Below are 113,893 nucleotides of genomic sequence, written 5' to 3' on the forward strand. Positions count from 1 at the left end.
CTTTGCCAAATCTACACCGATCATTGTATCAATCATATTGCCGTCCTCTCTCTAGCGTGGCCGTGTACGACCACATCTTTGGCACATTGCGATGCCGTATGGGGAGGGCGGCAACCATACCATCTCTGGACGGTCGTAACGGTCTATTTCTACTGGCAGTGGTGGCACTATACCCGGCAAAGCTGGGGTATCTCCCGCGCTTATCGGGGCAAAGACCGCGAGGCGATCTATGAAGATGGTTGGCTGGACCAGGCTATCTTCTACGCGATCCCGATCTTCGGCATCATCAGCCGCTCTGCTGAACAGCATCCGACATTCATCGGAATGGAACTTTGGTCATTTCCTGTCCCGCCCGTGGTTGCAGAGTTCTCCGGCTATTTCGCAATGGCGCTTCTGGTCTATTGGTGCCTCGCCCGTATCCGTGCTGCTGCGCTTGGAAAGCTTGCGACGATACATACGCTCTACATGGCGACGCATTTCGCAATCTTTTATCTGGGTTACATCGCAACCAGCGACATCACGCTGGGGTGGCTCATGATCAATATCTGGCACAACGCCCAGTACATTCTGTTCGTGTGGATGTATAACAACAAGCGGTTCAGCAATGGCATCGACCCGAATGCGAAAATTCTGTCCTATATCTCGCAGAACGGTCGGATGTGGTTCTACATGCTTACCTGCATCGCGGTCACGGGTGTTATCTATTGGGGCGTTCTGAGGACGCTGGACTGGCTCTTCTTTGCAGGGCTTTCCGCGACCATTGTTCTCTACCAGATCGTCAACTTCCACCACTACCTGATCGACACCAAGATCTGGAAGCTCCGCAAGCCAAAGCTGCAAAAGACGCTTGAGATTGACGGCTGATCCATGAATGTTTCGCTGAAGGTTCTTAGCCCCGGAAAACGTCTTGCCGAGGCGCTTGCACCGAACCCGGCGGATAATGCATGGCTTGATTGCCTGCGAGCGCTGGCGATAGCGCTCGTCCTTCTGCGCCACGGGCAGCGGGTTCTGGAAATGGGACCCGCTGCGAGCTTCATCGAAGTCATAAGCGTCAACGGCTGGGCCGGCGTGGACCTCTTCTTTGTGTTGAGCGGCTATCTCGTTACAGCCGGATTACTGCGTAAATATTCGGAACGGGGTTTCATCGACCTGAGCCAATTCGCGGTCAAACGCATCCGCCGGATCGTGCCGGCTTACTTTGCCGTATTGACCCTCGTGCTCATCGGTTACTTCCCATCGTTCGCCGTGCCTGATGAAGACCTCGGCACCCGCGTTCTTTATCACCTGTTCTTTCTACAGGATGTTTTCCCAAGTGATATCAATGTTGTCTTCTGGTCCTTGGGTGTGGAAGCCAAGTATTACGCGCTCGTTCCCTTTTTGCTGTTCCCCATCCTCCGCATCTCGTCCCTGCGCCTGATCCTCTGCCTGGGGCTCATGGCTGTGCTTCTTGGCCCCGCTGTGCGTTGGCTGATTTACGCGACCACTCAGATAGCCGATTACAATGCGTTCTGGCAAACGCTGCGCAGTCCGTTTTATGCATGCCTTGAGCCATTTGCGCTGGGGTTTCTGGTGGCGGTTCTGGAGAAGCGTGGGGTCCTTCGCCTTGGCCCCAAGGCAGCTTCGATGCTGTTTTTTGGTGCGCTGGGTGTTTTGGCGGTCTTCCTGGGTTCTCATATCCTGCTCGAAGATATCGGCACCTGGGACGCCACTGTTCAACCACTGTTCCTGGCATTGATCTTCGCGGCATTGGTTGTCGCCGCGATCAACATGAAACCCATGAAGAGCCAGTATGAACCGATCTGTCGTTTTGGTGCGAGGATCAGCTACTCGCTCTATCTTGTCCACTTTCCCCTCATACCGCTCAGCATAAGCCTGACAAACGCCCTTGGCCTTGGCGTTCCGGCGTTCTGGATGCTTTACACAACCATCAGCATTGCTCATGCCCTGATAATACTCGCCTATATCGAAATACCATTCATGAAATCAAAGAGCCAAGCCCGGTCGATCCTGCCCGCCCAACATAACGGACAGAACGCGGTCAATTGACTGTTCTAAGAAGGGTCACCGCCCGAAAGAATGACTGTCTTCGATTGAGCTCTGGGTACTGACAAGAACGCCAATCCCATCATCTTGGTGATCTTAAATGCGCGCCATGCGGACCTTCGCCGCACCCCACCCCCCGCGTGATGCCCCTCCAACCGAGTCCCGGCTGAGCCATCCGCCGGAATACGGACTGGCAGCCGCTGCCCCAACGCTATTATAGAGAAGCGACACCAAGGGGAGCACGTTCATGTCCGGAACATTCGGCAAAGGCCATCATCTGCATTTGATTGATGGCTCCGCTTTTATCTTTCGCGCCTTCCACGCACTGCCGCCACTGACGCGCAAATCCGACGGCCTGCCCATCGGAGCGGTGTCAGGGTTCTGCAACATGATCTTCAAGATGGTCGAGGACAATCGCGGACCCGACGCGCCCACCCATGTCGCCGTGATCTTTGACAAGGGCAGCCATACATTTCGCAACGACATGTATGATCAGTACAAGGCCAACCGCGAGGCGATGCCCGAAGAGCTGCGTCCGCAAATCCCCCTGACCCGCCGTGCGACCGAAGCCTTCAACATCGCCTGCAAGGAGAAAGAAGGATACGAGGCTGATGACATCATTGCCACGCTGGCCGTTCAGGCGCGCGAGGCCGGGGGGCGCTGCACCATCATCAGCTCTGACAAGGATCTGATGCAATTGGTGGGCGATGGCGTCGAAATGCTGGATGCCATGAAGAACACGCGCATCGACCGCGAGGGCGTTCTTGAGAAATTCGGCGTTTATCCGGAACACGTGGTCGACGTGCAGGCGCTGGCGGGCGATTCCGTTGACAACGTACCGGGTGCGCCGGGTATCGGGATCAAGACAGCGGCCCTGTTGATCAACGAATACGGCGATCTTGAAACCCTGCTGGAGCGTGCCTCCGAGATCAAGCAACCCAAACGACGCGAAACACTGATCGAACATGCCGACCAGATCAGACTGTCACGCAAACTGGTATTGCTGGATGACAAAACCCCGCTCGATTTCACGCTCGACGATCTTGAGGTCAAAGAGCCGGACGCCGATACGCTGCTCGCATTCCTGGCCGAGATGGAGTTCCGCACGCTGACCAAACGGGTGGCAGAACAGATGGGCAAGGAGATGCCCACGATCGAGGACACGCCGGCGCTGCCGGACGCGCCGCAGATCGACGACATCCCTTTTGACGCGGACAAGTACGAGCAGGTCAGCGATGCATCCGCCCTGCAAAAGTGGATCGATGCGATCTACGAGGTAGGCTACGTTGCCGTGGATACCGAGACAACCGGCCTGAACGAGATGACTGCCGAACTGGTGGGCATTTCGCTGGCCACGGAGCCGGGCAAGGCGTGCTATATCCCGCTGATACACAAGGCCAACCGGGGCAATGATCTGTTCGGCTCGGACGATCTGGCCGAAGGCCAGATGCCGCTTGAGCAGGCGTTGGAGATGCTGACGCCCATGCTGGAGGATCCAAGCATCCTCAAGATCGGGCAGAACATGAAATACGATGCCAAGATCTTTGCCCAGATCGGCATCACCGTGGCCCCGTTCGATGATACGATGCTGATGTCCTACGCCCAGCACGCCGGCCTGCACGGTCATGGCATGGACACGTTAAGCGAACGTTACCTCAACCACACACCAATCCCGATCAAACCACTGCTGGGATCAGGCAAGAGTGCAATTACTTTTGACAAGGTCCCATTGGAGGACGCGGTCAAATACGCGGCCGAGGACGCGGATATCACACTGCGTCTGTGGCAGTTGCTTAAACCCCAGTTGCATATGGCGCAGGTCACCCGCGTTTACGAACGTCTTGAACGCCCGCTGGTGCCGGTGCTGGCCCAGATGGAACGTTCCGGCATCAAGGTGGATCGCGACACGCTGTCGCGGATGTCCAACGCATTTTCGCAGAAAATGGTGGGGCTGGAGGATGAAATTTTCGAGCTGGCTGGGCGCAAGTTCAGCGTCGGCTCTCCCAAGCAGATCGGTGAAATCCTATTCGACGAAATGGATCTGGAACTGCCCGACGGAAAGAAACCCAAGAAGGGCAAATCAGGCGCGTGGAGCACGGGCGCCGACGTGCTGGAAGACCTCGCCACCGTGCACGACCTGCCGCGCCGTATTCTTGACTGGCGACAGTTGGACAAGCTGAAATCGACCTATACCGACGCGCTGCAGAACCATATCAATCCTGATACCGGCCGCGTGCACACGTCCTATTCCATCGCCGGTGCCTCAACCGGGCGGCTTGCCTCCACCGATCCGAACCTGCAGAACATCCCGATCCGCACCGAAGAAGGCCGCCGCATCCGCGAGGCCTTTGTGGCCGAAGAGGGCAAGACGCTGGTCGCGCTTGATTATTCCCAGATTGAGTTGCGCATCTTGGCACATATCGCGGACCTGCCTGCGCTCAAGGACGCTTTCGCACGCGGCGATGACATTCACGCCATGACCGCGTCCGAGATGTTCGATGTGCCGATGGAAGAGATGACCCCCGACATCCGGCGCCGCGCCAAGGCGATCAATTTCGGTGTGATCTATGGCATTTCCGGCTTTGGCCTTGCCCGCAACCTGCGCATTCCTCGGGCCGAAGCGCAGGGCTTTATCGACCGCTATTTCGAACGTTTCCCCGGCATCCGCACCTACATGGATGACACCAAGACCTTCGCAAAGGAACATTGCTACGTTCAGACGCTCTTTGGCCGCAAGATCCACACGCCAGAGATTGCGTCGAAAGGGCCGCGCGCCGGGTTCGCCGCCCGCGCCGCAATTAACGCGCCGATTCAGGGCACGGCGGCAGACGTCATTCGCCGCGCAATGATCCGCATGCCGGATGCGATTGCCGATCTGCCCGCCAAGATGCTTTTGCAAGTCCATGACGAATTGCTGTTCGAGGTTGAGCAGGGATCAGAGGATAAGCTGATCGACGCCGCACGCGAGGTGATGGAAAACGCGAACGATCCCGTTGTGAAACTTGACGTGAAGCTGACGGTGGATGCAGGCACTGGCCAGAACTGGGCCGAAGCGCACTGACCGCCATGCAGCCGCCTGTCCTGTATTCGTTTCGCCGCTGCCCCTATGCCATGCGCGCACGGTTGGCGCTGGCCAGTTCAGGTATGCAAGTCGAACTGCGCGAGGTCGTGCTGCGGGACAAGCCGGAGGCATTTCTGAAACTGTCCCCCAGTGCCACGGTACCCTGTCTGGCGACACCTGAGGCTGTGATCGACGAGAGCCTCGATATCATGATCTGGGCCTTGCGTCAGAGCGACCCAGAAGGCTGGCTGGACATGCCGGACACCGGTTTTGAGTGGATCGCCCGCTGTGACGGCCCCTTCAAGAATGCACTGGACCGAACAAAATACGCGACCCGCTATCCGGACGAAGACCCCGACAGGCATCGCGCGCTTGCTTCGGACTATCTGCGCGATCTGGACAGACAGGTCGAGAACTGGATTTTCGACAAGCCGACACTGGCCGATTTTGCAATCCTGCCTTTCGTGCGGCAATTCGCCTTCATCGACAAGCCATGGTTCGATGCGCAGCCATGGAGCCAGCTTCAGCAGTGGCTGGAGCGGTTTTTGTCTTCGCCTCGGTTCGCGCAGATCATGCCCAAATACACACAATGGAAACCGGGCGACACGCCGGTTCTGTTTCCTGCGTCCAGCTGACCGCCTGATTGTGTCCTCCAGACGCGGTCAGGAGGGAATGGAAACACGGCTACTCCTGCCGCACCAGTCTCGCGACCAACCGACGCGTGATCGGTGCGACAACCAAAACCGCAGGGAACGCGACCATCCAGCTTGGCACCCATGCCGCAAACCAGAGATCGAAAAAGTCAGGTACGGCGCCCACCGCGCGCAAAGTCGAAATACCCGATACGAGAAAAGACATCAGTCCAGACAGGATAAAGCCAAAGAGAACAGGGGAAAACCGCGCTGGGATCATGATCTTTTCATCCAATTCAAAGTGTCGCCGGTACGTCCATCGGTGTGGTACTCCGCGCTGATCCAGCCGTCATAGCCAGAGCTATCGATCCGGTCAAACAATGTGCCAAAATCCACATTACCGCTGCCCGGAACACCGCGTTTGGGCGTGTCGCCGATCTGAATATGGCGGGCCAACGGACTGTATTCGTCAAACACCGCGATCGCGTCCCCGTGGATCATCTGCGCATGGTAGCTGTCGTATTGCAGCGCGACGTTCGGCGCATCCACCGCTATCAGGACTTCGGCGGCCAGACCGTAGTCGCACATGAAATAACCGGGCATCGCGGTCTTATTGAGCGGTTCAACCGTCAGGGTCAGCCCGTCTGGTGCACACTCAGCCGCCCAGCACAGATTATCAACGAAGGTTTGCTTGGCCTTCTGCCCCTCAGCTTCGCCCGACATGACGTGAACAAAGGAAACCCCCAGCGCCTCGGCGTAGCGATAGGCGCGCACGATGTCGCGGCGGAAACGCTCCACCATGTCGGGCTGCGCGGCAAAGCCCCTTGGACCGCCGGTATAGTTTGGAGGCGGGGCGTTCAGCAGGATCATCTGCAAACCATTGGCCGTCAGCGCGCGCTGCGTTTCCATGGCAGCGATGTCATAGGGGAAAAGTACCTCGACAGCCTCAAATCCCGCGTCCGCTGCGGCGTCAAAGCGATCAAGATAGGGCAGTTCAGACCAAAGGAAGGTGAGGTTGGCGGCAAACTTCAGGGGCATTCAGGCATCTTGTGGCAATTCATCTGATGGTATGATGCCAAAGAACGCGCCGCCTGACCACACGCCAAACCAACCGTCATGATGTACCCCAAGATCGACAAGCCGGTAAAAGCTCTTGCGGTCGATCAGCGCCTCAAGATTGCGTCGGATCAGCACGTAGGGCGACGGCTCCCCGGTTTCGGGGTCACGAACCACACGGATCGGGTGATCCGGGCCCGCCTTGGCCTGATCGTCGACATTGGTCGTGAACGTCAGCGTCTGGTCCGCTCCCGCACCGGTGACATCGAAATCGACTGCGACAAATGGCGCATCCTCGACCTGTATCCCGACCTTCTCAACTGGGGTGACAAGGAAATAATCGTCGCCCTCGCGCCACAGAATCGTTGCGAAAAGTTTGACCAGTTCCTTCCGCCCGATGGGCGTTCCTTCGTAAAACCATGTCCCGTCACGCTTAATCTGCATGTCCAGATCACCGCAAAACGGTGGGTTCCATTTCTCCAACGGCGGCAAACCGCGCGATTTTGCTGCTTTTGCAGACGCTGCGAGGCTGCTGGCGGTCGGGGTCACAGTTTTTTGTCCGCTCATTGCTTTTGCCATTTCCACTTAAAGAGATAGATTTACACTAACGCTATATAATCCCGAGGAAGCAATTGTCATGACCAAGGCCGAAGACATGGTGGCGCAGATCGAAGCATTGGGCGAAAAGCTCGCCGAGGCGAAGAAGTCCATCACCAACCGTTTCATCGGTCAGGAGCGCGTGGTTGAGCTGACTTTGACCGCCCTGCTGTGTGGTGGTCACGGACTGCTGATTGGTCTGCCGGGGTTGGGCAAGACCCGGCTGGTTGAAACCCTGAGCACCGTGATGGGCCTGCATGGCAATCGGGTTCAGTTTACCCCTGACCTGATGCCTGCGGACATCCTGGGATCGGAAGTTCTGGACACCGCCGAAGATGGCAGCCGCGCTTTTCGTTTCATCGAAGGGCCGATTTTCTGCCAGCTTTTGATGGCGGATGAGATCAACCGTGCCTCGCCCCGGACGCAATCGGCGCTGTTGCAGGCGATGCAGGAAAAGACCGTGACCGTTGCTGGCAAGGACCGCCCATTGGGTGTGCCGTTCCATGTATTGGCCACGCAGAACCCCATCGAGCAAGAAGGCACATACCCCCTGCCAGAAGCGCAGCTTGACCGTTTCCTCGTTCAAATCGACGTGGCTTATCCGGATCGCGATACGGAGCGTGACATCCTGCTGGCAACAACGGGTGAGACCGAAGCCAAGTCCACACAAGTCTTTTCTGCTGAAGAACTGATCGAGGCCCAGCGCGTGTTGCGCCGCATGCCGGTGGGCGATTCTGTGGTTGAAATGATCCTTGATCTGGTCCGGGCCTTCCGCCCCGAAGAAGAAAGCGCCAGCCAGCAGGTGCGCGAAACAGTGGCTTGGGGTCCCGGCCCGCGTGCGGCGCAGGCGCTAATGCTGGCTGTACGCGCCAAGGCGTTGCTGAACGGGCGGCTTGCCCCTTCTGCCGATGACGTGCTTGACATGGCGCGGCCTGTGTTGAGCCACCGAATGGCGCTGAACTTTGCCGCTCGCGCACGCGGAGACAGCTTGCAAGGTCTGATTGATGAAACCGCCGCCACGCTGACCGGGTCAAAGGCCGCCGCGTGAATACGCCCCTCACCCTTCGTGCTGACGCAGAAGATCAGGCGTCCCGGCTGCCCGCCCTTCTGGCGCGGGCAGAACACCTTGCGGGCACGGTCCTGCTTGGGGCGCATGGGCGCAGGCGTGCTGGTGTGGGGGATGATTTCTGGCAATACCGTCCGGCGCAGATGGGCGACAGCCGCCGCATGATCGACCATCGTAGATCGGCAATGGGTGATCAGGAATTCGTTCGCGAACGCGAATGGCAGATTGCGCAATCCGTCATGCTTTGGGTCGATCAGGGCGCCTCTATGCGCTTTTCTTCCGAAAAATCGTTACCGCAGAAAGCAGATCGCGCACGGCTGTTGGGGCTGGCACTGGCCATCATGCTGTTGCGTGGAGGAGAGCGCGTCGGCCTGACCGGGACAGCATTGCCGCCACGCCGGGGTAATCCGCAGGTGCTGCGACTGGCCGAGATGTTTTGTCAGGATGACGAGACTGACTACAGCCCGCCAGAACATCGTGCGATGATCCCGCATGCGCGGGCAGTCTTTATCTCTGATTTCATGGGTGATCTCGACGGGGTGCAAACGGCCCTTACCAAGGCCGCGGACCGGGGCGTGCGCGGTGTACTTTATCACGTGCTCGACCCGTCAGAAGAACTGTTTCCCTTCACGGGCCGCACGATTTTCGAGAGCGTCGGCGGCACGCTGCGACATGAAACGCTCAAGGCCAATGACCTTAAGGACCGCTATCTTGAACGGCTGGCCGCCCGCAAGGCAGAGCTTCAAAGGCTCTGTGCGCTGACCGGCTGGCAATACGGATTGCACCACACCGACCATTCGGCCCAATCCGCGCTGCTTTGGCTGTACGGGGCACTTGATGCACGTGCGGGGGTAGCAGCGTGACGGTTCTGGGTGGCATCGGCTTTACTGCACCGTGGTTGCTGACAGCGCTGCTGGCGCTGCCAATTCTCTGGTTGATCCTGCGGGCGGTCCCACCTGCGCCGATCCGCCGCCGCTTTCCGGGTGTTGCGCTTCTGCTGGGCCTGACCGACGATGAAACAGTGTCGGATCGCACGCCATGGTGGCTGTTGCTGCTGCGGATGTTGGCCGTTGCTGCGATTATTCTTGGCCTTGCAGGTCCGGTTCTGAACCCTGATGTCGACCGGGCCGAGGGGGATGGCCCGCTCCTGATCGTGCTTGACGGCACATGGGCCGGCGCCACCCGCTGGCCGCAGCAAATACAGGCGATCGAGGCACAACTGACCCGCGCCAGCCGGGCCGAGCGCCCGGTAGGCTTTCTCACCCTCACCCGGCCGGATGAACCGTCGTTCCAGTCTGCCGATGTGTGGCGCTCGCGTCTGGCGGGGTTTGCCCCCGCGCCATGGCAGCCATCGCAGGCCGATATTGCCCGCGCCACGGAAATTATGGGCAACCTGCCTGATTTCGATACGCTTTGGTTCAGCGATGCACTGGATTTTGACGGGCGCGACGCCGTGTTAGATACCCTGCAATCACGTGGTGCAGTGGAGGTATATCAGACCGCTGCAAACGTGCTGGCCATCGCCCCGGCAGTCTATGAGAACAATGTCGTAAATCTGAATGTCGCGCGGGCCGTCCCCGGTCTTGAGCGCGAAGTTGTCATTCAGGCCGAAGGCCGTGATCCCGCAGGAAACGCACGTATCCTGGCGACAGCTTTCGCATCCTTTGACCAAGGTGCCACAACGGCAACGGCCGAACTTTCCCTGCCATCGGAACTGCGCGCAAGGATTACCGGGTTCACCATCGCCGGACAGCGGTCCGCCGGGGCCACGACGCTGGTGGATGATGCGCTGCGACGGCGCGAGGTTGCCTTGATCGGAAACGATGGCGGCGAGGAAGGTCTGCAACTCCTGTCGCCGCTCCACTACATCGAACAGGCGCTGGCCCCCACGGCAGACCTGATCGACGGCTCCATCGCGGATGTCCTGCCTGCCAACCCCGATGTGATCGTGCTGGCCGATGTGGCGACATTGTCCGAGGCCGAGGCAAACCCGCTGATTGAATGGATTGACGCAGGCGGCATGCTGATGCGTTTTGCCGGGCCACGCATTGCCGCCAGTGACATCAGCCGTTTCGACGAAGACCCGCTCATGCCCGTCCGTCTGCGTGCCGGGGGCCGCAGCGTTGGCGGCGCGATGAGCTGGGGAGAGCCGAAATCGCTGGAAGCCTTCAAGGAAACGTCGCCCTTCTTTGGCCTGTCGATCCCCGATGATGTCGTGGTGTCAGCGCAGGTCGTGGCGCAGCCTGATCCGACGCTGGCGGACCGTGTGATTGCGTCGCTCAGCGATGGTACGCCACTGGTCACGCGCAAGGTCGTCGGCCAGGGCCAGATTGTCCTGTTCCATGTGACCGCGACGGCAGAATGGTCCACTTTGCCGCTCTCAGGTCTGTTTGTTGAAATGCTGGAACGGCTGGCGGTATCATCTGCCGCAGCATCACCAGACGCAGGCGATCTTGAAGGGACGACATGGACGCCACTGCGGGTGATGGATGGCTATGGTGTGCTGTCAGATGCCGGAAACCTTCCCGGTGTCGATGGGCCGGAACTGGTTTCCGCCCCGGCAGGCCCGTCGATGCAACCTGGCATCTATGGCAACGGCGACCGCCGTTTGGCGCGCAATGTCTTTACTGCTGACAGTTCGTTGGAGCCTGCAAACTGGCCGCTGGATGTGCCGGTGCAGGGATTGGCCGTTGCGCCGGAACAGCCGGTCGCGGGTTGGTTGCTCAGCCTGTCGATCCTTTTGTTGCTGGCAGATGTGGTTGCGTCGCTTGCTCTGTCAGGGCGTTTGCTGGGTCGTACCTCAATAGCTGTGATCGCGCTCTGCGCCCTGCCTTTCCTGGGTTTTGCTCCCCCGGCTTTCGCTCAGTCAGAGCCTGATGAATTCGCCCTCGCCGCCACCGCCGAAGTGTCTCTGGCCCATGTCATCACTGGCAATGCACGTGTTGATGAGATCGCAGCGGCAGGGCTGAACGGCTTGTCAGACACGCTGTTCTTTCGCACCTCTGTTGAACCGGCCACGGCAACTGCTGTTGATCTTGAGACAGACGAGCTCGCCTTTTTCCCGATGCTTTACTGGCCGATCACCCCTGATCAGCCCCGCCCCTCAACCGAGGCTTATGCCAAGCTGAATGACTATCTGCGCTCTGGCGGGCTGATCCTGTTCGATACCCGCGACGCAGATATCGCAAGCTTTGGCGCAGCCAGCCCAAATGGCCGCAAGCTGCAGGAGCTTGCCGCGCCTCTGGATATACCGCCGCTTGAACCTTTGCCGGGCGATCACGTTTTGACGCGCACCTTTTATCTGTTGCAGGACTTCCCCGGCCGCCATAACAGCCGCGATGTCTGGGTCGAGGCTGCTCCGCCGAATGCGGAACAGATCGAAGGCATGCCGTTCCGCAATCTCAACGATGGCGTGACGCCGGTGGTGATCGGCGGCAATGACTGGGCTGCCGCATGGGCCGTGCGCAGCGATGGCGCCCCGCTGTTGCCCATTGGCCGTGGCTATTCCGGGGAACGGCAGCGCGAACTGGCGAACCGCTTTGGGGTGAATTTGATCATGCACGTTCTGACAGGCAACTATAAGTCGGATCAGGTTCACGTGCCTGCCCTGCTGGATCGGTTGGGCCAATGACATCCAGCATCGTATATGACCCGCTGATCCCACTGCCGCTGTTGATCGTTGTCGCGATCATCGCGCTGATCGGTCTGATCCTAGCGATCCTGCGGGGCCTGAATGGCTGGCCGCTGCGCGGACTTGCGGCCGCCGTGGTGCTGGGCGCACTGGCCAACCCGTCCTTCCAGCAAGAAGACCGCGCTCCACTCAGCGATATTGTGCTGCTGGTCGAGGATGAAAGTGCCAGCGGACGGCTGGCGGACCGGGCCGAAGAGACTGCAGACGCGGCCACGGCACTTGCCGCACAGATCACCGCCCGTCCGAACACCGAACTGCGCCGCATTGCCGTGCCTGACGGGGCGGGCGATGCAGGCACCGAAATGATGGCCGCTATCAGCGAGGCATTGGCCGAAGAACCGCGTGCGCGCATTGCAGGGATCCTCGCCATCAGCGATGGGCGCGTGCATGATGCGGACCTTCCGATTGATCTGCCCGCGCCGATGCATCTGTTGATGACGGGCAAGGAAACCGACTGGGACCGCCGCCTGACAGTGCGGAATGCGCCTGCTTTTGCCATCATCGGTGAACCAGTCACCCTGACCCTGCGCATTGACGACCTTGGTGCGGCACCCGAAGGACAAGAGCTTGCACCGCTGGACATCTCTATCGACGGTGAGCCGGCGCAAACCTTCCGAGTGCCAATCGGCCAGGATCTGGAATTGCCCATCACCCTGCCCCACGGGGGGCGGAACGTGATCCGCTTTTCCCTCCCCGAAGCAGAGGGTGAACTGACGGACCGGAACAACGCCGCGCTGATCCAGATGAACGGCGTGCGCGACCGCCTCAGCGTGCTGCTGGTCAGTGGAGAGCCGCACCCCGGCGGGCGGACATGGCGCAACCTGCTCAAGTCCGACAGCTCTGTTGATCTGGTGCATTTCACCATCCTGCGTCCGCCCGAGAAACAAGACGGCGTGCCGGTCAATGAGCTGTCGCTCATCGCCTTTCCGACGCGCGAGTTGTTCATGGAAAAGATCGACGATTTCGATCTGATCATCTTTGACCGCTATCAGAGGCGCGGCATCCTGCCCGCGCTTTATCTGGATAACGTCGCAAGCTATGTGCGCGAGGGTGGTGCGGTTTTGGTGGCGGCAGGGCCGGATTTTGCCACAGCTGACAGCATTTACCGGTCACCGCTTGGCACGGTGCTGCCTGCGACGCCAACCGCGCGTGTGCTTGAAGAACCTTTCAGCCCGACGGTCACTGACCTTGGCAAACGCCATCCTGTCACCACTGATTTGCCAGACAATGGCGATTGGGGCCGGTGGCTGAGGCAGATCGACGTCGCGGACCAGCAGGGCAACGTGGTGATGCAGGGCCATGATGAACGCCCCTTGCTGATCTTGAACCGCGTCGGCGAAGGCAGGGTCGCTCTTCTGGCGTCCGATCATGCCTGGCTCTGGAGCAGGGGATACGAAGGCGGCGGTCCACAGCTTGAATTGCTGCGCCGCCTTGCACACTGGATGATGAAGGAACCGGAGCTTGAGGAAGAGGCGCTGACCGCGACTGCCGAAGGCCAGACGATGCGGATCATCCGCCGCACCTTGGGCGACAGCGTGCCGCCAGTCACCATCACCAAACCCGATGGCAGCACCGAAGAGCTGCCGCTGACCGAGGGCGCCGCTGGTATATTCGAAGGTGTCTATCAGGGACCGGAAATCGGGCTTTACCGGCTGGACAACGGCGATCAAACCGCTGTGATTGGGCTGGGCCCTGCAGCCCCGCGAGAGTTCATTGAAACCATCGCAAGCGGCGAAGCGCTTGATCCGGTTATTTCTTCTTTGCGAGGTGGCGTAGTACGTCTCGAAGACGGCTTGCCCCGGTTGCGCAACGTCCGTGCAGGCCGTCCTGCTGCCGGTCGGGGCTGGCTGGGTATCACCCCGCGCGGCGCTTATGAAACCCGCGATATCCGGCAAACGGCCATTCTGCCGGGATGGCTTGTGCTGTTGCTGTCCGCTGCGCTGATCACCGCAGCCTGGTTGCGTGAAGGGCGTCGGTAGACCCTGCTAAATCGCCCGCAGCAACAAGCCGCCCGCGATAAAGAGCACCGCAGCACCTGCCAGAACCTCTATCCCGGCCATGGCTCGCGCCAGCTGAGCGGAACCGTTTAGCCCTGCCAGAACACCACTGCGCAGCCCTCCGGCCGCAAGTCCAACGAAGATCGTGATCAAAGCCGTCCCCAACGCCATGGCGAAAGCCCCGCCAATGCCAAGCCCGCCGATGCCCATCTGCCATGTGATGATCAGCACGAAAAGCGCGCCGGTGCAGGGTCTGATCGCGATGCCCGCAATCAGCGCGAAGGCCTCGCGCAGCGAACCTGCCTGGTCAACCTGATCCAGCGTCGGTCCGTGTGCATGGCCGCAGCTTGAGCAGACCGCGCCATCGCCCGCATGGGCATGATCGTAAGACCGTGCCAGCAGCTTGCGCGCCCCGCGCCAGACCAGCCACAGACCGATCAGGCCAATCGCGCCATAGCTGATCGGGGCCATCATCGCTTCAGTCACGTTTACCATCGCCTGTCTGCCGATGTTCAGCACCAGAACACCCAGATAAACCAGCGTAACTGCCGTGACAGCCTGCCCAAGGGAGGCCAGCAGCGCAATTAGAGAAAGCCGCAGCATCGGCACCTTGCGGGCAAACCCATAGCCTCCGATCAGAACCTTGCCATGTCCCGGACCCGCCGCATGGGCAAGGCCGTAGGCAAAGCAGGCTCCCAACAGTGCCATCACCGCACCAGCTTCCCCTGCGCGAGCACTGCGGAGGGCGCGGGCGATTGTATTCTGGAAACCGCGTTGCTGGCTCGCCGCCCAGGCGCTCAGTTGATCAAACCCGCCGCTGAGCCAAAGCCAGCCAAGAGCCGCCAGCACGACAAGTGCCGCGAAACTCAGGAAATATCGCATGTGACCATCACCGTACTGGCCAACAGGCCACCGATGTCGGGCAGACCTTCGTCCTGCGGTGTGGTGTCCATGTCCAGCGTATTCAGCAAATCGCGCATTTCACGCAAACGGGCGTCAATATCGGGCATATCGATGCTGTGGCGACATGCATCAAGGCCGGAAATCCGCACAGGCAGCGTGATGTCATACGCGGTATAATACGTCGCATCATAGGGCTTCACATCAATCCGCGCACCAACGTGCTGGTCCGGATCCACGCGGCGCACATGGGTCGTCGTGATCCGGCCATCGTTGAACACGGCGGTTGCCTCCATCGGACCGGACAGGGGCAATTCACGCCCCTCCTGCATGATCACAAGATCGCCGTTAAAGCCTTCGGTCCACTGCATATCGAATCCGGTGAGGTCCGCCAGCTCTGTGGGTGTAAGAACGCCGTCGAAATCGGGATCAAGCCCGCGATCCTCTGTGATCAGCAGCGAATAGAATTCGTCGTAGGCCCATGTGACCTTGACCTCGGTTAGCCGACCTTCGGCGTCAAAACGCAGGTCCAGACCCGTATCCACAAAGATATGCGGATGGGCTGCCAGCGGGCTGGCAAGCATCACGGACAGCATAAGGACAAGAGCGTTTTTCATGGTGAACCGGACATATAACATCACCCTGCTACCGGCAATATCCCCAGCGGCGGATTCGTGCTACTGCAGTCGGATCTGAACGCTTGCCGCACGCCCCTTGGCATCGATCACCGAAATGCGCGAGAACCCCGGTCCTGTCATCGGCAACAACGCGTCGCGATGGCGCAGGTTGGTCAGAACCGGTGCGCCATCCACCAACACCGTCAGCGGCAAGACACCTGCGCTGAGCTTGAGCGGCACCGGCTCGCCTGTCATCCGCAGGACCGCGCCGTCGGGAGGAAAGCTGACCTGCGGCGCATCACGGGCCGGGGCAAAAACCGCGTCCCGGCTCCGAAAGCGCTGCAAAGGTTTGGGCAGGGCTGCCGTGCTCAGGATCAGGGTTTCGGGCGGCGGTGGCGGCAAAGGCGCGGCGCGCGCCTTCAGTCGGCCAAATGCCTCGAACAGAACGGGGGCAGCGAGATCACCGCCAAAGGCACCCGGCACCGGGGTTCCGTCGGGGCGCCCTAGCCAAACGCCTATTACATGCGCCCCGTCAAAGCCGATTGCCCAAGCATCCCTGTGGCCGTAGGACGTGCCGGTCTTGAAAGCGATGTGCCGCGCATCAGCAGCGCTGCCTTGTGGCGCGGATATGCTGGCAAGGATATGCCCTACCTGCCATGCTGCACTGCGCGACACGATCCGATGTGATGACTGATTTGCCTGTCCCGTGCGCCAACTCAACGGGCGGACCTCCCCCCCATTTGCCAGCCCGCCGTAGAGCTGCACCAGATCATTCAGCGTCAGGCCAACACCGCCCAAAGCCACGGCCAATCCTGCCTGACCGCCCGGCACTTGTGGTTGCGCGCCGCCTTTGCGCAGGGTCGCCAAAAGCCTTGCCGGTCCCAGCTCTTGCATCAGCAGCACGGGCGGAATGTTCAAAGACAATTGCAACGCCTTGCGCAGCGTCAGTTGACCGCGGAATTGGCCGTCGAAATTCTGCGGCGCATAGCGGCCAAAGGAGACGGGCACATCATCAATCAGCGTGTCAGGATGCGCCAGCCCCTGATCAAACGCCAGCGCGTAGATGAATGGTTTCAGCGTTGAGCCGGGAGAACGGACAGCGCGCGTCATGTCAACGAACCCAAGGCGCCCACCGGTGGCGGCATAGGCTGGTGATCCGACCGAGGCAAGCACCTCTCCGCTTTGATGGTCCGCCGCTACGATCGCGGCGGAAACGCCCTGCGGCTGCCCCCGGACGGCTTGGGCCGCAAGCTCTGCTATCTGTTTTTGCAGGCCTGCATCCAAGGTCACGTCATGCCGCTGGCTCAGCGGGGATTGCCGACGCATCTGGTCAGCTAAATGCGGGGCAAGGCGTGCGAAAGGACGCATGGCGGCAGGCACAGGTGCCGCGCGTAAGTCCTCCGGCGCATTCACCCGGTCCAGCACACGGGCGCGGGCAGCTTGGGCAATATCCGGGTACCGGTCCGGGCGGCGCGCCTCGGGTGCTTGCGGCAAGGCCACCAGCAAGGCCGCTTCGTTCATGCTCAGGCGTTTAGGCTCCTTGCCGAACCAGGCAAGCGATCCCGCACGCAATCCTTCGACCGGACCACCATAGGGGGCGTGGGCAAGATACAACTCAAGTATCTGCGCTTTGCTCAATCGCCGCTCCAGCGCCAGCGCAAGCCGAACCTGCCGCAGCTTGCCCGCCAAGCGCCCGGTGCCTGAATTCTCCAGAAGGCGGGCCACCTGCATCGTCAGCGTGGAGCCTCCTGACACCACCTCGCCTGCCCAGATCGCCTGCACCGCAGCGCGCAGTGCGGCCAGCGGATCAACACCTGAATGGGTGTAGAACCGTTTGTCCTCGTAGGTGATCAGCATCGACAGGAAATCCGGGTCGACCTGATCAAGGTCAGGCGCCAGACGGATGCGACCATCCTCAACCGGAAAGACACGCATCAAGGTGCCATGGCGGTCCCGCACTTCAACCGATGTTTCAACCAGAACCGGCGGTACCTTGGTCCCTGCGACCCAGCCGTCGAAAGCATCACGCAGGCCAGCCCCCAGCCCAAGGGCGAGGACCAGCCCAAAGAGTGCGTACCGCCGGATCATGGCGTCACAGTCACCTGACCCGTCGCGGTGTTGGCGCGGTACTCAGGGCGGTACATGTCTTCAACGGTCGCTGCGGGGTGATGGTAGCGTCCCGGCGTGACCGCGCGCACGGCATAGGCCAGCCTGAACGGCTCTGCCTTTCGATGATCGACAGCGGCGATGAAGCGGTCGCTCCGGAACTCCGCTGTTTCCGGCTCTTTCGTCTTGAGCCAGTCAAGCGCGCCAATGTCGCCACTGCGCAGAAGGTTCGGATTGTCGATCTCAAACCCGGCGGGCAGCGGATCATCGACGATCAGCCGCGCGCCGATATCCTCAAACGGTGTTACTTCGATCACCACGACCAACCGGTCACCCGACGCGACAGGCCCCTCTGCCGGTGCGCCGTCCATCGTGTAATAGCGGCGCGTAATCTTGTAGCCATACCCATCGGCAGCCGACGCAACCTCTGGAACACCGTAAGCTGTCATGGTCACATCCATTGGAACGGTACTGATGTTTTCAATCACTGACACCTGCGTGTCTGTATCGTCCATCCGTTTGACCACCGGGCCGTTTGCCACCTGCCCGTCGACCCGTAGCCCCGGTACTGCATCAGAAGAGCTGAGCGCATGGGCGGCCATCACGACCTGCGCAGCTTCCTGCGTGGATAGTCGTCCGGTGCCCCGATGCACCAGAGACACAAGGCTCGCCCGATCAATGGCGGCGCTACCTGCTTCTGCGGTCAGCTTCAGCACAGCGGCTGTGTCGCGCAGCGGTGTGCCGAAATCCACACGCCAACCGCGATTGTCGCGCTGTCCCACCAGCATCGCACCGGCACGCCGGAACATTGCATCGGCCCGGACCGGATCACCATAAGACGCCAGCGCAGCACCAAGCTGTGCTGCGGCAAGTGGCGTGGCAAAATCCTGCGCCTTGGTATCGGCATAGTATCGCAGATCTCCCATGCTTGCGGCACCCTCACGGGCCAGCACCAGAAGGGCATAGGCGATATCCTCTCCTCCGTTGTCAAAGTCGGGGGCATAGCTGATCCGGTTGCGCAGGTTGTCCATGGCAAGACTGAAGGCCAGATCAGGCACGGTATGCCCCTGCCCGCGCGCCCGCGACAGGAAATCAGTGACGTAAGCATCCAGCCAGAACTCGCCCGAACCGGCCCGCCACAGGCCAAAGGCACCGTTGCTAGATTGCCGTGTAAGCACCCGTGCGATGGCCTTGCTGATCTTGTCGTCAATGCGCTCCGGCTCTCCCAGTCCGGCGGCTTGTGCCATCGAACTGAGGTAGAGCAGCGGCATCGCGCCTGAGGTGACCTGTTCAGTACAGCCGTAGGGATAGCGATCAAGCTGCCGCAACAGTCCCGGCACATCGAAACGCGCAAGCGGGCCTGCGGTCAGCGTTGCCGATCCGGTGCCCAGCCGCAGTCCGGCAAAGACATTCACGTCAAAGCTGAACTTCTCCCCGACACCAAGGGAGAACTGCCGCGTCAGCGCGGTCTCTGGATCATTGTCGCGGACTGGCAGTGTCAGCACCTTGCGCAGCTCTACGCCATCAGGAGTGGTAAGCACGACAGTGATCAGATGATTGCCAATCTCTCGGGCTGTCACCGGGATCGCCAGCCGTTCCGATCCTTGGTCATTCAGGGTCACACTGGTCGGCACGTCGCCCAAGGCCACGCCTGCATCGGCATAGACCTGAACAGGCATCTCGCCTGCCCCGCCATTAGCGTGAACCAGTTCCAGCAAGAGACGGCTTTCATCTTGAGGGGCCAGGAACCGTGGCAAAGATGCGGTCACGACCACCGGGTCCTTCGCCACCACGTCTTGCGTCGCATCGCCAACAGCAGTTGGTGACCACGCCACGGCCATCAGCTTGATGGTCCCGTTAAAGGCGGGCTTGATGATCTCAACCTCCGCGCGGCCGTCCGGCCCAACCTCAACCGGACCAGTGAAAAACGCCATCAGTTTCTCGGTCGGCGGCGGTGATTGCACCTGTGCACTGGCGGCGGCATCCCCGCCTGAACGCACCGTACCCATCGCGCCGTTCATGCCGTCAATCAGGCGCCCGTAGATATCCCGCATCTCGACGCCCAGCCTTCGCTGGCCAAAGTAGTGATCGGTGACATCGGGGGCTTCAAATCCCGTGAGGTTGAGGATACCGACATCGACTGCGGCAAGGGTGACATAGCCCGTCTCGCCTGAAGCGACCCCGTCAACCTGTACCGCTGCACGTATGGTGCCTGCTTGACCATCGACGACGTCGGGCGCATCGACGCGAACGGAAAGCGCCTTGTCACCGGGTGCCACGGCGGCATGGGCCACGCCGAGCTGTCGCGAAGGGTTCAGCCCCGCTGAAACATCCATTCCGCGAAGCACCGACACGGTGACATAAGCCCCGCTGCCCCAATCCTCTCCCACATCAAGCGCGACGGAATTCTCACCCGGACGTACCGGCACCACCCGTCGTTCGACTATCCTGTTTGAGAGCACGGAGATCATCGCAACGCCATCACCCTCGGCCACCAGCCGTAGTGTCGCCGTGTCGCCGATGTCGTAGCGTTCCGCATCAAGGGACATTTCCAGCCGGTCCGGCGTATCGGTTGACCCATCGTTGCCGTACCAACCGGAATGGAACGTGACCGAAGACGCTGAATATGGTGCGCCGACACGCTCCACCACGATCTCGTACATTCCCCATTCGGTAGGTGCCGATACAGTCGTTGGATCCTCGCCCAGCATGATTTCACCGGTGTCTACCCGAATGCGCCGGGTAACGGGTTCCCACTCCCAATTGCCGTATAGCTGATACCATTGATAACGGGTTTCGACCTTGTTGACGGTCCAGCGGACGGCCATCGGAATCGCAGCGCCGTCAGGCGACACTGCAATCAGATCGAATGCGGCCTCAGCCCCTTCGGCGATTACGTCATCAAACAAGGGTTTGATCCCGATCAGGGCGGCATCCGACGTCACTGGCTTGGTCACGCGCCGTTCAACAGGACGGCCTGACCCCTCTGCAACGCGCAGGATGACCTCGGCCTCAAGCTGGGTTCCGGGGTTTTCGTCCAGGGTCGGCAATTGCAGGGCCAATGTCGCCTTGCCCTCCGCATCGGTCACGGCACTCTGAATGATCCGGGTCTGGGTGCGGAAGGGTGTATCATGCCGACCAAAGAGGTATCCCGCCCAAGTATCCAGCGTGCGCGTCGCACGCAGCCGCACATCGCCTTCCACGGTCAGGTCGGCCCCCGGCGCGCCAAAAAGATAGCGGACATCGACCGTCAAAGGGGGCGTCTGGCCCAATCTCATTGGCGCATCCGGCAGGGTAATGTCGAAATCGATCCGCTCGGGCAGGAAATCCTCGACCAGCACCGTCTGGCTTGCCAGCACGGGGGCATCTACGTCCGAAAGGATGTCCAGCCGCCAGGCCCCGTGCGGCACATCCGGGCCCAAAGGCAATGCAAAAACATGCCCCCCCGCCTTGGCGTTCTGGCTCAGCTGTCGGCTATACTCCACCCCGTCGGGACGTTTGAGGATGGCCGTCACCGGCAAGCCCTCCAGCGCCTGCGACTGCGCATCGCGGGTCAGGGCGGTGGCATAGATCGTCTCGCCCACGCGGTAGGCACCCCTGTCGGTTGTCAGAAACGTGTCGATGGGGGGCGCAGGCGGGTGGCCCTCGACGCCCCTGTCGGACAGATCGAACGCCGGGTCCGTCAGCGGCAAAAAGGCAATGTCCACCGCCGCATCCTCGGCCATCACAAGTGCGGGCTGTGCTGCCCCTGATCCACGCGTCAGACCTGCCGGGAAGCGTGCGAAACCGTCTGCATCGGTCACCGCCGTACCCAGCACGGCATTGGCGCGGCTGATCAGACTGACGGTCACGCCCGATTTGGCCGATGCGTCGGCAAGGCGCCTTACCGCCACCTGCATGCCATCCACGCCAGACCACGTGGAAAGGCCCAGATCAGACAGAACGAACCACTGCATTGCGGCGGCGTTCTCGTAAGGGTCCTGACCCGGTATGGCGGCGCTCAATGCGTAAATACCAGGGGGCTGATCCGCCAGCGCCTCCCCCATGAGCAGGCGCGTTGTCATGTCGACGTTCAGGTCATTTTGTACCTCTGCCTGACCGGTCCAGACCTCTTGGGCGAGGTTCTGCGCAAACTGATCATCCTCGTAGGCGCTGAGCGGCCTGCCGAAATAGCTTTCCCGAATGGCGCGTACAAGGTTGCGGTCGCTGACCCGGCGCAAGCGAAGATCAAGCGTTGAGGCATTGACCGTTTCGATTGGGAGCGCCGCATCCGCACTGCGCGGCAGGACATAGGCGCGGCCCGGAAAACGGACTGCTGGCGTCCGGTCGCGGACGTAAAGCTGCAGGCGCACGTCCTTGTGCAAGGTTTCTCCGCTGGCAGCGGGCAAGCCTGCACGGAAGGTCACACCATAGCGCTGACCGTGTTCCACCCCGTCAATGCACAGCTGACTGTTCTGCGCCTGCACGACCAGCCCGCGCCCCTCGACGCGCACGAAAGGTTCGTAGTCCACACCGACCTGCACCAACTTTTCAGAAAACTCAGCGCAGATGCGCGGCGCGGCGGCGTCATTGTCAACCCGGTGTTCGGTGATACGAAAACCATACTTGCCAATGGCATCGTCCAACGCCTGTTCGATATCTTGCCGAGGCGAAATGCCAAGCGCCAGACGCAAAGCGGGGATCATGTCGCGCCCGCGCCGGTTGGCCTCAAGTGCGCGCGCCATAACGCTGAGCCCCTCGACCTGCACAGTGGGCTGATCAGCGCGCAGATAGGCGTTGATCGCAGCCAGCAAGGCCTCGCGCCGGAATTGGCGGCGCTCCGCGCTTTCACCGTTTTCTGCCCGGATCAGGGCAAGGCGTGCGTAGCCCGCCCAGATCTCCCCCCGGTCGGTCAGTGCCGCAGTCTTGCCTGCCCAGCGCAACGCTGCGCGTGTATCCCCGGCCTGCTCTGCCTCCGCCATGGCGGCAGTCAGATCCTGCACCGTTTCACCGGAAAAGGAATAGCGTGCGCTGTTGGTCGCGACAAAGCCGCGTGCGGCATTCAGACCCGTTTCATCAAGAAATCCAAGGTCAGAGCGCCTTGCCGTTTGGGTGGCCAGAACGACCGCATCGGTGGCAACCTTTTGTGCGGACAATGCCCCTTGGTACGGCTGCCTGTCCGTGATGGCCGACTTTGGAAAACAGGCGTTGTTACGCTGGTTATAGGTAAAGGCGATGCACGCCTCTTGGGCCGAACAGGCACGCGCACAAGCCTCTTGGCTGGTGTCAAAGAGATTGGTCAGATCAGCGCCATAGAAATCCACATCACGGGAATAAAGGTACCGGTGATCGGGCACGGCGTTTTGGGCCGCTGTTTGGAAAACCCCCAGGATCAACAGGACGAACGACAGCGCAAGGCCATGCAAAGGGCGCATCAGAAATCTCCTTTTGAAATGCCGTCAGGGTGCCACGCGGCTTGCGATGCGGCAAGTCTGGCGTCAGATTTAAGCAGATGTTCACCGCGCTGGTTCAGTGTGCGCCCCACGACAGGAACCCTTTGGAGCGGCGCATGAGCCTTGCCAGCAAACTGACACAAGAACGGCGCAGCAGGCTTGCCGCCGAACGGTTGCCGGAACTGAAACAGGCCGAACTTTTTGCCGCCAATCGCAAGCTGGGCCAGCACGCGCAACAACTCAGCGAAGAGATCGTTGAAACCCGCGCCGAGGTCGCAAGCATCCGGGGTGAAAACCAGCGCGTGAAATCCGACCTGAGTGCGGCCAACCAGCGAATTGCGATCACGGAACGGCGTTTGTGGTACACGATCGAATCAATCAAGGACGGATTTGCTTTCTTTAATGCGGACCATGAGATGATCATGGCCAACAACGCCTATCTTCAGGCCTTTGACGGGGTCGAAGCGATCCGCACAGGCGTGAATTATGTCACGATCCTGCAGGTCCTCACGGACGAGGGGATTTTGAACACCGCAGGCATGCCGCCCGCCGACTGGCGCCGAATGATGATGGAACGGTTTCAACAGGCCAGTCCTGACCCGATCGACATTCAGCTGTGGAATGGGGAATACATCTGTTTGATCGACCAGCGCGGTCCTGAAGGCGACATTGTTTCGCTTGCGCTGAATATCACTGAGGCCGTCGCTTATGAGGAAAAGCTGAAAGAGGCCCGCAGCGTGGCGGAAAGCGCAAACAGGGCCAAATCCGCCTTTCTGGCCAACATGACCCACGAAATACGCACTCCCATGAACGGTGTGATCGGCATGAGCGACCTGCTCATGGAAACCGAACTGGATGAAGAACAGCGGCCATATGCCGAGACCATCAAAAGCTCAGCCGAAGCCTTGCTGGTTATCATTAACGACGTGCTGGATTACTCCAAGATCGAGGCACAACGGCTTGAGCTGAAGCCGAAACCCTTCAACCTGCAGGTCACCATTCAGGAAGTACTGATGCTGTTGATGCCAACGGCCAAGGGCAAGGGCATCGCGCTTGAGCTGGAATATGACACATCTGTCCCGGTGCATCTGATCGGTGATCCGGTCCGTCTGCGCCAAATTCTGGCAAACCTCATCGGCAATGCTGTGAAATTCACCTCTGACGGTCATGTCGCGGTGCGGGTGACCGCAGGCGAGGTCCAAGAGGATGGTCAGATCGATATGCAGATCGACATTGCGGACACGGGCATCGGTATCCCCGCAGATATGATCGATCACGTGTTTGGTGAATTCAATCAGGTCGAGGGAGAGCGGAACCGTCAGTTCGAAGGCACCGGCCTTGGGCTTGCCATCTGCGAACGCTTGGTCCGGATGATGGGCGGAGATATCTGGGTCACCTCAGAAGAAGGTCAGGGAACCTGCTTCAGTTTCAAGATGACCTTAGCACTGGCCAAGACACCCGACAGCCAGCCAGATGCCGCCGCCCCCCATGACACAAAACCGCAGCAAGGCGCGGCCGAGCTGCGACCGATGCGGATTCTTGCAGCGGAGGATAACAAGACAAACCAGTTCGTCTTTGGCAAAATGATCAAGGATCTGAATATCGATCTGGTCTTTGCCAACAACGGGGCAGAGGCGATCAGCCTGTTTCAGGAAAACACGCCAGACCTGATCTTTATGGATATCTCAATGCCGATCGTGGACGGCAAAGAAGCGACCGCCGCCATTCGCCAGCTTGAGACAGACAGGCGAACACCGATCATCGCGCTAACCGCTCACGCCATGGCCGGGGATGAGGATGAAATACTCAAGGCCGGTTTAGACGGCTACCTGACCAAGCCGCTGCGCAAGCCATCACTTCTTGAACAGATCGAGACCGTGCACACCCCCGACATGGCACCGCTTTATGCGCTTCAGGAAGCCGGGTAATCGCGAACAAAGACGGGTTTTTCAGGCGTAGATGCGTCCGCCTGCCAGGCATATCCGCCAGTGTCGAAGTCCCTGATCGCATCGGGGTCGGTCAACCGGTTCTGAACGATGAATCGCGCCATTGCGCCGCGCGCCTTCTTGGCAAAAAAGCTGACAATCTTCGGCCCTTTGCCGTCGCGCTTGTCTTCCATGAACTGCGGTGTGATCACCCGCAACTTAAGCGCCTTGGGGGCCACCGCGCCAAAGTATTCCTGGCTTGCGCAGTTGATCAGCACATCGCTGCACACCTCATCGGCCTGGGCGTTCAGCGCCTTGGCAATGTCATCGCGCCAGTAGTCATAGAGGTTCGCGCCCCGGCGTGTCTTGAGCTTGCTGCCCATCTCAAGCCTGTAGGGCTGGATCGCGTCCATCGGGCGCAGCACACCATAAAGACCCGAAAGGATGCGCAGGTGCTTCTGCGCCCATGCCATTTCATCCGGATCAAGACTGGCTGCCTCCAGACCCTGATAGGTGTCCCCGGCAAAAGCCAGGGCCGCCGGACGCGTCGCTTCGGCCTCTGGGGCGTCTTCGAACGCCTGAAACCGGTCCCGGTTCAGCCGCGCCAGATCATCACTCAGATCCATCAGGTCCTTGAGTTTGCCCAGCGTCAGATTGCGCATGGTCTTGGCCAGCCGCACTGCGTCATCCTGAAAATCAGGTTGCGTCATCTGCGCTTCTCGCGCGTCCCAATCCAGCCTTTTGGCAGGCGAAATCACCACCAGCATTGCGGTCCCCCTTCAAACGTTTCATCACACATAGCGGCTGAGAACATGACCGCAAGGTCGCTGCGGCATTCAGCCCGCCTCGCGGAGCACATCCAAAAAAGCGGAGCCGAAACGCGATGCGCGCCGTTCACCCAGCAGGCGTTCAATTGCTGTCTCATCCGCGTTGCGCAGTTGCGCAACCTTTGCCAGCAAGGAGGCCGAGCAACTCAAAGGTTTTTCTGTCCCTGCCTCACCGCGGGCCAGATCTGCCTGAACCTGCAAAAGCTGATCATAGACTGTGCCCGCGTCTCGACCGGCCAATTTGCGGCGCGTCGGGTGCATGACTTCGGCTTCGCCGTTGATCACTTCAAGGAACGCCGCACCGTAGGTTTCCAGCTTCTTCGTGCCTACACCACTGATCCCGGCCATGGCGTCCAGATTGTGCGGTCGTGTTTCGGCCATCTCGATCAGCGTTCGGTCGGTGAAAATAATATACGCCGGAACCTTGGCCGCCTCGGCCAGTGCACGCCGCTTGGCCTTGAGCGCGGACAGCAGCGGCGCGTCCTCTTCGCTGACCATTGCCTTGACGGCGGGTCGCCGCGTGGCGCTTGCGGTCTTGATGGAATCCCGCCGCAGGCTGATCTTGGCCTCGTCACGCAGAATGGGCAGGGCGGCATCGGTCATGCGCAGGGCACCATGGCGTTCAGGATCAGGTCGGATCAGATCGTGGCCCATCATCTGCCGGAAAACCGCCTGCCATTGGCGGCGATCATATTCACCCCCCACGCCGAAAGTCGGTAAATCAGCGTGACCACGCGCTTTGACTTTATCCGTCTCAATCCCCAGCAAGATATCGATCAAATGTCCCGACCCGAACCATTCCCCGGTGCGTAGGATCGCTGACAGCGCCTTGCGCACTGCCGTTGTGCCGTCGAACACGTCCGCTGGCGTGTCACACAGATCGCAGCGACCGCAGGTCACCTCCGTTTCATCGAAATATCCCAGCAGCGTCTTGCGCCGACATTCCAGCGCCTCCGCCAGTCCCAAAAGCGAATTCAACCGCGCGTGATCTGCGGCACGACGTTCAGGCGGGGCAAGCCCCTCGTCAATCTGGCTGCGTCGAAGGCGAATGTCATCGGGACCAAACAGCGTCAGCGTCTCGGCCGGTGCCCCGTCGCGACCCGCGCGGCCAATCTCCTGGTAATAGGCCTCAATGGATTTCGGCAGATCGGCATGAGCGACCCATCGGATGTCGGGCTTGTCCACGCCCATGCCAAAGGCCACCGTCGCGCAGACAATCAGCCCGTCCTCTTGCTGAAAACGTCGCTCCGCGATGCGGCGGTCCTCTGCTTCCATCCCACCATGGTAATGGATCGCTTTCTGCCCAGCCTCGTTCAACGCCCGGGCTATACCTTCGGTCTTCGCCCGCGTGCCGCAATAGACGATGCCGGATTGTCCCTTGCGGGCGGCGGCAAAGTTCAGGATCTGCTCTCGCGGCTTGTTCTTGGCGGCAAAGGCAAGATGAATGTTTGGCCGGTCAAAACCGCGCAGGAAGGCGTGTGGCGGTGCGCCATCAAAAAGCTTTTCAACAATCTCAGCCTGCGTTTCGGCATCCGCCGTCGCGGTGAACGCTGCCAAAGGCACATTCAGTGTCCGCCTCAGCTCACCGATGCGCAGGTAATCAGGGCGAAAATCGTGGCCCCACTGGCTCACGCAGTGGGCCTCGTCCACGGCAATCATGTTGACGCCGACGCGTTTCAGCATGCCCATGGCGGACCCTGCCGCCAACCGCTCTGGCGCCATATAGAGCAGCTTGATCGTCCCCGCTTCCAGCCCTTCCCATACGGCATCCGTTTCTTCTGGTGTATTCCCAGAGGTCAGAGCCCCCGCGCCAACGCCCGCCTCTTGCAGGAAACGCACCTGATCCCGCATCAGCGCAATCAGCGGGGAAATCACGACAGTGACCCCCTCGCGCATCAGCGCCGGCAATTGAAAACACAGTGATTTGCCGCCACCCGTCGGCATGATCGCCAGCACGTTTTCACCCGCGGTCACAGCCTCGACAATCTCTTGCTGGCCGGGGCGAAAGGCATCAAAGCCAAAGACGTCTCGAAGTAGCGTGGCAGCGCCAGTCATCGGGGGAACCTGTAAATTTATCTGCTCTTTTTTTGCAGATTCCCACACTAACAATTAATGAACAAGCCCGAACTCGCCTTAGTAAAAGGCCGCCGCGTTGTTGATCAGAACAATCCGTAGAATTGCCACGCCGATCAGCACGATCAACGGCGCAAGGTCCAGGCCGCCCATCGGCGGAACGATCCTGCGCACGCGGCTGTAGATCGGCTCAAGCAGGCGGTTCAGCCCGTCCCAGATCTGCGCGACCAGCGGCTGACGCAGGTTCAGCACCTGAAAATTGATCAGCCAGGACATGATGACATGCGCGATCACGATGAAATAGACGATGTTCAGCAGCAGCATCAGGATCTGGAAAATGGATGTCATGTCTGGCCTCTCTGGGATGATGCCTGTCAGTTAAGCTGCGATCCGCAAAACCGCAAGAGTGCCGCGACGTTCCCAATTGACGCAGCCACACCATAGGTCAACTGCGAGGGTAAAGGAGCCAGTCCATGTACCCATTTGTCCGTACCTTCAAAGAACTCTACATCGCTAACCGCCAGCCGCGTTTCACCGAATTGACGCAGACGCATGTCAGCCAGCATATCTGCTGGCCCCATGACCTCGATTTCTGGATGGAACTGAACAACGGGCGCGCCATGTCACTCTATGACATCGGGCGCACGGCGATGGCGCTGCGTGCCGGTCTGATCGACGTGGTGCGCAAGAACCGCTGGGGGCTGACGATGGCTGGCACAACGACCCGGTTTCGCAAGCGCATCCACGGTTTTGAGCGTTTCGAGATGCGCAGTCGTGCGGTTTGTTGGGATGACAAGTTCGTGTATCTTGAACAAAGCATGTGGAAAGCGAACGGCGACTGCGCCAGCCATGTGCTATACCGCGCGGCCGTCACCGACAAGAATGGGCTGGTGTCTCCCGACAAGGTGCTTGAGGCGATGGGAAAAGAGGTCAGCTCTCCTCCAACGCCGGAATGGATTGCACACTGGTGTGCAGCGGAAAGCCACCGGCCATGGCCGCCAATGCAAGAGGTCTATGCCTGCATCGCGTTGATCACGACTGAGAAATCAAGCGCATCCACCAGCTTCATCGACCAATCTGAGAAATAGCGGCTGGTGATCTCTTTTTGATCGATGATCTTGAACCCGGAATGGCGCGGATCGGCTTTGATCGTTTCGATCAATGCCATCACCCTGTCATCCGGACCTTCCAGAAGCTGGCAAAAGTTACGCCCATTGTAGGCCAGCGCCCCGGTGATCCCCAGATCCGCATTCTTCACTTCCGCTTCAGCCACGATCCTGGCCACGTCTGCAGCGCTCAAATTTACACGGGCCGTGCTAAAATAAAGAACTCTGATCACCTGGCCGCACCTTTAGTAGTCTGCCCACGGGTGATCCACGTTACTTTGAGCACTGATCAATACAAGGGTTTAATCGTCGCAAACCAGGCAAAACCCGTGATCAACCCGCCTTGAACGGTACAGTCTCTCTTGCGCGGCGGCGGCGCGCCTGCTCTACCCTTAGTCAGGGTACGGGGGGCAAGAATGGCAGAGATTTCACAGCGCAAACGCATCTGGGGATGGTATTTCTTCGATTGGGCAAGTCAGCCTTATAATACGCTCTTGCTGACCTTTATATTCGGTCCTTATTTCGCCCAGACGGCAACCAATGCGCTGATTGAGGGGGGAATGGCCGTTGACGCGGCCAAAGCACAGGCGCAGGCCTATTGGGGATACGGCCTTACGGTGACGGGCATCTGCATCGCAATACTCGCGCCCATCCTTGGTGCAATCGCTGATTCCACGGGCAAGCGTATGCCATGGATATGGCTGTTTTCACTGCTTTACTTCGTCGGCGCGGGCGCACTTTGGTGGACGGCCCCGCAGGATTTCTCAATCCTCTGGGCGCTGTTCTTTTTCGGCATTGGCCTCATTGGAATGGAGTTTGCGACGATCTTTACCAACTCCTACCTTCCAGAACTTGACCCGGACCCGGCAGAGCGCGGGCGCATTTCCGGCTCTGGCTGGGCCTTCGGCTATGTCGGCGGCGTGGTCGCCCTGATCGCAATGATTGCGCTGTTCCAGGCAGGCGAGAACGGGCGCACGATGGCAGGGCTTTCACCGTTGTTTGGTCTGGATCCGGGAACCGAGGCCGACACCCGCATCGTCGGACCTTTTGCCGCGATCTGGTTCGCGATCTTCATGATCCCCTTCTTTCTCTACACCCGCGACGACCCGACGTTCGAAGGCAAACGCTATCGCTTTGGTCAGGGCCTAAGCGATCTGATGCGTACTTTGCGCAATCTGCCCCGGCATCCGTCCCTGCTCGCCTATCTTGGCTCGTCCATGTTCTACCGGGATGCGCTGAACGGCATGTACACCTTTGGCGGCATCTACGCGCTGGGGGTGCTGAACTGGTCGATCATCGACATCGGCATTTTCGGCATACTCGCCGCAATCTCCGGTGCGATCTTTTGCTGGATCGGTGGCCGGGTAGATCGGCGCATAGGCCCGATGCCGGTGATCGTGTTTTGCTGCGTGACGCTGATCCTGACCGCCATTCTTATCATTTCACTCACTCCGACGTCGATCATGGGTATCGACTTTGGGGAAGGCACATCTGCCCCTGATGTCGCCTTCTACATTGCCGGTGCCCTTATCGGTGCGGCAGGTGGCGCTCTGCAGGCATCCTCCCGCAACATGATGACCCGGCAGGGTGATCCCGAACGCATGACCGAAGCTTTCGGGCTCTATGCGCTCTCTGGCAAGGCGACGTCATTTCTTGCCCCTGCACTGATTGCCGTGACCAGCGACATCACAGGCAGCCAAAGACTTGGCATTTCCCCCGTTGTGGGGCTGTTCATCCTTGGGTTGATCCTGTTAGCATGGGTGAAACGAGATGGAGATTTTGCCAAATGATCCTTTCCCGAATACTCACAATTACTGCACTGACATTCACGCTCGCCTCCTGCGGCGGCGGAGGGGGCCGTGACATCAGCGGCGAAAAAGTGGTCTTGCCAACGATCGGCACCTCCGGCGGTGCGCTGTCCGGGGTGCAGGCCAAGAAGCTGTTCGGGGCGAAAAGCTTTGCCTCTGCGCAAGGCCCCGCACCCTTTGGAAGTTACGCCAAGGGATGCCTTGCAGGGGCCGCGCAACTGCCTGAAACCGGACCGACCTGGCAGGCCATGCGTCTGTCGCGCAACCGCAACTGGGCTCACCCTGAAATGATCGACATGGTTAAAAAACTGTCGACCTTTGCGGCGACGCAACCCGGTTGGGAAGGGCTCTATATCGGCGACATGAGCCAGCCGCGCGGCGGGCCCATGCTGACCGGGCACCGCAGCCATCAGATCGGACTGGATGCCGACATCTGGATGCTCCCGCCCAAGTCGCTCAGCCTGAGCGCAGGGCAGCGCGAGAAAATCTCATCGATTTCAATGCGGCGCGCCAACGGCGCATACGTCAACAGTTCCTGGACCCAGGCGCACCATAACATCCTGAAGGCCGCCGCCAAGGATCCGCGCGTTTCCCGAATCTTTGTGTTCCCCGGTGCCAAGGTCCAGATGTGCAACGACGAAAAAGGCGACCGCAGCTACCTGCGAAAGATCAGACCGTGGTACGGGCATCACTATCATTTCCACGTACGCCTGAACTGCCCCAAGGGACTGGCCGGATGCGTGAACCAGAAGGCCCCGCCCGCAGGCGATGGCTGCGCCGATGCGGTTCAGTGGCAGCAGAATATCCTCAATCCGCCGCCGCCAAACCCCAATGCAAAACCGCCCAAGCCCCGGCGCGAGCTTTTGCTGGCCGATCTGCCGGCACAGTGCAAGGCGGTTCTGGAAAACTGAGACGTCTTATCCTTGGCTTGATCGTCGCGGCATATGCTGCGGCCCTGCCCGCATCGGCCGATCCCGCGCAAAAGATCGATTCAAACCTGATCTGGGATATCTCGGAGCCATGGTTCGGCGGTTTCTCCGGTCTGGAGGTCTCTCCTGATGGACAATCACTGACCATAATTTCTGATCGTGGCGTGTTGGTTACGGCCCGCCTGATCCGCTCGGCAGGCACGGTGATCGGGATTGAATTGCTGTCGGTCACCCCGCTGCGACAGGCGGATGGCACGCCATTGCAAGGCGATCTGATCGACGCAGAGGGGCTGGCGATTGATGCGGATGGTCAGGCCTTTATCTCTTTCGAGAACAAGCATCGGGTTATGGCGCTCGACCTCTCCGGGGGCATCACGACCCCATTGGCCTCTTACAAGGATTTCGAGCAGCTTGGTTTCAACACGGGTCTCGAAGCGCTCGCCATTCATCCTGACGGCAGGCTCTTTACCCTTTCCGAGGGCAAAGCAGATGAAACCGGGTCAACGCCTCTTTATCAATTGCATGGCGGGCGCTGGACCATCTCTCACCGGGTGCCCCTGAGAGGGCCCTTTGTCCCAGTCGGGGCCGATTTTGATGACAACGGACGTTTTTACCTGCTTGAACGCATGCTCTCTCCGCTGGGGTTTCGCAGCCGCATCCGCCGGTTCGATCTGGATGCTGGACCAAACGCCGTTGAGACGCTCGTGTCCACCATTCCCGGCACCTTCGACAACCTTGAGGCGCTGAGCGTCTGGCGTGACCCCATGGGGCAAATCCGCCTGACGCTGATATCGGACGACAACTTTTTATCACTCCAGCGTACCCAGATCGTGGAATACGTCATCAAGGAATGACTTGCGCCCGACCGCGTGAACCCCTAAAGCGCGACCGTCTGCGATCCCCGCAGGCCAAGTCGCCGCACCCTTGTACAAAACGGTTTACATATGACACGCACACACCTTCCCGGCATCCTTGCCATGGCCGCCATTGTTGTGGCCTCCAATATTCTTGTTCAATTTCTCTTCGGTCAGTGGCTGACCTGGGGGGCATTCACGTACCCGCTTGCCTTCCTCGTCACCGACATCATGAACCGCGTCTACGGCACGTCGGCTGCCCGCCGGGTGGTGCTGGTGGGCTTTGTCGTCGGTCTGATCTGTTCGCTGATCGGCACCCAGATCATGGGTGAATTCGGCCCTCTCGTTACGGTTCGGATCGCCATCGGATCAGGTATCGCCTTCCTTGTGGCCCAGTTGATCGACGTGTCGATCTTCTCTGCCCTGAAAGACGGCGCATGGTGGCGCGCACCTTTGGTCAGCACGCTGATCGGCTCGACCGTGGATACGGCGCTGTTCTTCTCCATCGCCTTCTCCGGTGCGCTCAGCTTTATCCACCCGGCAACGGATGTCTCCTGGGCGGCGGACAGCCTTCCGCTCTTGGGAAGTGGCCCCATGGCACCGCTTTGGGTCTCTCTTGCCGTGGCAGACTGGACCGTGAAACTCAGCATCGCGCTGATCGCGCTGATCCCGTTCCGGGTGATCACAGGCCGCTTGCTGCGCACGGCATAAGGCCGCCCGGCCCCGCCGTCATGCTATGACTTTCAGGGGTCGGGGGCAGTCCTCCGGCCCTTGTCATATGATCTGCAAGCGACGGACAGCAGGACCACCTCAGGGTGCGACACAAAAAACACTTTGCGTTTGCAGAAATTCATGCGACGATTCGGGTGAGTTCAACAAATGTAAAGGAGGTGATCCAGTGTCAAGAAAGGTATTGGAGAGAGGTGTCGGAACAGCTTTGGAGGGTTCCTGCTAGGGCAGCCCCTGGCGGTCGAGAACTGCAAAGTGGACGTCGGTCTAACCGGCACACCTCCGTAAACCATTCGATTGGGCCGCTCCGTCACCGGGGCGGCCCATTTCGCTTCAGGCGGCGACTGCCTCGGCGTCCAGTGAACGCCAGGCGGCGAATTCTTCGTCAAAGGTTTCCTCCTCGACCGGGATGATCGCGTTCATCACGTCGATCAGCGTTTCCGCCCCATCGGGTGCGCCGACCACCACATAGCGGCCCACGTTAGTCACCGACCGGAAACGCGATTTCAGCGCTTCCCAGCTTAACGACGCACCTGTCTCGGCACCTTTGTAGCGGTCAAAGATCATCAGCATGTCGACCTTTTCGGTCTGGTCAAACACGCGGTTCATATATTCGGCCATCGCCGTCATGTCCTCGCGGCTGACTTCCGCGGTGATGCGGAAGGCATAGAGATCTTTGCGGCTGGTGGCGATTTGGGTGATAGAGGGACGCGTCAGCATGGGGTGCCTTTCTGTTTCAGCAGTTGCAATGCCAACGCCCCTTCCCCTCAACCAGTTCCGATGCGATGTTGGCTCTCATGCTGCGGATCAATGACACCATCACCATTCAGGACTGGGAAATCACAGAGCAATTCGTGCGGTCATCGGGCCCGGGCGGCCAGAATGTGAACAAGGTCGCCACCGCTGTCGAATTGCGGTTCGAAGCTGCGAGTTCGCCCTCGTTACCGGGCCCAGTCAAGACGCGGCTCAAACGGTTGGCGGGACGGCGCTGGACCAATGAAGGCGCGCTGATCATCCAATGCGATGAAACGCGAAGTCAGGCGCGCAACCGCGACATCGCGCGGGATCGTCTGACCGATTTGATCAAGAAGGCGCTGACGCCGCCCAAACGCCGGATCGCCACGCGCCCCACGCTGGGCTCCAAGAAACGTCGACTGAAAGCCAAGAAGGTCCGCGGAGAAGTGAAAGCGTTGCGCGGCAAGGTCGACCCGGAAAACTGAGCCGCCGTTCTTCTTACACCATTATGATTTCATAAACTTTTTGTCCCCGCGGGGACAGGCGTTATTTTTCTTTGCGCAGCACGTAGATATCCATGATCCACCCGTGATTTTCACGTGCTTCCGCCCGCATTTTCAAGATCTGCGCGCTGACCTCGGCCAGCGGCCCTTCACAGATGATCTGTTCCTCCATGCCGACATAGCCGCCCCACCAGATGTGATACCCGTCAGGCGGCAAGGTTTGAAACGCACAGGTGCCGTCCAGCATCACAGCAATCGTATCGACGCCCGGGGGCCAGCCATCATCGCGCAATCGCCTGCCCGTGGTCACCGTAAAGGGTGCGCCGATCTCGTTGATCGGGATCGCGTGGGCCGCCGTCAGCGCCTGCAACGAGGTTATGCCCGGGATCACCTCGATCTGCGGGGCCGGGTTCAGCCGCGCGGCGATGCGAAGTGTGCTGTCATATAGCGATGGGTCGCCCCAGACCAGAAGCGCAACCTTTTGCGCCGCCGGATGCGTCGCCATCGCGTCCTGCCAAGCGAGGGCGATGGCATCGTGCCAGTCATCGACACGTTGGCGGTAGTCGGCCGTCGCCTCGTCCCGCACAGGTAAATCGAATGCGACGATCCGTGTTTCAGGATTTGTCAGCACGTCATCACAAATCGTTCGGCGCAGCTCGGCCAGATCTGCTTTCCCCTCCCCTTTTTCCGGGATCAGGATTAGATCCTGCGCATTGATCGCACGAATTGCCTGAAGCGTGAGGTGCTCAGGATTGCCGGTTCCAATACCGATAAGCGTCAGATGCATCGCTCTACCCCGGTATCCGCGCAATGGCCTTGGTTCGCAGATTGCCGATCACGCGGGCATCCTCGAACGTGCCGTCGGGCGAGCGTGCGTAATGATCCACAAAGGCCTGCAAATCGGGCAGATCAGCCTCCGACACGTCGCCAAAGAGATAGGCCACCTTGCCCGCCTCGCGGAAGGCCACGGTCTGCGGACGCTTGCAGCCGGACATGCAACTGACGGCTTCGACCTCGACATCACGCAGGCCGTCACGCAGCACATCGACGATGGCACCGTCTTCGGTACAAGTCTGGCAAACGAACATTTTCATCCCTCCAGCTCCGCCAGAGGCCCGTAAAAGATCAGGGCCGGGGTCGTGCTGGTCGTACTTTCAAGGTGGGCGGCAAGGGTTGCAATCGTGTGGCGCGTGACCTTCTCGGCAGGCGTCGACACAGCCTCTGCCAGCATCGCAGGGGTGCTGGAGGGCAATCCGTGTTCGATCAGCTTTTGCACCAGACCGGGAAACGTGCGCTTGCCCATGTAGACCACGGTCGTCGCCATTGGGTCTGCCAGTGCAGCCATGTTCACATCCGGTGGCAGATCGCCGGTCACATCGGCCCCGGTGATGAATTGCACACGCCGTGCTGTAAGGCGACGCGTCAGCGGGATACCAGCCGTCGCGGCAGCGGCCGAAGCAGAGGTGACGCCTGGAATGATCTCGAACGGGATGCCAACGTTTTGTAGGGCGGTGATCTCCTCCTCAAGACGACCGAACATGCCGCTGTCACCGGATTTCAGGCGCACCACCCGAAGACCGGCCTTGGCATGATCGACCAAAACCTGAGACACATGATGCTGTTTGGGAGACGCCCTGCCCGCCCGTTTGCCCACACCGATCAGGTCCGCATCCGGGTTGGCATGCTCAAGGATCGGTCCTGCGCTGAGGTCATCAAACAACACCACCTCAGCCGCCCTTATACGATCCACCGCCTTGACCGTCAGCAACTCAGGGTCGCCGGGTCCCGATGACACGAATGAGACAAACCCGCTCATGCGCCCTCCGAGATCATGTGAAAGAACGTGCCCGTTGCACGTCCCCCACCTTCGAAGGTGCGCACAGACCCGGTTTCTGACACTTCCTGATCGTTGCTATCGGTGATCTTTGCCAGCGGAGCATCCGGTTCTGTCAGGATCGTCGCATAGTGGAATTCGTGACCGCGCAGGCGGGTGCCCTCATCGAAGCCCGGTATCGGTGCGTTCAGCGTGGCCTTGCGATAGCCAAGGTGAAACTTGCGTTTTTCGAATGACGTCTCAAGCTCAAGCAACCCGGCCATCTGGTGCGGGGTGCCTTCCTTGTCGACCAGCACCGCGCCCATGGCCATATAGCCCCCGCATTCACCATGTACGGGCCGCGTGCGGGCAAAGCTGCGGATGCCATCGCGAAATGTTTCTGCCGCGGCAAGCTTGCCCGCGTGCAGTTCAGGGTATCCGCCCGGCAACCAGCAGACATCGGCGCGATCGTCCGGCGCCTGATCAGCCAGAGGGGAATATGGAAGAACCTCAGCCCCCGCTGCACGCCATCCGGCCAGCAGGTGCGGATAGACAAAGGCAAAGGCTTCGTCCTGCGCCAGCGCAATGCGCTGCCCCGGCGGGACAACTTTGGCCGGGGATGGTGCATCCTGCAAATGGCCCGTTGCCGCATCGCGCAGCGCACCCAGATCGACGTGCGCTGCAACAAAGGCCGCTGCCTCGGCCAGGATCTCGGGCAGGTTTTCCTGCTCACCAGCCTGCACGAGGCCGAGATGGCGTTCAGGCAACTCGATCTCTTTCCGGCGCGGCAACGCGCCTAGAACCGTGATGCCAACCTGCTCCATCCCGACGCGGATCAGCGTCTCGTGCCGGGGCGATGCGACGCGGTTCAGCACCACACCGGCGAGGGTTACGTCAGGCCGGTACGTCTTGAAGCCCAATGCCATTGCCGCCACGGATTGCGCCGCGCCCGATGCATCAAGCACCAGCACAACTGGCCACCCCATATGCGCGGCAATATCGGCGCTGGCACCATTTCCGTAAGCACCGGGGATCGCGACACCATCGAATAGGCCCATCGACCCTTCCGCAAGGATCAGGTCCGCGCCATCTGCATTGCCGACAAGCCCGCTGATGGATGGCAGGTCCATCGACCAACTGTCGAGATTGAAAGACGCGCGGCCCGATGCGGCCGTATGAAAGGCCGGGTCGATATAATCAGGTCCGCTTTTGAAGGGCTGCACATTGATGCCCTGTGCGCGAAATTCAGCGAGAAGACCCAGCATCAGCGTGGTCTTTCCCGTCCCCGAAGACGGGGCTGATATCATCAGGCCGGGCGGGATCATTCGGCCGTCTCCGGGAATCGAGGTGATGTCCCCACGGGGCGGAACCGACGATCGTAATCGCCAGCGTATAGGCGGCTTTCACCGAAGTCTTCCGCACCGATGGCATGGCCGACAAGGATCAGCGCGGTGCGTTCCATTTCCTCGCCTATGGCGGTTTGCAGGGTCGCAAGCGTTGCCTTGACCACGCGTTGGTCAGGCCAGCTGGCCCGCCAGACCACGGCAACAGGGCAATCCGCGCCGTAATGTGGCGTCAGTTCCTCAACGACTTTGTCAAGGACATGGACCGACAGGTGAATGGCAAGCGTCGCACCGGTTCTGGCGAAATTCTCAAGGGTCTCGCCCTCGGGCATCGCCGTGGCACGGCCAGATGTGCGGGTCAGGATGACCGATTGGGCGACACCCGGCAAAGTGAGTTCCGCATTCAACGCAGCGGCAGCGGCGGCGAAGGACGGCACGCCGGGCGTCACGTCATACGGGATGTCCAGCTCGCGCAGGCGGCGCAACTGCTCCCCCATGGCGGACCAGACCGACAGATCGCCCGAATGGAGGCGTGCCACATCGTGACCTGCCGCGTGTGCGGTGCTGATTTCGGCCATGATCTCGTCCAGCGACATGCGCGCCGTGTTCACGATCTTTGCCCCCTCGGGGCAGTGAGCGAGCAGGGCTTCAGGCACCAGCGATCCGGCATAAAGGCAGACCGGGCACGCCGCGATCAGGTCGCGGCCACGCAGGGTGATCAGGTCAGGGGCACCGGGGCCAGCACCGATAAAATGGACGGTCATTGGGTCTGATTCCTTCAGCTTTCCGCAATGGCGGCTGTGGCCATACCATCGCCCGAGACGACACGCGCCGCAACCAGCCGGGCGTTCGGACCCGCAGCAGCAAGAGCGGCGGCTTCGGCCAGCGAGCCGGTGCCGAACTTGTCCTGAATGCGCTGGGATTGGGTGGGCGTGATCATCTGTTCAAGGTCTGTTTTCGTGATGCCAAGGCCGGGAAGGCCAAGCAATTGGGCGAATTCACGGAACACTTTTTCACGGGACTTTGCGCTTTCTGTGACCAGCGCATTAGGTTTCTGGCTGCCGCTTGCTTCGAGCGCCAGACGCATGGCGTCTTGCAAACTGGACAGATCGGCAGCCGCGCGGAACCCCAGACCCATAACCCTCATAGCGTGACACTCCACTGCACGACAGGTCGCGCCGGGGACCACCCGCGCAGACCGCCGAGCGGTTGGGCCTGTGCCAGCTCTATGCGCAAAAGCTCACCGCCATGCGCTGCGTGAAGCTGGGTGAGCAGTGCCTCGGTCTCCAGCGTCACACCATTGGCGACAAGTCGCGTGCCGGGGCGAAGACAGTTGAACAGACGCTCGAACAGCTCTGCGGTGCCGCCGCCACCGACGAAAACGGCGTCAGGCGGGGGATGGCCCTCAATGCTCTGAATCGACGGGCCTTCGACCACCTGCATCAAGTGGTCGATGCCGAAATCCGTGATGTTGCGGGCGATGTTGGCGGCGCGGTCCGGTCTGATCTCAAAGGCGGTGGCGCGGCCACGCGCAAGACACCATTCTACAGATATGGACCCCGACCCTGCGCCAATATCCCAAAGGTGTTCCCCGGCTCGTGGCGCGAGTGCCGAGAGGGTCAGCGCGCGCACGGGGCGCTTGGTGATCTGGCCGTCATGGGTGAAAGCGTCATCCGGCAGGCCAGACGCCCGCGAAAAGCCGACATCGGCGGGGAGATCAATCGCAACAGCAACCGGCGCTTGGACATCGGTGAGGTCGAACCCGGCTGCGGTAGTGTTTCGGATACGCTGGTGCGCGCCCCCCATACGCTCGCAAACAAAAAGCTCCGCTGCCCCGGCGTCCTGATCCGTCAGCCATCTGGCAAGCGCGGCAGGGACGTCTGCATCACGGACAAGGCAGATCAGGCGGCCCTTTGGGGACAGGACGCGGCGCAGTCGGGCGAAAGGCGCCGCGTGCAACCCGTGGCACGTCGTTTCCTCAAGCCGCCAGCCCAAAGCACCCGCCACCAGCGAAAAGGTCGAAGGGGCGGGCAGCACAGTCCAGTCTGCGGGATCAAGGTGCGCTGAAAGACTGCCGCCTGCGCCGAACCAGAACGGATCCCCCGAGGCAAGTACCACGGTCGGGCGGCCTTTGGCGGCGAGCACCGGGTCGATGGAGAAGGGCACCGGCCAAGGATGCCCCTTGTCGCCCGCGCCAATCAGATCGAGGTGCCGTGGCCCGCCAAAGATCATCTCTGCCGCGTCAATCGCTGCACGACTTGCAGGCGGCAGGTTTGCCGCGCTATCGTCGGCCATTCCGATGATCGTCAACCAAGGATCACCCATCATGCGCATCCTTCTGCTCGGCGGTACAACCGAGGCCAGCAGCTTGGCCGAAACCCTCGCCAAGGCGGGTGTGGATGCCGTGTTCTCCTACGCGGGACGAACGAACGCGCCCAAGGCACAGCCTTTGCCAATGCGGCTTGGCGGCTTTGGCGGTGTGGCCGGTCTGATGGACTATTTGCGCAGCGAAAGCATCACGCATGTCGTTGACGCGACACACCCCTTTGCCGCCGGGATGAGCCGAAATGCCTTTGAGGCCTGTGCGCAGATCAATCTGCCGCTTATTCGGCTGGAGCGCCCGGAATGGGTGCCGGGGAGCGGTGACAACTGGACGCTTTTGCCCATCGTCGAAGACATTCCGGCGGCCCTGCCCGACGAACCGTCGCGCGTGTTCCTGGCGATTGGCAAGCAGCAGATCGGCCTCTTTGCCGTGAAACCGCAGCATCACTATCTCTTGCGGCTGGTCGATGAACCAAAGGACGCACTGCCCCTGCCTGATTGCAGCGTTGTGATCGAACGCGGGCCGTTTGACGTGAGCGCGGACCGGGCGCTGATGGAGACGCATCGGATCACTCATGTCGTTGCAAAGAACGGGGGCGGGCGTGGGGCGCGGGCAAAGCTGGATGCCGCACGGGCCTTGGGATTGCCTGTGTTGATGGCAAAGCGTCCGGCGCTTCCGGGGAACAGTGTCGCAAGGGATGCGGAGGAAGTGATGCGCTGGTTGGATCATGATGCGGATCGGGGCGTATAGACATAGCGCCCCACACGTTTTGTGGATGCATTGCCGACGATCACAACCGTACGCATGTCAGCCATTTCTGGCGTGGCTTCTGACAGGACAACGGTATTGAGCATCTGATCAGGCGTGCTGACGGCGCGGGCGAAAATAATCAGGCGCTCAGGTTCACATTCCTCGCGCAGGATTTTCAGGGTCTTTTCAAAGCCTTCAGGCCGGGATTTCGAACGTGGATTGTAGAATGCCATCGCAAAGTCGCCACGTGCCGCCATGCGCAGGCGATGTTCGATCAACTCCCACGGCTTGAGATTATCGCTGAGGTTGATCGCGCAGAAATCATGGCCCAATGGCGCACCTGCGGCGGCGGCGGCGGCGAGCATCGCGGTAATGCCGGGCAGGACGCGAATTTCTGTTTCCTGAAACGCCAGATGCTGTTCAAGCGCCTCGAACACGGCGGAGGCCATGGCGAAAACGCCCGGATCACCGGAAGATACGACAACGACCTTTGCCCCTTGGGCGGCGAGCTGAAGCGCGTGCAACGCGCGGTCAAGTTCAACCCGGTTGTCCGTGGGATGCAAGTTAAGACCGGGGCGTTCGGCGACGCGGGCGACATAAGGGATATAGCCGATGATATCGGTCGCCTGATCAAGTGCCGCAGTCACTTCGGGCGTGACAAGGGCCTCGTTGCCCGGCCCAAGTCCCGCGATGGCCACCCATCCGGTCATTCGGCCGCCTCAGGCCTGCGGCCCTGCCCATGCACAAGGACGATAGCGAAATAAGGACAATCGTCTTCGGCAACGTCCGCAAGCTTTGCAATGCGCTGTCCTCGCATCGTGCCCTTTTCGACCAGCCAGGCGTCCTGCAACTTGCCTGCCCTTTCCAACGCCCGCTTCACACGCGGGAGATTACGGCCGGTCTTCATCACCACCAGCGCGTCAGCGGCCTTCATGTGGGCGACAAGGTCATCTTCGGGCAGCGTGCCCATCAGAACCGTCATCACGTCATCGCCCCAGGTGTAAGGCATATCGAGGGCGTTCCAGCAGCCAACCATACCGGGGATGGCCGGGAGCACCTCAACCTCGGCGCGGCCTTGCAAGCGAGTATGCAGATGCATGAACGAGCCATAGAAGAACGGATCGCCTTCACACAGAACGACCAAGTCATGGTCCTTGGCAAGCGCTTCTAGCTTGTCGGCCCATTCCTCATAGAAATCGACCATCAACTGGCGATATTCTTCGCTGTCAAAATGCAATTCGGTCGTGACAGGATATTCCATTGGATACTCGATCGCGTCGTCGCGCAGCAGGTCTTTTACAATTGTACGCGCCTGTCCTGCACGGCCCTTCTTGCGAAAGAAGGCGACATGTTTTGCACTTCGGATCACGCGGTCGGATTTGACGCTGATCAGGTCAGGGTCACCGGGGCCAAGGCCCGCACAGATGATTTTGCCCATGACCTATTCCACCCTGCTGGCAAGCGCGTTGACGGCGGCGACGGTGATCGCGGATCCCCCCAGACGCCCCCGGACGATCATCGACGGGACAGGCAGGTCCTGCATCAGCGCCTCCTTGGATTCGGCGGCCCCGATGAAACCAACCGGGCAGCCGATGATTGCAGCCGGACGCGGGCAGGTGGGATCCTCAAGCATGTTCAGCAAGTGGAACAAGGCCGTGGGCGCATTGCCGATGGCAACGACCGCGCCACCGAGGTTGGGCCGCCAGAGTTCAAGTGCCGCGGCTGAGCGCGTGTTGCTCATTGCCTTGGCCATGTCGGGCACACGTGGGTCCCTCAGGGTGCAGATAACTTCGTTTTCGCGGGGCAACCGTTTGCGGGTGATCCCTTCGCTGACCATGTAGGCGTCACACAGGATCGGCGCGCCGTCCTCAAGCGCGGCACGGGCGGCGATGGCCATGCCGTCCGAAAACTCCACATGCTCTTCAAGCCCCACCATGCCTGCGGCGTGGATCATGCGGACTGTCACGATCTCTTCTTCGGGTGTGAACCGGGCAAGGTTGGCCTCGGCCCGGATCGTGGCAAAGGACTGGCGGTAAATCTCTGCGCCGTCGGTGATGTAGGTGTGGGGCATTCAGAGAGCCTTGATAATTTCTTCGGGTGTCATGCCAGCGCGGTCAGGCGCATCGTCGGCGCGGCCATCGCGGATCAGGTTCAGACCGTCTGGCGTGGCCGTTACGGTCAGATGTGTCGGTTTGGGATGTGCGCAGCCTTTGGCGCAGCCGGAAACGTGCAGAAACGCCCCGTCTTTCAAATGCAGCGCAAGGGTCCGGGCAAGCGGGCGTGTCTTGGCCTGTCCCTGTGCGCAGCGCGGTGCGCCCGTGCAGGCGATGACCCTCAAGAGCGGATCGTTCGGGTCGGTGATGATGCCATCGACACCGGGCAGTTCGCGGGCGCTTTCTACCAGCAACATACGCCACGGTGTCATGCGCAGACCGCCTTGTTTCGCAAGGCTTGCCAGCGTTTTGACGGGCAATTGCCCAAAGGCGAGCCCGACCATAGCACCAAGGGGCGTGTACCCCGGTGCCGGAACATGGGTCTGTTTCTGGCGCGGGATAAAATGATCGGCGGGCAGTGCGGCACCATCGCGCAGCAAGGCCGCCATGCGGTTCTGGTCGGTGCGGGTTTCCATGAACCAGCGGGCCAGCGCCATCGCTTCATCAATGATCGTTTCGATGGAGACAGCCTTGCCCTTGTCCGACCCGTCCGCGACCAGGATCAGTCCACCGCCCGCATCCCGTTCCAGCCGAATGTCGGCAGAGGCGGTCTGGAGCACCGGCTGGCGGCCCGTGTCTATGGCGAAACCGAATTTCCCCGGAATTGCTGGGGCATCCGCTGCGCTGATGGCTTCTGTCAGGGCGGGGGCCAGTGCTTCGGTCTCACCCCCAGTTTGCCAGAAGGGCGTGACGATGATGTTCCGGCGGCTTTCTATGGCCTCGTCAGGGTCGAGCAGACCCATGCGGCGCAGCCCTTCGATCAGTGCGGGATAGGTCGCTTCGGTCACGCCCCTTATTTGCAGATTTCCCCGGCTGGACAGATCAATCATCCCATTTCCATGGGCGGCGGCAAGGGTCGCGATGCCATCCGCCTGCGCACGGCGCAGACGTCCGTTAAACGGACGGATACGCACAACAATGCCGTCGCCCGATTGCATGGGGCGCAGGGCACCCGGGCAATACCCTTTGATCTGCGGCACCGTCATTCGGCGGCATCCATCTGTGCGCTGATCGAATTGCGGCGTGTTGTCCAAAGACCCGCGTCGCGCAGGGCAGCAAAGCGGGCGCGCATTTCTTCGAGAGCTTGGGGGTTTTCACGATCCATAAATTCCACCAGATCGGCGCGGCCAAGGGTTGCGTCATAGTAGAGGTCGAACAGATGGGCCGGCACGTCACGTGTCAGATGCGCGAAAGCAGCGAGATTGTCGAGGGTCGCGGCGATTTCGGCAGCACCCCGGAAGGCGTGGCGCATCATGCCGCTGGCCCAGTCGGGGTTCGCAGCGCGGGCACGGACGACACGGGCGATTTCCTCGGCCATGGTGCGTGCCTTTGGCGACCCCAGTTTTGTGGTGTCGACGTGGTACATGCTGAGTTTCGATGCACCAAGGTGGGCCATCGCGGCGGCGAACCCGCCCTCATGGCTGGCGTAATCGGACGCCAGCAGCACGTCGGATTCGGTGAGGTCCTGAATATGGGCAAAACTGTCCGTGGTTTGCAGACGCTGTTCAAGTGCTGCGCGGTTCTGCGTTGCCTCGCCCTTGGCGTCGATCGCCCATTCGGAGGCTTTCAGCCAAGCCTCGCCCGCGGCCGCACGACCCTCGCTGGAATAGTCCAGCATCGCGGCTTCCATGTTCATGCCGTAAAGGCCCGGCTTGGGGCCGAAAACGCGTGGCGTTTTGATGGCATAGGGGTTCATGTCAGGCGCTTCTTCACGCTCGGCCAGCGCCAGTGCGCCTGCCTCGAAAAGCTGCGACAGACCGGGGAAGACATCACGGAACAGACCGGAGATACGCAGGGTCACGTCGATGCGGGGACGGTTGATCAGTGCAAGCGGCAGGATCTCAAAGCCGCTGACGCGCTCGGACCCGTCGTCCCATTTCGGTGCGAGGCCGGCAAGGTGCATGGCCATCGCGATTTCCTCGCCCGCCGTGCGCATGGTGGCAGAGCCCCAGAGATCAACGACAAGGCCGCGCGGATAGTCGCCTTCGTCCTGCAGATGGCGACGGATAAGTTCCTCGGCCAGCTTCACGCCTTGGGTATGCGCCGCACGTGTTGGCACGCTGCGCGGATCGACGGCAAATAGGTTACGGCCCGTAGGTAAAACGTCTGACCGGCCCCGGTAAGGAGAGCCACTTGGCCCTGCCTCGATACGTTTGCCTAAAAGTGCGTTCAGCAGCCCTTCCGTCTCGCCCTGCCCTCCGCCAAAGGTGTGCAGCCCGTCGCCGTACTGGGATTCCTTGATATCACAGACAAAGCGGTCGATCGCCGTGATAGCCTCGGCCATGCAGCTGTCGGCGGTGAGGCCAAGGTCGTCTTCGACGCCTGCAGCCTGTGCCTCGGACCGGATGGTTTCGATCAGCCGGTCGCGGCGGGCGGGGTCAAGGCCATCGGCGGTGGAGTACTCGTCGAGCAGTCGTTCAAGTTGCAGCAGGCCGTCTGGCGTGGCGCTGTCCTTCATCGGGGGTGGCAGGTGGCCAAGAGTCATTGCGCCGATGCGGCGTTTGGCCTGTGCCGCTTCGCCGGGGTCATTGACGATGAAAGGATAGATGACAGGCAAGTCGGCGGTCAGCGCTTCGGGCCAACAGTCGTCCGACAAGGCGACGGATTTGCCGGGTAGCCATTCGAGCGTGCCGTGGGCACCGATGTGAACAAGGGCGTGAATGCCTTGAGTGCGCAGCCAGAGGTAGAAGGCGACGTAGGAATGGCGCGGCACGCGGGCAAGGTCATGATAATCGGTGTCGCGCTGGTCAATCGCACCCCGTTCGGGTTGCAGCGCAACAAGGGCATTTCCGCAGGATTGAGCGGGGAAGTGAAACGCCCCATCTTTGTGCAGCGGGTCGCTTGCTGGATCGCCCCACGCCGTGTGCAGGTCTTGTTGAAGCTGCGCCGGGAGCGTGCGGAGCGCCTCTTCGTATGCACTCATCGGCCAGGCAATGGTCGTCCGGGGCAGAGTTTTCCCAAAGCCGATTTCGGGCGTCACGGCATAGCCCGCACCCGCCAGCGTCAGCAGCATATCCTCTGCCGAGGCGAGCGCATCCAGTCCGACGGCATGGGCAATCTGATCGGCGCGGCCCGGATAGGTCGACAGGACAAGGGCAAGTTTCTTGTCCGCCACCGGTGTCGCGGCAAGGCGGTGCCAGCCTGCGACACGGTCCACCACGGCCTTGATACGCGGCGCATTGGCGCGGTGGGAAAAGCGGGAATACTGAAGATGCGGATCTTTCTTTTCCGGCGCCTTGAAGCTGACGACACCGGTAAAGATGCGACCGTCCACTTCTGGCAGGACGACATGCATCGCAAGATCAGCAGGGGACAGGCCGCGTTCCGATGTGGCCCAGTCCTTTTTCCGGGCCGTGGACAGGGCGACCTGAAACACCGGACAATCAGGCGCGTTGAGCGGCGATGCGCCATCCGCACCACGCCCCGAAAAAGCGGTGGCATTGATGATTGCGGCAGGCGGATGATCCCGCAATGCGGTGGCAAGGAAGGTGCGTGCGGCTTCGGCCTTGAGCGAGGGCACGAAGAGGCCCATCGCGGTAAAGCCCCGGTCACGCAGTGCGCGGATCAGCGCGTCAATCGGAGCGGTATCGGCGGCGGTCAGATAGCTGCGGTAAAAGGTAACTGCGATGAGTGGCGCGTCACCAAGCGAGCTGCGCGGGCAGAGGGTGACGATGCCCTGATCGGGATCGTAGTATCCACAGGGGGGCACGGTCTTGGTACCTGTTACCGGGCCTGCGTAGAAACCGGCGGCAAGGCTGAGTTGCGCCAGTGCGGCCTGCGCAGCAACCGCACCGCCTGCATCACAGAGGTGCGACAGGCGACGAAGGGTGGAGACAGGCAGCGTCGAATGGGCGTCAAGCGAGGGATCCTCGCGGCCGTCGGCAGGCAGAACTGCCAGCGCGATGCCGTTGCGGCGGGCGAAATCCTGCACCTGCATGATGCCGTAGGGCCAGTAATTCTCGCCCCCGATAAGGCGGATGAGGATGCCCTTGGCCCCTGTCAGAGTCTGTTCAACGTAGTTGTCGACGCTTGCAGGATGGCGCAGGGCCGTGAGGTTGCACAAGCGCAGCGTGGGCAGCTTGCCCTCCGGTCCGCCACCACGATGCCAGCCTGCCGCGAAAGCGCCAAGGTCGCTGTCGGAAAACGAAAGCACCACCAGATCGGCGGGCGTCTGACCCGGATCATAGGGGGTCTCGCTATCCTCTAGCCCGTGGCTTTCGCGGAAGACGACATGCATGGCGTATCACGCACCCAGAACGGCGCGAATGGCGGCGGTGTCGATGTGATCATGTTCAGCAATGACCACCAGATGTCCCTGACGCGCATCAGCGCCCCATGGGCGGTCGTACTGGTGCCGCACACGCGCACCGACCGCCTGCACCAGCAGCCGCATCGGCTTGCCTTCCACGGCTACGTATCCCTTGACGCGCAGGATATGCTGTTCGTTGGCCAGCCGTTCGATCGCGGCGGTCAGCGCGGCGGGGTCCGCGATCTCGGGCATGGGCACGACGATGGTCTCGAAATCATCATGTTCGTGATCGTCATGCCCGTCATGATGCGAGGGGCGCGCGGCCAGATCGTCTTCGGCCTTGGCGTTCAGGCCAAGAATAACGGAAGGATCGATCACGCCTTCGCTCATCGACAGGATCGGGATCTTGCGGGGGCTTTCCGCTTCGATCACCATGCGCGCGCGGCCCAAGCCCTCGTCACCGGCAAGGTCGGCCTTGGACATCAGGATGATGTCGGCGCAGGAAATTTGGTCCTCGAATACCTCGGAAAGTGGGGTTTCGTGGTCAAGACTTTCATCGGCCTTGCGCTGCTCGTCCACCGCATGTTCGTCGGCGGCAAAGCGGCCTGCGGCGACAGCCTCGGCATCGGCCAGTGCAATGACGCCGTCGACGGTGATCTTGGAGCGGATCGCGGGCCAGTCGAACGCCTTGAGCAGCGGTTTGGGCAGGGCGAGACCGGAGGTTTCGATCAGGATATGATCGGGGCGGGTGGGCAGTTCCATCAGCGCTTCGATTGTCGGGATGAAGTCATCTGCAACGGTGCAGCAGATACAGCCGTTGGCCAGCTCCACGATATTCTCCGCCGGGCAATCGTCAATCGCGCAGCTTTTCAGGATGTCGCCATCGACGCCAACGGTGCCAAATTCATTGACCAGAACGGCCAGCTTGCGACCGCCTGCGTTGGTCATAAGGTGGCGGATCAGGGTTGTCTTGCCGGACCCCAGAAACCCGGTGATCACAGTGACAGGGATTTTGCTCAGGTCATTCATTCGGCGGCCTCCAGCGGCATTTGAAACGGGGGAATACGCGCAAGGCTTTGCTTGCGAAATTGCACGACGCGTTCGCGCCATGGGACAAGCCCATCCGGCGTGGCGGCATAGGCGGCGGCACCGGCAAGGATATCGGGCGCATCGTCAAGCGTCATGCGCCCGTAGACATAGGTCCATTTGCCTGGGGCCGAGAGAGCTACGGCGGCACCTTGCGAACATGCTGAAAGGCAATTGACGCCGACCACCTGTACACCTTCGGGCGCCTCCATTGCCGCAAGCGCTGCGTGCAGACGCGCGCCGGGCCGGTTGGCATCGTCTTCGTGGACTTCGCCTGCTTTGCAGGTCTGACAGACGTAGAGGGTCGTTGTCATCGCGTTACTCCACGGTGATTGTTTGTCGGGCTGTGACGGGCGTGCCGTCCACAGCAAGGGGGCGGTGGTCGTTGGTATTGAGGGTCACTTCAACCTCGACCTCACCTTTGGGCAGATTGTCGAGGTGCATCCACGCGCCATAAAGGCGGCCCAGCTTTTCGCCGTTGATGTAGACATGGGCGTGCCCTTCGCCTGTCACGTTCTCAACCCCCGCGTTCTGCGGAGAGAACGCGAAATTGTCAGTCATGACGTGCAGATTGAAGCCTGCCAACGGATCGGGGTGCAGTTCGATTGACAGACGCGGGGCGTCTGCGGCGGGAACGTCGAGGGGTGTGTCATGCATGATAGCGTGGTCCAAACTGCCATGATCCATCGCAGCATCGTGGTGCGCCGGGTCGCCGTGGTCATGACCATCGAAAGTAATGCCATTCCCTGCGGCGATGGTGAACCCGATGCCGCCACCAAAGATCAGGCCGATCACGAAAAGGGACAGGGTGCGGCTCATTCTAGTTTCCTGCTCGTGCGGTCGCTTCGGCATGGGCCCCTTCACGCTGCCAGAAATAGCCAGCGAAGGCACCCACCAGGGTCCAGGCAACCAGACCAAGACCAAGCGCACGGGCGGCAAAGAGGGCGGCAAGCTCTGTCGGTACGGGACCGGTAAAGATGTCCGGCTCAGGCGCGCCGATTACATGCGGAGCCAGCAGCAGGATGGCGGCAAGCCCCCACATCGACCAGCCTTTGCCAAATGCAATCAGCCACATGGCTGCGGCTGCCGCCGCTGCCGTCGCAAACCACCAAATCTGGCGGGCGGTGATGTCCGCTGCCGACACGCCGGGGAGTTCCGGCGCCAGCGAAAAACCGGGGGCAAGGTGAAACGAGACAAAACCAGCGATGCCCCACAGGATACCGGTGCGACCATTGATCTGCGCACCACGATCCTCGGCGATGCCCATCGCTGCCAGCATGATCAGGGCATAACCGCTATAGGTCAGCATGCTGAAGACCAGACTCAATCCGTCGCGCACTGGGTTGAACCCCGGCAGCTCAGGCGTGACCGTGGCCGCCTTGTCAGCGCCAAAGTGGACCAGATCGCCGCCTTCATAGAGTTCGGCATGCAGCATGATGGGCTGAAGGAACCAAAGCTGCAGAAGGGCTGCGATCAACCCGGCAGCGGCACCGGCAAAAAGAGCGGAAATCAGAAAGCGAGCGTACATCACGGAGTACCTGTGCATTGGGTTCGATAAGGTGCTCGGAACGCGCTTTTACCAACGCAAAAAAGCGGGCCACCAATAAGTGGGGCCGCGATCACACCAACGAAGATGGGTGGGCCGATCAGGCAGCCCCAAAACGCCTAACGCCACGGCACCGCCGTTCGCTGATGCGACGCAGCCCGAAACGTTTCAGGAAGACCTGCTTAGTGGCAGGGAAAGCCTGTCGCGTGGCGCACATCATGGGCCGCATCGTGCAGGGCTGCTGCCTGAACGTGACCTGTCAGCGAGATCACAGCGATGCCCAGAGCAGCCGCAAAGAGGGCGGGCACAAAGCGAAGCGCGCTGCGTGTTTGTGTGGTTGTTGTCATGTCTTCTCTCCTTACCGTCACACCCGACGGCATATTTCTTGCGCTTGCCTGGCAGGTCTCCTGGCTCGCGGTTCAGCGCCTTTTCCCGCCTTCCCTGTCCAAAGACAAGTGGCATATCGGGTCAGGCTCACCGCTTACAGTCGCGGGGGCGGCTTCAGCTTGGGGCGGATGCCTTGACTGAATTCCCTGTTAGGTCCCATGCAGATTTGCCGCATATCGGGACACCAAGCGTTTAAAACGTCGCATTTTGGTCCTGTGAAAGCAAGATTGATTTGCGACGCAAAAGCGCCTCAAAACGCGCTTGCTCTGGCGTCAACAGCCTGCATTCGACATAAACGGACTACGCTTGGGGGTTGCCCGGCGAATCCTCGCCGATACCGGAGCGCCTGATGCCGACCAATCGAACCACCCTCGCGATCATCTATTCGCTGATGGCGATCGTGCTGTTCGATGCCATGGGGCTGATCATCAAGCGCCTGTCGGTTGATTACGGCGCGGCGGAACTATCGGCATGGCGCAACCTGTTTGGATTGATCCCGGCGGGTCTGGTGCTGTGGGGTTCGGCAGAGTGGCAACGCAGGGGGCGGCAACTGAAGCTGCGGCAATGGCGACTGGCACTTTTTCGCGGCGTCGTTCTGACTTTTGCGCAGTTCTCTTTCTATTTGTCACTTGGCTTGCTGACATTCGCCACGGCCTCAACAATCACTTACGCGAATGCGCTGTTTCTTGTGGCCCTTGCGGTGCCAATTCTGGGTGAACGGGTGGGACTGGTCAGGTGGGTTGCGGTGTTGATTGGGTTCATCGGGGTGATCCTGATCGTCGGACCGGCGCGTGACACGTTTTCATGGTCTGCGTTGCTGCCTTTGGTCGCCGCCTTTTGCTATGCGCTGACCGGTGTCACCGCGCGGCTGATTGACGAGGACGTGCCGACCGCGCTGATCAATCTTTACTCTTCAACGATTGCCGCCATTGGGGCGGTTCTGCTGGCCGTTTTCACGGGTGGGTTTTCCCCGATTGGACAAGCGCAGGACATGCTGTGGATCGCAGGCATGGGCGCTTTCGGTGGCAGCGCTGTTTTGTTGCTGATCAGCGCCTACCGCATGGCCGATCAAAGCGATCTGGCACCCTTCAGCTATTTCGGCATCCCGATTGCCTTCGTCTTGGGATGGCTCTTTTACGATGAGGCGCCATGGTCAGAGCTCTTCCCCGGCTCGCTCCTGATCGTCTTCGGCGGTCTGATGATCATCTGGCGAGAACGCAAGCTGCGACAGGGTCAGACCAGCACCTCCTCGGCCACCTGATCGCCGACGCCGAAAACCCTTTTGTAGCGTTCAATCTCGTCCGCTGGTCCCATCGCCTTGTTGGGATTGTCAGACAGCTTGACCGTGGGCCGCCCGTTGGCCGAAACGGCCTTGCAGACTAGCGAAAACGGTGCCAGCGCGTCATTGGGGACCAGACCCCGGAAGTCGTTGGTAAGCAACGTGCCCCAGCCAAAGGAAACGTTGACCTTGCCCGCGAATTCCGCGTGCAATTCGGTGATCTTGTCCACATCCAGGCCGTCACTGAAGATGATCCGCTTGGTTGAGGGGTCTTCACCCCTTTCTTTCCACCAGTCGATAGCGATATTGGCCCCGGTCGCGGGATCGCCACTGTCGATACGCACCCCGGTCCAACCCGCCAGCCAATCGGGCGCGTGTTTCAGGAAACCCTTGGACCCGAAGGTGTCCGGCAGAATGATGCGCAGATTGCCCTCGTGTTCGTCATGCCAATCCTGCAACACGTCGTAGGGTGCTTGTGACAGCGCTGCGTCATCCTCGGCCAGCGCGGCATATACCATGGGCAATTCATGTGCGTTGGTGCCGATGGCCTCAAGCTCGCGCATCATGGCGATCCGGCAGTTCGAGGTACCGGTAAAGGCGGCACCCAGACCTTCGTGCATGGCCTGCACGCACCAGTCCTGCCAGAGGTAGGAATGCCGCCGCCGCGTGCCGAAATCCGCGATGGAGAGGTTCGGTATGTCGCGCAGCACCTCGATCTTTTCCCAAACACGGGTCATCGCGCGGGCATAAAGCACCTGCAATTCGAACTTGCCCATGGTGTTGAGCACGGAACGGCCCCGGAGTTCCATCAGCACGGCGAGAGCAGGAATTTCCCACAGCATCACCTCGTGCCATTTCCCCTCGAATGTCAGTTCGTATTGGTCTCCCTTGCGCTCAAGGTAATAGGGCGGCAGGCGCAGCCCTTCGAACCATTCCATGAAATCGGATCGAAACATCTGGCGCTTGCCATAAAAGGTATTGCCGCGCAGCCAGGTGGATTCGCCGCGGCTCAGCGACAGGGAGCGGATGTGATCCAGTTGCTCGCGCAGCTCCCCCTCGTCGATCAGCTTGGCCAGCGGCACATGCTTGGACCGGTTGATGAGCGAGAAGGTGACGGTCGTGTCCGGCTTGTTGCGAAAGATCGACTGACACATCAGCAGCTTGTAGAAATCTGTGTCGATGAGCGACCGCACAATCGGGTCGATCTTCCATTTGTGGTTCCAGACGCGGGTGGCGATATCAACCATTGAGTATCCTCGTATATGCGTGCCTTTGTCGCAAAACTGGAGCGGCAGGGGCAAGGGCGATTTCACCAGAGGTCATAAGGTTGCCCGAATCGTGTCTCAGGCTGATGATGCAACCGCAGGAGATTGTGATGACGCCGCTCGATATTCTAACCCCTCTCATCCTCTTGCTGGCCTTCATTGGGTACATCACCTGTTTTGTACGGATGTTCCGGCTGACGCTCGCCGGGACAGCAGCATTGGCGATCGTCATATCGCGTGATTTCGGCTTTGAAACGGGAAACCTTGTCTATTGGGGTGCAGGGTTCAGCGTTGTGCTGGCTGCTGTTCTTGCGGCAACCTTCCAACGGGAAACACAACGCGCTGAAGCCCCGACAAAGAAAAACGGCAAGTCAAGAAAACCATCTTCCGAGGTGGTTATTGGCGGGACCAACGTGATGTACTGGGACGGAGAAGCGGACTTGCGCACACTGCGGTCTGTGGTTGATCAGCTTCGCTCCAAGGGCAAGTATCCATTTGTCTTTCTCGATGCGTCTTCGCGACACCATTTGAAGGATCCGTCGCTGGATGAAAGAGGTTTCGCGAAGGCACTGGGCCTGAAACGCGACCGGATCATGGTGTGCCCTGCCCGCACCGAAGCAGACGCGTTCATCCTGAAGTACGCGCGTGAACATCGGCTGCCGGTGGTGTCAAACGATCGCTTTGGCGACCGGGCACAGCAAGCCAAGGGTCTCAAACTGATCAAGGGCGGTGTTGCCGGAGGCAAACCTATCCTTGAAGGCCTGTAGCTTTGTCGCGGGTCTCAAAGCCTGCAAAGAACGCCAAATCATGGTAACCTGACGCGATTTCATTCAGGAAAGCCACCATGCCCAAAGCTTATATCATTGCCCACATTGACGTTCACAACGCCGACCTATTCGCCAAGTTCAGAGAGCTTTCCGCGCCGGTCCTTGCCGAGTACGGGGCGAAGGTTCTTGTCGGAAACCCCTCGCCGGATCAACGCGAAGGGGCGGTGAAACCAACAACGGTTATTGTTGAGTTCAAGGACATGGAAACTGCGACGACGTTTTACGAATCACAAGGCTATACCGAGGCACGTGCGGTCAGGCAGCAGGCCGCAGACACGGACCTGATAATTGTAGAGGGCCTTGGTTAGGTCAGGGCTACCCCCGCCTCGCGCATACCGTCTTGGGCTGCCGCCAGCGAACCATTCAGATCAATCGCCCGGCACAGATCCTGCCGCACGGTCACGTCGAAACCCAGTTTCGCTGCGTCCACTGCCGAGTAATTCACGCAGAAATCCAGCGCCAGGCCGACCATCGTGAGCTCTGATATTCCCCGCGTGCGCAGATATCCCTCAAGCCCGGTCGGGGTTTCGTGATCATTCTCAAAGAACGCAGAATAGCTGTCGATCTTCGGATTATAGCCTTTGCGGATGATCAGATCGGCGCGGTCCTGATGCAGTTCCATATGAAACTTGGCGCCCATGCTGCCCTGGATGCAGTGATCTGGCCAGAGTACCTGTGGGCCGTAAGGCATCTCGATCATGTCATAGGGGTTCTTGTCTTCGTGGGATGACGCGAAAGAGGAATGGCCCGCCGGGTGCCAATCCTGCGTCAGGATCACCGCATTGAAGTCAGCCATCAGCGCATTGATGTCCTGTACGATCTCATCACCGCCCGGGACGGCCAGCGCGCCACCGGGGCAGAAATCATTTTGGACGTCGATCACGATAAGGGCACGCATGTTGCTGTTCCTTGATAGGTGCTCTTAGTGTGGATTTTAGCCTACCTCCCACTTGCACAACAGGGGCCTGAGGGCCTATTTCGCCGCCATGTACACAATTGCCGCCCTTTATCACTTCACCCGTTTCGAAGATCCTGCCGCGCTCAAACCTGCGCTGCTGGACCTGTGCGTGTCACAGGATGTGAAAGGAACGCTTCTGCTGGCGCAGGAAGGGGTGAACGGAACCATCGCAGGCCCGCGTGCCGGGATCGACGCAGTGATTGCGCATTTGCGCGGCTTGCCGGGATGCAAAGAGCTTGAGTGGAAAGAGGCCACGTCAGAGACACCGCCGTTCCCGCGCATGAAAGTGCGGATCAAGCGCGAGATCGTGACGATGGGCCAGCCCGATGTGGATCCGGCAAGCAAGGTCGGCAATTATGTGGATCCCGCCGATTGGAATGAGCTGATCACAAGCCCTGATGTGGCGGTGATTGACACGCGCAACGATTACGAGGTTGCGATTGGTACCTTCGAGGGGGCGATTGACCCCGAAACCAAAAGTTTTGGTGAATTCCCAGCTTGGTGGGAAAAGAACAAGGATCGTTTTCACAACAAGCGGATTGCGATGTTTTGCACCGGTGGCATCCGCTGCGAGAAATCGACGAACTACCTGCTGGGTCAGGGCGTCGAGGATGTCTATCACCTTAAAGGTGGTATTCTGAAATACCTCGAGGAAGTGCCCGAGGAAGAAAGCACATGGGACGGTGACTGCTTTGTCTTTGATGCCCGCGTGAGCGTGGGCCACGGGCTGAAAGAAGGGCCGCACCTGCTGTGCCACGGCTGCCGTCAGCCGATCCTGCCCCAAGACACGCACCGGCCCGAATACGAGCATGGCGTCAGCTGTCACAACTGCTTTGACAAGACGTCCGATTGGGACAAGGAACGCTTTCGCGAGCGGCAAAAGCAGATCAAGCTGGCTGAGGCGCGGGGACAGGGATAGCGGGTTTGCGTGGCCTGCTGCGCAGCAAAAGCCAAAGCATGATGGCGACGTTCACCCCGTTCCAGACGATCCCGTTGATAAACGCCCATTGGTAACTGCCGGTCCAGTCATAGATCTGACCAGAGACCCAGCCGCCCAGCGCCATGCCCATGATCGTTGCCATCATCACAAATCCGACGCGCGCGCCCGCCTCCTTGGCGGGCATGTATTCGCGGACAATCAGCGCGTAGCTGGGGACAATGCCGCCCTGGCTTAATCCAAAGACAAGACTGACAACGTAGAGCGAGACGAGACCGCCCGCCGGCAGATACAGAAACAGCGCCAGTCCCTGAAGCGTGGATCCGATGAGCAACGTGCGAACGCCACCCAGCCGATCCGCCAGGAGGCCCGACACGATGCGAGAGCCAACGCCACCCAAAAGCATCAGCGACAACATCTCGGCCCCAACAGCGGGGCCAAAGCCCAGATCGACGCAAAGTGCCACGATGTGAACCTGTGGCATCGACATGGCAATGCAACAACAGATACCTGCAAACCCCAGCAAAATGGCGAGTGTGCGCGGGCTGAGACCAGCTGACTGTGCGTTGAGGCTGGAGGCCGCGTGGGCGCTGGCATGAGTCTCTGAGGAAACCTGTCGCCGGAGCAGCAGGGCAAGCGGTATAATACCGAAAAAGGTGACAACAGCCATCACGGTGTAGACCGCCCGCCAGCCGCTGTCCTGCATGACACCCGCAAGGACCATCGGCCAGATCGCTCCAGAAAGGTAATTGCCACTGGCCACCAGCGCGACGGCGATGCCGCGCCTGCGGACGAACCAGTGCGAGATGTCGGCTATCAGAGGACCGAAACCAACGGCTGAGGCAAACCCGATGAGAAGTTGCGCAAAAGACAGCATGGCGATGGATTGAGAAAGGATCGCCAGGATCAGACCGCCAACAATACCGAGTGCGGCAAGGATGAGCGAGACAGTCACGCCGAACCGATCCAGCGCCCGGCCCAGTGCAAAATTGCCCAAGGCGAACCCGATCATGTTCAGCGTGTACGGAAGAGACGCATCCGCACGACTGGTCCCGAATTCAGCCTGGACGGCAGGCAGGATCACGATAATCGCCCACATGCCCGCATTGGCAATAATCGCCACCAGCATCGTGACGACAAGTCGAAACCACGAATAGCGGCTGTCTGTTTCGGCAATCTGGGTCAAACAGGATCCTTCCACCTGCATCAAGCGTCAAACCAGAATTATGCGCAAGGGCTGAGGTGAAATGCGCACAATTGAAGCTGTTAAGCTCGCGTTAGGGGCCACCTTGCTAGCACAGCCTTGGGTGAATAGAGGTGGTGGAGATGGGTGCGCAAGCAAATGCGGCGCCAGTCATCATCAAGAAGAAAAAGGTCGTTGGCGGCGGTGGGCATCATGGCGGTGCCTGGAAGGTTGCCTACGCGGATTTCGTGACCGCGATGATGGCTTTTTTCATGTTGATGTGGCTGCTGAATGCGACGACAGAACAGCAACGCAAGGGTATTGCGGATTATTTTTCGCCGACGATTCCGATCAATCGGGTGTCTGGCGGCGGGAATGGTGCGTTTGGCGGAGAAAGCATATTCTCCGAGACCACACTGCCACAGACAGGGACCGGCGGCACCGATACACGGATTTCCCCGAAGTGAGTGCGCGTGGAAATACCGGCACCGAGATGGACGACGACGCAGACCAGGAAGCCTTTGAGACGCTCGAGAAAATGCTGGTCGGGCAAGGCGGCGAGACCATGGTCATGGAAAACGCGCTGCGGCATATCGTGACCCGGATCACTGATGAAGGCTTGGTGATCGAACTTTTTGAACTTGAGGGAATTCCTCTGTTCGAGGATGGCACTGACACGCCAACGCAGCTTTTGCGGGATTTGTCGGCACTTATCTCTTCAACGGCCAAGGCCGTTACGAACGGCATAGCGATTGGCGGGCATGTCCGCGCGACACCCATTGTATTGGCCAACAGTCCGGTCTGGGATCAATCAGCCAATCGCGCGGCAAAAATGCGTGAGCTGCTCGAAGATTCCGGCATCGCACCCGCCCGTATCAAAAGAGTCACCGGACATGCTGATCGCACTCCGGTTCTGCAGGACACGATGGCGCGACGTAACAATCGCATCGAAGTGGTGTTGTTGCGGAAAACTGACCGCAAATAGGCTGGTTACGGCCACGGCAAATACCCGGCATTTTATCTGTTAGCCCGGAATTAAGCCGGCGTCGTCTATGTGTCCGGTGAACAACACTGACACAGCAGAAAGGCGTTTCTGACTTATGACCATTTCTTCTTCGCTCAATGCCGGGGTGGCGGGCCTTCAGGCGAATGCAACCCGATTGGCTTCGATTTCGGACAACATCGCAAATTCGTCGACCTTCGGGTACAAGCGGGTCGAAACGGATTTCCATTCCATCGTGATCGCCTCCCGGGGGGGGGACATATTCGGCAGGCGGCGTGCGCGCCTTGACAGAGCGCCTGATTGATGAGCGAGGCTACCTTGTCTCAACCAACAATGCCACGGATCTTGCTGTACGTGGACGCGGGTTTCTACCTGTGACGCAAGCCACGGACGTTGAGGTTGCCAATGGCGAGGCAAGCATGTTCCTGACCACCACAGGATCTTTCCGGACCGATTCCGAAGGGTATTTGAGGTCCAACTCCGGTCTGGTGCTACTGGGGTGGCCTGCGTTGCCAGATGGCACCATACCCAGCTTTCCGCGCGACACATCCGATGGGCTTGAGCCTGTCCAGATCAATGTCAATCAATTCTCAGGAGAACCGACAACGCGCATGACGCTTGGCGTGAACCTGCCCGCAACCGAAACAGATGCGGGTTCGGACGGTGATATCTCGGAGTTGTCGGTGGAGTATTACGATAACCTGGGCACGTCTGAGAATATTAACATCACTTTCTCGCCCGATGTGCCTGCAACGGGGTCCTCCAATACTTGGACTATGACCCTGCGCGACTCGGTCGACCCTACGGTGACGATCGGGGAATACACCCTGGAATTTGCGGATGACCGTACTGCGGGCGGGACGCTTTTGTCCGTAACATCTGTCGGTCCGACAGGTGGTGCCTATGATCCATTGACCGGCACGATCATCGTGGATGTGGCTGGCGGCCCAATGGAGATCGATATCGGTCAACTTGGTGAGAGCGACGGGATTACCCAACTTTCTGACAATTTCGCACCGATCTCGATTTCAAAAGACGGTTCACCTGTCGGGAACATGACCAGCGTCGAAGTGGACCCAAATGGGTTTGTCTTTGCCTATTTCGACACGGGAATCACACGGGTGATTTACCAGGTGCCGCTGGTCGATCTGCCATACCCAAACGGCATGGTCGCGCTTGATCAGCAGACCTATCAGCCGTCGCTCGATAGCGGGTCGTTTTTCCTTTGGGATGCCAGTGACGGTCCGACCGGAGATATCCTGTCTTTCGCATTGGAGGAATCCAACACCGATGTAGCGGGTGAGCTGACGTCGATGATCCAGACACAGCGCGCCTATAGCTCGAACGCGAAGGTCATTCAGACCGTGGAATTATCCTTGGCACTGGCGACCGATTTACCGGTCGAAATTGCGTTTTGCGTCCCGGCCAGGCTGGCATTGATGGATTTCAGAGTCTGCAGCGCAACCATTGCGCTGTTGTTGGTAAGAATGCTCGACATAAGCATGTTCCTTCAGTCATTGACGCTTTGCGTCCGTTATGTCCCACCCCCCACGGGGCTGGACGACATGTCGTTCTGACCAATGCATGCGCTTTTGATGTAAGACGATGCGCCACCCGACCTCGGATGCGGCACCACTGATGCCTCTGCCGGGTTAACGAATGCTGAACACCTGTACGTGGATTCTTAAGATTTTTAATTAAAGACTCATGCCCGCCGTTCGACAGAGCTATCAGGCAATGCAACGATGTCGTGTTTCTTGCCGTCTGCCCCATAGGTCTCAAGGGCGCCTTTCACCTCTCGCAGTTTTGCAAGCCGGGATGCGACCGCGCGAATACCTTCTAGCGCCCCGTCCATCAGCAGCTGATTCCGACGTACTTTGCTGTCCAGCATTTGCATTGCTGAAAGGTCGGATTGCGGTGTGCTGTTCATCGCCTCAATCAACGCTTCCTTGGAAACAAGGAGCTCATTGAGCTTTTCAAGATCTCCCTTCAAAAGCGCTTCGCGCTCTGTATCCAGCAGATCACTCAGTTCAATCACCGGTCCGTTCCCAGTCTTAGCCGTCATTGTCTCGCTCCTTCAGTGCTTCAAAAATCGATTCGCTCAACCCGATACCCCCTGCCCGGACCATTGCCATTGCGTGTTCCTCTACCAGGAACGAAGAAAACTGGTCTTCTCCCGGGCCACCACCAAACCCCTCGCGCGACGAGCCAAGTCCAGCTCCTTTCAGCATTTCCGCAAGAAAACTTGCCTCAAGTTTCTGAGCCGCTTGGCGAAGGGACTGATCAAGAGAATTGCTGGTATGAGCCGGTAGTGCAGGTCGTACGGTATCCACGGGCTGGGTCCTTAAATTGCGGTCTATTTTCCGCAACATGCGCCACGCCTGGTAAACAACCGGTAACGACCTTCGCAGATAAAGAAGCCCAACGGAGAAGAAATCCCGGAGGTTTTCGTGCATCAAATCATGTCGGGCAGCTTGCTACCGCTGGCTCCCGAAGTGGCGGCCCAGCCTATTGCGCCGCAACAGAATACAACACCGGAAGGTGCAGTATCTCCGAAAGTTTTGGAAAACGCCCAAAGTTTTGCAGCGCTTTTTGCCGAAGAGCATTCACAGGGCGAGGGAGCGACGACCCTGTCGCCTGATTTGACTGCCGTCAAATCTGACGCGCCTGTTTCAATCACCGCCCCGGACGCCGTTGAGGGTAGCCTAGAAGCAGACCAGATAGACGTCAGGCATGCGACGGGTAGCAAGTTGTCTCTGGAAAATTCAGAAGACGTTGATACAGCACGTTCTGGCCCGAATGCTACCAGCTCCAAAAATATTGCCAATGGAAACGATGAAATTGCGGTCGGTCGCTCTGATGATCAGGTACGTTTCACTGAAGCAGGGCGCGTCCCGATCCAGCCAGCGACCCGTGCGGTGGATCTTTAACAGAAAGCGCCAAAATCTACAGATATGCAGACGGACATGGCAGGCGTCGCACCATTGAAGAAGGCGTCAGGCGCAACAACGTCCGCGCAGACTTCCGTTCAAGCTTTGCATTTGGATCAAACCGTCCACAACTCAAAGGCTCTTTCCAACGATAAGATAGCGAAATCTTCCTTTGGTAGGCCGGGAAAAACTGATGGCGTTGAGACCACCCAGACGCGCACCTCTGAGGTGGGGAGTTCGCAGTTGCAGAAAACAACATCTTCATTTGCAGCCAAAACTCAATCGCACGGCAATCAGATATCATTAGTAGCTTAGGATGCACCGGCTGATCCGAAGCATGTCATTCTTCAAAGACACATCAGCACTCCACAATCTGGCTTTAATCCAGACGTCATGCTAAATAGCCCCCAAGCCCCTGGCAACGATGAAATTCTCATTCCCACTCTTCCCGGGCAGCGATCCAAACGTCGTGCTGAAATCAGACGCAGTGTTGATCCTGTCTCTACAACCGCAACGCTCCCGCTAAAGCCTAACAATCCCGGACAAGCAACGCCCAACGCTCCTTCAGGTTTCTCGATGCACGTCCTGCCGGAGCATCGCAGAAATGTGTTCTTTACCACTCGTTCAGGCGATCAGATCGATCCACACGCATCTGTTCGAACCGATTCTCAAACAACAACCTCACTGCCAGTCAATAACACCATACCCTCTCGTATGGATTTGCCTCAGATGATTTCGAGGCAGATCGCAGAGGCGCTTTACCATATGCCAGCACGGCCGGTGGAAATCACGCTCAGCCCGGAGGAACAGGGACGGGTACGATTGGCTCTTTCATCGTCAGAAGCTGGGATTGTGGTCATTGTGCTGGCTGAACGGAGCGAAACAATTGATCTGATGCGGCGCCACATCAATAGTCTTGAAGCGGCATTTCAGGCCATTGGCTACAGCGATATTTCCTTCTCTTTCTCAGGGGGCGGGGATGCAGAAACGGAAAGCAGGGCTGAGCAAACAGACACTTCTCCGTCCAAACGTTTGAATGGAGCGGAACACGCCGACCCACAAGCCTCTCAGATCAGATTAGCACCCGGCGTCACAGCTGGGCTCGACATCCGCCTTTGAACAGGACAAAGCATGGACATCAACTCCCCCACCATGGCGCCGTCAGCCCCATCGGCAGCAACCGCGCCACAGGCCAACGCCGTACTCTCATCGGATTTTGAGACATTCTTAAAAATGCTCACTGCCCAAGCGCGATATCACGATCCATTGGAACCGATCGATTCTTCCGAATACGCTGCGCAGCTTGCGCAGTTCTCAATGGTGGAACAGCAGGTCATGTCGAACGATCTGTTGGCCTCGCTCGCTGCGCAGCTAGGCTCTGGAAATATGGCGCAAACGGCAAGCTGGATCGGGATGGAAGCCCTGACAACAGCACCCACCTACTTTGATGGAACACCCCTGCGCATCACACCGAACCCTGCTGCCATTTCTGATGAGGTCTTTCTGATTGTCCGTGACGAAACCGGGCAAGAGGTCCAGCGTGTCGCACTTCCCGTCTCGGCAGAGCCCTTTGAATGGGCAGGTGTGGCAAAGGATGGCGGCCCGTTCGAAAACGGTATCTACAGCTTTGACATCGAAAGCCGCGCAAACGGAGAAGTCATTCTATCGGAACCTGCTGAAACCTACGGACGGATCACCAAAACACGCCTTCAAGACGGTGAAGCGATTCTGATCCTTGAGGGTGGATCTGCAATTCTTGCGGCTGGCGTCACCGGGCTTCGCGAACCAGTCTGATCAGGTCATCTGTCTTGCAGCGCAAATCCTGCATAGGCAATCGGCATGATTGCGCGGCGCAGCCGACCAAGTTCAAATTTTGACAGCGGACGTTGGATCGCTTTGGGGTAGACGCGTTCTGGCTCTTTGTCGCGCACCAAATCGGCCAGCAATACACCGCAATAGCTGGCCATGGCCACACCGTTCCCATGATAGCAAAGGCTGGTGTAGAATCCGGGTTCTCCCGGCACTGGCCCAACATAGGGCATCCGATCACGGCCGATACAGACCATTCCGGACCATGCATTCGTGGTTTCAATATGCCTCCAAGCCGGAAACATCGCATCGAAGTCGGCGCGCGCGCGGCTGATCGCGCGTGCTTCTGACGCTGGATTGGCCATCAAACCGCCGCGCACGCCGAACAGCATGCGATTGTCCGGCATCAGCCGGAAGTAGTGCAAAAGGTGACGGGTGTCATAGGACGCCTGCCCAGAGGTCCAACCCTGTGCACCCAGTTCCGATTGGGTCATGGGACGGCTGACGATGATGCTGGATTGTGTAGGCATGTACCGACCGGCCAGCCAATTTGGCAGATCTTCGGAGGAATAGCCGTTGGTCGCAAATATCACTCTGTCTGCCTGCACCTGACCACTGCCCGCCTGCACTCGGAACCCGTCATGCGAGCGCGTTATCCCCGTCACCGGCGTGTCATGAAATATCCGGGCACCGGCACCTTCAGCAGCCCTTGCCAATCCATTGATGTATTTCCGCGGGTTCAGGGCAAACCCGATCGGCGTCGTCAAGGCTCCAAAGAATCCGGCATTCATACCGCTGGCCTCAAGCTCTCCCGGATCGGTGAGCCGCGCCTCCAGACCATAGCTGTCGCTGTAATAGGCCAGCTGTTGTTTCATCTCTTCGAAATCGCGCGGTCTGTGGGCAAACTGCGTCTCCCCGTCAGAGTGGCGGTCTACGTCGATATCAAACCGCTGCAGCAGAGATTCGACCAAATGGATCGCGTCCATTTCGGCCTTTCGCCAATCATTTCGGCCAGCTCGGCCAAAGGCTTTCTCCAGCGCTGCATTGTCCAGCATCCCGCCACCCAGACAACAGAACCCACCATTCCGGCCGGACGCACCCCAGCCGACAAATCGGCTTTCCAGCACCGCGACGGAAACACCCGCCTCAGCCAGATGCAGGGCAGCAGAAATACCAGTAAACCCACCTCCGATGATCGCAACATCGCAGGTATGTGCGCCATTCAGCGAATCGCGTTGCGGCAAATCGGTGGTCTGATCCCACCAGCACCCGGCGCGTGGTGCATCAGAATAGGCAAAGTCCGAATATATCCGGCGCATCAGGCCGTGCGCTCGGCCGCACGCGCGTCCTTTTGTGCGCGGACCGCGCTCTGCTTGCTGACCAAAGACGCGCTGATAACACCCACGGTCACAATCAGTATCATGATGGTGGACAGCGCGTTGATCTCGGGTGAGACCCCCAAACGGACAGCTGAGAAGATCTTGATCGGCAGGGTCGTGGCAGAGGGACCAGCAGTGAAGGACGCGATCACCAGATCATCAAGGCTTAGGGTGAATGCCAGCAGCCAGCCAGAAATGACAGCCGGTGCGATGATCGGCAGTGTCACCAGCCGAAAGGATTCCCAAGGGGACGCACCCAGATCAAGGGCCGCTTCCTCAAGCGAACGGTCAAAGGTAACAAGCCGCGAGGATACGACAACCGAAACATAGCACATTGAAAATGTTGTGTGTGCCAGCACAATGGTCAGCACCCCCCGATCCAGACCGATCCCGATGAAAAGCAGCAACAGCGATAGGCCAGTTATCACTTCTGGCATCACCAGCGGGGCGTAGATCATGCCGGAAAACAGAGTCCGCCCCAAAAACCGCCCGCCCCGTACCAGCACGTAGGCCGCCATTGTGCCCAGCACCGTCGCGAAGGTCGATGAAATTACCGCGACCTTGATCGTGACCCAGGCAGCATCCAGAAACGCCTCGTTCCGAAACAGCTCTCCGTACCATTTGGTGGAAAACCCGGCCCAGACCGTGACCAGCTTGGACGCGTTGAAACTGTACACGATCAGAACGATCATCGGGAGATAGAGAAACGCGAACCCGAGTGTCAGGGATGTGACATTGAACCAGCTTAGCCGTCTCATTGCTCGGCCTCCTGCTGTTTTTGCTGATTGCGCTGAAACAGCACGATGGGAATTACAAGGATCAACAGCAAGATCACCGCAACAGCCGACGCAACAGGCCAGTCACGATTGTTAAAGAACTCCTCCCAAAGCACTTTGCCGATCATCAGCGTGCCGGATCCACCCAACAGGGACGGGATCACGAACTCGCCCAGCGCTGGAATGAAGACAAGGAAAGAGCCTGCAATGATACCGTTCTTGGACAATGGGATGGTGACAAGCCAGAACGCCTGCATTTTGGAGCATCCCAGATCTTCTGCTGCCTCGTTCAGAGATGAATCCATCCGGTCGAGCGCGGCATAGATCGGCAGGATCATGAAAGGCAGATAGGTGTAGACGATCCCGATATAGACAGCGGTATTCGTGTTCAGGATCGTCAGCGGTTCATTGATCAGGCCAAGCCAGGTCAACAGCTGGTTCAGCAGCCCTTCATTGCTGAGGATCCCCATCCATGAATAGACGCGGATCAGGAAAGACGTCCAGAACGGCAGGATCACCAGCATCATCAGCGTCGGGCGCCATTCCTCTGGTGCCTTGGCCATACCGTAGGCAATCGGGTACCCCACAAGCAACGTCAGGAAGGTCGAGATCAAAGCGATCCGCAGTGAACTGAGGTAGGCTTTCCAGTAGAGATCATCTTCGGTCAGGAAAACGAAATTCTCAAAATCCAGTTCGCTGATCAACGCGCCGATGCCATCCTTCAACGTCGGCGTATAGGGCGGGATCGCAAGCGCGGCATCCGAGAGCGAGATTTTCAGAACGATCAGAAATGGTGCCAGAAACAGCACCAGCAGCCACAGGTAAGGGACAGCGATAAGGGCGGCGCGGCGCATCATCAATGCTCCAGCAGCACGCCTGCGGTGGCGCTCCATGAGATCCACACCGGATCTTCCCAGGTGATGTCCCGCCGCGCAATCCTGCGGGTGTTGGCGGTTTGTGCCTTGATGATCTGACCCGTCGGGAGTTCAACATGGTAGGTGGATAGGTTGCCAAGATAGGCAATGTCCAGCACCTTGCCCTGCATCGCATTATCCGCATCGTCCGGTTTTTCGGTAGAGATGCGGATTTTCTCGGGACGAATGGCCAAGTGCACTTTTTGACCATCGCTAAATGTCTTCTGTGACGTGGCCTTGATTGGCGCTTGGCCCTCGATCCAATTCAGCGAATATTCATCCTCTCCGGACGGGCGGGCCTCCGCTTCGATGATGTTCACATCACCGATGAAGTCCGCCACGTAGACCGAGTTCGGGTACTCATAGATCGCCGCAGGTGTCGCGACCTGAATGATACGGCCCTCGTCCATAACCGCGACGCGACTGGCGACGGTCATCGCTTCTTCCTGGTCGTGGGTCACGATCACGAAGGTGGTTCCTGTCGTTTCCTGAATGTCCATCAGCTCAAATTGCGTGTCCTGACGCAATTTCTTGTCCAAAGCGCCAAGTGGTTCGTCCAGCAAAAGCAACTTTGGCGCCTTCGCCAATGAACGCGCAAGGGCAACGCGCTGACGCTGACCACCGGAAATCTGGTGCGGCTTGCGGCGCGCGAATTTCTCAAGCCGGACCAGCTTGAGCATCTCGTCGACCCGTGCTTCGATCTCAGCCTTGCTCTTGCGGTCACGCTTGAGACCAAAGGCAATGTTCTCCCAAACACTCAGGTGCGGAAACAAGGCATAGGACTGGAACATCATGTTCACCGCACGTTCATTCGGCGGTACCGGGCCAATGTCCTGACCTGCGAGTTCGATCTTGCCCTCTGTCACGGATTCAAAACCTGCAAGCATGCGCATCATCGTGGTCTTGCCACAGCCAGATGGCCCCAGCAGCGCAAAGAATTCCTGCGCGTAGATGTCCAGCGTCAGATCATCTATCGCAACAAACTCACCAAACCGCTTGGTGACGTTTTGAAATCGAATGAGGGGTTTTTCGTTGGGGTCGTCCCACGGGGCGAAAACAGATTGGCTCACGAAGAGGCATCCCTTTGATTGGCAAGGGGTCAACGGAAAAGGGCGCGACCTTTGAAAGCCGCGCCCTTCCGAAACATCTTAGGTACCGGACTTGATCTTGGTCCACATACGGGTCACGGTCCGCTGCACCTTAGGGCCGTAGGGCGACGTGGTATAGAGGTTTTCAAGCGTTGCCTCATCCGGGTAGATCGCTGTGTCGCCGATCACGTCTTCCTCAAGAAATTCCTGAGACGCCTTGTTACCGTTGGCGTAGTAGACGTAGTTGGATGCCGCCGCCATGTTCTGCGCGTCCATGATGAAGTTCAGGAACTTATGCGCCGCGTCCGGGTTTGGTGCATCCACCGGGATCGCCATGTTATCGAACCACATCAGCGCACCTTCTTGTGGCGCATAGTATTCGATCTCAACCCCGTTGTCGGCCTCTGCGGCGCGGTCACGCGCTTGCAGGATATCCCCGGACCAACCGATTGCAACGCAGATATCACCGTTCGCCAGCGCATTGATGTATTCAGAACTGTGGAATTTCTGCACGTAGGGTGCCACTGCGGTCAGCACAGGCTCCGTCTTTGCGATCACATCGGGATCCTGGCTGTCAGGGTCTTCACCGATATAGGCCAGTGTTGCCGGAATGATCTCTGCGGGCGCGTCAAGGAAATGCACACCGCACTCAGACAGCTTTTCCATATTTGCCGGATCAAGCACGAGGGCGAGGGAACCGACAGGCGCATCGTCGCCCAACACTTCCTTGACCTTGTTGATGTTCACACCAAGGCCGGTTGTGCCCCACATGTAGTTGATCGCGTACTCGCCTGTGGGGTCATACTTGGCCAGACGGTCATTGATGACGTCCCACATGTTTTCTTTGTTGGGCAGCTTTGCTGGATCCAGCTTCTGGAACGCCCCTGCCGTAATCTGGCGCTGCAGGAATGTACCCGATGGTACCACCACGTCATAGCCAGAGCCACCGGCGAGCAGTTTGGTCTCCAGCACTTCGTTGCTGTCGAACACGTCGTAGATCAGCTCAATCCCGGTTTCGGTTTCGAACTTTTCCAACAGGCTCTCATCGATATAGTCCGACCAGTTGTACACGCGGACTTCTTCAGCCGCTGCGGCACCAGCCATCAAAGCGGCAGCAGCAACGCCGCCCAGAATACGATTAATCATGTGTTACTCCCATAACATTGCCGGGTTGGTCCCGGCATTCCGGTAATTTGATCAAGTTTTGCCTCTCGCGGCAAGATAATTTATGCTTTCACGCAGGGCGCAAGGGTGCAAGGTGCATCCAGAGCCGCAAAAACAGGCGACACCTGATGAACCTTGATGTGACGACACCTTCCAACCCGTTTCTGCGCACGGATGCCGGGAAAATGCCCGCTCACCAACTTGTCTATGAACAGCTGCGGGTCATGATTTTGTTCGGGGATCTGGCGCCCGGCCAGGCTGTGACAATTCAGGGTCTAACCACGCAGCTGGGCGCGGGGATGACGCCGGTGCGCGAGGCGCTGCGCCGGTTGATCGCAGAAGGGGCGCTGACACATCAGGGAAACCGTCGCGTCAGCGTTCCTGTCCTGACACCTGATTGTATAGAAGAGCTTGGTTTTATGCGAAAAACCATAGAGCCAGAGCTGGCGAGGCGCGCAGTCAAACGCATATCCGAAGAAGATCTTGAGGCCATCACCAGCTGTGACGACGATCTGAACATGGCGATAGCAAAGGGCGACATCGGCGGTTATCTGACACATAACTACCGCTTTCACGCAACGATCTATGAATGTGCCCAAGCACCGATCATGACGGCGACGGTAGATCGGCTCTGGTTACGATTTGGCCCCTCTCTGCGCGTTGTCTGCGGTCGGTTTGGCACCAGCAATCTGCCAGATAAACACAAGGATCTTCTGGTCGCCTTCACCGAAAGGGACGCAGATGCCGCAGCCGTGGCAATGGCCGAAGATGTCGAGCAGGGTATGCGCCAAATTGAGGCGGCCTTGTCGGAGGGATAAGCCGCGGTTTGATTCGATTGACTTTGCACAATTTGATCATATTCTGACGCCAAGCGTCTCCTCCCCTCGCAAAGGTCCCAGAATATGTCCAGCATCACTAATCATCTCCCCACCGCTGAACTGCAGGCGCTGGATGCCGCGCATCACATGCACCCCTTCACCACCGGGGACGAGATCAATGCCAAGGGCGCGCGGGTCATCACCCGCGCCAAAGGCGTCTATCTGACCGATAGTGATGGGAATGAAATTCTGGATGCAATGGCAGGCCTGTGGTGCGTAAACCTTGGCTATGGCCGCCCGGAGATGGGTCAAGTTGCGGCGCGGCAGATGAATGAACTGCCTTACTACAACACCTTCTTTCAGACGACCCACGTACCTGTCATCGCCTTGGCAAAAGAATTGGCCGACCTTGCACCGGGTCACCTAAACCACGTTTTCTTTGCCGGGTCCGGGTCCGAAGCGAATGACACCAACCTGCGGATGATTCGGACGTATTGGGCTGAAAAGGGTCAGCCAGAGAAGTCACACGTCATCAGCCGCAAGAATGCCTATCACGGCTCTTCCATCGGCTCCGGCTCTCTTGGTGGTATGACCTATATGCACGCGCAGGGCGGCATGCCGATCCCCGGCATCCACCATATCGGTCAGCCTGATTGGTGGGCAGAAGGTGGTGACCACACGCCAGAGGAATTCGGCCTGGCCCGCGCAAAAGAGCTTGAGGAAAAGATCCTTGAACTGGGCGCCGAGAAAGTCGCGGCCTTTATTGGTGAGCCTGTTCAGGGTGCCGGTGGCGTTATCATTCCGCCCAGCACCTATTGGCCCGAAATCCAACGGACCTGCAAAAAATACGATGTTCTGCTGATCGCAGATGAGGTGATCTGCGGCTTTGGCCGGACCGGCAATTGGTTCGGTTCCCAGACCATGGACATCACGCCCGACATCATGACCATCGCCAAAGGACTGTCCTCTGGCTATGCGCCCATCGGCGGTTCCATTGTGTCTGATGAGATCGCCGAGGTGATCAACGCCTGCGAATTCAACCATGGCTACACGTATTCAGGCCACCCGGTTTGTGCATCGGTCGCGCTGGAGAACCTGCGGATCATGCAAGAAGAAGACCTCTTGAGCCACGTACGCAACGTGGCGATGCCAGCCCTTCACGCAGCACTTGAGGAATTGGGCGACCACCCTCTCGTGGGCGGTGTGAACGTTTCAGGCATGATGGCTTCGCTCCCGTTGACGCCGCACAAGGAAAGCCGCGCGATGTTCGCCGGAGAAAAAGGCACCGTCGGCTATATGTGCCGCGAGCATTGCTTTGCCAACAATCTGGTGATGCGTCACGTGGGCGACCGCATGATCATCTCTCCGCCGTTGGTGATCACACCAGAAGAGATCGAGGTCTTTGGCAAAAGGGCCAAGCTGGCGCTTGATGCAACCTACAAGGACCTCAAAGACAAAGATATGCTCAAGGCTGCGTCATAGACCGGGCTTAACCGACTATTGCCAAGACGGTCTGAAAAAGGCGGGATCAACCCCGCCCTACAGCGCCCGCAACCTTTCAAGGACCGCCAGTGATGGATAGCCGTCGGGCAGAAGCCCGTTGGCGAGCTGAAAGCGACGCACAGCGTTGATCGTCAGTGGTCCCATTTTGGCGTCGATCTTTACAGTGTCGAATCCGGCAGCAGTCAGGCGTTTCTGCAACTCGATCCGCTCATCCTTGGTCAGCGCGCGCAGGCGGCGGGGCCAGCTGTGTTCAATGGCGGGCCCTCCGCTGATCCGGTCGCTTAGATGACCAACGCCAATAACGTAAGCATCCGCTGAATTGTATTTCTCAAGCACCGCGAAATTTGAGAAAATCATAAAGGCCGCCCCTTCAGCACCGCCGGGCAGCAGGATCGAAGCAACGCCGTGAGCGTCGTCGAATGCCCCGCTTACCGGCTTCACGCCGATGGCCGCCCATGTGCTGGGCAACCTCAGGTCTTCGCGATCTGCGCGCGTGTAATCAAAGCCGTCGGGCAAACGGACTTCGACACCCCAAGGCTGCCCTTTCGTCCAGTTGAAATGGCTCAGGTACGCCCCTGTTGATGCCAGCGCGTCGGTCGGATCATCCTCCCAGATGTTGCGTTTACCATCACCATTGAAATCGACCGCGTAGGTCTGAAAAGAGGACGGCATAAACTGCGTGTGCCCCATCGCCCCGGCCCAGCTGCCGGTCAGCTGTGACGGCGTGGTGTCACCGCTTTGCAGAATGCGCAGTGCCTGCACCAACTCGTTCTCAAAGAAATCTGCCCGCCGCGCATCATAGGCCAGCGTGGTCAGTGCATTGATGATATCGATGCTGCCACGAAAGGTACCATAAGCGCTTTCAAGACCCCAGATCGCGACAATGACTTCTTTTTCCACACCGTAACGCGCTTCAATGCGTGACAGCGTGCTGTCCCACTGCGCCAATGCCGTGCGCCCGTTTGCAATTCTCAGGTCAGAGACCGCCGTATCCAGATAGTCCCAGATCGTCTTGGTGAACTCCGCCTGATTGCGGTCGCGTTTGATGATCTCGCTGTCATAGGTGACCTGGGACATCGTCTGGTCGAAAATGCGCGCCTCAATCCCTTTGGCCAACGCTCGCGCACGGAACCCCTGAACCCAATCGGTCAATCCCTTGTCCGCCTGGACCTCGGCTTCGGCAGCAATCAAGGTGATCTGCATGTTTCTTTGTGAAGGCCTGATTGATGTCTCAGGCCCGGTGGCCCAGCCAGGCCCGGTTGTGCAGGCCAGCACAAGCCAAGCCGCGATAAAAGATCGCCATTCCATGACCAATTCCGTTCTCGATTACTGCTCGGTCACAGCCTACTCTGGTAACGGTTTTGGAAAAACCCCTCAGTCCTCCGCCGTGCGACGTTCCGCCCGTTCCAGAGCTTCTGCGCGCAATCTGGCGGTATAATCGCGCAACATCGGGACGCGTCGGGGTCGAAAGCTCCGACCGGTGCGTTCCAGATCATCCATGCGATCCAGACGGAAGGCGCGAAAATCACCGCGCAGATGACACCACGCCATCAGCATATTGGTATCCTGCATGTAGACAATCCCCAGTGGATCAACCTCGCGCGTTGTCTCGGCACCCTTGGCATCAACATAGGTAAATCGCACTGTTTCCTCCTCCCATGTCGCGGCGCGCAGCGCAGCCACGTTGATGCGCGGTGGGTCGGGTCGAAAGAAACGCCGGGCGTCCAGAATGGCGTGCTGTAACCGATGCGCCTGCCGGGGAGGGACGCGGGCGGTCAATTTGGCCAGCGCAGAGTCCGCAGCCTTTGCCAGCGCCGGATCCCCGATCACCGCAACGTTCCGCAGGCCCAGAACCAGCGCTTCCAGCTCATCATTTTCGAAACCGAGCGGCGGCAGAGCGGCATCTTCGATTAAGGTATAACCAAAACCTGCCTCACCGTCGATCACCGCTCCGAGCCCTCGGAGTGCATCGATATCTCGGTAAACGGTACGCAATGACGTACCCATCTCATCGGCCAGTTGAACTGCCCTGACCGGCGCAGGTAACCGGCGCAGGGTGGTCATCATCTGAAAAAGACGGTGTGTTCTGGTCATGGCGGAAGGCTATGCGATGCTGACAGGATATGACAGCACCGGCCGCTGGAACTCTTGCAGCCACCAATCATCAAGATGCCATGGTCGGTTTGCTCGCATCCTTCAAGCGAATGGCAAAGTAATCCCGGGCAAGTCCGATATCCGAGCTTAGCGTGAAGGCTCCGGCACTGATTCTTACTGCCTGCCGGACGTTGAGCCGCTCGTGCATTCATCCGCATGGCCAAAGACAATGTTCTTTGTCGCTACATCAACCGCGCAAGCGATGCGATGGCGCCACCTGTCAGCGGCGCGTCCGTGAAACCTTGCGCTTGATCTTGTCCTTCTTGCGCTTGCCCTTTGCCGATTTCCGGCGGGGCGAACGCCCTGCGGGCGACTGTCGCCCTTGCGGCACCTTCGCCCCTTCAAGTTCCAGCAATTCCAGCGCGATACCACCGGTAACCGGCACCGCCTCTGCCAGCCGCACCGTTACACGCTGACCTAGACTGATCACCATGCCGGTATCGGCTCCCATCAGTGATTGAGTCTCACCGTCGTAATGAAAATACTCGTTCCCGATTGACCGCATAGGCAGAAGCCCGTCCGCGCCGGTTTCATCAAGTTTCACAAAAACGCCGAACCGGGCGATGCCACTGACACGGCCCTGAAATTCATTGCCAACCCGTTCCGAAAGATAGGATGCCAGGTACCGATCAGTCGTGTCCCGCTCAGCCATCATGGAGCGACGTTCGGTGTCTGAAATATGTGCGCCTGTCTGTTCGAGCGCATCGTAGTCTTCGGGCCGCAAACCGTCCTTGCCCCAGCCGTGCGCAGTGATCAACGCGCGGTGCACGATCAGGTCGGAATAGCGCCGAATAGGAGAAGTGAAATGCGCATAAGACCGCAGGGCCAGACCAAAGTGGCCAGTGTGTTGCGGGCCATAGTAGGCCTGGGTCATTGAGCGCAGGGTCGTGAGATTGATAAGTTCTGCGTCATCCGATCCAGCGGCGTCATGCAAAAGCTTGTTAAGATGCGCGGTCTGCAGCACCTGCCCCTTTGCCAGCGTGAAACCAGCGGCCTCCGCTGTTTCGCGAAGGCTCTTGAGTTTTTCCTGCGTCGGCTCTTCGTGGATGCGGAACAGCAGAGGGACTTTCTTCGACAGAAGCGTCTCTGCGGCGGCGACATTCGCCAGCACCATGAATTCTTCGATCAGGCGGTGTGCATCCAGTCGGTCCTTGAAGTTGATGGATTTGACCGTTCCATCCTCATCCAGCACCACACGCCGTTCCGGCAGGTCCAGATCCAGCGGTTGCCGGGCATTTCGGGCTTTGACCAGCGCATGATAGGCGGCGTAGAGCGGCTTCAAAACAGGCTCTAACAAGGGGCCGCAGCGGTCATTCGGATTGCCATCAATGGCGTTCTGGACCTCTTCGTAATTGAGCGAGGCAGGGGAACGCATCAGGCCACGAACGAACTTGTGCGACAACTTGTTGCCCTTGGCATCTAGAACCATGCGGACCGCGATACAGGCACGCGGCACCCCCTCGTGCAGTGAACAAAGATCACCGGACAGCCGATCAGGAAGCATCGGTACGACGCGATCCGGGAAGTACGTCGAATTTCCCCGCTTGCGTGCTTCACGGTCCAACGCAGAACCGGGTGTCACATAGGCCGCCACATCCGCAATCGCGACCCAGACCACATGGCCGCCTTCGTTCTTGGGATCTTCGTCCGCATGGGCATAGCAGGCGTCGTCGTGATCCCGCGCATCGGACGGGTCAATGGTGATCAGCGGCAGGTCGCGCAGGTCTTCGCGGCCTTTTAGTCCCACAGGCTTGGCACGGTCAGCCTCGGCAATCACGTCATCGGGGAATTCGTCCGGTATGCCGTGTTGATGAATGGCGATCAGCGATACCGCCTTGGGTGCTGAAGGGTCGCCCAGCCGTTCGATGATCCGCGCCTTGGGCAAGCCCATACGGCCCTTTGGCCCCGCCTGCTCGCCCTCGACCAGTTCGCCATCCTTGGCACCGTGTGTCGCCCCTTCGGCTACGATCCATTCGCGGTCGAGCCCCTTATCAATGGGGACGATACGCCCGCCTTCCGACTTCTTGCGAAAGATGCCTAGCAGCTTCTTGGGGTTGGTTCCGATCCGCCGTATCAGCCGGGCTTCGTAGTGATGGTCTTCATTCTTGACCACCGTCAGCCGCGCAAGGATGCGGTCACCTTCGCCCAGCGCCGGATCAGAGGCGCGTGGGATAACCAGCACAGAGGGTTCCTTACCTTCGCCGTGCCATTCCATCGGTTTGGCAAAGAGGTCGCCCTGCGAATCCGGCCCGGTCACCAGCAAGACCGATACCGGCGGCAGGCGATCCGGATCCTGGTAGCTGCGCTTGCGCTTTTCCAGATGGCCTTCTTCTTCCAGCTCTTTCAGCACGCGCTTGAGATCAATACGCGCAGCCCCCTTGATGCCAAAAGCCTTGGCGATATCGCGCTTGGCGGTCAGCGTGGGGTTCTGCTCGATCCATTCGAGGATTTCGGCGCGTGTAGGTATTTTGCTCATGTAATGGAGTTAGCACGCGACCCCGTGCGCGTCATGAGCAAATCGTCACCGTTGTCCACGTCCCGCAAAGTGGCGACCCTGGCGATACGATAGTCGGGCAATGTGGCCATACTGTCGGCAAGTGCCTGTTTCGTAGACCAGCGAACGCCTTTGAAAATGCCGTGCGGCTGGCGGCGCGGATGCTTCAGCCCCACCAGCCAATAGCCGCCGTCCGGGGCCGGCCCAAAGACAGCATCGTTTTGGCCGAGCACTTTGAAAGCCTCCCAAATATGGCTCCGTTGAATGCCGGGAATATCGGCGCCGATTACACAGGCTGAACCGCCCTCGACACTGCACAGCATCCGCGCCATCCGCGCACCCAGATCGCCGCCGCCCTGCCCCCAACGCGGCAGATGGGCAGGCCATACCCGGCTTTGCACTCCTTCCACGTCCGGAGAAACGGCAAGAACCACCTGCCATCGCGGGTCTTCGATCCGCCGCAACAAGGTGCTGACCTGATGGCGAAACCACCATGCCGCCGGAACAAGCCCGATGTCCTTTCCCAGCCGGGTCTTCACGCGCCCCGGATGCGGTTCCTTGACCATCACGATCAGCGTGCGGTTCATAGGTCACGGACCGTATCGCGGTGGTCGATGCCTGCATCGTCAAAGACCGGACCCGTCGCCACGAAACCCAGCCTTTCATAGAACCGGAGGGCATGGACCTGCGCGCCGAGCTTGGCTGTGGTTGCTTTGCCCGTCGCCACCTCAAGCGCCTTGCGGATCAGATCAGCGCCCAACCCAGTGCCGCGGTAGGGGCGCAGAACGCAGACCCGGCCGATCTTGGCCGTATCCCCTTGGATCGTGATCCGCGCTGTGCCGGCTGGTGCATCGTCCACAAACGCAATCAAATGCAGGCTTTGTCCGTCAAGATCGTCGATCTCATCCGCCTCCGAGACACCCTGCTCATCAATGAATACTTCGCGGCGCAGCCTGAGGCATGTTGCGATATCGTCAGTGACCTCGATGCGCCACATCATGTAAAGTAGTCGCGCAGGATACGCCCGTAGATCGCCTTGAGCTGATGAATGTGCTCGACCCTCACATGTTCATCCACCTGATGCATGGACTGCCCGACAAGGCCGAATTCGACCACAGGGCAATGCGATTTGACGAACCGTGCGTCAGAGGTGCCGCCAGTGGTGGAAAGCTCGGGCGTGACTCCAGTCTCTGCCTCCACGGCGCTCGCCACGAGTGTAGATAGTTCACCGGGAGGAGTGATGAAACTTTCGCCGGAAATCTTGATGTCCATCTCGATCACCACGCCGAATTCCTGCCTGACTTTCTCTGTCTCCTGCTCAAGCCATTGGGTCAGGCTTGCCCCGCTGTGCTGGTCGTTGAACCGGATATTGACGCAGGATGTGCATGAAGCAGGGATCACGTTGTTCGCCGGGTTGCCCGTGTCCATTGTGACCACAGCCAGCGTTGATGGATCAAAATGTTCCGTCCCCTGATCCAATTCATGCGACGCAAGCCTGTCCATCAGCCGCACCATCGCTGGAAGCGGATTTTTGGCCCGATGCGGATAGGCGGAATGACCTTGCTTGCCGATTACCTTGAACCACGCTGTCATTGACCCGCGCCGCCCGATCTTGATCATCTCGCCCATTCTTTCAGGGCAGGTCGGCTCACCGACCAGACAAACATCCATGCGTTCGCCGTTCTGTTCCATGTATTCCAACAGCGCCGTCGTGCCGTCCACCGCATCGCCTTCCTCGTCCCCGGTGATGGCAAGGATCACGGAACCATCGGGCGGCGTGTCGGTCACGAAATCGACGGCAGCAGCGGCGAATGCTGCGACCCCCGATTTCATATCTGTGGTGCCCCGCCCATACATCACGCCGTCTTTTATTTCGGCACCGAAGGGGGGCATTGACCAATCCGCCTCATTCCCAATTGGCACCACGTCCGTGTGTCCATTGAACCCAAAAGCGCGGGTGTTCCCCTTGTTGCCCCAGCGCGCAAAGAGGTTCCGAATGCCGCCCCTATCGGCCCAGGCGCAGTTAAAGCCGGCATCGCTGAGCAGGGTTTCCAAGATCTCGAGTGCGCCATCATTTGCCGGGGTGACAGAGGCACAGCGCACCAGTTTGGCAGTCAGGTCTACGGGGTCAATGGGGGCCATCGGCGCTCCTTTTCAGTGAACTTTCGGGCAACAACCCTTTTTTGTGGCGAAAAGAGCGCGGTGCCAAGGGCGCAATGCAAACAAATACTTAACAGAAGCCCGCCGTGCTGGTAGCTTTGTGGCAATAATATGGCCCGAGGCAGGGCGTCAGCAGTATCGCAGTTCAAATGAGCACCTGAAAACAGGGCCCACCGATCTGCACCACTTCCGAACACAGGTAGGCGCATTGCGTCCTGCGCGTGTGCTGTGACCTGCAATCCGGGCCAATGGCTTGGGGCAAGACATGGTAGCAGCATCAGAGCTTCCGATTAGTACGGTACGTGAAGGTACGACCGCCATCGATATGGCGGAAATGATCTTTGGTAACGGGGTGACGGTCACCGGAGCAACCTACTACGGCGATATTGACAGCGCTGGCACCTATTCCAACGGTGACGCAGTCGCGCCTGGTGTGGCACCAGGGGACACTGGCATCATTCTGTCCACTGGCAATGCAGAGGATTTCACCAACTCAAGCGGCCAGTCCAATCAGCGGACCAATACTTCGACCGATACGTCAGGCACCGATTACTTTGGTCAATATAACAACGCCGCAAACGCCAGAACGTATGATGCCGCCACGCTGGACGTCGACTTTATCCCCGACAGCGACACCATGACGATGCAGTTTATCTTCTCATCCGAGGAATATCCCGAGTTTGAGAATTCAATCTATCAGGACTTCGTCGGTGTCTGGGTCAACGGTGTGCTGGTACCCATGGACGTCGGGAACGGCGACGTGGACCCTGGCAACGTCAATACGTCCAACAACATCAACATGTACGTCAACAACCAGACGGACGATTACAATACCGAGATGGATGGTTTCACCATCACGCTCACCCTGACGATGAACGTGATCCCGGACGAGGTAAACTCCATCCGGATCGCCATCGCTGACGTCGCGGACAATCAGTACGATTCAAATCTGCTGATCGCTGGCAATTCCCTGCAAAGCGATCTCATCGCCGTTTCCGACAACGTCGACCTGTTCCCGGACGGTGAAAAAGACATCGATGTTCTGAGCAATGACCTGAACGACGGTCCCGGCACGCTGACCATCACACATATCAACGGGATCAGCGTTGTTGCGGGTGATACGATCACCCTGCCGACGGGTCAGACGGTACGGTTGAATGCGGACGGGACATTTACCGTCACCGGGGACGGCGACGTTGAAAATTTCAACTTCACCTATACGATCGATAACGGTGTCGATACGGATGTTGGCTTTGTTAATGCGACGGGGGTGCCCTGCTTTGTCGCCGGCACGATGATCGCAACCCCTGACGGGGAACGCGCGGCCGAAACGCTAAAGCCCGGCGATCTGGTGCTGACGCAGGACGACGGCCCACAACCCTTGCGCTGGATCGGCACGCGACAGGTTGCAGCGACCGGTGATTTTGCCCTGATCCACATCCGCGCCAACACATTTGGCGCGCATCGTGACTTGCTGGTCTCTCCACTGCACCGGGTGTTAATCCGGGACAATCTGGCGGAACTGCTCTTTGGCGAAGCCGAGGTGCTGGTTGCCGCGCGCGATCTGGTGAACGACCGTTCCGTGAGCCGTCGTGCCGGGGGTGAGGTTACCTATGTCCACTTGCTGTTTGACCGCCATCAGGTTGTGTTCTCCGAAGGACTGGAGACGGAAAGCTTTTTGCCCGGTCCGCAGACGACCAAAAGCTTTGAGCGGGAGGTGGTCGAGGAGATCTGCGCAATATTTCCCGAAATCGACCCTGAGACCGGCCAAGGCTATTCACCTTCAGCCCGCAGAACGCTGAAACGTTACGAGGCGGATCTTCTGCGCGCCTCAAAGGTGGCCTGAGGATGACTTGGCTTGCCCTATGTGATCACGATGAAAGACGGCTGTCCTTGCGCGGCCTTGGTACCGACAAGAAACCCGCTCCCTTAATGCAGGACGATCCCGGTGCGCTGCTTACACGCGGTAGCATCGTCTTTGAGACGCGGCTGTCAGCGGATGGCCGTCCACAGGTTCTTTTTGCCTACAAGGATACGTACCCGCAGCTGCGGAGCCTGACATTTCAGGCGATTCCCGGCGGCGGCATTGCAATGGTGCAGGTGCAGGGTGAGCACATCTGTCATGCTGCAATTTCACACGCCAAGGCCGGACGAACGGACGTCGCACGTATTACCTATGCGTGGGATGCGGATCACAATTGGGGTCGGATGGCGCTGGAAAAACCTGAAGAAACGCAGGTGACAAGCGTCTACGTCGAAAACCCTTGCCCGCTGTCCTTGGAAGACATCCGGGGTCTGATGCTGGGCCGAAGTGATCAGACGTTTTCCACTGACATGGTATTTGCCGCGCTATCCGATCAGATTGAGCCGGTGGGACCGATGCCAACGCTTTTGCCCGATACGCCGCTTGCGACACCTTGGGGGTACAAGCCCGCTGACAAGCTGCGGCGCGGGGATACGGTGCTGACGCGTGACGACGGGGTTGTACCGATCCTGCAAAAGGTCAAGCGCATGGTGCCCGCACGGGGCAGCTATCATCCGATCCGCCTGCGTGCCCCTTACTTCGGGCTGCAACAGGACGTCATCGTATCCCCTGATCAGCGTCTGATCATCGATGGGCCAGAGGTTGAGTATCTGTTCGGTCAGGAAGCCGTGCTGGTTCCTGCCAGGCATCTGGTCAACGGGTTTGCCGCGCTGAAAGAGCCTTGCGGCCCAACGATCAGCTACACACAGTTGATTCTGCCGAGGCACGAAACACTGATCGCTGCGGGTACCTGGGTCGAAAGTCTGTATATCGGTCGTATCCGTCGGAACAGTGAGCATCTTGTCGGCAGTCTACTGCACAGCTTTGACCGGTCTTTGCTGCCAGAGCATCCCCGCCCGGCCCATCATGTCCTGCGCTGGTACGATGCTATCCATCTTGCCCGCAGGCGTGCGGGATAAGGGCGCTTATTGAACTCAATTCTGAAAAATATGGTAAGGTTTAGCCTAATCGCCTGTCACATCCTAGTCAAAGAATGGCGTCATCTGCGCGACAATGACTGAATTCTCCTCAAGCGCACGTTGCATCAGTTCGCGCTCTTCGGCGTCGATCTCTTGCCCGTCCGCTTCGCGCTCAGCCAAGGTGCCATAGCCTGTCACGTCTAGGGGATTGGTGTCTGCCTGCTTTAGAATGGCAACCGTTTCGCGCACTGCTTCGGCTTCATCCACGCCGGAGGCAAAGCACATCAGCGCTGCACCGGTTGCCTTGTCTGGCAGCCCATCGCCTTCTTTCCGGCCAATCTGAACCAGCAGGGTATAGACCTGCTGTCGGGACGGTTTCTTGGGCTTCTTGGTCTCAGACATGACAAGGGCTGCCTTTCTCACGGAAAAGCAGCCCTAGCGTGTTCTTGAGAAGTTGAAAAGCCTTACGCAGATTTACGCATCGCCGTGATGGCAGCGATCAGGATGCATGCACCCACAAAGCCCACGAACAACTGACCAATCCAGCCACCCAATGTGGACCCAAAGAAGAACATCAGGATCGCGTTGAAAAGCATCGCACCGACGATACCTATGAAGATGTTGAGCAGTAGCCCGTGATCACGCTTCATGAATTTTTCGGCCAGCCAGCCCGCCAAGCCACCTACGATAATCGCCGCGAACCATCCAAGACCTGTCATGTTACTTCTCCTGTCAATTTCTGACGGAGTAACGCGCCGGGCCTGATCTGGTTCCCGATCAGTCGCGCAACAGTTCGTTGATTGAGGTCTTGGAACGGGTCCGTTCATCCACCCGCTTGACGATCACGGCACAGTAGAGGTTCACGTTGTTCTTGGATGGCATGGTGCCTGCAACAACGACAGAACCTGCAGGCACTTCGCCATACATTATTTCGCCTGTTTCACGGTCCACGATCTTGGTCGATTGGCCGATAAACACGCCCATGCCCAGGACAGACCCCTCACGCACGATGCAGCCTTCGACCACTTCGGAACGCGCACCGATAAAGCAATTGTCCTCGATGATGGTCGGACCGGCCTGCATGGGTTCCAAAACGCCGCCGATACCGACGCCGCCCGACAGGTGCACGTTCTTGCCGATCTGGGCGCAGGAGCCAACAGTGGCCCATGTATCTACCATGGTCCCGCTGTCCACGTAGGCGCCGATGTTCACAAAAGACGGCATCAGCACCACGCCGGGCGCGATATAGGCCGAGCGGCGCACGACGCAGTTCGGCACCGCGCGGAAACCGGCCTCTTTCCACTCGGCGTCGCCCCAGCCCTTGAACTTGCTGTCAACCTTGTCCCACCAGCCGGCGCCCTGCGGGCCACCTTCCTGATGTTCCATATCCTTGATGCGAAAGCCCAGCAAAACGGCTTTCTTGGCCCATTGGTTCACGTGCCAGTTACCGTCGTCCTGCTTTTCCGCGACGCGCAGCTTCCCACTGTCGAGGGCGTTCAATGTCTCTTCGATCGCGTCACGCACCTCTCCGGTGGTCGCCGAAGTGATCTGATCACGGGTATCCCATGCGGCTTCGATTGCGGTCTCAAGTTGTGCGTTTGACATGGACGGGCGCTCCTGATGCGAAGTTGACGTTGGCGCGCTATACCTTTGCGCACCGTTGGGCGCAATCGTTCAGCGCCATTTGATGGAACAACCCATCGACGGTGTCTGGTCCTGCGGCCCCCTGCCCGTCTCTGCCACTTGCCGCATCGCGTTCAGCAATTCCGGCACACGGTTGGCAGGATCATCCTTCATCCCGATATTGTCGAGCCGCCCACTGTATTGCAGCCCGCCAGCGGCGTCGAATCCAAAGAAATCAGGCGTGCATACCGCACCATAGGCCTTCCCAACCGTCTGATCCTGATCCACAAGATACGGCGCGGTCAGCCCATGCACCTTGGCAAAATCCACCATCTTGTCGGGGGCATCAGCGGTATATTCAGTGTAGTCATTTGACATGATTGCAGCGCATCAAGCGTGTCCATGTCTTTTGCCAATCGGTCAATCAGCGCAATAACATAGGGACAGTGGTTGCAGATAAAGGCAATCAGCATGCCCTTGGGTCCCATGATGCCGTGGCGGGTGTGGTGCGCGCCATGCGGCGTGGCAAGATCGAAATCCGGGGCTGGCCAGCCAAAGTCGCAAACCTGCGATTTCAACAACATCGAAACGCTCCTCCCAAACTGCCCGCTATCCTGTGCAGACAGATTGTCCCGGTCAATCGCAAAGACGGTTTTGCGCTTCGGAGATCTTAATTTCGCTGATGCCGATAAAATCTGCGCGACGCACAACAGACTTGTTTGCACCCACGATCAGCACTCATTAAGGGCAGTCCAACTGCGCCTTGCATGTTCACCTGATCCGCGTAACGCTGCGCCGAACACCGTCCCGGAGATATCAATGAAAGCCGACAACCGCCGCCACCCGCTGCGCGACGCACACACCGACATCGAAACCGCTGAGGCGATCCCGGATACGCCACAATCACGCGCCCCTGCGTACCGGCTTGCCTTTACCGATAACGATTTCATGTGCCGGGACGAATTGCGCCCCGTGCGACTTCAGCTTGAGTTGCTCAAGCCCGAGTTGCTGATGGAAGAGCAAGGGATCAAGTCAACGATCGTTCTGTTCGGCGGCGCACGCATTCCGGAGCCTTCGAAAAAGGATACCGCGCGTACGAAAACACTGGCGGAATTGTCGCATTTCTACGATGAGACACGCGAATTCGCGCGACTTATGACTCTGAAATCAATGGAGAATGGCGGCAAGGAAGACGTCATCGTGACGGGTGGTGGTCCCGGCGTGATGGAGGCCGGAAATCGTGGCGCTAAAGATGTGGGCGGTCATTCAATCGGGCTGAACATTGTCTTGCCGTTCGAACAGGCGCCGAATGAATATGTCACCCCGGAGCTTTGCTTCAATTTCCACTACTTCGGCATTCGTAAGATGCATTTCCTGATGCGCGCCAAAGCGATCTGCGTCTTTCCCGGCGGATTCGGCACCATGGATGAGCTGTTTGAGTCGCTGACCTTGATCCAGACGGGACGCATGCAGCGCGTGCCATTCCTGCTGTTTGGCAGGGCCTTCTGGGAAAAGATAATCAATTGGGATGCGCTGGCCGATGCAGGCACCATTTCAGCCGAGGATCTCGACCTTTTCCGGTTCGTCGAAACAGCCCAAGAAGCGATGGACCTGATTGAGAATTGGGATCCAGCGCCCGCACGGGATTCATTGCCCGGCAGGTAGCACGCCCAGTCAGACCCTGTTCAGGCGGTCATCTCTGCTGGCAGCACACCGACTTCAACGTGGTGCGGCAGTGTTTCAACAACCTGACCGTGGTCGGTGTCCTTGATGGCGTAACCGTAGCCTGCCAAACGGTGCTTCCATTCGCGGGTAGAAAGGGAACATTCCCGCTCTCGAATAACAAGCTCGATCACCTGTGCGGTGATGAAAGGGTCTTTGTTGAACATGATGGACATTGGTATGCTTCCTGATTGCGTTGCTTCAGGAAACAATCTGAAAGCAGACCGTGGCAGCAATTGCGCGGAATCAGGGCGCCCAAAAGGTTATTTCAAGGACAGAGGCTGCCGTTGACCTAACGTCCAATTCCATTTTATTTGTTTGAAAACATTAATTTATGCTTAAGCCACTATTCGCCGCCTGTGCGAATGAAGCGATAAAATCGCCTTGTTCTACTGTATCGGGAATTGAAACACCTCGGGCCTGCGAGGTCCTTGCCACGGCTGTTTGCGCTGTTTCTCCCAACGCAATCAAGATGCAAGCCGCAACCATTCCAGACCGGCCGATCCCTGCCCGACAGTGGATGGCAATATGCTTACCAGCCTCAAGGGATGCTTTCACATCACCAATCAAGCTGGCAAAACTTGCGCGGTCAGGCAGGCCAAAGTCCGCAATCGGGAAAGACTGGAAACAGATACCAAAGGCTGCACAATGGTCTGCCTCCTGTGACATTCCCAGATCAACAGCTTCTTCCACCGGCAACATGGCCAGGACATCGGTGACACCAAGCGCCTTCAGATCAGCAAACGTATGGCTTGCCTCACTGGCTGGCGGGCATGACATGATACGCATCGTTCCCGGCGTATCCGTAGGCACGATAAAGCTGCGGTGGGTCACCTAGCCGGTCAGCCCGGCTTCTGCTTCGATTTGCTTGCGAGACTTGCGCGCCCGTTCGGTCGCTGATTTCAGCTGACCACAGGCCGCCATGATGTCCTCGCCCCGTGGCGTGCGGATGGGCGATGCATAGCCAGCCTTGTAGATGATATCGGCAAAGCGATGGATGCGGTTGTTCGACGACCGCTTGTAAGGCGCACCGGGCCATTCGTTGAATGGAATGAGGTTGATCTTGGCCGGGATGCCGTCGATCAGCTTGATCAGGCGGTGCGCGTCCTCGTCACTGTCGTTCACACCGTCAAGCATGACGTACTCGAAGGTGATCCGCTCAGAATTCGACACTTTCGGATAGGCCTTCAACGCTTCCAGCAATTCCGCGATGTTCCAGCGCTTGTTGATCGGTACCAGCTTGTCGCGGACCTCATCCGTGGTCGCGTGAAAGGACACGGCAAGCTGACACCCGATTTCCTCGGCCGTCCGCGCAATTTCGGGCACGACGCCAGAGGTCGACAGCGTAATGCGGCGGCGGGAAAGCTGAATGCCTTCGGCATCCATCGCGATCTTCATCGCGTCGCGCACATTCTCGAAATTATAAAGCGGCTCGCCCATCCCCATCAGCACGATATTGGACAAAAGCCGGGTTTCGTCCTTTGGCGCGCCGATTTCAGGCCATTCGCCCAGATCGTCACGGGCTACCAAGACCTGCCCGATAATCTCAGCGGCAGTCAGATTGCGCACAAGCTTTTGCGTGCCCGTGTGACAGAAAGAACAAGTCAGCGTGCAGCCAACCTGAGAAGAGACACACAGCGTGCCACGCCCCTCTTCGGGGATATACACGACCTCAACCTCGTGACCGCCAGCAATGCGCACCAGATATTTCCGCGTGCCATCTTCGCTGACTTGACGAGTCACCACTTCCGGCACTTCGATCACGAACTTTTCCGCCAAGTCAGCCCGATACGCCTTGGCAAGGTTTGTCATCTCGGAAAAATCGCGGACGCCCCATTGGTAGATCCACTGCCAAATCTGGCCGACCCGCATTTTCGCCTGTTTCTCAGGGGTACCGGCCGCGATCAGCGCCTCGCGCATCCGATCTCGGGTCATACCCACAAGGTTCATTGGACCTTCCGGCAGTTTGCGCGGAATGGTGTGTACGTCTTGGGTGATCGGTGCAGTAGCGGACATGAGGCGACTCGCGGCTAGGGTGATGCGCCTCTATATAGGAGCCTGCAGAATTTGCAAAAGGGTGCGGCCAACGTGATGCGAACAGGCGGCCTGCGCGATTTCCCGGAATCGGCACATGGAAACGGTGCAAACCTAGCCTGCGGATTACCCCCCGCAGCGCTTGGCGGCGTCCTCAACAGCGGCCGTGAACCCAAGCAGGCTGAACGTATCTTTCGTATTCGTGCCCCTGCCCGAACGCCCCGACAGCACGGCATTTGCACCGCGCTTCATTGCCGTGATGATCTTGGCATCATCATCGGTCGTTGCAGGCCATGCCCATTCACCTTCGGTGAAAAGCTCAAAAGACGTACCGGAAATTTCCATTGTGACGGTGGAGCCCGACGCGAAAGGATATCCGCCCGTAAAGGCCACCTGACCCTTGGCACCGGCAGAGGGACGGTAAAACACCATCAGCAACGTCTGCCCCCGGTTCACCGCAACCACGCGACCGTCGCGGGAATTCACGGTTTCCTTCGGCGTAGAAACCCCCCAGCATTCAGTTGGATTGTCTTCGACAAACACGCTCCAGTCGGTCTTGGCCGCCACGCGATTTGTGCTTTGTTCCTGTGCGAGGACACCCGTCGCCATCACGGCCATCGTCCCGATTGCGCACCCAATCGTCTTCATCATTCCCATTGTCCAGCCTCCAAGCTGTCCTTGACCTCAATACCTTTCAGACACCCGTTGGCGGTGCTTTGCTCACCGCTCTTGTTCCAAGCGCCTGTTATCTTGTCGACGAAGAGCATATTAACGCCAAACAAGCGACAGACGAAACCCTGATTGGCAGGTTTTCGCTTAACTAAAAGGTGATGAATGACGCAACCGGCTCCTTTCGCAGAAATCTGGCGCGGCCCGTTTCTGGAGAGTGTCCACGAAGGGCACGCCGTCATCTGCGACGAGGCAGGTCAGATCGTGGAAAGCTGGGGCGACCCGGCGCATGTCATTCTGCCGCGTTCCTCGTCCAAGATGATACAGGCCCTGCCGCTGATCACCTCGGGGGCCGCCGATGCGCACGGCCTGACCAGCGAACAGCTTGCCCTGGCATGTGCGTCGCACAATGGGGCGGCCATTCACACTGACCGGGTGAATGCCTGGATGAATACATTGGGCCTGAGCGACGACGCTTTCCGCTGCGGCCCACAAGAGCCCGATGACCGTCCCGCGATGGAAGCCCTCATTCGCGCCTACGAAAAACCCTGCCAAGTCCATAACAATTGTTCGGGCAAACACGCGGGATTTCTGACGCTGAACGCGCATCTGGGCGGCAATGCAGAGTATATCGACCCTGACCATCCGGTCCAAAGGGCCTGTCTTGAGGCGTTTGAAACAGTCACCAAAGAAACCTCTCCCGGTTACGGGATTGACGGCTGTTCCGCGCCGAATTTCGCCTGCACGCTTCACGGCATGGCCCGCGCCATGGCCCATTTTGCGGCCGCGCCAGAAGGATCAGCCGAGGTGTGCTTGCATCAGGCGATGCGTTTGCATCCGGAGCTGGTCGCGGGCGAAGGGCGTGCCTGCACTGAACTGATGCGCGCGATGGACGGCAAGGTTGCGTTGAAAACAGGGGCCGAAGGGTTCTTTATCGCCATCCTGCCCGAACAAAAGCTCGGTATCGCGCTGAAAGCGGCCTGCGGCACAACCCGCGCTGCTGAATGTGCGATTGCGACATTGCTGGTGCGTCTGGGCGTTCTGGATGCCAATCATCCCGCAACACGCAAACGCATGAATGCGCCGATCACGAACCGGCGTGACATCATGACTGGTACGCTTCGGCCTGCGGCTGGATTGATCTGATCTTCGTGCGTCTGCGCGCCCTGCGATAGCATTTGCAGCCGCTGCCTCGAGTCTGCCTGCCTGCGTCAGGTCAGCACGAAGTCATCCTTGGTGTATCCCTGCACGTACAGAAGGGATGTCAGATCACCGTTGTTGATCCGAACGTCGCATTCTGCGGCGACCGCCGGTTTCGCGTGCAGCGCTACCCCCAGACCGGCGCGTTTCAGCATGCCAAGGTCATTGGCGCCATCTCCGACCGCGATCACATCTGCATCCGCGAGGCCCAGACGCGCGGTGACCTGCTCCAGCGTGTCAACTTTAGCCTGTTTGCCAAGGATCGGCTCCGCAACCTGTCCTGTCAGCGATCCGTCTTCGATGATCAGCGTATTCGCGCGGTTCTCATCAAAGCCCAGCGCCTGTGCCACCTGCGCCGTAAAAGCGGTAAAGCCCCCGGACACCAGCACCGACGTCGCGCCGTGCGCCTTCATCGTCGCGACCAAAGCCTTGCCGCCGGGCATCAAGGTAATTCGCTCTGCCAGAACCTTATCGATCACGCCTACGTCCAGGCCTTTCAACAAACCAACCCGTTCGCGCAGCGCGCCTTCGAAATTCAGCTCACCGTTCATCGCCCGCGCTGTGATGTCCTTGACGCGGGCACCCACGCCCGCCTCGTCCGCCAGTTCATCAATGCATTCCTGCTGGATCATCGTGCTGTCCATGTCCGCCAGCAACATCCGCTTCTTGCGGGCCTGTGTCGGTACAACAACCAGATCGACCTGCATGGACTGGCAGCTTTCCCAGACCTCCCACAGGTTGCCGGGTATTTTCGCGACAGCAAATTCTGCCGCCTCGTCCGGGGACAGCCAAATTGCATCGCCGCCGCCCCAGGCATTGCGCAGGCTTTCCACCAGCGCGGGCTCCAGCCCCTTGGTTTCAGGGGAAGTCAGCAAGACAACAGTGAACATGGGCAAAGTTTCCGATCCGCGTCAGTGATGTCGCAGAATTGCGAACGAGCGGCGGTCTAGACCCATTTTTCCGATTGTGCCAGCCCGGCGATCCCCGTAAGTGCGTCCGTGGGACACCCTTCCCCAACGAAGGGCGCATATCTGAGAGGGTAGCATTAATGGCTATTGAACAACCGGCAACGCGGCCGGCCAATCCGCGTTTTTCTTCTGGCCCCTGTGCCAAACCCCCCGTCTTTAATCTGAACAACCTTGCTGTCGCGCCTTTGGGCCGGTCTCACCGTGCCGCTGTGGGTAAGTCCAAGCTGCTGGAAGCGATTGAAACCACGCGCGACATCCTCGGCGTGCCTGCAGACTACCGCATTGGCATTGTGCCCGCGTCTGACACAGGCGCCTTTGAGATGGCAATGTGGACCATGCTGGGCGAGCGGCCCGCAGAAATGGTCGCTTGGGAATCCTTCGGGGCGGGCTGGGTCACCGATGTGGTCAAACAGCTCAAGATCGAAGCCAACGTACACGAGGCAGCCTACGGCGAGATCGTCGATATGGCGGCGCTCAACTATGACAATGACGTCTGCTTTACATGGAACGGAACGACATCTGGCGTCCGCGTTCCCACCGGCGATGTGATCCCGGCGGATCGTGGTGGTCTGACACTGTGCGACGCCACCTCGGCTGCGTTTGCGATGGATCTGCCCTGGGACAAGCTCGATGTGACGACGTTCTCCTGGCAGAAGGTGCTGGGTGGCGAAGCAGCGCATGGTATGTTGATCCTCAGCCCCCGTGCAGTGGAGCGGCTGGAAAACTACACGCCCGCATGGCCGCTGCCCAAGATCTTCCGCCTGACCAAGGGTGGCAAGCTGAACGAAGGCATTTTCCGGGGCGAGACGATCAACACGCCCTCCATGCTCTGTGTTGAGGATTATCTTCAGGCACTTACATGGGCAAAGTCCGTGGGTGGACTGAAAGGATTGATTGCGCGTGCGGATGCCAACGCGCAGGCGATTGCAGATTTCGTGACGGATCACGACTGGATCGAATTCCTTGCCGCTGACCCCGCGACGCGGTCGAATACATCGGTTTGCCTGAAGTTCTCTGATGACCGGATTACCGATGGTGCCGCCTTTGCAAAGGCGATTGCCAAGCGGCTGGCGGACGAGAACGTGGCGCTTGACGTGGGCGCCTACCGTGACGCACCTCCGGGTCTGCGTATCTGGTGCGGCGGCACGGTTGAAACCTCGGATATCGAGGCAATGCTGCCTTGGCTGGCCTGGGCTTTCGACGCCGAAATCAACGCATAACGCTCATCACGAGATTTCATCTCTTCTTCGCGAGGACAGCCGCTGGCTGGACGAGCGACCCTGCATGAAAGGACCGAAAATGGCTCCCAAAGTACTCATCTCCGACAAGCTCAGCGACGCGGCCGTGCAAATCTTCAAAGACCGCGGCATCGACGTGGATTTCCAGCCCGATCTGGGCAAGGAAAAGGACAAACTGGCTGAGGTAATCGGCAACTACGATGGCCTTGCCATCCGCTCCGCCACCAAAGTGACAGAAAAAATCCTCGCCAATGCACCGAACCTCAAGGTCATCGGGCGCGCCGGTATCGGCACGGACAACATCGACAAGGATGCGGCGTCCAAGAAAGGTGTGATCGTGATGAACACGCCATTCGGCAACATGATCACCACCGCCGAACATGCTATCGCCATGATGTTCGCCGTGGCCCGTCAAATTCCCGAGGCCAGCGCCTCGACCCACGCTGGCAAGTGGGAGAAATCCAAGTTCATGGGCGTAGAACTGACCGGCAAGACCCTTGGCGTGATCGGTGCGGGGAACATCGGCGGCATCGTTTGCGACCGCGCCCGTGGGCTCAAGATGAAGGTCATCGCCTATGATCCCTTCCTTGGCGATGAGAAAGCGCAAAAGATGGGGGTCCAGAAGGTCGAGCTAGAAGAACTGCTCAAGCGGGCAGACTTTATCACCCTGCACGTTCCCTATACCGATCAGACAGCCAACATTCTGAGCCGCGAAAACCTTGAGAAAACCAAGAAAGGTGTGCGGATCATCAACTGTGCGCGTGGCGGTCTGGTTGATGAGGAAGCGCTTGCCGATCTGCTGAATTCCGGCCACGTCGCCGGGGCGGCGTTTGACGTGTTCAAGGTTGAACCTGCCACTGAAAACCCGCTCTTTGGTCTGCCAAACGTGGTCTGCACGCCTCATCTTGGGGCCGCGACAACAGAGGCGCAAGAAAACGTAGCGCTTCAGGTTGCCGAGCAGATGTCCGACTACCTGCTGACAGGAGCGGTCAGCAACGCGCTGAACATGCCGTCCGTCACCGCCGAAGAGGCCAAGGTCATGGGTCCATGGGTCAAACTGGCGGGGCATCTTGGTGCCTTTATCGGGCAGCTGACGGATGAGCCGATCAAGGCGATCAACATTCTCTACGACGGGACGGTTGCCGGCATGAACCTTGAAGCGCTGAACTGTGGCGTGGTTGCGGGTATCATGAAACGTGCCAACCCTGATGTGAACATGGTCAGTGCGCCAGTAGTGGCCCGTGAAAAGGGTATCCAGATCAGCACCACAAATCAGGACAAATCGGGGGTCTTCGACGGCTACATCAAAGTGACCGTGGTCACGGAAAAGCGTGAGCGTTCCATCGCGGGCACTGTCTTCTCGGATGGCAAGCCGCGCTTTATCCAGATCAAGGGTATCAACATCGATGCCGAGGTTGGCGCACATATGCTTTACACCACAAACGAGGACGTACCGGGCATCATCGGCACGCTGGGTCAGACCATGGGCGAAAACGGCGTGAACATCGCCAACTTTACCCTTGGCCGTGCCGAAGAAAAAGGCGAGGCGATCGCGCTGCTCTACGTGGATGAAGTGGTGCCGACACCGGTGATAGACAAGCTTTGCGCAACCGGCATGTTCAAACAGGTCAAGCCGCTGGAATTCGACGTAGCCTGAACTGCTGCAGACTGTTAGATGAAATGCGACCCGTCCCGTTTCTGGGGCGGGTCGTTGCTTTTTGAGGAAGACAATGACCCAGCCAATCTATGCCGTTGGCGATATTCACGGCCAGCTTTCACAGTTGGAGCGGGTTCTGACGCTGATCGAAAAGGACGGCGGACCGGATAGCAAGGTCGTCTTTCTTGGCGATTATGCGGATCGCGGACCTGACAGCCGGGGTGTGATTGACCTGCTGATTGAAGGGCAGGCACAAGGCCGCGACTGGTCCTTTCTCAAAGGCAATCATGACCGGATGTTCTGTTGGTTCATGCAAGATTATCCAAAGCACGATGCCTATCTGCCTGTTGCGCTTTACTGGCTCCACGGACGGCTTGGTGGGGATACGACGCTTGCCTCTTACGGCGTTGAATTTACAGAATCGACACGCGAGCTTGAGGTGCATCGTATGGCGCAGGAGGTTGTTCCGGCGTCACACCTGCGGTTCCTTGACCAAACACAGCTGTCATTTGAGACAGACGCGTTGTTCTTTGCGCACGCAGGTATTCGGCCTGGGGTACCATTGGACAAACAGACGGAGCATGATCTGCTTTGGATCCGGCATGAATTTCACAACGATCCCCGGCCACATCCAAAGGTCATCGTGCATGGGCACACGCCGGTTGGCCAAGCGCAACACTATGGAAACCGCATCAACCTCGACAGCGGCGCAGGGTATGGCAAAGACCTGACAGTGGCTGTTTTCGAAGGTCACGATTGTTGGTGTCTAACAGACAGCGGCCGCGTTCCGATTTCTCGTGAACAAGCTGATTAGGAAGGGTTCACCGCCTTTGCAGGAGGCTTGAGCTGTGTCGCGAAGCCATCGAATGTAGGTCCATGTAGCAGACTGGCGTTTGTTTTTTCGATTTTGGACATGACCGCCCTGCTTTGTCCATCAGGGCCCGGCCCCGGCTCTCGGAGGACGACTGCCTTGATCCGGCCTGGATGCCGCTTGATGGCGTCATGGTATACGAACGCATCGTGCTGGCCGGTATCGCCAACAAGCACAAACGGCAGATCAGGATTGGCTGCCAGCAAGGTATCGATACTGTTGCCCTTATGATCACCGTGGGTGCCCGTGATGAATTGTGTCTTACTCAGCCCAAGATCGCGTAGAAATTTCGGGCCGCGCACCAGTCCTGCCTTGTCAAAGATCGTGACCAGAAAATGGTGCAGGTTCCAAGGACTGGAACTCACGTAGTAGACCGGGTTGCGCCCGCCCGCTGACAAGTCGCTCATGAAACTTAGCGCATCGGGAAAGATACGCCGCGTGGCGATATTTCCCGTCAGCGAAGTCCAGAGATTCCGCAAAAGCGAATACGCACCTGTTTGCAACATGGTATCATCAATATCTGAGATGACCCCGAAATCGGCCTCATCGGACGCAATCATAACCGGGCAAAGAGCTGTTGTGTGCTCACCGGAAACCGTTACTTCGACGTCGATCCATCCTGTGCGGTCATCACGGGGCAAAAGCAGTGTGAAATACCCTTCCTCATCGGAGCGGGCAGCCACATTTGAAGAAGACACCTCAGCATTGGCGACCTCATCCGTCAGGAAGAGGGCGAACATCTGTTTGAAGTTCGTCCACCGCGACTGATTTGGCTTTAGCTTGTTCCGCCTGACAGATGTCAAAACGCGCCCGCGCACCACAAGGTGGTCTGGCGTTGCATATCCGATATACGGCTCAATGATGCGCCGGGTGTCGCGCTGTCCGCGAATATGGTCGATGACCTTTTCGGTCCGCCACGCAACCGCATGGAGTGCTTGCTTGATCATGGGGTGCCAACGCACAGCGCCTCTGAATGGTTCAGATTGAATTGAGGGTGAATCCATTCAACAAAAATGACGGGCCGTCAGGGCTGACAGCGACGTCATAATTCGCGTAGATACAGCCAAACTCCGGGAGAAAGCACATGAGCAACGAAATCGTAATCCTTGGCGGCGCACGCACCGCGATTGGCACCTTTGGTGGGGCGCTGGCGGGAACCCCGCCGACTGACCTTGGCACGGCAGCAGCCAAAGCAGCAATGGAACGCGCCGGGGTTGAGCCCGGCCAGATCGGTCATGTCGCGTTTGGCAACGTGATCAATACAGAACCACGGGACATGTACCTCAGTCGTGTGGCCGCGATGCAGGCCGGTGTGCCTGAAACGGTGCCGGCGATGAACGTGAACCGGTTGTGCGGTTCCGGCGTGCAGGCCATCGTGTCTGCCGCTCAGTCGCTGATGCTGGGCGACGCCGATTTTGCCTTGGCGGGCGGGGCCGAGAATATGTCTCGTTCTCCCTACATCCTGCCGGATGCGCGTTGGGGCCAAAAGATGGGCGATGTTCGGACGGTTGATATGATGCTGGGCACGCTGAACTGCCCCTTTGGAACCGGCCACATGGGCGTGACGGCGGAAAATGTCGCGAGTGAACACCAGATTAGCCGGGAAGATCAGGACGCTTTTGCACTGGAAAGCCAGAAACGCGCGGCAGCAGCTATTGAGGCGGGGTACTTCAAAGACCAGATCACGCCGGTCGAAGTCCGCGTCAAACGTGACATGGTGCCGTTCGAGGTGGACGAACATCCCAAGGCGACAACAGCCGAAGCGTTGGCCAGCCTGCGCGCGGTGTTCCAAAAAGACGGCAGCGTGACGGCGGGCAACGCCAGCGGCATCAACGACGGCGCGGCGGCAATTGTGCTGGCCACGGCTGGTGCGGCAGAAGCAGCTGGGCTGACACCGCGCGCGCGCATCCTCGGATACGCCCATGCGGGTGTACGCCCGGAAGTCATGGGTATCGGACCGGTTCCAGCAGTTGAAAAGCTGTTGGAACGCACGGGCCTCAATGCGTCAGATTTCGACGTGATCGAAAGCAACGAAGCTTTTGCCTCGCAGACACTGGCTGTCACCAAGAACCTGGGTTTTGATCCGGCAAAAGTGAATCCAAATGGTGGGGCGATCGCGCTTGGGCATCCGGTTGGCGCGACAGGTGCGATTATCACTGTCAAAGCTCTGTACGAGCTGGAGCGCATTCAGGGTAAACGCGCCCTGATCACCATGTGCATCGGCGGCGGTCAGGGCATTGCACTGGCGATTGAGCGAATGGGCTGAGAAGCGGGCGTTCGGGGGCATCCCCCGAACGCCGCCAAAGGCGTGTGACAGGTCTGGCTTGAGAATTGCGGGATTTGTGGCGATGCCACACTGATCTATGCCAAAAGTCAGATCTGATTGATCCGCAGCTTTCGTGATCCTGCGGTACCCAATCCCTCAGTGCTGTCGGGGCCGTATATGTTCCCGCGCAGAGCATTCGCAGCGTCTCGCGCCGGGATGAGTCTGCCCAAAAGGTATCGAACTCACCGTTGGCGATGACCTGTGGCCGGGCATCCAAGATACCGCGTCTTTCGAAGAAAAGCCTGCCGAGCACCTGATCGTATCTCAAATCTCCCACGACCGTTCGACTTGGATGAACAAGGACAATATCGGCAAAGCGGCCCAAGGAAACGACCGTGGCTGGGAAATCGTGACGGGTTGGGGGCGGCCGTTGCCGCATAGGGAAGCGCCGCCAGAAACGCAAGGAGCCCCGAAGAGAAGAAACGTTTCATGGCATTCATCGTTGGCTGGTGCAGAAACCAGGCCTTGGTCTTTGCTCAACTCCGGTAAACAACCGGTTGATAGCGCGTGATGCGCGCCCATGAAAATCTCGGAATTTCGAACTAATTTAAGGAAAGATCGCCGTCGTATCGCCGCAAGCTGATTGCTTGCCGTTTCACGGACGCGTCACAAAGGTGTGCCAATCAGCATCGGCCTCCAGAAACTCTTGTCCGATGAAATCGGCGCATATCCAATGCAAATGATTTCGCCCGACAACCCTGCAAAAAGCCCGGTTGGTAGCGCAACATAGTCGCGCTAGAGAAGCACTTCTATTGTTGCAACAAGCCCTACGCCAACAAGCGCACCGATCATTGCAGTCAAAGCGAACCAGCGTTTACGCGGACGGCGATCGACTTGCGGCGGGTTTGCCTGCGCCATCAGCGCATCCTCAACCAGTGCCGGCAAACGCGGGCCAAACCGGGCAAGCACCATCGCGGTATTGGCGAAATCCGTGATCACCGCACGAGGTCCGATGGATTTGGTGATGTAGCTGGTTACAATCGGGCTGGCGATTTCCCAGATGTTGATATGCGGGTTCAGTGACCGCGCCACCCCTTCAACCACGACCATCGTCCGCTGCAACAAGATCAGTTCGGTCCGGGTCTCCATCCCGAAACGCTCTGTCACCTCGAACAGGTAGGTCAGCAACCGTGCCATTGAGATACGCGTGGCGTCCATGCCGAAGATAGGCTCGCCCACTGCGCGCAGAGCGCGGGCAAATTCGTCTACATCCTTGTCGGCGGGGACGTATCCGGCTTCAAAGTGGACCTTCGCCACACGTTTGTAATCGCGGCGGATGAAACCATAGAGGATCTCGGCATAAACCCGGCGGGTGTATTCATCAATGTAGCCCATAATGCCAAAGTCATAAGCGATAATGTCGCCGTTCTGAGCGACCTTTAAATTGCCCTGGTGCATGTCTGCGTGAAAAAATCCATCGCGCAGCGCGTGGTTGAGGAACAGCTGCAATACGCGATTGCCCAACGCGACGCGGTCGTGCCCGGCCGCGTCAATCGCCGAATTGTCGCCCAGCGGTACACCATCCGCCCATCCAAGTGTCATCACGCGGCGCGCCGACAGGTTCCATTTGATCGGCGGCAGCTGAAAACCCTCGTCATTCGCCGTGTTCGCTGCAAACTCTGACGCGGCAGAGCTTTCAAGCCGCAAGTCTAGCTCACCCCTGACAACGCCGTCGAAATGTTCGATCACGTCCATCGGGCGCAGACGGCGCGAGCCGGGCGAGAATATTTCGACCATTCGGGCAGCAAGATAGAAGGCATCCACATCCTTGCGGAATGCGCGTTCTATGTTCGGGCGCAGCACTTTCACCGCCACATCTTCGCCGGTCTCGGCAATCTTGGCTCTGTGCACCTGGGCAATTGACGCCGCAGCGACCGGCTCACTGAATTCCGAGAAGAGCTGATCTACCGGCAGGCCCAACTCGCGTTCAACCTCGGCTTTGGCTTCTTCGATGCTGAAGGGGGGCAGTTTGTCCTGAAGCACGCGCAGCTGCACAGCCAGTTCATCGCCCACCACATCCGGGCGGGTCGAAAGCACCTGTCCAAATTTGATGTAGGCCGGTCCCAGCGCTGTCAGGGCGCGGGTCGCAGGCGGCATGGTCGGATCACCCCGGTAGCCCAGCCATTTGAACGGCAAGCCAAGGGTGCGCGCCACGAAGCGCAGGGCCGGAGGCGCCTCAAAGGCATCGAGGACGACATTCATCGCACCCGTGCGTTCCAACGTGGCCCCGGTTCGGACCAGTCGCCATATGTTATGTGGGCCGCGCAAAGCTCAGAGCTTCCAGCCAGAGTGCAGGGCCGCGATGCCCATGGTCAGGTTTCGATACTTGGCCTGTTCGAAACCCGCCTGTTTCACCATATCAAGGAACGTCTCCTGGTCGGGGAAGTTACGAATGGATTCGACGAGATACTGATAACTGTCGCGGTCGTTCGCGATGACCTGCCCCATGCGGGGGATCACGTTGAAGCTGTAAAGATCATATGCTTTTTGCATCATCGGGTTGGGCAACTGACTGAATTCCAAGACCATCAGCCGCCCTCCCGGTTTCAGCACCCGGAACGCTTCATTCAGCGCTTCTTGCGGTCGGGTGACGTTCCGAATGCCGAAGCTGATCGTGTAGACATCAAAGCTGTTGTCCTCGAACGGCAGCGCCATCGCGTCACCCACGACCCAATCAAGGCTGTCAGCCAGTTGCGCGGCCTCTGCCCGCTTGCGGCCCTCAATCAGCATCCCTTCAGTCAGGTCGCATACTGTCGCATGCCCGTACCCGGCCCGCTTGAGGAACTTGAAGGACACATCCCCTGTTCCCCCAGCCACATCCAGCAGCTTTTGCCCGGCGCGTGGCGCCAGCCAATCCATCATCGCTTCTTTCCAGACGCGGTGGATCCCGACGCTCATTACATCGTTCATGATGTCGTACTTGTTGGCCACGTCTGAGAAAAGGCTGCGCACCATGCCAGCCTTTTCGTCTTCGCGCACGGTTTGCGCGCCGAATTGTGTTGTCTTGTCCGCAGCCATATCACGTTCCTGCCATATGTTCGTCCATGTGGGGTTATACCCGGAGAGGGCAAGAGACAAATCATCAATATGACGCAGGGAGTTGTGCAGATGAGCTTTCTAATACTGATTATTGTCGTGGGTCTGGGCGTGGCGCTGCTGGTGGTTGCGGGAATGGCAATTTACGAACGCCGCCGCCGGATTGTCGGGGATGCCGGCATGCCGAAGCTGCCCGGACAACATTCCATCGCACAGCTTGGCCTGAACGAACCCGCGCGAATGAGCCTTAACACCGTGATCATGCGACCGACGAAAGGTTTGCGCTTTCTCAGCCTTGGCTTCAGTGCATTTGCCCTTTGGATGATCTGGGGACCGATTGCCAATTCCAACTCTCACGATACGCTTTTGGCAATCGGAACATCGGCCCTGATCAGCTACGTGGCTCTCTTTATTGCGAACTATGAGGCCCGCTATGATGACGAAGGGCTTACCGCGCCGGACTGGTTCTTTGTGGAGCGGCGCTTTGACTGGGCGGATTTCGTGGGCATGGGCGAGGACGGCAACCTTCTTTACAAGTTGTACTTTGACGGGAAACGTAAGGTTCATTTGCAGAAATACCTTGTTGGCATGCCGACCTTCCTTACATTTGTGGAAGATGTGAAAGCCTTGAATCGAAGGACCTGATGCCCGAACTTCCCGAAGTAGAAACCGTGATGCGCGGGCTGACCCCTGCGATGACGGGCGCGGTGATCGCGCGTGCGGATATCAACCGCCCCGATTTGCGATGGCCGTTTCCGGTAGGGATGGCAAAGAGGCTGACAGGCCAGCAGGTGCTGGGTCTGCGCAGACGGTCCAAGTACATTCTGGCCGATCTGGGTTCCGGAGAATCACTGTTGATTCACCTTGGAATGTCCGGTCGGATGTTGATCTCCGGTGATCCTTTGGGACAATTCGTGCACGATCATCCCGCGCCCGAAAAACATGACCATGTGGTCTTTCACATGGACAACGGCGCGCGCGTAACCTTCAACGATCCGCGCCGGTTCGGGGCAATGGACCTGATGGATACTGTCACGGCGGAACAGCACAAATTGCTGGCCTCAATTGGGCCGGAACCACTTGGCAACGATTTTCACGAGGCGCATCTGGTGGCCGCACTCAAGGGGCGAAACACACCGATCAAATCCGCCCTGCTGGATCAGAGAATCGTCGCCGGACTGGGAAATATCTATGTCTGTGAGGCGCTTTACCGGGCTGGCATCCATCCCGCGCGGAAGGCCGGGCGGATTTCTTCGGCCCGGATTGCAGCGCTGGTTCCGATCATTCGCACCGTCCTGACCGAGGCGATCGAAGCGGGCGGGTCTTCCTTGCGCGACTTCCGGCAGGCAGATGGCGAGCTGGGTTATTTCCAGCATAGTTTTGATGTCTACGGACGCGAGGGGGAGCCCTGCCGCACGCCCGATTGCCGCCACGTCATACGCCGCATCGTGCAATCGGGACGCTCGTCTTTCTACTGTAGTCAATGCCAAAGATAGCTTGAAACGCTCTTGCGCCGTGGTATTCACGGACGCCTGTGCGCAATAGATGAGAGCATCCTTGATGGCTTACGAAACGATCACACTCGACGTGGACAATCATGTGGCCTTGGTCACGCTGAACCGGCCCGATGCGTTGAATGCATTGAACGACCAGTTGATGAGCGAGTTGGCCGATTGCCTCAAAGGCTGTCAGGACAACGAGAAAGTCCGTTGCATCGTGATCACAGGTTCGGAAAAGGCATTCGCCGCCGGGGCTGACATCGCGATGATGAAAGACAAGTCTTTCGTGGATGTTTTTGCGGGCGATCTGTTCACGCCAGAAACAGATCAGATCATGCGCATTCGCAAGCCGATCATCGCAGCCGTATCTGGCTACGCGCTGGGCGGTGGATGCGAATTGGCGATGATGTGCGATTTCATCATCTGCACCGAGACCGCGAAATTCGGCCAGCCAGAGATCAACCTTGGTGTTGTCGCAGGCATCGGCGGCACGCAGCGCCTGACGCGACTTGTGGGCAAGGCAAAGGCGATGGACATGAACCTCACCGGTCGCTTTATGGACGCGGCAGAGGCCGAGCGCGCGGGACTGGTGTCTCGTGTTGTACCTGTAAAGAAGCTAATGGAAGAGACCATGGGAGCCGCGCAGAAGATTGCGGAAAAATCCATGATTTCCGTGATGGTCGTCAAAGAGGCCGTAAACCGCGCTTACGAAGTGCCACTGCGGGAAGGTCTGCTGTTCGAACGGCGGGTATTCCACTCGCTCTTTGCCACCGAAGATCAAAAGGAAGGTATGTCTGCCTTCCTTGAAAAGCGCGAAGCGCAGTTCCGGGACAAGTAGGGCATTCGAAAAACGCCGGTGGCCCGAAATTTCTTCGCGCGGCACGGCGCTATCCCGCAGGGGCAACTAACATTCGCTGCCTTTCCCTTTACAACCGGCCCCCAACACCGATATAGGCCGCTCCAGACATGCGCGTGCAGCCCGCTCAGGCTAGAATCACCTTCCCGGTATTTCCGGCACGGGTTTGGCGTCACGCGTCGTAACTTGAATACAACCCGAAGGTAGATCCTCATGGCAAATACACCACAGTCCAAGAAGCGTGCACGTCAGAACGAAAAGCGTTTCCAGATCAACAAAGCACGTCGTTCACGGATTCGCACGTACCTGCGCAAAGTCGAAGAGGCGATCGCCTCTGGTGACAAAAATGCCGCAACGGAAGCGCTCAAAGCTGCCCAGCCAGAGCTGATGCGGGGCGTGACCAAGGGTGTTTTCCACAAGAACACAGCATCGCGTAAAATGTCGCGACTGTCCGCCCGCGTCAAAGCATTGGGCTGAACGACGGCAGCAATTTTAGCGCGAGTCGGCTAATCAGTTGAAAAAAAAGGCATCGCTTCGCGGTGCCTATTTTTTTGTCTTCACGGTCTCAAAATTGGCTCAGAGATTCTTTTCAACCAATTGCCGAGTCAAGTTTGAAGATATGTTGAAGCGACCCCGATCTAGTTGCTACGACAGTGTTGCGAGTCACTTCGCTGGGGGGACAGGCTTTGAATATCGGGCGCGTTGTGCGGTGCGCTTTCGATGCCCAAAGACCATCGTCAGACGGTTACGTCTGACAAGATGAATTGCAATTGTGCGACAGCATGGTTGCCCTGTCACAATTCGAAAAGACGGACGGTTTCGTCCGACGCAGCGCGCTCACTTGGGGTGTCGTAACGTTGGTCAGGCATTCTGTCAGGTGTCCATCGGGCGCAGGTCGGTTTCTCCGTTGGGACCGGATAGTCCCCTGCGTGCTGATGGTTGGGGCGTCGGCAAATTGCTGGCAATGGTATTAGACTGGGACAGAAAGAAGATTATGACGCAGGAACAATGGGGCGAAATCAGGCAGCGGCTTCTCAAGACAGTAGGGCAGAACAACTACACCACTTGGATTGAACCATTGGTACCGGGGCAGGTCGCGAACGGCATTGCCATACTGAACGTACCAACGAACTTTTTCGGCAACTATGTCAGCCAGAACTTCTCGGACCTGATTTTGCATGAGCTAAACGCCGAAGGGATAACCGCATCGCGCTTGAACTTTGTGCTGAGTTCCCAGACCAACGCGGCCCCCAAGGCACAGCAAACGACAACCTTGCGCGCAACATCGGCACAAAAGACCGGTGGCATGAACAGCACGGCCCCACTGGAGCCGCGGTTTAGCTTTGACAACTTCGTGGTTGGAAAGCCCAATGAACTGGCACACGCTGCCGCCCGCCGCGTGGCCGAAGGTGGCCCTGTAACGTTCAACCCACTGTTCCTGTATGGCGGCGTTGGCCTCGGCAAGACCCACTTGATGCATGCGATCGCCCAAGAGTTACAGCAGCGCAAGCCAGAGATGAATGTACTCTACCTGTCGGCCGAGCAGTTCATGTACCGCTTTGTTCAGGCGCTGCGGGACCGCAAGATGATGGATTTCAAAGAGCTTTTCCGCTCTGTCGACGTGCTTATGGTTGACGATGTTCAGTTCATCGCAGGCAAAGACAGCACGCAGGAAGAATTCTTTCACACGTTTAACGCGCTCGTCGATCAGCACAAGCAGATCATCATTTCAGCCGATCGTGCCCCAACTGACATCAAAGACCTTGAAGAGCGGGTAAAATCGCGTCTGCAGTGCGGTCTGGTGGTTGACCTGCATCCCACAGACTACGAGCTCCGCCTTGGCATCTTGCAGAGCAAGCTGGAGACACAGCAAAAGAATTATCCCGATCTTGAGGTCGGTGAGGGCGTGCTGGAGTTTCTTGCACATCGCATCACATCCAATGTGCGCGTATTGGAAGGCGCACTGACGCGGCTCTTTGCATTTGCGTCGCTTGTTGGACGCGAGATCAACATGGACCTGACACAGGATTGTCTGGCCGATGTACTGCGCTCGAACGAGCGCAAGATCACCGTCGAGGAAATCCAGCGCAAGGTGAGTGAGCATTTCAACATCCGCCTGAGTGACATGATCGGCCCAAAGCGCCTGCGCAGTTTCGCGCGGCCACGACAGATTGCGATGTATCTGTCCAAACAGTTGACCAGTCGGTCACTTCCCGAAATCGGTCGTCGTTTTGGCGGCCGCGACCATACAACGGTCATGCATGGTGTGCGCCGGATTGAAGAGCTGAAGCAAAGCGACAGCCAGATTGCCGAGGACCTTGAATTGCTGGGTCGTGCGTTGAAATCCTGACGCCGAAAAGACACGGGAAATATTGACTTGAGGGGCCCCAGCGGCCCCTCTTGCATTTGACCCGTTAAACACTCAAAAGTCTTGCGCAAGCGGGGGAACCGGGTAGTCTGCCTCTCCCGGCAGTCCTAACGGAGAAGGCACATGAAATTCAGCATCGAGCGCGCAGCCCTGCTTAAGGCCGTGAGCCAAGCCCAGTCTGTCGTGGAGCGCCGGAACACCATTCCGATCCTTGCGAATGTTCTGATCGAGGCCGACGGCAACGAGGTGTCCTTTCGGGCCACCGATCTGGATATCGAGGTCGTTGACAAAGCCCCCGCGCAGGTCGAGCGCGCAGGTGCAATTACAGTTTCAGCAACGCTGCTGCACGAGATCGTGCGGAAGTTGCCTGATGGTGCACTGATCAACCTGACAGGCGACAGCGCCGCCGGGCGCATGACAGTTGAGGCTGGACGTTCAAACTTCTCGCTCGCGACACTGCCACGCGAGGATTTTCCGGTGATGGCCTCATCCGAATATGCCTCAAACTTCAGCGCGCCTGCCCCGGTTCTGCGCCGACTGTTCGACAAGTCGAAATTCGCGATCTCTACCGAGGAGACGCGCTATTATCTGAACGGTGTGTACATGCATGTCGCGGATGCGGACGGTGGCAAAGTGCTACGCTGCGTGGCAACAGATGGCCACCGCTTGGCACGCATCGATGCGGACCTGCCTGAAGGGGCGGCAGACATGCCGGGCGTCATCGTGCCACGTAAAACCGTAGGTGAGTTGCGGAAGCTGCTTGACGACGACGAAATGAAGATCGCCGTGTCCGTATCAGAGACAAAGGTACGCTTTGCCACGCCAGAGATCACGCTGACCTCCAAAGTCATCGACGGGACATTCCCCGATTACACGCGGGTCATCCCGCAGGGAAATACCCGCAAGATGGAAGTGGACGCCTCCGATTTCGCGCAGGCCGTGGATCGCGTGGCAACTGTCAGCTCCGAACGGTCCCGCGCCGTCAAGCTTCAGCTGGACGAAGACCGTTTGATATTGTCGGTCAACGCGCCTGACAGCGGCGCGGCTGAAGAAGAACTGGTCGTGGCCTATGGTGACGAACGGTTGGAGATTGGCTTTAACGCCAAGTACTTGTTGGAAATCGCCAGCCAAGTGGACCGCGAAAACGCGGTGTTTTTGTTCAATTCATCCGGCGATCCGACGCTGATGCGCGAAGGCAACGATATGTCGGCGGTATATGTCGTCATGCCGATGCGGGTGTGACAAGGGGCGGACTTGCTACGAAGTCCGGCCCGGTTTCTGTAAAGAAATCGGTTCGCGGTGCTCGATCCTACAAAGCGCAGTGGCCAGTCCATGATTTTCGGTTAGCTATCTGCCGAGAATACGGTCGGAACTGATGGTTTCTCTGCACCTGAGCCAACTTACCCTTTCCCATTTCCGGTCGCACAAACGCGCGGTGATAGACTGTGACGCCCGACCAGTGGCGATCTACGGGCCCAACGGTGCGGGCAAGACCAACATCCTCGAAGCCGTTTCGCTTTTGTCTCCGGGCCGGGGCCTGCGCCGCTCTAGCGCCGAAGACATGACCCGCCGACCCGAGGCGCTGGGATGGAAGATAACCGGCATCCTGCACTCTCTGCATCAGGTCCATGAGCTTGAGATCTGGTCCGAGAGCGGTGCGGCAAGACAAACGCGTATCGATGGCAAGACTGCCCCACAAACCGCACTGGGCCGCATTGCACGGGTACTTTGGTTGATCCCCGCAATGGACCGCCTGTGGATTGAAGGGGCAGAAGGGCGGCGACGGTTCCTTGATCGTATGACGCTCAGCTTTCTACCGGATCACGCGGAACACTCGCTTAGCTATGAGAAGGCCATGCGCGAGCGCAACAGGCTGCTGAAAGACATGGTCCGCGAGCCGTCATGGTACGCCGCCCTTGAGGCACGGATGGCCGAAGCGGGGACCGCAATACACGCAGGCCGCTTGCGGGCGTTGGAAGCCATCGCAGAGGCACAAAGCAAGGCAGAGACAGCGTTCCCGGCTGCGTCGCTTGAACTGATCTGCGACATGCCTTCTGCGGCCAGTGAGCTGCGCGAAACACTCGCAGACAACCGTCAGCGTGATCTGGCGGCGGGTCGGACGCTGATCGGACCGCATCGGGCGGACCTATATGGCGTCTACGAAACCAAGGGCGTGCCAGCCAAGGACTGCTCCACTGGCGAACAAAAGGCGCTGCTGGTTTCTCTCATCCTCGCCAATGCCCGCGCACTGGCGCAGGACTTTGGGGCGCCGCCCCTCTTGCTGCTGGATGAGGTCGCCGCCCACCTTGATACAGATCGACAGGCAGCTCTTTATGACGAAATCTGCGCCCTTGGCGCACAGGCCTGGATGACCGGAACAGGACCAGAAATGTTCGCTGCTTTAGGCGACCGCGCGCAGCGTCTTGAGGTCACGGAATCCGATGGCACCTCGCATGTTGAAAGGGTCAGCTAAGACACGCCACATGGCCACAAAATATTGTGCCATTTGCGTGACAACCCCCTTCGAAACCACTATAAATCGGACAAAAGAAAAAGGTTTCTCTACATGTCCGAGCAAGACCAGACGCCACAGGAATATGGCGCGGATTCTATCAAGGTTCTCAAAGGCTTGGAGGCTGTTCGCAAGCGTCCCGGTATGTACATCGGGGACACCGACGATGGCTCTGGTCTGCATCACATGGTCTACGAGGTCGTGGATAACGGCATTGACGAGGCTTTGGCCGGTCATGCGGACAGGGTAACGGTCACGATTAACGAGGACAGCTCTGTCTCAGTAAACGATAATGGCCGGGGAATTCCGGTTGGAATTCACGAGGGCGAAGGTGTTTCCGCGGCCGAAGTCATCATGACCCAGTTGCACGCAGGCGGTAAGTTCGACAGCAATTCCTACAAGGTTTCAGGGGGTCTGCACGGGGTGGGCGTATCCGTGGTGAATGCGCTTTCCGACTGGCTGGAGCTGCGCATCTGGCGCGAGGGAAAAGAGCATGTCGCACGCTTTGAAGGGGGCTTTACCACCAAGCACCTCGAAGTGGTCGGCCCGACAGACCGCACCGGGACAGAGGTGCGTTTTCTGGCCTCAACCGAGACTTTCTCAAACCTCGAATACTCATTCGAAACGTTGGAAAAGCGTCTGCGAGAGCTGGCATTCCTCAACTCCGGTGTGCGGATCGTCCTGCGTGACGAACGACCCGTGGAACCGGTGGAAACAGAGCTTTTCTACGAAGGCGGCGTGAAGGAATTCGTCAAATACCTCGACCGTCACAAATCATCCGTCATGTCAGAGCCGATCTTTATCACGGGCGAACGCGATGAAATCGGTGTTGAGGTCGCGATGTGGTGGAACGACAGCTATCACGAGAACGTCCTGCCTTTTACCAACAACATCCCCCAGCGCGATGGCGGTACCCATATGGCCGGCTTCCGGGGGGCGCTGACGCGCACCATCAACAACTACGCGCAGTCCTCTGGCATCGCCAAGAAGGAAAAGGTGACCTTCACCGGCGACGACGCGCGCGAGGGGCTGACCTGCGTGCTTTCCGTCAAAGTGCCGGACCCGAAGTTCAGCAGTCAGACCAAGGACAAGCTGGTATCTTCCGAAGTGCGCCCTGCGGTTGAAGGTTTGGTAAACGAAAAACTGGCCGAGTGGTTCGAAGAGAACCCCACTCAGGCCAAGATTATTGTCGGCAAGATCATTGAGGCCGCTCAGGCACGCGAAGCGGCGCGCAAAGCGCGCGAACTGACCCGTCGTAAGACGGCGATGGACGTGAACTTTCTTGCTGGCAAGCTGAAAGACTGCTCGGAAAAAGACCCGTCCAAAACAGAAGTCTTCCTTGTCGAGGGTGACTCTGCCGGTGGATCAGCGCAAACAGGCCGGGACCGTCAAACCCAGGCGATCCTGCCGCTTAAAGGTAAGATCCTGAACGTTGAGCGCGCGCGCTTTGACCGGATGCTGGGTAGCCAGGAGATCGGCAACCTTGTCATGGCGCTGGGCACCGGGATTGGTCGCGACGAATTCGACATCTCCAAGCTGCGCTACCACAAGATCGTCATTATGACGGACGCTGACGTTGACGGCGCGCATATCCGTACGCTGCTGCTGACCTTCTTTTACCGCCAGATGCCGCAGTTGATCGAGAACGGTCACCTCTACATTGCGCAGCCACCGCTTTATAAAGTGTCGCGCGGCAAATCCGAGGTGTATCTGAAGGATCAGGCCGCGATGGAAGAATACCTGATTGCGCAAGGGATCGAGGGTGCCATGCTGCGGCAGGGCAACGGGGAAGAGATCACTGGCGCGGATCTTACGCGTGTGGTGGATCTTGCCCGTCAGTTGCGCCGCGTTTTGGAAGCATTCCCCACGCATTACCCGCGTCACATTCTTGAGCAGGCCGCCATTGCCGGCGCATTCGTACCCGGTGCGGTCGACCGCGATCTTCAGGGTGTTGCGGATAAGGTCGCGGAGCGTCTGGACCTTATCGCGCTTGAATACGAGCGTGGCTGGCAGGGTCGTATCACGCAGGACCATGGCATGAAGCTGGCGCGCATCCTGCGCGGGGTTGAAGAAGTCCGCACGCTGGATGGCAAGATGTTGCGGTCCGGCGAGGCCAAGAAATCCGGCAGTTTCACGGAGCATTTGCAGGACGTTTACGACCTGCCTGCCGTGTTGGTGCGCAAGGACCGGTCGCAGCTGATCAACGGCCCCATGGACCTGCTGGACGCTATCCTTGCCGAAGGCGAAAAAGGTCTGTCCCTGCAACGCTACAAGGGTCTGGGCGAAATGAATCCGGACCAGTTGTGGGAAACCACATTGGATCCTGATGCCCGGACGTTGCTGCAGGTCAAGGTCGATGACATGGCCGAGGCAGATGACCTCTTTACCAAGCTGATGGGCGATGTGGTCGAACCGCGCCGCGAATTCATTCAGCAAAACGCGCTCAGCGTCGAGAACCTCGACTTTTAGGCTGCGTTCAGCGCAATCCGCTCCGCGCAATGTAGGTGGCCAGATCAAGGATCAGCTGCCCGCGCGCCCGTGCGATTGCGGCTGGTCCGCCTGCGGGGTCTAAAGGTGTGGACAAGTCGAACAGACCTGACCGTTCGCGCCGCCCATCCTCTACCGCGACGAAATACTGACCTGATGCGCGAAATGATCCGCCAGTCGTAGCAACCAATTCAGCAAAGCGGACCTCAAGACGCGCATCTGGCAAAGCCTCGAACGGCCAGGGTTCGGATGCCACACGCCTGTCCGTCAAACGGGCCAGGTTCTGGCTCAATTCCAGCGCAATCGCGCGTTCAGGTGCGTCAGCCCACAGTACGTCCGAGGAACTGGTCAGCGTCCCGTCATCGGCCTGTGTGTGAATCTCATCCGCTGCGGCGTAACTGGGCAGCGAAACATCCCGAACCTCAACCGACGCAAAGGCAATGCGGGTCTTCTCGCTGATTGCAGGAGGTGCCACAGCAAATCGTTCAGGCGATCCACAGGCAGCCAGCAATAACAACAAAGAAACAGAGAGCATGCGGGCAGCGATGGTCATGGTTTATCGTCCAATCAGCAGAGAATTCGGATTACGTTCAATGGTCCGCGCCAAAGATGCAAGCGCATCGGCGGCCTTCTGAATGTCGCGCAGAGCGGCTTGGGCAGACCGGCTGAGTTCATCACCCTTGTTGTACCCTTCGATCGTACGACCTGCCTGCGCAAACAAAGCCGTCAAGCGGTCCACGATCTGTGGCAAATCCTTGGACGAGACCGCAATGCTGTCGGCAGCATTCCGGGCGGATGCAAGCGTTTGATTCACGTTTTCAATCGCCCCACCTTCACGCACTTCCTGCAGGGTATAATTGACCTCATCAAGTGCTCGCTTCAGCGATCTTGGCAAAGCAATCGCATCCTCCGTGCCGATCACTGCGTCAGCAGAAGCTGTGAGGGCGGTCAATTCCTTAACCAGTTCGTCGATTGCCAGAGACTCGGCTTTGGCGGCGACGGCTTCGATCTGTTCCACCAACGCAGGCACGCCAGCGACAGAGCTTTCAACCGCACTCGCAGCTGTAGACGCGTCATCCAGTACCGCAGAAAGCTTGCTCGCGATCCGCTCTTGCTCCAATTGTCCCACCAGCGTTTCAACCCGCGTCAGTGTGGCGTTAAGCGTCACAGGGATATTTCGCACATCATCTGATGATACCAACCCTTGCAGGTCAGCCAGCAGTTCGCGAACGTCCGTCGGTGTGTTGCGCAAATCCTCATCAGAAATGAGCGCCTCGGCCGAGTCGAGGAAGGTGATGGCGGAATTCAACAGCTCTTCGATGGGCAGGTTGTTGATCCGGGTAAAGACACCCTCAACCGTGGCAGCGGCATCAGAGGTTTCATTCTCGGTTGTGGGCATAACAGGCAATCCGCCATCGGGGCTGACCAATTGCGCAGCAGGTGCATCGGGAACAAGCAACAGTTCCACCTTGAGCCCGCCTGTCAGCAAGCTGGCAGAGGCCAACCGTGCGCGCATTCCAGCCTCAACGCGGCCTTGCAAGAAACTGAGTGCGGCCTCAGCCGTGACATCACCGGGCAGGCCCAATCGGGCGGGTTGAATAGACAGATTGGCGTTCAGGCGCACCCGGCTGTCGCCGAACTGATCAATGTTTACGACGCCCGACAGTGCCGAAACTTCACCAATCTTGAAACCGCTCAACTCGACCGGTGCACCGACCGTAAGACCAGAGATGTTCTCGTCGAAAATTACGCTGATCTCCAATGGATCGACGGAAGAGGCATTAAAGAGAGAACTGCGCGCGGATTCCTTGTCGGGAAATATTTCGAAAACCGTTCCGTCCTGTACCTGACCACCGCCAGAGACAAAGGTGTCAAAGGTGATACCACCGCCGACAAGCGTTGCGATGGATGAAAAGTCGATCTCAGCACCTGCGGGACCAATGTTCACGCTGAAACCCGACGTATCCCAAAACCGCGTGGATTCATTGATCAGATTGCGATGTTCCTCAAATATCAGGGCCTCGACAATCGCGAAATTGCCTCGCGGCGCGATACTGGCACGGCCAACGCGGCCCACTTCGATGCCCTTGTAAAGGATCGGCGCATTATCGGTCAGCTGACCATTGGCGACTGTACGAAACGCAATCTGAAGCCCCGGCTGACCGGGTCGGATCAGAGGCGGCTCGGACGCCCCTTGGAAACGCGCAAGGTATGGGCCCGGTTCATCATCCCACGACCCTTCGATATAAACACCGCTCAGAACCGTGCTGAGGCCGGTGATGCCTTGCGCGGAAACTTCGGGTTGGACCACCCAGAATACAGCGCTTGAGTCAATGAAGGGCGCGACGTTCTTGTCCACCCTCACGCTGGCGGTGACCTTTTCCAAACCGGCGGTAAAGCCGACTTTCTCCACGACGCCCACTGTCACATCGCGATAGCGTAATTCAGTCTCGCCTGCCTTGATGCCAGCCCCCTGCTGAAACTCTACAACGATCAAGGGGCCGCGATCATTGAAGCTTTGCCATGCCACGAAAAGGGCCGCGACAAGGGCGAGCAATGGAATGATCCAAACGATAGATGCACCGCTCAGGAAAACTTTACGGGTTGGGGATACAGACACTTCTGGCAGGTCTTCACTCATGACGTGCGCGATCTCCCCTTTGCCCGAACATCCCAGATCATGCGGGAGTCAAATGCCTGCGCCGAAAGCATCGTAAAAATCACCGAAAGGGCAAAGAAAATGGCTGCCGGACCGGGATTTATCGATGCCAGTGTCCTGAGTTGCACCAGCGCCGACAAAATCGCAACCACAAAGATATCGATCATTGACCAGCGCCCGATGTACTCGACAATCTCATACATGAACTGACGTCGGTGGTTCGAAAAGTTGATGTTCTGCTTCACACTAATGGCCAGATAGGCAATCGCCCAGAATTTGGCGAGCGGGATCACAACCGAGGCAAAAAGGATGATCGCGGCAATGCCATAGCTGCCGTAATGCGCCAGATCCACCGCCCCGCCGATGATGGTACTTTCATCAACCTTGAACAATGTCTGCGTGCGCAGCATCGGATATGCGTTCGCCGGGATATAGCAAAGAAAACCGACGATCCAGAAGGCCCAGACCCGTTGCAGGCTGAGCGGATCACGCGAGTGCAGTTTGTGATTGCAGCGCGGACAGCGGTCCACGCCCATGGGCGATGCCTTGGTACAGCGCTTGCAGGCCACAATACCCAGCTCACGTGCGGTTACGATGTTTTCGGGTGTTCCAGACGATGCCATACAGACCATTTACACATGAAGCTGTCCTGCGCGATGACGAGGACAACGAGAATGCCGAACATCCAGAACGCAGGCCCAAAACCTACGTTGGCAAGATCGGCGACTTTGACCAGCGCCACGGCGCAGCCAATCGCGAAAATTTCGGCCATCGACCAGGGGCGCAGCGCCTCTGACAGGCGGAAAGCCGGGATCGCATGACGTGCTGCGGGGCGGTCCAGCACGACAGGGATAAGAACGTAAAGTGTCAGCAGAACCCGAAGCAGCGGAATGAAGATGATAAGCCCGGCTGTCGCCAGTGACAGAAAGATCATCGGCCCGCCCGAAAACGCCAATGCTGCATCCAGGATGGAAACCGCATTCTTGTTCCCGGCAGCATCAATCGTGAGAAAGGGAAACACAGCCGCCCCGACGATCAGGAACAACACCGCAAGTGCGACGGCGATGATATGCAGACCCGCATTGCGCCTTGGAGCGATCAATACCTTGTGACACCGCTGGCACACCGCGCGTTCACCGTGGCCCGGTTTTTTCATGCGATAGGCAGCATCGCATTGCGGACAAACAATCAGTTCGTCCAGCGCGAAATCCACATCCCTGTCCGCGAAATCCTTCATATCTGACTGATATAGGATTGTTTCGTTGCGTGACACGCCATTCTGCGCAAACGGCGACATCAGGCGGCTATTGCCGGGGGTTTGCTTAATCTTGGAACACAGCGTTGGCCCATGCGTTTGTTTACCAGAGCGTATGAACGCAATCGAAAATAAGAGAGGTACACCATGACAAGCATTACAGAAGCAAAGATCCTTATCCTTGCGACCAACGGCTTTGAACAGTCTGAACTGGAAAAGCCCCTGAATGATCTGAAGAGCAAAGGCGCTGCCGTGCATGTCGCCACGCCAGACGGCAACGACATCAAAGGATGGGATCAAGACGACTGGGGCAATACGGTCTCTGCTGACCTGAGACTGGCTGATGTAAACGTCGGAGATTACGATGCTATCGTCCTGCCCGGTGGTCAGATCAATCCAGACATTCTGCGTGCAAATAAGGACGCGGTCGCGCTGATCAAATCTTTTGCTGAGCACGGCAAGACCATTGCCGCTGTATGCCACGCCCCGTGGTTGCTGATTGAAGCAGGGTTGATCAAAGGCCGAAAGGCAACTTCTTATGGCTCCATCGCGACTGATATGAAAAACGCAGGGGCCCTGTGGGAAGACAGCGAAGTTGTCGTTGACAACGGTATCGTTACGAGCCGTTCACCGTCGGACCTTGATGCATTCGTTGCAAAGATCGTTGAAGGAATTGAGCACGGCGCGGATACGCGCAAAGCCGCGTAAGAAAATCGCATAGTTCTGGAAAGCCCCCTTGTTTCAGGGGGCTTTTTTTGTGGCCTCAGTTATTTCATCGGGCGTCAGCCCGAGATCGGCCAGAACAGCAATAGTATCGGCGCCTGTGGCAGTAGGCGCTTCAACAGGATTTGGCACAGACCGGCTGAACCGCGGGGCTTTGGAAGACTGTTGCACGTTATTCGGTGATACAAAGGTATCTCGCGCCGCCACGTGTGGATGATGCGGTGCTTCGGTAAATGCCAGGACCGGAGCAACGCAAGCATCGGTCCCTTCAAATATCTCAGCCCAGTCATCACGAGTTTTCGTGGCAAAGACAGCGGCGAACTCTTCAGTGCGTGCCTGCCAGTTTGATTTGTCATTCTGATCCTTGGCGTAGTCTGCAGGAAGACCCATTTTATCCAGCAGAATAGCAAAAAACTGTGGCTCAAGAGCACCCACCGCTACGAATTTCCCGTCTGCACACCCATAGCACCGGTAAAAGGGGGCTGCCCCGTCAAGCCAGTTGTCGCCGCGCGTTTCGCCCCACGTTCCTTGCGCCAGCATACCGTGAATCAGGCCCATCATCGCCGGCGCCCCGTCGATCATTGCCGCGTCCACGACTTGTCCCTTGCCGGACACCCCTCTTTCGATGACAGCGGATAAAATGCCGAAAATCAGGAACATGGTGCCCCCGCCGTAATCCGCAACTAGGTTTAAGGGCGCCACAGGTGGGCGATCGGCATCACCCATCGCATGCAACGCCCCTGACAGCGCAAGATAGGTGATGTCATGGCCAGCAACCCGCGCCAGCGGTCCATGCTGCCCCCAACCTGTCATCCGGGCGTAGATCAGCGTATCAGGGCAAGCATCAGGACCAAGGCCAAGGCGTTCCATAACGCCGGGGCGGAAACCTTCGATCAGCACATCACTCGCCTCTATCAAACGTTTTGCAGCATTCACGCCCGCTTCAGACTTGAGGTTCAGGACCACGGATTTCTTGCCACGTCGGTTGATGTCAGTGGGGTCGGCGGGCGCTTGTTTGCGGTCAATTGCGATCACTTGCGCGCCCAGATCAGCCAGCAGTTGACCGGCCAACGGCGCGGGCCCTAGTCCGGAAAACTCAACCACCTTCAATGATGCAAGGGGGCCGCCAGTCATGCCGCACCCGGAACAAGAACTTCGCGCGCGCCCTCGACGAAATTATCAAGTGACAATGGCCACGTGGTACCCGGCCAGCGCAGCTCCATCTCGCCTTTTCGTGGGCGATAAACAGCAGTGTACAGTGTGCCAAATCCGGCGGCAAAAGCAGTGGAGTAAAGCGGTGGCTTCAGAAAGGCGTTGATGAACTTGTCCTCCGGGTCCTTGTGCAGCCGCAGACGGTGCAGCAGGAACCGCTCCCGCTCGACCGTGGCTGTAAAGCGCGCATGGCTGACCCATTCAACGTTTTCCTGATGATTCGTCGCGACAGCGGCATGTGTGATCAGCGTTTCCCGGTCAGGGGCCATCATCGCGGTCGCATAGTTCCGCTTTTTGTCGAGCACGGTCACATTGTAGCTCATGTGCGTTGGCACGCGTTCCAGCACCTTCACCGCCTCATCTGTCGTCTCGCAGGTTTGCAAAACGTAGCGCAGGATCAGCGGCACGCCAAACCCTTCGCCCACCACACGGCGGCCCCCAAACGTCAGGGAAATCGCAAGGCCCGCATCGTTCACGCCATCCACAAGACCCCAAAGCCCGTCAGACGTGCCCAGCACCCGCCTGCCCTGCCAGCTTGTGTGCAGTACCAACTGGTCAAAGGCGTTGGGGTTATAGTCATAGTTACGCACCATGACCGGCTCTTTGCCTGCCCAGATCGCTTGGGAACAGCCTGCCAGATATGGCGGCGGGTTGTAAAAGCTAAGAAACCTCGCGGCGTGATCCCCGCCCCCGGCCAAACTGCAAAGCTGATCATAAAGCGGCATCAGTTCGGGCATATGCCTGCGCAACGCGCGTGCGGACTCCGCGTAGGTCGGGCGCGCGGTCTCGCCTTCTCTCAGCCACCATCTGCGGTAATCAGGCCAGTATTCGGCGAAAAGCCCGGACCATTTCGGTCCGGGCGTTTCTTCTTTTAGGGCGCGCCAGTACATTGGGGCCTTTCCGGGCTGCTACAGGATCTTGAACGCCGGATCAGCAAGCGCTGGCCCAGCCTGGGCAGTGGGAAGGGGTTTGCCCTCCACGCCTTGTTTGATCCCGT

General features: G+C 58.8%; 108 protein-coding genes, 3 pseudogenes and 1 riboswitch (1 of these 112 cut by a window edge). Of the genes and pseudogenes, 45 read left to right on the top strand and 66 right to left on the bottom strand.

The features are described 5' to 3' along the window. The 4 genes from GV827_RS02920 to GV827_RS02935 form a co-directional block, all read left to right on the top strand. Positions 1 to 864 (top strand): hypothetical protein (locus GV827_RS02920; RefSeq protein WP_204325695.1); only part of this gene is annotated, 864 nt, incomplete at its 5' end. A 3-nt stretch (positions 865 to 867) separates the two neighbouring features. Continuing rightward, positions 868 to 2,046: an acyltransferase family protein gene (locus GV827_RS02925; RefSeq protein ID WP_164352215.1), complete on the top strand. Its 1,179-nt coding sequence runs from the start codon at positions 868 to 870 to the stop codon at positions 2,044 to 2,046. Between the two features lie 244 nt (positions 2,047 to 2,290). After that, positions 2,291 to 5,104: a DNA polymerase I gene (gene polA / locus GV827_RS02930; protein ID WP_164352216.1), complete on the top strand. Its 2,814-nt coding sequence runs from the start codon at positions 2,291 to 2,293 to the stop codon at positions 5,102 to 5,104. A 5-nt stretch (positions 5,105 to 5,109) separates the two neighbouring features. Beyond that, entirely contained in the window at positions 5,110 to 5,739 is a 630-nt protein-coding gene (locus GV827_RS02935) for a glutathione S-transferase (protein WP_164352217.1), read from the top strand. Positions 5,740 to 5,788: 49 nt separating this feature from the next. On the opposite strand, the gene GV827_RS02940 is transcribed toward GV827_RS02935, so the two are convergent. Genes GV827_RS02940 through GV827_RS02950 form a run of 3 tightly spaced genes read right to left on the bottom strand, consistent with a single transcriptional unit; the run spans position 5,789 to position 7,359 of the window. Continuing rightward, entirely contained in the window at positions 5,789 to 6,016 is a 228-nt protein-coding gene (locus GV827_RS02940; RefSeq protein ID WP_164352218.1) for a DUF2798 domain-containing protein, read from the bottom strand. Then, positions 6,013 to 6,774 carry a hydroxypyruvate isomerase family protein gene (locus GV827_RS02945; RefSeq protein ID WP_204325696.1) on the bottom strand — a complete coding sequence of 254 codons (762 nt, stop codon included), beginning with the start codon at positions 6,772 to 6,774 and terminating at the stop codon, positions 6,013 to 6,015. The genes GV827_RS02940 and GV827_RS02945 overlap by 4 nt, the downstream gene beginning before the upstream one ends. Further along, the gene (locus tag GV827_RS02950) at positions 6,775 to 7,359 is read right to left on the bottom strand and encodes a DUF1285 domain-containing protein (RefSeq protein WP_164352219.1); all 585 of its coding nucleotides are present in this window, start codon (positions 7,357 to 7,359) and stop codon (positions 6,775 to 6,777) included. A gap of 70 nt (positions 7,360 to 7,429) precedes the next feature. On the opposite strand from GV827_RS02950, the gene GV827_RS02955 reads away from it, so the two are divergent. Genes GV827_RS02955 through GV827_RS02970 form a run of 4 tightly spaced genes read left to right on the top strand, consistent with a single transcriptional unit; the run spans position 7,430 to position 14,125 of the window. Next, positions 7,430 to 8,437: an AAA family ATPase gene (locus GV827_RS02955; RefSeq protein WP_164352220.1), complete on the top strand. Its 1,008-nt coding sequence runs from the start codon at positions 7,430 to 7,432 to the stop codon at positions 8,435 to 8,437. After that, a complete protein-coding gene (locus tag GV827_RS02960) occupies positions 8,434 to 9,318 on the top strand; it encodes a DUF58 domain-containing protein (RefSeq protein WP_164352221.1) in 885 nt (294 codons plus the stop codon). The genes GV827_RS02955 and GV827_RS02960 overlap by 4 nt, the downstream gene beginning before the upstream one ends. Continuing rightward, the gene (locus tag GV827_RS02965; protein WP_164352222.1) at positions 9,315 to 12,086 is read left to right on the top strand and encodes a DUF4159 domain-containing protein; all 2,772 of its coding nucleotides are present in this window, start codon (positions 9,315 to 9,317) and stop codon (positions 12,084 to 12,086) included. The genes GV827_RS02960 and GV827_RS02965 overlap by 4 nt, the downstream gene beginning before the upstream one ends. Continuing rightward, positions 12,083 to 14,125, top strand: a complete 2,043-nt coding sequence (locus tag GV827_RS02970; RefSeq protein ID WP_164352223.1) for a hypothetical protein — start codon at positions 12,083 to 12,085, stop codon at positions 14,123 to 14,125. The genes GV827_RS02965 and GV827_RS02970 overlap by 4 nt, the downstream gene beginning before the upstream one ends. A gap of 6 nt (positions 14,126 to 14,131) precedes the next feature. Here GV827_RS02970 and GV827_RS02975 read toward each other — a convergent pair whose 3' ends face one another. Genes GV827_RS02975 through GV827_RS02990 form a run of 4 tightly spaced genes read right to left on the bottom strand, consistent with a single transcriptional unit; the run spans position 14,132 to position 23,180 of the window. Then, positions 14,132 to 15,025: a nickel/cobalt transporter gene (locus GV827_RS02975; RefSeq protein ID WP_164352224.1), complete on the bottom strand. Its 894-nt coding sequence runs from the start codon at positions 15,023 to 15,025 to the stop codon at positions 14,132 to 14,134. Continuing rightward, on the bottom strand, positions 15,010 to 15,660 hold the full coding sequence (locus GV827_RS02980; protein WP_164352225.1) for a DUF1007 family protein: 651 nt from the start codon (positions 15,658 to 15,660) through the stop codon (positions 15,010 to 15,012). Before GV827_RS02980 ends, GV827_RS02975 begins: the two co-directional genes overlap by 16 nt. Before the next feature lie 60 nt (positions 15,661 to 15,720). After that, a complete protein-coding gene (gene pbpC / locus GV827_RS02985; RefSeq protein WP_164352226.1) occupies positions 15,721 to 17,748 on the bottom strand; it encodes a penicillin-binding protein 1C in 2,028 nt (675 codons plus the stop codon). Beyond that, on the bottom strand, positions 17,745 to 23,180 hold the full coding sequence (locus tag GV827_RS02990; RefSeq protein ID WP_164352227.1) for an alpha-2-macroglobulin family protein: 5,436 nt from the start codon (positions 23,178 to 23,180) through the stop codon (positions 17,745 to 17,747). The genes pbpC and GV827_RS02990 overlap by 4 nt, the downstream gene beginning before the upstream one ends. A 134-nt stretch (positions 23,181 to 23,314) precedes the next feature. On the opposite strand from GV827_RS02990, the gene GV827_RS02995 reads away from it, so the two are divergent. Then, positions 23,315 to 25,126: an ATP-binding protein gene (locus GV827_RS02995; protein ID WP_164352228.1), complete on the top strand. Its 1,812-nt coding sequence runs from the start codon at positions 23,315 to 23,317 to the stop codon at positions 25,124 to 25,126. On the opposite strand, the gene yaaA is transcribed toward GV827_RS02995, so the two are convergent. The 3 genes from yaaA to GV827_RS03010 form a co-directional block, all read right to left on the bottom strand. Continuing rightward, positions 25,111 to 25,890 (bottom strand): peroxide stress protein YaaA, encoded by a 780-nt coding sequence (yaaA, locus tag GV827_RS03000; protein ID WP_164352229.1) that lies wholly within the window; start codon positions 25,888 to 25,890, stop codon positions 25,111 to 25,113. The two genes, GV827_RS02995 and yaaA, sit on opposite strands and share 16 nt — an antisense overlap. A gap of 69 nt (positions 25,891 to 25,959) precedes the next feature. Then, positions 25,960 to 28,005 carry a DNA helicase RecQ gene (gene recQ / locus GV827_RS03005; RefSeq protein WP_164352230.1) on the bottom strand — a complete coding sequence of 682 codons (2,046 nt, stop codon included), beginning with the start codon at positions 28,003 to 28,005 and terminating at the stop codon, positions 25,960 to 25,962. Between the two features lie 78 nt (positions 28,006 to 28,083). Then, positions 28,084 to 28,371, bottom strand: coding sequence for a YggT family protein (locus GV827_RS03010; protein WP_164352231.1), 288 nt, complete (start codon positions 28,369 to 28,371; stop codon positions 28,084 to 28,086). 125 nt (positions 28,372 to 28,496) lie between these two features. Between GV827_RS03010 and GV827_RS03015 the strand changes: the two genes are divergently transcribed. Beyond that, positions 28,497 to 29,111 carry an acyl-CoA thioesterase gene (locus tag GV827_RS03015; RefSeq protein WP_164352232.1) on the top strand — a complete coding sequence of 205 codons (615 nt, stop codon included), beginning with the start codon at positions 28,497 to 28,499 and terminating at the stop codon, positions 29,109 to 29,111. Here the strand turns inward: GV827_RS03015 and GV827_RS03020 are convergent. Further along, on the bottom strand, positions 29,036 to 29,362 hold the full coding sequence (locus GV827_RS03020; RefSeq protein ID WP_164352233.1) for a BLUF domain-containing protein: 327 nt from the start codon (positions 29,360 to 29,362) through the stop codon (positions 29,036 to 29,038). The two genes, GV827_RS03015 and GV827_RS03020, sit on opposite strands and share 76 nt — an antisense overlap. Before the next feature lie 183 nt (positions 29,363 to 29,545). On the opposite strand from GV827_RS03020, the gene GV827_RS03025 reads away from it, so the two are divergent. From GV827_RS03025 to GV827_RS03040, 4 genes are all read left to right on the top strand, one after another. Then, complete coding sequence (locus GV827_RS03025) at positions 29,546 to 30,919, top strand: MFS transporter (protein ID WP_164352234.1); 1,374 nt, start codon at positions 29,546 to 29,548, stop codon at positions 30,917 to 30,919. Beyond that, on the top strand, positions 30,916 to 31,848 hold the full coding sequence (mepA, locus tag GV827_RS03030; protein WP_164352235.1) for a penicillin-insensitive murein endopeptidase: 933 nt from the start codon (positions 30,916 to 30,918) through the stop codon (positions 31,846 to 31,848). Before GV827_RS03025 ends, mepA begins: the two co-directional genes overlap by 4 nt. 17 nt (positions 31,849 to 31,865) lie before the next feature. Next, positions 31,866 to 32,720, top strand: a complete 855-nt coding sequence (locus tag GV827_RS03035; RefSeq protein WP_164352236.1) for an esterase-like activity of phytase family protein — start codon at positions 31,866 to 31,868, stop codon at positions 32,718 to 32,720. 90 nt (positions 32,721 to 32,810) lie between these two features. Continuing rightward, complete coding sequence (locus GV827_RS03040) at positions 32,811 to 33,431, top strand: queuosine precursor transporter (protein WP_164352237.1); 621 nt, start codon at positions 32,811 to 32,813, stop codon at positions 33,429 to 33,431. A gap of 351 nt (positions 33,432 to 33,782) precedes the next feature. Here the strand turns inward: GV827_RS03040 and GV827_RS03045 are convergent, their stop codons facing one another. After that, positions 33,783 to 34,169 (bottom strand): SpoIIAA family protein, encoded by a 387-nt coding sequence (locus GV827_RS03045; protein ID WP_164352238.1) that lies wholly within the window; start codon positions 34,167 to 34,169, stop codon positions 33,783 to 33,785. 65 nt (positions 34,170 to 34,234) lie between these two features. Between GV827_RS03045 and arfB the strand changes: the two genes are divergently transcribed. After that, positions 34,235 to 34,669, top strand: a complete 435-nt coding sequence (gene arfB / locus GV827_RS03050) for an alternative ribosome rescue aminoacyl-tRNA hydrolase ArfB (protein WP_408056263.1) — start codon at positions 34,235 to 34,237, stop codon at positions 34,667 to 34,669. 61 nt (positions 34,670 to 34,730) lie between these two features. On the opposite strand, the gene cobF is transcribed toward arfB, so the two are convergent. Genes cobF through cbiE form a run of 7 tightly spaced genes read right to left on the bottom strand, consistent with a single transcriptional unit; the run spans position 34,731 to position 40,168 of the window. After that, the gene (cobF, locus tag GV827_RS03055; protein ID WP_164352240.1) at positions 34,731 to 35,474 is read right to left on the bottom strand and encodes a precorrin-6A synthase (deacetylating); all 744 of its coding nucleotides are present in this window, start codon (positions 35,472 to 35,474) and stop codon (positions 34,731 to 34,733) included. A 4-nt stretch (positions 35,475 to 35,478) separates the two neighbouring features. Next, positions 35,479 to 35,781, bottom strand: a complete 303-nt coding sequence (locus GV827_RS03060; protein WP_164352241.1) for a DUF1636 family protein — start codon at positions 35,779 to 35,781, stop codon at positions 35,479 to 35,481. Then, entirely contained in the window at positions 35,778 to 36,503 is a 726-nt protein-coding gene (gene cobA, locus GV827_RS03065) for a uroporphyrinogen-III C-methyltransferase (RefSeq protein WP_164352242.1), read from the bottom strand. Before cobA ends, GV827_RS03060 begins: the two co-directional genes overlap by 4 nt. Continuing rightward, positions 36,500 to 37,825 carry a cobyrinate a,c-diamide synthase gene (locus tag GV827_RS03070; RefSeq protein WP_164352243.1) on the bottom strand — a complete coding sequence of 442 codons (1,326 nt, stop codon included), beginning with the start codon at positions 37,823 to 37,825 and terminating at the stop codon, positions 36,500 to 36,502. The genes cobA and GV827_RS03070 overlap by 4 nt, the downstream gene beginning before the upstream one ends. Continuing rightward, positions 37,822 to 38,607 carry a precorrin-4 C(11)-methyltransferase gene (gene cobM / locus GV827_RS03075; RefSeq protein ID WP_164352244.1) on the bottom strand — a complete coding sequence of 262 codons (786 nt, stop codon included), beginning with the start codon at positions 38,605 to 38,607 and terminating at the stop codon, positions 37,822 to 37,824. Before cobM ends, GV827_RS03070 begins: the two co-directional genes overlap by 4 nt. 14 nt (positions 38,608 to 38,621) lie before the next feature. Next, positions 38,622 to 38,990, bottom strand: a complete 369-nt coding sequence (locus tag GV827_RS03080) for a cobalamin biosynthesis protein (protein ID WP_164352245.1) — start codon at positions 38,988 to 38,990, stop codon at positions 38,622 to 38,624. Further along, positions 38,987 to 40,168: a precorrin-6y C5,15-methyltransferase (decarboxylating) subunit CbiE gene (cbiE, locus tag GV827_RS03085; RefSeq protein WP_164352246.1), complete on the bottom strand. Its 1,182-nt coding sequence runs from the start codon at positions 40,166 to 40,168 to the stop codon at positions 38,987 to 38,989. Before cbiE ends, GV827_RS03080 begins: the two co-directional genes overlap by 4 nt. Here cbiE and GV827_RS03090 point away from each other — a divergent pair. Then, on the top strand, positions 40,167 to 40,916 hold the full coding sequence (locus tag GV827_RS03090; protein WP_164352676.1) for a cobalt-precorrin-6A reductase: 750 nt from the start codon (positions 40,167 to 40,169) through the stop codon (positions 40,914 to 40,916). The two genes, cbiE and GV827_RS03090, sit on opposite strands and share 2 nt — an antisense overlap. Here the strand turns inward: GV827_RS03090 and cobJ are convergent. The 10 genes from cobJ to GV827_RS03140 form a co-directional block, all read right to left on the bottom strand. Continuing rightward, complete coding sequence (gene cobJ / locus GV827_RS03095) at positions 40,892 to 41,626, bottom strand: precorrin-3B C(17)-methyltransferase (RefSeq protein ID WP_164352247.1); 735 nt, start codon at positions 41,624 to 41,626, stop codon at positions 40,892 to 40,894. The two genes, GV827_RS03090 and cobJ, sit on opposite strands and share 25 nt — an antisense overlap. Then, the gene (locus GV827_RS03100; protein WP_164352248.1) at positions 41,623 to 42,354 is read right to left on the bottom strand and encodes a precorrin-2 C(20)-methyltransferase; all 732 of its coding nucleotides are present in this window, start codon (positions 42,352 to 42,354) and stop codon (positions 41,623 to 41,625) included. Before GV827_RS03100 ends, cobJ begins: the two co-directional genes overlap by 4 nt. Positions 42,355 to 42,357: 3 nt before the next feature. Beyond that, a complete protein-coding gene (locus tag GV827_RS03105) occupies positions 42,358 to 42,987 on the bottom strand; it encodes a precorrin-8X methylmutase (RefSeq protein ID WP_164352249.1) in 630 nt (209 codons plus the stop codon). Beyond that, positions 42,988 to 44,115, bottom strand: coding sequence for a precorrin-3B synthase (gene cobG, locus GV827_RS03110; protein ID WP_164352250.1), 1,128 nt, complete (start codon positions 44,113 to 44,115; stop codon positions 42,988 to 42,990). Further along, complete coding sequence (gene cobN / locus GV827_RS03115; protein WP_164352251.1) at positions 44,112 to 47,366, bottom strand: cobaltochelatase subunit CobN; 3,255 nt, start codon at positions 47,364 to 47,366, stop codon at positions 44,112 to 44,114. The genes cobG and cobN overlap by 4 nt, the downstream gene beginning before the upstream one ends. Before the next feature lie 6 nt (positions 47,367 to 47,372). Further along, positions 47,373 to 48,407: a cobalamin biosynthesis protein CobW gene (cobW, locus tag GV827_RS03120; protein ID WP_164352252.1), complete on the bottom strand. Its 1,035-nt coding sequence runs from the start codon at positions 48,405 to 48,407 to the stop codon at positions 47,373 to 47,375. Continuing rightward, the gene (locus tag GV827_RS03125) at positions 48,404 to 48,778 is read right to left on the bottom strand and encodes a DUF1636 family protein (protein ID WP_164352253.1); all 375 of its coding nucleotides are present in this window, start codon (positions 48,776 to 48,778) and stop codon (positions 48,404 to 48,406) included. Before GV827_RS03125 ends, cobW begins: the two co-directional genes overlap by 4 nt. A gap of 4 nt (positions 48,779 to 48,782) precedes the next feature. Further along, complete coding sequence (locus GV827_RS03130) at positions 48,783 to 49,283, bottom strand: hypothetical protein (protein ID WP_164352254.1); 501 nt, start codon at positions 49,281 to 49,283, stop codon at positions 48,783 to 48,785. Between the two features lies 1 nt (position 49,284). Next, entirely contained in the window at positions 49,285 to 49,992 is a 708-nt protein-coding gene (locus tag GV827_RS03135; RefSeq protein ID WP_164352255.1) for a CbtA family protein, read from the bottom strand. A gap of 200 nt (positions 49,993 to 50,192) precedes the next feature. Further along, positions 50,193 to 50,357, bottom strand: a complete 165-nt coding sequence (locus GV827_RS03140) for a CbtB domain-containing protein (RefSeq protein ID WP_164352256.1) — start codon at positions 50,355 to 50,357, stop codon at positions 50,193 to 50,195. Positions 50,358 to 50,390: 33 nt separating this feature from the next. Next, positions 50,391 to 50,601, bottom strand: a riboswitch (cobalamin riboswitch). A 145-nt stretch (positions 50,602 to 50,746) separates the two neighbouring features. On the opposite strand from GV827_RS03140, the gene GV827_RS03145 reads away from it, so the two are divergent. After that, complete coding sequence (locus tag GV827_RS03145; RefSeq protein ID WP_164352257.1) at positions 50,747 to 51,658, top strand: DMT family transporter; 912 nt, start codon at positions 50,747 to 50,749, stop codon at positions 51,656 to 51,658. Here the strand turns inward: GV827_RS03145 and pncB are convergent. After that, entirely contained in the window at positions 51,631 to 52,923 is a 1,293-nt protein-coding gene (gene pncB / locus GV827_RS03150) for a nicotinate phosphoribosyltransferase (RefSeq protein WP_164352258.1), read from the bottom strand. The genes GV827_RS03145 and pncB overlap by 28 nt on opposite strands. A 104-nt stretch (positions 52,924 to 53,027) precedes the next feature. Here pncB and GV827_RS03155 point away from each other — a divergent pair, with 104 nt between their 5' ends. Further along, positions 53,028 to 53,708 carry an NYN domain-containing protein gene (locus tag GV827_RS03155; protein ID WP_164352259.1) on the top strand — a complete coding sequence of 227 codons (681 nt, stop codon included), beginning with the start codon at positions 53,028 to 53,030 and terminating at the stop codon, positions 53,706 to 53,708. Between the two features lie 77 nt (positions 53,709 to 53,785). Further along, positions 53,786 to 54,076 (top strand): DUF1330 domain-containing protein, encoded by a 291-nt coding sequence (locus GV827_RS03160; protein ID WP_164352260.1) that lies wholly within the window; start codon positions 53,786 to 53,788, stop codon positions 54,074 to 54,076. Here GV827_RS03160 and pncA read toward each other — a convergent pair. Beyond that, the gene (gene pncA, locus GV827_RS03165) at positions 54,073 to 54,666 is read right to left on the bottom strand and encodes a bifunctional nicotinamidase/pyrazinamidase (RefSeq protein ID WP_164352261.1); all 594 of its coding nucleotides are present in this window, start codon (positions 54,664 to 54,666) and stop codon (positions 54,073 to 54,075) included. The genes GV827_RS03160 and pncA overlap by 4 nt on opposite strands. Before the next feature lie 88 nt (positions 54,667 to 54,754). On the opposite strand from pncA, the gene trhO reads away from it, so the two are divergent. Then, entirely contained in the window at positions 54,755 to 55,645 is an 891-nt protein-coding gene (trhO, locus tag GV827_RS03170; protein WP_164352262.1) for an oxygen-dependent tRNA uridine(34) hydroxylase TrhO, read from the top strand. On the opposite strand, the gene GV827_RS03175 is transcribed toward trhO, so the two are convergent. Beyond that, positions 55,614 to 56,849, bottom strand: coding sequence for an MFS transporter (locus GV827_RS03175; RefSeq protein WP_408056264.1), 1,236 nt, complete (start codon positions 56,847 to 56,849; stop codon positions 55,614 to 55,616). The genes trhO and GV827_RS03175 overlap by 32 nt on opposite strands. Before the next feature lie 140 nt (positions 56,850 to 56,989). On the opposite strand from GV827_RS03175, the pseudogene GV827_RS03180 reads away from it, so the two are divergent. Both GV827_RS03180 and GV827_RS03185 read left to right on the top strand, forming a co-directional pair. Then, positions 56,990 to 57,831, top strand: a pseudogene (locus tag GV827_RS03180) (flagellar motor protein MotB). Positions 57,832 to 57,946: 115 nt separating this feature from the next. Further along, positions 57,947 to 59,246, top strand: a pseudogene (locus GV827_RS03185) (flagellar hook protein FlgE); the annotation flags it as partial. Here the strand turns inward: GV827_RS03185 and GV827_RS23545 are convergent. The 3 genes and pseudogenes from GV827_RS23545 to GV827_RS03195 all read right to left on the bottom strand — a co-directional run. After that, positions 59,210 to 59,347 (bottom strand): annotated as a pseudogene (locus GV827_RS23545) (flagellin); the annotation flags it as partial. The pseudogenes GV827_RS03185 and GV827_RS23545 overlap by 37 nt on opposite strands. A 207-nt stretch (positions 59,348 to 59,554) precedes the next feature. Continuing rightward, on the bottom strand, positions 59,555 to 59,914 hold the full coding sequence (locus GV827_RS03190; RefSeq protein WP_204325698.1) for a flagellar biosynthesis protein FlgN: 360 nt from the start codon (positions 59,912 to 59,914) through the stop codon (positions 59,555 to 59,557). Beyond that, positions 59,904 to 60,221 (bottom strand): rod-binding protein, encoded by a 318-nt coding sequence (locus GV827_RS03195; RefSeq protein WP_164352264.1) that lies wholly within the window; start codon positions 60,219 to 60,221, stop codon positions 59,904 to 59,906. The genes GV827_RS03190 and GV827_RS03195 overlap by 11 nt, the downstream gene beginning before the upstream one ends. A gap of 78 nt (positions 60,222 to 60,299) precedes the next feature. On the opposite strand from GV827_RS03195, the gene GV827_RS03200 reads away from it, so the two are divergent. From GV827_RS03200 to GV827_RS03215, 4 genes are all read left to right on the top strand, one after another. Next, positions 60,300 to 60,779: a hypothetical protein gene (locus GV827_RS03200; protein WP_164352265.1), complete on the top strand. Its 480-nt coding sequence runs from the start codon at positions 60,300 to 60,302 to the stop codon at positions 60,777 to 60,779. 24 nt (positions 60,780 to 60,803) lie between these two features. Beyond that, the gene (locus tag GV827_RS03205) at positions 60,804 to 61,094 is read left to right on the top strand and encodes a hypothetical protein (protein ID WP_164352266.1); all 291 of its coding nucleotides are present in this window, start codon (positions 60,804 to 60,806) and stop codon (positions 61,092 to 61,094) included. A gap of 78 nt (positions 61,095 to 61,172) precedes the next feature. Then, positions 61,173 to 61,898, top strand: coding sequence for a flagellar hook-length control protein FliK (fliK, locus tag GV827_RS03210; RefSeq protein WP_164352267.1), 726 nt, complete (start codon positions 61,173 to 61,175; stop codon positions 61,896 to 61,898). A gap of 12 nt (positions 61,899 to 61,910) precedes the next feature. After that, the gene (locus tag GV827_RS03215; RefSeq protein WP_164352268.1) at positions 61,911 to 62,573 is read left to right on the top strand and encodes a flagellar hook capping FlgD N-terminal domain-containing protein; all 663 of its coding nucleotides are present in this window, start codon (positions 61,911 to 61,913) and stop codon (positions 62,571 to 62,573) included. Positions 62,574 to 62,578: 5 nt separating this feature from the next. Here GV827_RS03215 and GV827_RS03220 read toward each other — a convergent pair whose 3' ends face one another. From GV827_RS03220 to GV827_RS03240, 5 genes are all read right to left on the bottom strand, one after another. After that, on the bottom strand, positions 62,579 to 63,907 hold the full coding sequence (locus GV827_RS03220) for an NAD(P)/FAD-dependent oxidoreductase (RefSeq protein WP_164352269.1): 1,329 nt from the start codon (positions 63,905 to 63,907) through the stop codon (positions 62,579 to 62,581). Then, positions 63,907 to 64,725 carry an ABC transporter permease gene (locus GV827_RS03225; protein WP_164352270.1) on the bottom strand — a complete coding sequence of 273 codons (819 nt, stop codon included), beginning with the start codon at positions 64,723 to 64,725 and terminating at the stop codon, positions 63,907 to 63,909. Before GV827_RS03225 ends, GV827_RS03220 begins: the two co-directional genes overlap by 1 nt. Next, on the bottom strand, positions 64,722 to 65,597 hold the full coding sequence (locus GV827_RS03230) for an ABC transporter permease subunit (protein ID WP_164352271.1): 876 nt from the start codon (positions 65,595 to 65,597) through the stop codon (positions 64,722 to 64,724). The genes GV827_RS03225 and GV827_RS03230 overlap by 4 nt, the downstream gene beginning before the upstream one ends. Positions 65,598 to 65,599: 2 nt before the next feature. Beyond that, positions 65,600 to 66,727, bottom strand: a complete 1,128-nt coding sequence (locus GV827_RS03235; RefSeq protein WP_164352272.1) for an ABC transporter ATP-binding protein — start codon at positions 66,725 to 66,727, stop codon at positions 65,600 to 65,602. 78 nt (positions 66,728 to 66,805) lie between these two features. Further along, complete coding sequence (locus GV827_RS03240; RefSeq protein WP_164352273.1) at positions 66,806 to 67,891, bottom strand: polyamine ABC transporter substrate-binding protein; 1,086 nt, start codon at positions 67,889 to 67,891, stop codon at positions 66,806 to 66,808. A gap of 146 nt (positions 67,892 to 68,037) precedes the next feature. Between GV827_RS03240 and GV827_RS03245 the strand changes: the two genes are divergently transcribed. Further along, positions 68,038 to 68,727: a GntR family transcriptional regulator gene (locus GV827_RS03245; RefSeq protein WP_164352274.1), complete on the top strand. Its 690-nt coding sequence runs from the start codon at positions 68,038 to 68,040 to the stop codon at positions 68,725 to 68,727. 84 nt (positions 68,728 to 68,811) lie between these two features. Next, complete coding sequence (locus GV827_RS03250) at positions 68,812 to 70,209, top strand: aspartate aminotransferase family protein (RefSeq protein WP_164352275.1); 1,398 nt, start codon at positions 68,812 to 68,814, stop codon at positions 70,207 to 70,209. A gap of 57 nt (positions 70,210 to 70,266) precedes the next feature. On the opposite strand, the gene GV827_RS03255 is transcribed toward GV827_RS03250, so the two are convergent. The 6 genes from GV827_RS03255 to dapE all read right to left on the bottom strand — a co-directional run bounded on the left by GV827_RS03255 (position 70,267) and on the right by dapE (position 77,020). Continuing rightward, the gene (locus tag GV827_RS03255) at positions 70,267 to 71,538 is read right to left on the bottom strand and encodes a lytic murein transglycosylase (protein WP_164352276.1); all 1,272 of its coding nucleotides are present in this window, start codon (positions 71,536 to 71,538) and stop codon (positions 70,267 to 70,269) included. Positions 71,539 to 71,604: 66 nt separating this feature from the next. Continuing rightward, positions 71,605 to 72,324 carry a helix-turn-helix transcriptional regulator gene (locus GV827_RS03260; protein ID WP_164352277.1) on the bottom strand — a complete coding sequence of 240 codons (720 nt, stop codon included), beginning with the start codon at positions 72,322 to 72,324 and terminating at the stop codon, positions 71,605 to 71,607. 280 nt (positions 72,325 to 72,604) lie between these two features. After that, positions 72,605 to 74,860, bottom strand: coding sequence for a ribonuclease R (gene rnr, locus GV827_RS03265; RefSeq protein ID WP_164352278.1), 2,256 nt, complete (start codon positions 74,858 to 74,860; stop codon positions 72,605 to 72,607). Continuing rightward, on the bottom strand, positions 74,857 to 75,465 hold the full coding sequence (locus tag GV827_RS03270; RefSeq protein WP_164352279.1) for a TIGR04282 family arsenosugar biosynthesis glycosyltransferase: 609 nt from the start codon (positions 75,463 to 75,465) through the stop codon (positions 74,857 to 74,859). The genes rnr and GV827_RS03270 overlap by 4 nt, the downstream gene beginning before the upstream one ends. Further along, a complete protein-coding gene (locus GV827_RS03275) occupies positions 75,462 to 75,878 on the bottom strand; it encodes a GNAT family N-acetyltransferase (protein WP_164352280.1) in 417 nt (138 codons plus the stop codon). The genes GV827_RS03270 and GV827_RS03275 overlap by 4 nt, the downstream gene beginning before the upstream one ends. Further along, positions 75,875 to 77,020, bottom strand: a complete 1,146-nt coding sequence (gene dapE, locus GV827_RS03280) for a succinyl-diaminopimelate desuccinylase (RefSeq protein WP_164352281.1) — start codon at positions 77,018 to 77,020, stop codon at positions 75,875 to 75,877. The genes GV827_RS03275 and dapE overlap by 4 nt, the downstream gene beginning before the upstream one ends. 283 nt (positions 77,021 to 77,303) lie before the next feature. Between dapE and GV827_RS03285 the strand changes: the two genes are divergently transcribed. Then, positions 77,304 to 78,884: a Hint domain-containing protein gene (locus GV827_RS03285; protein WP_164352282.1), complete on the top strand. Its 1,581-nt coding sequence runs from the start codon at positions 77,304 to 77,306 to the stop codon at positions 78,882 to 78,884. Between the two features lie 2 nt (positions 78,885 to 78,886). Further along, positions 78,887 to 79,981: a Hint domain-containing protein gene (locus tag GV827_RS03290; RefSeq protein ID WP_164352283.1), complete on the top strand. Its 1,095-nt coding sequence runs from the start codon at positions 78,887 to 78,889 to the stop codon at positions 79,979 to 79,981. Positions 79,982 to 80,044: 63 nt separating this feature from the next. Here GV827_RS03290 and GV827_RS03295 read toward each other — a convergent pair whose 3' ends face one another. The 5 genes from GV827_RS03295 to GV827_RS23975 form a co-directional block, all read right to left on the bottom strand. Then, the gene (locus tag GV827_RS03295) at positions 80,045 to 80,383 is read right to left on the bottom strand and encodes a hypothetical protein (protein WP_164352284.1); all 339 of its coding nucleotides are present in this window, start codon (positions 80,381 to 80,383) and stop codon (positions 80,045 to 80,047) included. A gap of 62 nt (positions 80,384 to 80,445) precedes the next feature. Further along, positions 80,446 to 80,700, bottom strand: coding sequence for a GlsB/YeaQ/YmgE family stress response membrane protein (locus GV827_RS03300; RefSeq protein ID WP_164352285.1), 255 nt, complete (start codon positions 80,698 to 80,700; stop codon positions 80,446 to 80,448). 58 nt (positions 80,701 to 80,758) lie between these two features. Further along, positions 80,759 to 81,586, bottom strand: a complete 828-nt coding sequence (dapD, locus tag GV827_RS03305) for a 2,3,4,5-tetrahydropyridine-2,6-dicarboxylate N-succinyltransferase (RefSeq protein ID WP_164352286.1) — start codon at positions 81,584 to 81,586, stop codon at positions 80,759 to 80,761. 69 nt (positions 81,587 to 81,655) lie between these two features. Further along, the gene (locus GV827_RS23970) at positions 81,656 to 81,982 is read right to left on the bottom strand and encodes a thioredoxin domain-containing protein (RefSeq protein WP_328823103.1); all 327 of its coding nucleotides are present in this window, start codon (positions 81,980 to 81,982) and stop codon (positions 81,656 to 81,658) included. After that, a complete protein-coding gene (locus tag GV827_RS23975) occupies positions 81,907 to 82,188 on the bottom strand; it encodes a thioredoxin domain-containing protein (RefSeq protein ID WP_328823104.1) in 282 nt (93 codons plus the stop codon). The genes GV827_RS23970 and GV827_RS23975 overlap by 76 nt, the downstream gene beginning before the upstream one ends. A gap of 235 nt (positions 82,189 to 82,423) precedes the next feature. On the opposite strand from GV827_RS23975, the gene GV827_RS03315 reads away from it, so the two are divergent. After that, a complete protein-coding gene (locus tag GV827_RS03315) occupies positions 82,424 to 83,269 on the top strand; it encodes an LOG family protein (RefSeq protein WP_164352287.1) in 846 nt (281 codons plus the stop codon). Between the two features lie 20 nt (positions 83,270 to 83,289). Here the strand turns inward: GV827_RS03315 and GV827_RS03320 are convergent, their stop codons facing one another. From GV827_RS03320 to GV827_RS03335, 4 genes are all read right to left on the bottom strand, one after another. After that, the gene (locus GV827_RS03320; protein ID WP_164352288.1) at positions 83,290 to 83,502 is read right to left on the bottom strand and encodes a hypothetical protein; all 213 of its coding nucleotides are present in this window, start codon (positions 83,500 to 83,502) and stop codon (positions 83,290 to 83,292) included. A 151-nt stretch (positions 83,503 to 83,653) separates the two neighbouring features. Further along, positions 83,654 to 84,115, bottom strand: coding sequence for a protein-tyrosine phosphatase family protein (locus tag GV827_RS03325; RefSeq protein WP_328823112.1), 462 nt, complete (start codon positions 84,113 to 84,115; stop codon positions 83,654 to 83,656). Positions 84,116 to 84,160: 45 nt separating this feature from the next. Further along, positions 84,161 to 85,342 (bottom strand): 23S rRNA (adenine(2503)-C(2))-methyltransferase RlmN, encoded by a 1,182-nt coding sequence (gene rlmN / locus GV827_RS03330; protein WP_164352290.1) that lies wholly within the window; start codon positions 85,340 to 85,342, stop codon positions 84,161 to 84,163. 144 nt (positions 85,343 to 85,486) lie between these two features. Continuing rightward, on the bottom strand, positions 85,487 to 86,017 hold the full coding sequence (locus tag GV827_RS03335; RefSeq protein ID WP_164352291.1) for an invasion associated locus B family protein: 531 nt from the start codon (positions 86,015 to 86,017) through the stop codon (positions 85,487 to 85,489). 177 nt (positions 86,018 to 86,194) lie between these two features. On the opposite strand from GV827_RS03335, the gene GV827_RS03340 reads away from it, so the two are divergent. Next, the gene (locus tag GV827_RS03340) at positions 86,195 to 87,175 is read left to right on the top strand and encodes an asparaginase (RefSeq protein WP_164352292.1); all 981 of its coding nucleotides are present in this window, start codon (positions 86,195 to 86,197) and stop codon (positions 87,173 to 87,175) included. Between the two features lie 65 nt (positions 87,176 to 87,240). On the opposite strand, the gene serB is transcribed toward GV827_RS03340, so the two are convergent. After that, positions 87,241 to 88,119: a phosphoserine phosphatase SerB gene (gene serB / locus GV827_RS03345; protein ID WP_164352293.1), complete on the bottom strand. Its 879-nt coding sequence runs from the start codon at positions 88,117 to 88,119 to the stop codon at positions 87,241 to 87,243. 158 nt (positions 88,120 to 88,277) lie between these two features. On the opposite strand from serB, the gene GV827_RS03350 reads away from it, so the two are divergent. The 3 genes from GV827_RS03350 to GV827_RS03360 all read left to right on the top strand — a co-directional run bounded on the left by GV827_RS03350 (position 88,278) and on the right by GV827_RS03360 (position 91,906). Beyond that, positions 88,278 to 89,417 (top strand): phosphoserine transaminase, encoded by a 1,140-nt coding sequence (locus GV827_RS03350; RefSeq protein ID WP_164352294.1) that lies wholly within the window; start codon positions 88,278 to 88,280, stop codon positions 89,415 to 89,417. Between the two features lie 79 nt (positions 89,418 to 89,496). Continuing rightward, positions 89,497 to 91,092 (top strand): phosphoglycerate dehydrogenase, encoded by a 1,596-nt coding sequence (gene serA, locus GV827_RS03355; RefSeq protein WP_164352295.1) that lies wholly within the window; start codon positions 89,497 to 89,499, stop codon positions 91,090 to 91,092. Positions 91,093 to 91,165: 73 nt separating this feature from the next. Then, a complete protein-coding gene (locus tag GV827_RS03360) occupies positions 91,166 to 91,906 on the top strand; it encodes a metallophosphoesterase family protein (RefSeq protein ID WP_164352296.1) in 741 nt (246 codons plus the stop codon). On the opposite strand, the gene GV827_RS03365 is transcribed toward GV827_RS03360, so the two are convergent. Next, the gene (locus GV827_RS03365; RefSeq protein ID WP_164352297.1) at positions 91,903 to 92,910 is read right to left on the bottom strand and encodes an App1 family protein; all 1,008 of its coding nucleotides are present in this window, start codon (positions 92,908 to 92,910) and stop codon (positions 91,903 to 91,905) included. The genes GV827_RS03360 and GV827_RS03365 overlap by 4 nt on opposite strands. Positions 92,911 to 93,047: 137 nt before the next feature. On the opposite strand from GV827_RS03365, the gene GV827_RS03370 reads away from it, so the two are divergent. After that, positions 93,048 to 94,229, top strand: coding sequence for an acetyl-CoA C-acyltransferase family protein (locus GV827_RS03370; protein WP_164352298.1), 1,182 nt, complete (start codon positions 93,048 to 93,050; stop codon positions 94,227 to 94,229). Positions 94,230 to 95,024: 795 nt separating this feature from the next. Here the strand turns inward: GV827_RS03370 and ubiB are convergent. Together ubiB and ubiE are read right to left on the bottom strand one after the other, a co-directional pair. Beyond that, positions 95,025 to 96,557, bottom strand: coding sequence for a 2-polyprenylphenol 6-hydroxylase (gene ubiB / locus GV827_RS03375; RefSeq protein WP_164352299.1), 1,533 nt, complete (start codon positions 96,555 to 96,557; stop codon positions 95,025 to 95,027). 3 nt (positions 96,558 to 96,560) lie between these two features. Beyond that, a complete protein-coding gene (gene ubiE / locus GV827_RS03380; RefSeq protein WP_164352300.1) occupies positions 96,561 to 97,307 on the bottom strand; it encodes a bifunctional demethylmenaquinone methyltransferase/2-methoxy-6-polyprenyl-1,4-benzoquinol methylase UbiE in 747 nt (248 codons plus the stop codon). A 90-nt stretch (positions 97,308 to 97,397) separates the two neighbouring features. Here ubiE and GV827_RS03385 point away from each other — a divergent pair, with 90 nt between their 5' ends. The 8 genes from GV827_RS03385 (at position 97,398) to gyrB (ending at position 107,029) form a co-directional block, all read left to right on the top strand. After that, positions 97,398 to 97,970, top strand: coding sequence for a hypothetical protein (locus GV827_RS03385; protein ID WP_164352301.1), 573 nt, complete (start codon positions 97,398 to 97,400; stop codon positions 97,968 to 97,970). After that, on the top strand, positions 97,970 to 98,821 hold the full coding sequence (mutM, locus tag GV827_RS03390) for a bifunctional DNA-formamidopyrimidine glycosylase/DNA-(apurinic or apyrimidinic site) lyase (RefSeq protein ID WP_164352302.1): 852 nt from the start codon (positions 97,970 to 97,972) through the stop codon (positions 98,819 to 98,821). The genes GV827_RS03385 and mutM overlap by 1 nt, the downstream gene beginning before the upstream one ends. Before the next feature lie 64 nt (positions 98,822 to 98,885). Next, entirely contained in the window at positions 98,886 to 99,662 is a 777-nt protein-coding gene (locus GV827_RS03395) for an enoyl-CoA hydratase (RefSeq protein WP_164352303.1), read from the top strand. Between the two features lie 231 nt (positions 99,663 to 99,893). Beyond that, the gene (gene rpsT / locus GV827_RS03400) at positions 99,894 to 100,157 is read left to right on the top strand and encodes a 30S ribosomal protein S20 (protein ID WP_164352304.1); all 264 of its coding nucleotides are present in this window, start codon (positions 99,894 to 99,896) and stop codon (positions 100,155 to 100,157) included. A 517-nt stretch (positions 100,158 to 100,674) separates the two neighbouring features. Next, positions 100,675 to 102,030 (top strand): chromosomal replication initiator protein DnaA, encoded by a 1,356-nt coding sequence (gene dnaA / locus GV827_RS03405; protein WP_164352305.1) that lies wholly within the window; start codon positions 100,675 to 100,677, stop codon positions 102,028 to 102,030. Positions 102,031 to 102,171: 141 nt separating this feature from the next. After that, positions 102,172 to 103,290: a DNA polymerase III subunit beta gene (gene dnaN / locus GV827_RS03410; protein ID WP_164352306.1), complete on the top strand. Its 1,119-nt coding sequence runs from the start codon at positions 102,172 to 102,174 to the stop codon at positions 103,288 to 103,290. Between the two features lie 133 nt (positions 103,291 to 103,423). Then, positions 103,424 to 104,521, top strand: a complete 1,098-nt coding sequence (gene recF, locus GV827_RS03415; RefSeq protein ID WP_164352307.1) for a DNA replication/repair protein RecF — start codon at positions 103,424 to 103,426, stop codon at positions 104,519 to 104,521. Between the two features lie 93 nt (positions 104,522 to 104,614). Then, entirely contained in the window at positions 104,615 to 107,029 is a 2,415-nt protein-coding gene (gene gyrB / locus GV827_RS03420; protein ID WP_164352308.1) for a DNA topoisomerase (ATP-hydrolyzing) subunit B, read from the top strand. A 7-nt stretch (positions 107,030 to 107,036) separates the two neighbouring features. On the opposite strand, the gene GV827_RS03425 is transcribed toward gyrB, so the two are convergent. From GV827_RS03425 to GV827_RS03440, 4 genes are read right to left on the bottom strand one after another with little or no spacing between them, the layout of a single operon-like run. Further along, positions 107,037 to 107,600 carry a PqiC family protein gene (locus tag GV827_RS03425; RefSeq protein ID WP_164352309.1) on the bottom strand — a complete coding sequence of 188 codons (564 nt, stop codon included), beginning with the start codon at positions 107,598 to 107,600 and terminating at the stop codon, positions 107,037 to 107,039. Positions 107,601 to 107,603: 3 nt separating this feature from the next. Continuing rightward, positions 107,604 to 109,688 (bottom strand): PqiB family protein, encoded by a 2,085-nt coding sequence (locus GV827_RS03430; protein ID WP_164352310.1) that lies wholly within the window; start codon positions 109,686 to 109,688, stop codon positions 107,604 to 107,606. Next, positions 109,685 to 110,338 carry a paraquat-inducible protein A gene (locus tag GV827_RS03435; RefSeq protein WP_386331154.1) on the bottom strand — a complete coding sequence of 218 codons (654 nt, stop codon included), beginning with the start codon at positions 110,336 to 110,338 and terminating at the stop codon, positions 109,685 to 109,687. Before GV827_RS03435 ends, GV827_RS03430 begins: the two co-directional genes overlap by 4 nt. After that, on the bottom strand, positions 110,296 to 110,943 hold the full coding sequence (locus GV827_RS03440; protein ID WP_164352679.1) for a paraquat-inducible protein A: 648 nt from the start codon (positions 110,941 to 110,943) through the stop codon (positions 110,296 to 110,298). The genes GV827_RS03435 and GV827_RS03440 overlap by 43 nt, the downstream gene beginning before the upstream one ends. Before the next feature lie 165 nt (positions 110,944 to 111,108). On the opposite strand from GV827_RS03440, the gene GV827_RS03445 reads away from it, so the two are divergent. Beyond that, positions 111,109 to 111,669, top strand: a complete 561-nt coding sequence (locus GV827_RS03445) for a type 1 glutamine amidotransferase domain-containing protein (RefSeq protein WP_164352311.1) — start codon at positions 111,109 to 111,111, stop codon at positions 111,667 to 111,669. Positions 111,670 to 111,702: 33 nt separating this feature from the next. On the opposite strand, the gene GV827_RS03450 is transcribed toward GV827_RS03445, so the two are convergent. The 3 genes in view from GV827_RS03450 to GV827_RS03460 are tightly spaced (at most 18 nt apart) and all read right to left on the bottom strand, a layout consistent with a single transcriptional unit that may run on beyond the window. Further along, on the bottom strand, positions 111,703 to 112,818 hold the full coding sequence (locus GV827_RS03450; protein WP_164352312.1) for a CaiB/BaiF CoA transferase family protein: 1,116 nt from the start codon (positions 112,816 to 112,818) through the stop codon (positions 111,703 to 111,705). Continuing rightward, positions 112,815 to 113,786, bottom strand: a complete 972-nt coding sequence (locus GV827_RS03455) for a C45 family autoproteolytic acyltransferase/hydolase (protein WP_164352313.1) — start codon at positions 113,784 to 113,786, stop codon at positions 112,815 to 112,817. Before GV827_RS03455 ends, GV827_RS03450 begins: the two co-directional genes overlap by 4 nt. A gap of 18 nt (positions 113,787 to 113,804) precedes the next feature. After that, positions 113,805 to 113,893: the final stretch of a biotin carboxylase gene (locus GV827_RS03460; protein WP_164352314.1), read on the bottom strand. 1,369 nt of this gene lie beyond the right edge of the window; only the last 89 of its 1,458 coding nucleotides appear in the window; its start codon lies beyond the right edge, outside the window — the gene reads right to left on this strand; the stop codon is at positions 113,805 to 113,807.

This window comes from Sulfitobacter sediminilitoris, assembly GCF_010667575.1.
GTDB classification, from domain to species: Bacteria; Pseudomonadota; Alphaproteobacteria; order Rhodobacterales; family Rhodobacteraceae; genus Sulfitobacter; species Sulfitobacter sediminilitoris.

Coding starts and splice junctions, on each gene's coding strand:
- GV827_RS02980 (WP_164352225.1), bottom strand. CDS start 15,660: ATGAAAAACGCTCTTGTCCTTATGCTGTCCGTGATGCTTGCCAGCCCG.
- cobA (WP_164352242.1), bottom strand. CDS start 36,503: ATGAGCGGGTTTGTCTCATTCGTGTCATCGGGACCCGGCGACCCTGAG.
- GV827_RS03155 (WP_164352259.1), top strand. CDS start 53,028: ATGATGCAACCGCAGGAGATTGTGATGACGCCGCTCGATATTCTAACC.
- GV827_RS03275 (WP_164352280.1), bottom strand. CDS start 75,878: ATGATGTGGCGCATCGAGGTCACTGACGATATCGCAACATGCCTCAGG.
- ubiE (WP_164352300.1), bottom strand. CDS start 97,307: ATGGCTGCGGACAAGACAACACAATTCGGCGCGCAAACCGTGCGCGAA.
- pncB (WP_164352258.1), bottom strand. CDS start 52,923: ATGGTTGATATCGCCACCCGCGTCTGGAACCACAAATGGAAGATCGAC.
- GV827_RS03360 (WP_164352296.1), top strand. CDS start 91,166: ATGACCCAGCCAATCTATGCCGTTGGCGATATTCACGGCCAGCTTTCA.
- GV827_RS03245 (WP_164352274.1), top strand. CDS start 68,038: ATGAACCTTGATGTGACGACACCTTCCAACCCGTTTCTGCGCACGGAT.
- serA (WP_164352295.1), top strand. CDS start 89,497: ATGGCTCCCAAAGTACTCATCTCCGACAAGCTCAGCGACGCGGCCGTG.
- GV827_RS03145 (WP_164352257.1), top strand. CDS start 50,747: ATGCCGACCAATCGAACCACCCTCGCGATCATCTATTCGCTGATGGCG.
- GV827_RS03230 (WP_164352271.1), bottom strand. CDS start 65,597: ATGCGCCGCGCCGCCCTTATCGCTGTCCCTTACCTGTGGCTGCTGGTG.
- GV827_RS03160 (WP_164352260.1), top strand. CDS start 53,786: ATGCCCAAAGCTTATATCATTGCCCACATTGACGTTCACAACGCCGAC.
- GV827_RS03045 (WP_164352238.1), bottom strand. CDS start 34,169: ATGCTGACGCGTCCCTCTATCACCCAAATCGCCACCAGCCGCAAAGAT.
- GV827_RS03425 (WP_164352309.1), bottom strand. CDS start 107,600: ATGACCATCGCTGCCCGCATGCTCTCTGTTTCTTTGTTGTTATTGCTG.
- GV827_RS03140 (WP_164352256.1), bottom strand. CDS start 50,357: ATGACAACAACCACACAAACACGCAGCGCGCTTCGCTTTGTGCCCGCC.
- cobN (WP_164352251.1), bottom strand. CDS start 47,366: ATGCATGTCGTCTTCCGCGAAAGCCACGGGCTAGAGGATAGCGAGACC.
- GV827_RS03195 (WP_164352264.1), bottom strand. CDS start 60,221: ATGTTGCGGAAAATAGACCGCAATTTAAGGACCCAGCCCGTGGATACC.
- GV827_RS02950 (WP_164352219.1), bottom strand. CDS start 7,359: ATGAGCGGACAAAAAACTGTGACCCCGACCGCCAGCAGCCTCGCAGCG.
- GV827_RS23975 (WP_328823104.1), bottom strand. CDS start 82,188: ATGTTGTTGAAATCGCAGGTTTGCGACTTTGGCTGGCCAGCCCCGGAT.
- GV827_RS03070 (WP_164352243.1), bottom strand. CDS start 37,825: ATGATCCCGCCCGGCCTGATGATATCAGCCCCGTCTTCGGGGACGGGA.
- GV827_RS03440 (WP_164352679.1), bottom strand. CDS start 110,943: ATGAAGGATTTCGCGGACAGGGATGTGGATTTCGCGCTGGACGAACTG.
- GV827_RS03190 (WP_204325698.1), bottom strand. CDS start 59,914: ATGACGGCTAAGACTGGGAACGGACCGGTGATTGAACTGAGTGATCTG.
- serB (WP_164352293.1), bottom strand. CDS start 88,119: ATGTTCACTGTTGTCTTGCTGACTTCCCCTGAAACCAAGGGGCTGGAG.
- GV827_RS03220 (WP_164352269.1), bottom strand. CDS start 63,907: ATGCGCCGGATATATTCGGACTTTGCCTATTCTGATGCACCACGCGCC.
- GV827_RS02955 (WP_164352220.1), top strand. CDS start 7,430: ATGACCAAGGCCGAAGACATGGTGGCGCAGATCGAAGCATTGGGCGAA.
- GV827_RS03335 (WP_164352291.1), bottom strand. CDS start 86,017: ATGGGAATGATGAAGACGATTGGGTGCGCAATCGGGACGATGGCCGTG.
- GV827_RS03240 (WP_164352273.1), bottom strand. CDS start 67,891: ATGATTAATCGTATTCTGGGCGGCGTTGCTGCTGCCGCTTTGATGGCT.
- GV827_RS02975 (WP_164352224.1), bottom strand. CDS start 15,025: ATGCGATATTTCCTGAGTTTCGCGGCACTTGTCGTGCTGGCGGCTCTT.
- recQ (WP_164352230.1), bottom strand. CDS start 28,005: ATGACTGGCGCTGCCACGCTACTTCGAGACGTCTTTGGCTTTGATGCC.
- polA (WP_164352216.1), top strand. CDS start 2,291: ATGTCCGGAACATTCGGCAAAGGCCATCATCTGCATTTGATTGATGGC.
- GV827_RS02995 (WP_164352228.1), top strand. CDS start 23,315: ATGAGCCTTGCCAGCAAACTGACACAAGAACGGCGCAGCAGGCTTGCC.
- GV827_RS03135 (WP_164352255.1), bottom strand. CDS start 49,992: ATGTACGCTCGCTTTCTGATTTCCGCTCTTTTTGCCGGTGCCGCTGCC.
- arfB (WP_408056263.1), top strand. CDS start 34,235: ATGTTGGCTCTCATGCTGCGGATCAATGACACCATCACCATTCAGGAC.
- GV827_RS03205 (WP_164352266.1), top strand. CDS start 60,804: ATGCAGACGGACATGGCAGGCGTCGCACCATTGAAGAAGGCGTCAGGC.
- GV827_RS03100 (WP_164352248.1), bottom strand. CDS start 42,354: ATGGGCAAAATCATCTGTGCGGGCCTTGGCCCCGGTGACCCTGACCTG.
- cobJ (WP_164352247.1), bottom strand. CDS start 41,626: ATGACCGGATGGGTGGCCATCGCGGGACTTGGGCCGGGCAACGAGGCC.
- GV827_RS03300 (WP_164352285.1), bottom strand. CDS start 80,700: ATGACAGGTCTTGGATGGTTCGCGGCGATTATCGTAGGTGGCTTGGCG.
- trhO (WP_164352262.1), top strand. CDS start 54,755: ATGTACACAATTGCCGCCCTTTATCACTTCACCCGTTTCGAAGATCCT.
- GV827_RS03080 (WP_164352245.1), bottom strand. CDS start 38,990: ATGAGGGTTATGGGTCTGGGGTTCCGCGCGGCTGCCGATCTGTCCAGT.
- rnr (WP_164352278.1), bottom strand. CDS start 74,860: ATGAGCAAAATACCTACACGCGCCGAAATCCTCGAATGGATCGAGCAG.
- dapE (WP_164352281.1), bottom strand. CDS start 77,020: ATGGCCCCCATTGACCCCGTAGACCTGACTGCCAAACTGGTGCGCTGT.
- GV827_RS02990 (WP_164352227.1), bottom strand. CDS start 23,180: ATGCGCCCTTTGCATGGCCTTGCGCTGTCGTTCGTCCTGTTGATCCTG.
- GV827_RS03295 (WP_164352284.1), bottom strand. CDS start 80,383: ATGTCTGAGACCAAGAAGCCCAAGAAACCGTCCCGACAGCAGGTCTAT.
- GV827_RS02940 (WP_164352218.1), bottom strand. CDS start 6,016: ATGATCCCAGCGCGGTTTTCCCCTGTTCTCTTTGGCTTTATCCTGTCT.
- GV827_RS03040 (WP_164352237.1), top strand. CDS start 32,811: ATGACACGCACACACCTTCCCGGCATCCTTGCCATGGCCGCCATTGTT.
- GV827_RS03250 (WP_164352275.1), top strand. CDS start 68,812: ATGTCCAGCATCACTAATCATCTCCCCACCGCTGAACTGCAGGCGCTG.
- GV827_RS03060 (WP_164352241.1), bottom strand. CDS start 35,781: ATGAAAATGTTCGTTTGCCAGACTTGTACCGAAGACGGTGCCATCGTC.
- rlmN (WP_164352290.1), bottom strand. CDS start 85,342: ATGTCCGCTACTGCACCGATCACCCAAGACGTACACACCATTCCGCGC.
- GV827_RS03325 (WP_328823112.1), bottom strand. CDS start 84,115: ATGCGTATCATGTCATGCCCGCCAGCCAGTGAGGCAAGCCATACGTTT.
- GV827_RS03435 (WP_386331154.1), bottom strand. CDS start 110,338: ATGGTCTGTATGGCATCGTCTGGAACACCCGAAAACATCGTAACCGCA.
- GV827_RS03010 (WP_164352231.1), bottom strand. CDS start 28,371: ATGACATCCATTTTCCAGATCCTGATGCTGCTGCTGAACATCGTCTAT.
- GV827_RS03385 (WP_164352301.1), top strand. CDS start 97,398: ATGAGCTTTCTAATACTGATTATTGTCGTGGGTCTGGGCGTGGCGCTG.
- dnaA (WP_164352305.1), top strand. CDS start 100,675: ATGACGCAGGAACAATGGGGCGAAATCAGGCAGCGGCTTCTCAAGACA.
- GV827_RS03255 (WP_164352276.1), bottom strand. CDS start 71,538: ATGGAATGGCGATCTTTTATCGCGGCTTGGCTTGTGCTGGCCTGCACA.
- GV827_RS02970 (WP_164352223.1), top strand. CDS start 12,083: ATGACATCCAGCATCGTATATGACCCGCTGATCCCACTGCCGCTGTTG.
- gyrB (WP_164352308.1), top strand. CDS start 104,615: ATGTCCGAGCAAGACCAGACGCCACAGGAATATGGCGCGGATTCTATC.
- GV827_RS03395 (WP_164352303.1), top strand. CDS start 98,886: ATGGCTTACGAAACGATCACACTCGACGTGGACAATCATGTGGCCTTG.
- cobM (WP_164352244.1), bottom strand. CDS start 38,607: ATGACCGTCCATTTTATCGGTGCTGGCCCCGGTGCCCCTGACCTGATC.
- mepA (WP_164352235.1), top strand. CDS start 30,916: ATGATCCTTTCCCGAATACTCACAATTACTGCACTGACATTCACGCTC.
- recF (WP_164352307.1), top strand. CDS start 103,424: ATGGTTTCTCTGCACCTGAGCCAACTTACCCTTTCCCATTTCCGGTCG.
- GV827_RS02935 (WP_164352217.1), top strand. CDS start 5,110: ATGCAGCCGCCTGTCCTGTATTCGTTTCGCCGCTGCCCCTATGCCATG.
- GV827_RS03340 (WP_164352292.1), top strand. CDS start 86,195: ATGACGCAACCGGCTCCTTTCGCAGAAATCTGGCGCGGCCCGTTTCTG.
- GV827_RS03290 (WP_164352283.1), top strand. CDS start 78,887: ATGACTTGGCTTGCCCTATGTGATCACGATGAAAGACGGCTGTCCTTG.
- GV827_RS03215 (WP_164352268.1), top strand. CDS start 61,911: ATGGACATCAACTCCCCCACCATGGCGCCGTCAGCCCCATCGGCAGCA.
- cobG (WP_164352250.1), bottom strand. CDS start 44,115: ATGACGGTGCCGCAGATCAAAGGGTATTGCCCGGGTGCCCTGCGCCCC.
- GV827_RS03130 (WP_164352254.1), bottom strand. CDS start 49,283: ATGAGCCGCACCCTGTCCCTTTTCGTGATCGGCCTGATCTTTGGTGGC.
- GV827_RS03370 (WP_164352298.1), top strand. CDS start 93,048: ATGAGCAACGAAATCGTAATCCTTGGCGGCGCACGCACCGCGATTGGC.
- rpsT (WP_164352304.1), top strand. CDS start 99,894: ATGGCAAATACACCACAGTCCAAGAAGCGTGCACGTCAGAACGAAAAG.
- GV827_RS03260 (WP_164352277.1), bottom strand. CDS start 72,324: ATGACCAGAACACACCGTCTTTTTCAGATGATGACCACCCTGCGCCGG.
- dapD (WP_164352286.1), bottom strand. CDS start 81,586: ATGTCAAACGCACAACTTGAGACCGCAATCGAAGCCGCATGGGATACC.
- GV827_RS03270 (WP_164352279.1), bottom strand. CDS start 75,465: ATGAACCGCACGCTGATCGTGATGGTCAAGGAACCGCATCCGGGGCGC.
- cbiE (WP_164352246.1), bottom strand. CDS start 40,168: ATGGGTGATCCTTGGTTGACGATCATCGGAATGGCCGACGATAGCGCG.
- GV827_RS03350 (WP_164352294.1), top strand. CDS start 88,278: ATGGCTATTGAACAACCGGCAACGCGGCCGGCCAATCCGCGTTTTTCT.
- pbpC (WP_164352226.1), bottom strand. CDS start 17,748: ATGATCCGGCGGTACGCACTCTTTGGGCTGGTCCTCGCCCTTGGGCTG.
- GV827_RS03285 (WP_164352282.1), top strand. CDS start 77,304: ATGGTAGCAGCATCAGAGCTTCCGATTAGTACGGTACGTGAAGGTACG.
- pncA (WP_164352261.1), bottom strand. CDS start 54,666: ATGCGTGCCCTTATCGTGATCGACGTCCAAAATGATTTCTGCCCCGGT.
- mutM (WP_164352302.1), top strand. CDS start 97,970: ATGCCCGAACTTCCCGAAGTAGAAACCGTGATGCGCGGGCTGACCCCT.
- GV827_RS02945 (WP_204325696.1), bottom strand. CDS start 6,774: ATGCCCCTGAAGTTTGCCGCCAACCTCACCTTCCTTTGGTCTGAACTG.
- GV827_RS03125 (WP_164352253.1), bottom strand. CDS start 48,778: ATGACAACGACCCTCTACGTCTGTCAGACCTGCAAAGCAGGCGAAGTC.
- GV827_RS03015 (WP_164352232.1), top strand. CDS start 28,497: ATGTACCCATTTGTCCGTACCTTCAAAGAACTCTACATCGCTAACCGC.
- cobF (WP_164352240.1), bottom strand. CDS start 35,474: ATGCATCTGACGCTTATCGGTATTGGAACCGGCAATCCTGAGCACCTC.
- GV827_RS03365 (WP_164352297.1), bottom strand. CDS start 92,910: ATGATCAAGCAAGCACTCCATGCGGTTGCGTGGCGGACCGAAAAGGTC.
- GV827_RS02925 (WP_164352215.1), top strand. CDS start 868: ATGAATGTTTCGCTGAAGGTTCTTAGCCCCGGAAAACGTCTTGCCGAG.
- GV827_RS03225 (WP_164352270.1), bottom strand. CDS start 64,725: ATGAGACGGCTAAGCTGGTTCAATGTCACATCCCTGACACTCGGGTTC.
- GV827_RS03455 (WP_164352313.1), bottom strand. CDS start 113,786: ATGTACTGGCGCGCCCTAAAAGAAGAAACGCCCGGACCGAAATGGTCC.
- cobW (WP_164352252.1), bottom strand. CDS start 48,407: ATGAATGACCTGAGCAAAATCCCTGTCACTGTGATCACCGGGTTTCTG.
- GV827_RS03105 (WP_164352249.1), bottom strand. CDS start 42,987: ATGCCCCACACCTACATCACCGACGGCGCAGAGATTTACCGCCAGTCC.
- GV827_RS03450 (WP_164352312.1), bottom strand. CDS start 112,818: ATGACTGGCGGCCCCCTTGCATCATTGAAGGTGGTTGAGTTTTCCGGA.
- GV827_RS03025 (WP_164352234.1), top strand. CDS start 29,546: ATGGCAGAGATTTCACAGCGCAAACGCATCTGGGGATGGTATTTCTTC.
- GV827_RS03430 (WP_164352310.1), bottom strand. CDS start 109,688: ATGAGTGAAGACCTGCCAGAAGTGTCTGTATCCCCAACCCGTAAAGTT.
- GV827_RS03320 (WP_164352288.1), bottom strand. CDS start 83,502: ATGTCCATCATGTTCAACAAAGACCCTTTCATCACCGCACAGGTGATC.
- GV827_RS23970 (WP_328823103.1), bottom strand. CDS start 81,982: ATGTCAAATGACTACACTGAATATACCGCTGATGCCCCCGACAAGATG.
- dnaN (WP_164352306.1), top strand. CDS start 102,172: ATGAAATTCAGCATCGAGCGCGCAGCCCTGCTTAAGGCCGTGAGCCAA.
- GV827_RS03445 (WP_164352311.1), top strand. CDS start 111,109: ATGACAAGCATTACAGAAGCAAAGATCCTTATCCTTGCGACCAACGGC.
- yaaA (WP_164352229.1), bottom strand. CDS start 25,890: ATGCTGGTGGTGATTTCGCCTGCCAAAAGGCTGGATTGGGACGCGCGA.
- fliK (WP_164352267.1), top strand. CDS start 61,173: ATGCTAAATAGCCCCCAAGCCCCTGGCAACGATGAAATTCTCATTCCC.
- GV827_RS03315 (WP_164352287.1), top strand. CDS start 82,424: ATGAAAGCCGACAACCGCCGCCACCCGCTGCGCGACGCACACACCGAC.